Below are 115,085 nucleotides of genomic sequence, written 5' to 3' on the forward strand. Positions count from 1 at the left end.
TCAGCGTTTCCGATGCGCAGCCCGCCGCCTTCCCGGCGCAGCCCCGTTTCGCCGCAGCCGGTGCGGTCGGAGATGGCTCGGCGGGCATCACCGTCGAGGAGATCGCGGTGAGCGCGACGGTCTCCGGCGTCTACGAGACCGACTGAGGCTCAGGGCGCACCGAGGTCGGCGCGGGCGCTCCCCTCGAGGAGGTGCGGTGCCACGCGCTCGAGGGCGCGGATCCCGCCCCTGAGAAATCGCACCTTTCCGGCCCCCTGCGCGATGAGCGTGCGCGCGGCTCGGATTGAGCGCGGATCGCGCTCGCAGTAGACCGTGACCGGCCCCTCGAGCGCGACGCTCCCGGACTCGAGCTCGGCAAGCGGAAGCGTCTCGGATCCTCTGATCCGCAGTCGGGAGCGCTCCTCGGGGGTTCTGACGTCGAGCAGGCGCACCGTCTCGCCCTCTGCGAGCATCTCGGCGAGTTCGGGCGCCTCGATCGCGGGCGGGGCCGCGATCGAGCCGGCGCAGAACCGCTCGTAGTCGATGAGTCCGGTCACGGGCTCAGCCGACGGATCCCGACCGAACGCGACTTCGCGAGTGCGGGCCGAACGGGCGTCGTAGACGAGCACACGCCCGATCAGTGCGTCCCCGATGCCCGCGATGAGCTTGAGCGCTTCGGTCGCGAGCAGGGATCCCACCGTGCCGCAGAGCCCCGGGAGTACCCCGCCCGTGCCGCAGTCCACGACGTCTTCGGGCGGCGGCGGGGCCGGGAAGAGATCACGGAACCCGGGATACCGGGGGCGCCAGGAGATCCCGACCTGACCGTGAAACTGCAGGATCGATCCCCAGACGAGCGGGAGGCCCAGCAGCTCCGCGGCATCGGCCACGAGATAGCGGGTGGGGAAGTTGTCGCTGCCGTCGATGACGAGGTCGTAGCCGCGCAGCACGTCGAGCGCGTTCTCGGAGGTCACGCGGATCTCGTGCGCTTCGACGCGCACGCCCGGATCGAGCGCGTGCACCGTCTCAGCCAGAGACGCGACCTTCGATCTGCCGATGTCCGCGGTCCCGTGAGACACCTGCCGATGCAGGTTCGAGAGCTCCACCCGGTCGTCGTCGACGATGCCGATCGTGCCGATCCCCGCACCCGCAAGATAGGGCACGCTCGCGCTGCCCAACCCCCCTGCCCCGATCACCAGCACCCGCGCGGCCGCGAGGCGGAGCTGCGCCTCCTCGCCGAAGCCGGGCAGCAGCATCTGCCGCTGTGCGCGCGCCCGCCGGTCGTCGCCCAGCGCCCCGGCCGGCTCGACGAGCGGTCCCGGCCGCGCCTGCTGCTCCGCGTTCATGCGGCCATTGTAGGGCGTGCGTCTGCGCGCCGAGCGAGCGGAGCGAATCATCCGCGAGCAGCCGGGGCTTCGACTCGTCGCTGCGCACCTCGCTCGACCGGCGGTCGCCCCGCGGGTTGAGCGAGCGGAGCGAGTCGAACCCCACCCGCACCGGCTAGCATGGCGGTATGCCCCAGATCACCGTTCGCTACTTCGCCGCAGCCGCCGAAGCGGCAGGCCGGGACGAGGAGCGCTGGGACGCTCCCCCGGCCACCCTCGATGCGCTGCGCGACGAGCTCGGGCGCAGGTACGGCGACCCCATGCGCAAGGTGCTGCGATCCGGCTCCTTCCTGGTCGACGGGACGGTGCGCCGCGATGACGGCGAGATCCGCGGTGCGCTCGTCGACGTCCTCCCACCCTTCGCCGGGGGGTGACCGAGGTGCGCCGCTCGGTCGAGGAGCACCGGGACGAGGTGCGCGCGCTGCTCGCGCCCGTCGTGGAGCGTCTGCTGGGCGCGGTCCCGGAGCGCATCGGGATCGACTCCCCCGAACTGCTCGGACGCGTGACGGCCGAGGCGGTGCACGCGCGGACCCCGCTGCCGCCGTTCGACAACTCGCAGATGGACGGCTTTGCGGTGCGCGCGGCCGATCTGGCCGCTGCCGGCCCCGAGCACCGCGTCGCGCTGCGGCTGGGCTGGGCAACCGCTGCGGGCGACCCCCCGGGTGCGCACGCCGCAGGCACCGCGTCGCCGATCATGACGGGCGCGGCGATGCCGACCGGCGCCGACGCGGTCGTGCCCGTCGAGCACGCCCTCCCGCCACGATTCCCGTCGCTCAGCAGATCCGGTGATGCTGCGCCCGAGGGAACGGTGACGTTCGCGGCCCCCGCGTCCGTCGGAAGGTTCGTGCGCCGCGCCGGCGAAGACGTGCCGCAGGGCGCGGAGCTCGTGCCGGCGGGCACTCGCCTGACGCCGGCCCGCATCGGCCTCATCGCCTTCTCCGGGGCGGCGACCGTCGCAGTGCGGCCGCGGCCGCGCGTGCTGCTCTGCTCGACCGGCGACGAGCTCGCGCCTCGCGAGCTCGCGCTGACCCCGGGCCGGATCCACGACGCGAATTCGCCGATGCTCGCCGCGGCGCTCCGCGAGGCCGGCGCTGCAGTACGAACGGTTCGCAGCGGCGACAGCGCCGCGCAGCTGCGATCGGCGCTCGAGTCAGAGGCCGACGCGTGCGATCTCATCGTCACCTCGGGCGGCATCAGCGCCGGCGCGTTCGAGGTGGTGCGCGACGCCCTCGCTCCGCTCGGCGCCGCCTTCACCGCTCTGGCCATGCAGCCCGGCGGCCCGCAGGGTCTCGGACGGCTCGCGCTCGCGGGCCGCTCGGTTCCCGTGATCTGCTTTCCCGGCAACCCGGTCAGCGCGTTCATCTCGGCCGAGGTGTTCCTGCTGCCGACGCTGCGCGGTCTCGCAGGGATGCCCGAGGAGCGGCCCCGCGAGCAGCGCGATCTCGCCCACTCCGTGGAGTCTCCGGCCGACAAGCACCAGGTGCGGCGCGGTCGGATCGAGGCCGACGGGCGCGTCTCGCTGAGCGCGCCGGGATCGCACCTGCTCGGCGACCTCGCCGAGGCCGAGCTGCTGGCGCATCTGCCGCGCGGCATCGCCGCACTGCCCGAGAACGCACCGGTCGAAATCTGGAGGATCGATGGCTGAACAGACCGACGAGACGCATGCATCACGGCTCACCCACCTGCGCGGCGACGGCAGTGCGCACATGGTCGACGTCACGGAGAAGGGCGTCACGAAACGCACCGCCCGGGCCGGGGCGACCCTCGTCACGCGCACCGACGTCGTCGAGCTGCTCGTCTCGGGAGCCCTTCCCAAGGGAGAGGCGCTGGGGACGGCGCGGATCGCCGGGATCATGGCGGCCAAGCGCACCTCCGATCTCATCCCGCTGTGCCACCCGCTGCCGCTGACCCGGCTTGCCATCGACTTCGAGCCGGCGGCGGACCGAGTCCGGATCATCGCCACCGTGACGACGCGCGGAGTCACCGGGGTCGAGATGGAGGCCCTCACCGCGGCGAGCGTGGCGGCGCTGACGCTCTACGACATGATCAAGGCCGTCGACAAGCACGCCACCATCACCGACACGCGGGTGCTGGCGAAATCGGGCGGCAAGAACGGCGATTGGTCGCTCGAGTGAGGCGCGCGATCGTGGTCGTCGTGTCGACCCGCGCGGCCGCCGGCACCACGCGCGACCTCACCGGCCCCGTGATCGCGGCCTGGCTGGCGCAGCGCGGCTTCGTCGCAGACGAGCCCGTGGTCGTGCCGGACGGCGGCGCCGTGACCGACGCGCTCGGCGCCGCACTCGCGGCCGCCCCGGACGTCATCGTGACCACCGGCGGCACCGGGGTCTCGCCCGACGATCGCACGCCGGAGCAGGTGGCACCGCTGCTCGACGTGCAGCTGCCCGGGCTCATCGAGGAGATCCGCCGGCGAGGCGCGCAGACCGTACCCACCGCGCTGCTGACGCGCGGCGTGGCCGGATTCATCGGCGACGCGTTCGTGATCACACTCCCGGGCTCCCCGGGCGGCGTGCGCGACGGCCTCGACGTGCTCGATCCCGTGCTCGAGCACGTGCTGGCGCAGCGCTCCGGTTCCGCGGCGGGCGCGCACAGGGAACGGTAGTCCGCTGGGCCGGGATCCCAGGGGTACCGGGGGTACCGGGGGTACCGGGGGTACCGGGGTCCCCGATCCCGGACCGCGAGCCGCGAGCCGCGATCCGCGATCCGCGATCCGTCGAGAGTGCGAAAAGTGCCGCTCGGGCGGACCGTGAACGACACATATCGGGCTCTCGACGAAACACGCGGGGGGGGAGCCTGCGACTCGTTCCTCGCGCAGGATGACAGCAAGCGTCTCGCGCAGGAAGACAGCAGGCGCCTCGCGCAACGGCGCGACCGCGGTGCATGCGGTACGCCGGCGCATTCCGGGCGCGCAGGATGGCGGGGCGCGGCGGCGCGAACCTCAGACCCCGAACAGCCCCTCGATGGGCCCGCGCGCGAAGAAGACCACGAAGCCCGATGCCACGACCCACAGGAGCCAGTGCACCTGCTTCGCCCGCCCGCTCAGCGCGTGGACCAGCACCCAGGCGACGAACCCGGCGCCGATGCCGTTGGCGATCGAATAGGTCATCGGCATCACGGCCGCGGTCAGGAACACGGGGAGCAGCACGCGGAAGTCGCTGAGATCGATGTTCTTGATCTGCGCCATCATCAGTGCGCCGACGATCACGAGCGCTGCGGCGGCGACCTCCGTCGGCACGATCTGCGTGAGCGGAGTGAAGAACATGGCGAGCAGGAACATGAGCCCCGTCACGATGTTGGCGAACCCGGTGCGGGCGCCCTCGCCGATACCCGCCCCTGACTCGATGAACACCGTGTTCGACGACGACGAGGTCGCTCCGCCGACGATCGCGCCGACGCCCTCGACCACGAGCGCCGACTTCAACCGCGGGAAGTTCCCCCGCTCGTCGGCCAGGCCGGCTTCACGCGAGAGCCCCGTCATGGTGCCCATCGCGTCGAAGAAGTTCGTGAAGAGCAGGGTGAACACGAGCATCACGATGGTCACCGCGCCCACCCGGCCGAGATCGAAGCTGACCGCGCCGATCAGGCTGAGATCGGGCAGGCCGAACGGGGAGCTGCCGAGTTCGGGGACGGTGAGCCCCCAGCCGCCCGCGTTGGCGACCTGTCCGTCGGCACCGGTGCGCGGGCCGAGGTGCAGAAGCGCCTCGACGATCACCGAGATGACCGTGCCCGCGACGAGGCCGATGAGCAGCCCGCCCTTCACCTTCGCGGCGAGCAGCACTCCAGTGAGCACGAGCGTGATGACGAAGATGAGCGTCGGGATCGTGACGACCGAGCCGCCGATGCCCAGGCCCACCGGCGGCGACCCCTGCCCGGTCGAGGTCACGAAACCCGCATTGACGAAGCCGATGAACGCGATGAAAAGACCGATGCCGACCGTGATCGCGAGCTTCAGCTCGACCGGCACGGCGTCGAAGATCATGCGACGCAGGCCCGTTGCCGCGAGCAGGACGATGAGCAGGCCGTTGATCACGACGAGGGCCATCGCCTCGGGCCAGGTGACCTGTCCGACCACGGAGAACGCCAGGAACGCATTGATCCCGAGCCCCGCTGCGAAACCGAAGGGTAGCCGCGAGACGATGCCGAAGAGGATCGTCATGACCCCCGCCGTGAGGGCTGTCACCGCGCTCACCGCGGGGAACGCGAGGGTGTTGCCCTCGACGTCCACGCCGCTCGTGAGGATGATGGGATTGAGGATCACGATGTAGGCCATCGTCACGAATGTGACCAGGCCGCCGCGGATCTCCGTGGCGAACGTGGAGCCCCGCTCGGTGATCTGGAAGTACCGGTCGATGGAGCCGACCTCGCGCTTCGCCCTCTGCTGGCTGCTCCCCTGCTGGCTGCTCCCCTGCCGCGCCTCTGCCACCGGCCGCTCCGTTCCCTCGCGCTGAGTGTTGCCCGAACAGCAGTACGCTACCACTCCGGCGGCCGTGCCCTTCGCCCTCCCGCGGCAAGAGCTGCGCGCGGGCGAGGCCCTTCCGGCCCACCCGAACCCCACCCGAACCCCACCCGCCTCACCCGGCTCGCCCGGCCCACCCGAGCCCCACCCGAACCACGCGCGTCAGTAGTCGTCACCTCGGCGCAGTCCTGGTGACGACTACTGACGCGCGTGGCAATGAGCGCAGGGGACGGAGGGAGCACCGGGCGCACGGGAGCAGAGGGGGCGACGGGGTCTCCGTCCTCCCGCTCGTGCGTGTGCCGAGACCCCCCGGAACATGACGAGGGCCCGTCCCCCGGTTCATCGAACCGGGCGAACGGGCCCTGCGGGATCGGGGTGGCGCGTCAGCTGACACCCTGCAGATCGATGACGAAGATGAGGGTCTTGCCCGAGAGCGGGTGCCCTCCCGCGGTGCCGTAGGCCTGAGCCGGGGGCACGACCAGCTTGCGACGGCCACCGACCTTCATCCCGGGGATGCCCGCCTGCCACCCCTGGATCAGCGAGCGCAGGGGGAAGTTGATCGACTCGCCGCGGCTCCAGGACGAGTCGAACTCCTCGCCCGATTCGTACTCGACGCCCAGGTAGTGCACGTCGACCGTCGAGCTCGCGAGTGCCTCCTCGCCGCTGCCCTCCACGATGTCCACGATCTGCAGCTCGGTGGGTGCGGGGCCCTCCGGGAACTCGATCTCCGGCTTCGTCCTCGGTGTTTCACTCATAGGACCATTCTCTCGGATCCCCGGCTCCCGACGCACGCGAGTTCGCTCAGAGGGAACCCGGTCGCACGCATGTCCAGTGCGTACCGTACAAAGATTCGGCGTCGACACGTGAGGGACTCGCACGAATCCCGCCTCCGACACGGGGTCGGATACCCTTGAGCCTGTGAGATTCGCGCACCTGATCCTCTCCCCCGGTTCTGCACCCGAGCTCGTGGTCGTCCACGACGGGCGCTACGCCCCCGTGCACGCCCTCGGCGCCGCGCACACGACGCTGCAGCAGCTCATCGAGGCCGGACCCGAGGAGCTCGACCGCCTGCGCCAGGCCGCCGGGCAGCTCGCCGACGATGCGTGGATCGACATCACGGGCGCGAGCTACGCCCCCGCGATCATCGGCGCACCCATCGTGCTGGCGGTCGGCCTCAACTACGACGAGCACGCCAGCGAGCTCAGCCTCGACAACGACTCGGGGCCCGTGCTCTTCTCGCTTTTCCCCAACTCGCTCGGCGCCCACGAGGGCGAGGTGCCGCTCACCGCGCACCTCAGCGAGGAGGTCGACTACGAGGGCGAGCTGGGTGTGATCATCGGCGCCCCCGCGAAGAACGTGGCGCCGGAGGACGCCCTCGACTACGTCTTCGGGTATACCGCAATCAACGACATCACGGCGCGCAACATCCAGTTCCAGGAACCGCAGTGGTCGCGGTGCAAGTCGTTCGACGGCTTCACGCCGATCGGGCCGGTGGTGGTGACCGCGGACCAGATCCCCGATCCCCAGGCCCTGCACATCACGACCGACGTCGACGGCCTGCGCGTACAGGACTCGACCACCGAGTACATGATTCGCACTGTGGCCCAGTTGATCTCGTCGATCTCGCAGTCGCTCACGCTGCTTCCCGGCACGGTGATCTCCACCGGATCGCCCGGCGGTGCGGGTCGATCTCGCAAGCCCCCGCTGTATCTTCGGCCAGGCACCGAGGTCACCGTGACGATCGAGGGCATCGGGGCGCTCACCTCGCACTGCACTGAGGCGTAGCCGAGCGCTGGTCGGCTGAGCGAGCGGATCGTGTCCGCCCGTTGGGCGAAGCGCAGCGAAGTCGACACCTGAGCACCCGGGGTTCGACTCGTCGCAAGCTCCTCGCTCGACCAGCGACCCCGCCGGGTGAGCAAAGCGCAGCGGAGTCGACACCCGCGCACCAACCGGGACGGTTTCGACTCGCTCCGCTCGCTCAACCAGCGAGGCCGGGCTTACTCCTCGCCGTCCTCGAGCTTCTCGGGGGCGGTGCCATCGATGATCTCGATCGTCCCGGTCTCGGGCGCGAGGCCCGCGAGCTTCTGCGGCTGCAGGATGTCGTCGAGCTGCGCCTGGTCGAGCAGGCCGCGCGACACCACGAGCTCCGAGACCTTCTCGTTGGTCGCGAGCGCCTCCTTGGCGAGCTTCGCCGCGGCGGCGTAGCCGATGACGGGTGCGAGCGCGGTGATCACGGTCACCGAACGCGACACCGTGTCCTCGAGGCGCTGCTCGTTGGCCGTGATCCCGTCGACGCAGTTGACGCGCAGCGTCTGACAGGCGCGTTCGAGCCAGGTGATCGACTGGAAGAGCGAGTGCGCGATGATCGGTTCGAACGCGTTCAGCTGCAGCTGGCCCGCCTCCACCGCCATCGATACGGTCACGTCTGCGCCGGCGACCGAGTAGGCGACCTGCGACACGGCCTCGGGGATCACCGGGTTGACCTTGCCCGGCATGATCGAGGAGCCCGCCTGGCGCGCGGGCAGGTTGATCTCGCCGAATCCGGCCTGCGGCCCGGACGACAGCAGGCGCAGGTCGTTCGAGATCTTCGAGAGTTTGAGCGCGCTGCGCTTGAGCGCCCCGGAGAAGGTGATGAACACTCCGGTGTCGCTCGTCGATTCGACGAGGTCGCCCGCGGTGACCAGCTCGAGGCCCGTGATGTCACGGAGGTGCCGGATCACGGCCTCCTTGTAGCCGCGCGGCGCGTTGATCCCGGTGCCGATGGCGGTGGCGCCCATGTTGACCTCGCCGAGCAGGCTCACGGCCTCGCGCAGGCGCTCGATGTCCTCGCGCAGCGTCACCGCGAACGCGTTGAACTCCTGCCCGAGCGTCATGGGCACCGCGTCCTGCAGCTGCGTGCGGCCCACCTTGATGATGTGCGAGAATTCGCGCCCCTTCGCGGCGAACGAGTCGGCGAGCAGCGCCAGCTCGTCGAGCAGGCTGCCCAGCGAGAAGGCGAGCGCGATCTTGATCGCGGTCGGGTACGTGTCGTTGGTCGACTGGCTGCGGTTGGTGTGGTCGTTGGGGTTGATGAAGGCGTAGTCGCCCTTCGCGTGGCCGGCGAGTTCGAGCGCGCGATTCGTGATGACCTCGTTGGCATTCATGTTGGTCGAGGTGCCCGCGCCGCCCTGCACCACGCCCACGACGAACTGGTCGTGCAGCATGCCGGTCTTGATCTCCTCGCAGGCGCGGTCGATGAGCGTGACGCGCTGCTCATCGAGCGCTCCGATCTCGAGGTTGGCGCGGGCCGCCGCCTGCTTCACGCAGGCGAATGCGCGGATGAAGTCGGGATACACCGAGATGGGGCGACGTGCGATCGGGAAATTCTCATGAGCGCGCGCCGTGTGCACCCCCCAATAGGCCGACGCGGGGATCTCGACGCTGCCGATCGAATCCGTCTCGGTACGAGTCTGCGCTGACAAGAAGTCACTCACCGGTATCTAGGCTCCATTACTCGAAGAAAAGCGGCCTCTGCCGCACAACGGGATCCAGCCTACTCGGGATCACGCAGAGATTCGGGCCAAGAGGCCCGCAATCCGAAGGATCATCTGCGAGGCGGCTCTGGATCGTCGATTTCGTTCACCCGAATGGCCCCCGTGGCCCCGACCCCCGGACCTTCGACCGGGGCCGATTCCCCGGCCCCCATCGCGGCTCCGCCGCGGCGCAGCACCGAGATCGGCGCGGTGAGCGTCTCGGTCTGGCGTCGCGGATCGTCGGCGACGCCCGGCCGGCCGGCGTGCGTCACGGTGAGGCGGAATCCGCGATCCCGATGGAATCGCAGCTCCCGCTCAGTGAAGAGCCAGGTCAGGCCGATGCCAAACGCGAGCAGACCGGCGACGGCGCTGATGACGAGCGTGGAGCGCGGCCCCAGCGCATCGGCTGCGGCGCCCACGAGCGGCGCACCCACGGGCGTTCCGCCCATGAGGATCGCCATGTAGAGGGCGAGCACGCGACCGCGCACGGCGGGATCCACCGTCGTCTGCACGAACCCGTTCGCGGTGGTGAGCATCGTGGAGATCGCGAGCCCGAAGAACACGAGTGTCGCCGCGAACGTCCAGAACGACGGCATGAGCGCGGCTGCGAGGCTGACCACCCCGATGCCGCCGACCGACATGATCACCACGCGCATGCGCGCGCTCGGCCGCCGCGCCGACAGGAGGGCCCCCGAGAGCGACCCGATCGCGAGTATCGAGGAGAGCAGGCCGTAATCACCCGCCCCGCGGCCGAACTCGACCGCCATCGTCGAGGAGATCACCGGGAAGTTCATGCTGAACGCGCCGACCAGGAAGACCATCACGAAGATCACGAGCAGGTCGTGCCTGGCCAGCACGTACCTGAACCCTGCCGAGAGCTGACGCAGCTGCGACTCCCGCGCGGATCCCCTCGGACGCCCGGTGCGCCGCGCGTCGATGAGCAGCAGCGCGCCGAGCACCGCGAGGAAGGACGCGGCGTTGATGAGGAACACCCAGCCCGATCCCACGACGGCGATGAGCACGCCGGCCACCGCGGGCCCGACGAGCCGGGCCGAGTTGAAGGAGGCCGAGTTGAGCGCCACCGCGTTGGAGAGCTGCTCGGTGCCGACGAGGTCGGAGACGAAGGCCTGGCGCGAGGTGGTGTCGAAGGCGTTGACGATGCCGAGCGCGAGCGCGAAGCCGTAGAGGTGCCAGAGGTGGGCCTGCCCGGTCACGAGCAGCACGCCGAGTCCCGCTGCGAGCAGCATGAGCAGCGACTGCGTGACGAGCAGCACCCGCCGCCGGTCGAAGCGATCCGCCACCGCACCGCTGAAGGGCACGAGCAGCAGCTGCGGCCCGAACTGCAGGGCCATGGTCAGGCCGACCGCCGCGGCGTTGTTGTCGGTGAGCTCGGTCAGCACCACCCAGTTCTGGGTGGTCGCCTGCATCCACGCGCCGATGTTCGAGACGAGCGCTCCTGCGAACCAGATGCGGTAATTGCGCACGGCGAGCGACCGGAACATGTTCGACACGAAGCGGGCGACCTCCTCTGGTTGGCGCTGCACTGAAGGCCCTGTCGGGCACCTCAGGGTACAACGCGTTCGCGCATTGGGCTATTCCGCGGGTGCGGGTGCCCCGGCAATGCCCGGATCCCGCCCGTCATCCTGTGCGAAGGGCGCAGCCCGGAGTCGCAGGATCCACCACCCGCCATGGATCCTGCGACTCCCTCCGGTCGCGTAGGATGACGGGCACGGCACCAGTCGCGCAGGATGACGGGCAATGCCTCCGGCCGCGCAGGATGACGGGCAGGGCACCAGTCGCGCAGGATGACGGTGGGGTCAGAACTTTCCGCCCATGTCGAGCAGCCTGCGGATGCGATCCGGGATCGGCGGGTGCGTCGCGAAGAGGCGCTGCATCACGCCGGGCTTCAGCGGATCGGCGATCCACAAGTGCGCCATGCTCGACTGCTGCTTCTGCAGCGGCTTGCCGTGCTCGGAAAGCTTGTGGAGTGCGCTGGCGAGCGCCTCGGGGTGCCGGGTGGTGAGGGCGCCGGTCGCGTCGGCGAGGTACTCGCGCTGCCGCGAGACGGCGAGCTGCACCATCGACGCGACGAGGGGCGCGACGAGCATCGCGACGAGCCCGAAGATCATCACCACCGGGTTGCCGCTGTTGTTGCGCCCGAAGAAGGCCATGCGCATGAGCACGTCGGCGATCATGCCGACGGCGACGACCAGGCCGTAGACGATCATGGAGACCCGGATGTCGTAATTGCGCACGTGGCCGAGCTCGTGCGCCATTACGCCTTCGAGCTCGGAGTCGGTCATGATGTCGAGCAGACCGGTGGTGGCCGCCACCATCGCGTGCTCGGGATCGCGGCCCGTGGCGAAGGCGTTGGGCGCCGGATCCTGCACGATGTAGACCTCCGGCATGGGAGTGCCCGTGGTGATCGAGAGGTTCTCGACGATGCGGTAGAGGCGCGGATTGTCGGCCTCGGAGATGCGCTGGGCTCCGCTCATCGAGATGGCCTGCCGGCCCGCGGCGAAGTACTGGATCGCCGCGTAGCCGAGGGCCACCACCACGACCGTGATGACGATGCCCGGCGAGTTGTAGATGGCCGATGCGAGCCAGCCGAGCCCGCCCACGATGCCGATGAACAGCAGAATGATGAGAACGCTGTTGACCTTGTTGCGGCGTATGGCGCTGTACACGGGCGGCCTAGAACTGGATGCGCGGCGGCTCCGAGATCGATGCGACGTCGTCGACCTCGAAGAACTCGCGCTCGGTGAAGCCCATCGCGCGCACGAAGACGGTGTTGGGGAACACCTGGATCTTGGTGTTGTATTCCCGCACGCCCCCGTTGTAGAAGCGGCGGGCGGCCTGGATCTTGTTCTCGGTGTCGACCAGCTCGCCCTGCAGCTGCAGGAAGTTCTGGCTCGCCTGCAGCTGGGGGTACGCCTCGGCCACGGCGAAGATGCTCTTCAGCGCCTCCTGCATGTGGTTCTCTGCGACCGACGCCTCGGCGGGCCCCTGCGCGGAGATCGTCTCGGCACGCGCCTTCGTCACCGACTCGAAGACGCCCTTCTCGTGCGCGGCGTAGCCCTTCACGGTGTCGACCAGCGAGGGGATGAGATCTGCGCGGCGCTTCAGCTGCACGGTGATGTCGCTCCACGCCTCGTCGACGCGCACGCGCAGCGTGACGAGCGAGTTGTACGTGATCCAGACATAGCCGATCAGCAGGACGAGAACACCGACCGCGATGAGCGCGGCAATCAATCCACCAGACATGGGTGCATCCTATCCGGCCCGGCCATGAAAGCGCTGCAAGCGCACCGCCCGGGTGCCGCGACTACTCTCCGAGCACCCGGGTGAGATACGGGTTCGCGAAGATCCGATCGGGATCGAGACGATCCCTCGTCTCCCGGAACCGGTCGAACGCCGGGTACCGATCCCGCAGCGTCGCGGCCGAGCGGGTGTGCATCTTGCCCCAGTGCGGACGACCCTCGTAACCGGCGAGGATCGCCTCGGCATCGCGGAGATACCCCCGATCCGGATCGCGCCAGTACTCGTGCACCGCGATGTACCCCGAGTCTCGGCCGTGCGCGGTCGAGAGGAGCAGCTCGTCCGCCGCCGCCGAGCGCACCTCGATCGGGAAGGACACGCGGTACCGGCGCTTCTCGATCATCGTGCGCAGCTCGCGCACCGCCTCGGGCACCGCCTCGAGCGGCACGCTGTACTCGAGTTCGCGGAACCGCACCCGCCGATGGGTGACATACACGCGATGCGACACGTCGACGTAGCTGCGGCGGCTCGAGAGCTGCTCGATGACCCGGTTGACCCGCGGCGTGATGCCCGGGAGCACCCGGCCGAGTGCGACGCAGCCCCCGAAGGCGACATTGTTCGCCAGCTCCTCGTCGGCGAAGCGCGCGAGGCGGGTGAGCGGCTCGCGGCCGTGATCCCACGGGAGTCTCGTATTGACCTTGGTGCGCGTGCCCCGCGTGTGCGGAAACCAGTAGAACTCGAAGTGGTCGACCGCGCGCGTGCGCTCCACGTAGTCGTCCAGCACGCGCTCCAGCGCCTCCGGCGCTTCCTCGGCGCGCAGCAGGTAGCGCGGGACGCACTGCAGAGTGACGGTCACCAGTACGCCGAGCGCGCCGAGCCCCAGGGCGATGGCCGGCAGCATCTCGGGATGGTGATCCTCGTCGATGGTCAGCACCTCCCCGCTGCCGGTCACGATCTGCGCCCCGACCACCCCGGCCGACAGGCCGCGCAGGCCGACGCCCGTTCCGTGCGTGCCGGTCTGCGTGGCTCCGGTGATCGTCTGGCGGTCGATGTCGCCCATGTTCGGGAGCGCGAGTCCCAGCGGCCCGAGAATAGCAGGCAGCTCCCAGAGGTGCGTGCCGCCCCACAGGGTCACTCTTCCTCGGGCGGTGTCGGCAGAGACCAGCCCGCGCATCCGGCTCATGTCGAGCCGGATGCCGTCGGTCGCCCCGATCCCGGTGAAGCTGTGCGAGGCGCCGATCGGCTTGAGCGGGTGGCCCGTCTCTCGGGCGCGCTGCACCGCGAGCACGATCTGCTCGACCGAGCGCGGCGCGATCTCGAGCTCCGGCTGGGACGACTCGGTGCGAGCCCAGTTGCTCCAGCGTGCCGTCACAGGAAGCACCGCCCTTCTCCTCGATACGTCGGGATCGCCGGCAGCGCGGATCCATCGCCGCCGATCGGCACGACCTCGTTGGTGTGCTCCATCACCTCGCCGGATTTCGTGTGGCGCAGCCACACGCGGTCGCCGGGGCGCAGCATCCGGGCGGCCGCGCCCCGGACGGGCGTCTGCACCTCGCCCGCGCCCTCGCGGGGCTCGAAGCTCAGCCCTGCGGGCCAGACGAGCTGCGGGAGGCGATCCGGTGCCGCGGGGCCCGAAGCGATCCACCCGCCGCCGAGCAGCGTCGCGCGATCCGCCGACGGCTTGCGCACCACGTCGAGGGCGAAGCCCACCGCGGGCGCCACGTCGAAGGCGTCGTAGTGGTCGAAGAGGTGCGGGCCGAAGAGTCCGCTGCCGGCGGCCACCTCGGTCACCGCCTGCTCTGCGGCGGTGCGCTCGACGGATCCCGTGCCGCCGCCGTTGACGAACTCGAGCTGCGCCTCCTGGCGCACGGCCGCCACCGCGGCGGCGCGCCGCTCCGCCAGCTCGGCGCTGCTCGCGCGCTGCATCGCGCGCACGAGCACGCCCTGGGCCGCGCGCCCGGACGGGCGGTCGCCGACCCCCGCGATCTGCGCTTCGTAGGCCATCACCCCGACGAGCGCGAACCCCGGGCGGGCCGCCACACGAGCGGCGAGCGCGCGCAGTTCCTGCGGCTCGTGCAGCGGCGAGCGCCGCACCCCGAGGTGCCCGAGGGCGCGACTGCGCCACGACGCGTCGAGATCGAGGCAGACCCGGATCGTGGCGCGCGTCGCGGGCGGCGCCACGGCGTCGATGAGATCGAGCTGCTCCGCGCTGTCGACCATCACGGTGACACGTGCCGCGCTGCGCTCGTCGGAGCCGAGCCTCGCGATCGCCGCGCGGTCCGCCGTCGGGTAGCCGACCACCACGTCGTCGACCCGCTCGGCGAGCCAGATCCCCTCGGCGAGCGTGTAGGCCAGCACCCCGCGGAACCCCGGCAGCGCGAGCACCGCGTCGAGCACGCCGCGCACCCGAATCGACTTGCTCGCGACGCGAATGGGCAGGCCTCCGGCCCGCCGGGCGAGGTCATCGGCGTTGCGACGCAGTGCCGCGAGGCTCAGCGCGACGACCGGGGCTGACAGCTCCCGCGTCGCATCGGTGAACGCGGGCCAGTAGTCGCCCGGCCGGATCCAGGCTCGATCGTCCGCGGCGGCCCGAACATCGGGGGCGCTGAGATCGAGTGTCATGGATGCAGTGTAGAGCCTGCGGGTGCCGGGCGCACCCCTCCCAGGCGCACCCCTCCCGGGCGCACCTCTCCCAGGCGCGGATGGCGCCGAGATCCCGATCCTCGTCGTTCGGCAGCGACGGAAAGGACCGAAATCGGGATCTCAGCGGCCGCCGACGGGGCGCGGGATCGCGGGATCGCGGGATCGCGGGAACGCGGCTCGCCCGCCCCCTCAGTCCCGCCGGAGATCCCGCTCGAGTTCCGCCCGCCAGGCCTCCCGCGCCGCCGCGCGACGAGTCCTCCACGCCCGCACGCGCACGTACACGGCCAGCAGGATCGCGATCGCGATCGCGACGATGAGGAGGATCTTGGCGAAGAGCACGCCCCCAGCCTACGCGGCGCGCACCGCGAGGTATTCTGGCCTCATGTCGACACGAGACCTCCCCGAGCAGATCGGCGACCTGCCGCGCATCGGTCGTCCGGCGAACAGCGCGCTGCTCTCGATCGGCGTCTCGACACTGCGCGAGGTCTCCGAGATGCGCCGGTCCGAGCTGCTCGCGCTGCACGGCGTGGGGCCGAAGGCGGTGCGGATCCTCGAGACGGCGCTCGCCGAGGCCGGGCTGGCGTTCTCCGAGTAGCCGCGCACGAGGGGCTGTTCGCGCGCCGGCGCGGCGCGTACGCTGGCGTCATGTGCGGGAGGATCATCGTCGACTACGACGAGAACATGGACGTTGCGGGCGGGGGCGAGCTGTCGCAGTGGCTGACGGGCAGACCGGACGGCTATCAGGCGTCTTGGAACGTGAAGCCGACGCAGCGGATCCCGATCGCCCTCACCTCGGCGAAGGACGGCGCGAAGCGGTTCGAACTCGCGCACTGGTCGCTGGTGCCACCCTGGTCTCAGGACCTCAGGCTGAAGTTTCCGACCTTCAACGCCCGGAGCGAGCAGCTGGCGGAGAAGGCGACGTTCAGGGGACCGCTCAAGCAGCAGCGCTGCGTGGTCCCGGTGTCGGGGTTCTACGAGTGGACCGGTCCGAAGGGCAGCCGCACCCCGCACGCCGTCTTCGGCCCCGAACCGCTGCTCCCCCTGGCGGGCCTCTACTCGTGGTGGCGCGAGCCCGGCGCGTCCGAGGGAAGGGGCTGGCACCTCACCGCGACGATCCTCACCCGGGCGTCGGCGGGGGTGATGGGCGATCTCCACGATCGGATGCCGGTGTTCATGAGCGACGAGCTGCTGCTCGAGTGGCTCGATCCCGAGACCGAGGGAGATCAGCTGCTCGTGGATGCGGTCTCGGAGGCGGCGCTGCCGATCTCGGAGCGGTTGCGGGAGTACGCCGTCGGGCCGCTGCGCGGAGACGGGCCGGAGCTGATCGAGCCGCTGACGGTCCCCCCACTGGGATTCGAACCCAGACTGCGCCGATTTTAAGTCGGCTGCCTCTGCCGATTGGGCTATGGGGGGCACTCCATATTCCCACACGACCGCCCGGCGGAGCCGGACCCCTATGCTCGAGCGGCAATGCCTCCCCCGGAAATAGGAATGCACGACGTCGGCCTCGCCTGGCTACGCTCGAACCGTGGCTCCTTCCCGCGTTCGCTGGTGGGTGCTCGCGGTCGGCCTGCTCGCCCAGACGTTCACGAGCATGCTGCAGTTCGGGCTCCCGTTTCTCCACCCGCAGCTCTTCTCCCTCGCGGGCTCCTCGGCAGAGATCGCCGCCCTGCTCATCGCGGCCCCCAGCGTCGGTCTCGTCGCCTCGCTCTTCGCATGGGGATGGGTCGCGGATCGTCACGGCGAACGCCCTGCGATGGTGCTCGGTCTGGGATCGGGGGCCCTGGCGCTCGGCTCGCTCGCCCTGCTGCTCGGCGCCCGTCAGTACACACCTGTTCCGGTGGTCTGGTGGGGCTTGTTCCTCTCGAGCGCGCTGCTCGCGTCGGTCAACTCGGCGTCCGGGCGGCTCATCCTCTCCTGGTTCCCGCTGCACGAGCGCGGTCTCGCCATGGGGATCCGGCAGACCAGTCAACCCCTGGGCATCGCGTTTGCGGCCGCGCTCTTCCCCCTCGCTGCACAGGGGTCCGGATTCCATGCCCCGCTCGGCATGGTCGCTCTCGGATGCGCGGGGGCGGCACTGCTCGTAGTGTCCACCGTTCCAGCGCTCGCGGCGGCGTCGGTTTCCGCGCACTTCACGGAGGCCGGGCGGGGCCCGCTTCGCTCCCCCTACGCCCGCTCCCCCATCTGGCGCATGCACGGCGCGAGCGCGCTGCTCACCGTCGCGCAGTTCCTCCTCTCCGTCTTCGGCTTCGTGTATCTCGTGTCGGCGCAGCACTGGGATCCGGTCGCTGCTGGGCTCTTCTTCACGGCGACCGGCCTCGCGGGAGCCGTGATGCGGGTGCTGATGGGGTGGTGCTCGGATCGCCTCGGATCGCGCCTGCACCCGCTGCGCTGGATCGCCATCGCGCTGCTGCTCCTCCTCGGGATGCTGAGCGCGCTGGCCCACGCACCCGCAGCCGCCGCGCCGGAGCCCACGAGCCTCGTGCTGGAGCGGGCGTTGCTCGCGGCGCTGTTCATGGCGACCGTGCTGAGCTCGTCCAACAACGGCCTCAGCTACACCCTCGTGGCCGAGTATGCCGGGCAGCGCTGGGCCGGCAGAGCGCTCGGCGCGCAGAACACCGCTCAGAACGCGGTGGCCGCAGTCGTTCCACCGCTCGGTGCGCTCTTCCTGGGCGCCGCGGGATTCGGAGGGCTGTTCCTGCTCGGGGCAGTCGCTGCGGGGACCGCCGCGCTCGCGCTTCCTCCCTCCTCTCGACCGAGTCGATGAGCCGAACCCGCGGCTCGAGCTCGTCGAGACCGGAGAACGGCCCTCATCACGACAGGGTCGATGAGCTGGGTCGAGGTCAGCCGGGCGTCTCGGCAGGCTCGTCGACCGTTGCCGTTTCACCGCACCTCGACTGCAGCCTCAGCTCGGTGAGGAAGCGCTCGGAGAGCGGAGAGCGCTCGCGCGCGGCGTGCGTGATCACCCCGACGCTGCGCTCCACCTTGAGTCTGACCGGCAGGATGCGCAGCCCCGGGTCCGTCGCAGCGACGAGATCCGGCATGACCGCGATCGTGTCGCCGACAGACACGATCGCGCGCATGATCGTGGCCGAGGTGCACTCGACGAGGTTCACTGGAACGGGCACGCGCGCCTGCGCGAAGCAGCGTTCGACCTCCCTCCGCAGGGAGGTCTGCGGCAGTGGAAGGATCCAGGCTTCGTCACGCAGCTCATGCAGCTCGAGCCGCTCAGCTGAGGCGAGGGGGTGCCCGGCGCGCGCGACGACGCGCACCGGCTCGCGGAACAGCTCTTCGAGCACGAAGTCGGCGTCGAAGAACTGCTCGGACAGCCTCCCGACCACCACGTCGACGGCTCCCGCGCGCAGCAGCTCGACGAGCTGGTCCGGGGCCGCCTCCCGCAGCGTCACGGTCGCTTCGGGGCACTGCATCTTGAGCGCCGCGACCGCCTGCGGCAGCACGGTCGTCGAACCGCTGAGGTGATTGCCGATGATGAGGTGACCGCGCTGCCCGCGGGTGCGCAGCTCGATCCGCCGCTGCACGTCGCGCAGGCGGGCGGCGACGACCGCGGCGTCCCGCAAGAACTCCCTGCCGAACTCGGTCGGCGCCACCCCCTTGGGCCCGCGTGTGAAGAGCTCGGCGCCGAGGATATCCTCGATCTCGGACAGCGCTCGTGTGACGACGGGCTGGGTCACGTACAGCGCCTCGGCGGCACGGATGAGGGTGCCGCACTCTGCGATTGCCAGCACGATGCGGATGTGCCTGAGCTTGAGCCTGCCGTCGAGCAGGGCGTCTGAGGTCATGTGCGTAGGCTATCCCGAGTCACTCGCATCCACGCGTCACCCGCGAGCGAGATGCGCCTCCTCGACGGTGCGCGCGCCCTTCTTCGCGGCTTGGACGAGCTCGTAGACGTGAGTGCGGAGGCTCGCGAACTCGGCATCGGCGCGGGCACCGAGCTGGTCCCGCTGATCCCCGAGGTACACCTGCGCGACGTCCACGACCGGCATGACGCCCACGGTGATGGGGGTGCGTTCCGCATCCGGGGATTCCGGGGTGATCGGGGGTGCTCCGCTGCATCCTGCGAGCGCGAGGGCTGCGGCCGCAGTGGCGGTGATCGCGATGGTTCGCAAAGACTTGCGCATGATTCTCTCCGTTGAGCTGGGTGGGTGGTGAGGATGCTGGGGCGAGAGACGGGCACTCTCACGCCCCAGCGGTCGCGCCGGGCCTACGTCCCGGGCAGATCGAGGAACCGCCTCGCGTTCTCGAAGAGAATCGCGTCGAGCTGTTCACGCGTGAGGAAGTCGGAGCGCTCGACCACCGCGCCGACGGGGCGCTCGCCGAGCGGGTAGGGGTAGTCGCTGCCAACCATCACCTGAGTGTGGCCGAGGGTGTCGACCAGCAGTCTGAGCGCCTGCGGCGTGAAAACGACGGAGTCCACGCTGAACCGATCGAGGTAGTGGCTCGGCGGGTGCTCCGAGGTCGCGATGAGGTCGCCCCGACGGTGCCAGGCGTTCTCGAATCGGCCGAGCCAGTGCGGGAAGGATCCGCCCCCGTGCGCGAAGCAGATCCGCAGCTCCTCGGAGACCCGGTCGAAGACGCCGCCCAGGATCATCGCGACGAGCGATAGGTGGGTCTCCTCCGGCATTCCCGTGAGCCACTGCGCCATCCAGCGCGAGTTGCGCACCGACGGCCGCATGTCCCAGGGATGCACGAAGACCGGCACGTCCAGCTCGGCGCAGTGCTGCAGAAACGTGACGATCCCGGCGTCGTCGAGATCCCGGTCGCCGATGTGGTTGCCGATCTCGACGCCGCGGTGTCCGCACGCGACCGCCCGCTCAAGCTCGGCGCAGGCGAGGTCGGTGTCCTGCAGCGGCACCTGGCAGAACGGGATCAACCGGCCGCCGCCGGAAGCGGCGAGTTCGAGTGCCCTGTCGTTGAAGATCCTCGCGACCCGGGCCGCGACCACACCCGTCTCCTCGTAGGAGAAGAAGACGGGTGTGGGAGACACCACCTGTCGTGCGACACCATCCCGATCCATGTCGGCCAGGCGCAGCTCGGCGTCCCAGCACCGCGCGTCGATCCTGCGGAACTCCCGGTCGCCGAGCATGATCATCGCCTCGCGCTCGGAGTCGATGCGCAGGGCGGGCAGCCCCTCGCCGAGCTCCGGCCATCCGTGCGGGACCGAGTGGGAATGGATGTCGATGGTGCGCACTGAGGGCTATCCCTTTCCGGGGTGCAGCGTGCCGCAGCCGGGGCACTCGCGCTTGCTCAGGTCGTCGTGGAACTCGTTGTAGACGACCGGCAGGTCCGTCTCGATGTTCTCGAGCTGCACCGACACCTCGTGGAGCAGGAAGTTGCAGTTCTCGCAGAACCAGCCGAACTTCTCGGTCGTGCCCGCCGCGCGCACGCGCTCGACGACGAGGCCGAGCGAGTCGGCCTCGGGACGCTGCGGCGAGTGCCAGGTGTTTCGCGGCAGCAGCCACATCTCACCCTCGCGGATGTCGATGCGCTCGGCGCCGCTCTCGCCCTGGACGAGGACGTGGGCGTTGCCCTTGATCTGGTAGAACCACTCCTCGTAAGGCTCGTTGTGCCAGTCGTGGCGCTGGTTCGGGCCGCCCACCAGCATCAGGATGTAGTCCTCGGAGAGCGGGAATATCTGCTTGTTGTTGACCGGGGGCTGGAGCAGGTGCGCGTTCTCGGCCAGCCACTTCTGGAGGTTCATGACCGGGGGTACCGGAGTAGACATGTGTTTCCTTTCTCTGTCCGGGGCCCGCCATCGGGCCCCAAGCTCTACCGGGGACGGACCGCGAAGCCCTGGATCTCGATGAGCAGGTGCGGGTGCGGCAGCTGGTGCACCGCGACCGTCGTGCGGGTCGGGCCGCTCTCGTCGAAGAACTCGCCCCAGACCTCGTTGAAGCCGCCGAAGTCGTTCATGTTGACGAGGTAGCAGGTCGCCTGGGCGAGGTCTTCGAGGCCCGCGCCCGCGGCCCCCAGGATGTCCCGGATGTTCTCGATGACCGCGCGCGTCTGCTCCCGGATGTCGAGGTCGGTGACGCCGAGCGCGTCGACGTTCACCCCCCGGAACGTGTTGTCGGCATTGCGGCTGCTCGTGCCGGACACGAACACCAGGTCGCCGACGGTCTTGACGTGCGGAAAACGTCCGCGCGGAGCAGCCTTTCCCTCGATCACCAGTGCGTCATTCATCATTCATCGCCTTTCGAGACTCGGAGGCTTGCGGAGCCGACCCGCGCTACGCGGACGGCGGCGGTGGTCGCCCCGGCGAGCGGGACCGCGACGGTCGCGGCCCCCGCGAGCAGGATCGATCCGGCCGGGAGTGCGAAGCCGAAGCGGCGCGCCATGCGGCAGCAGGCGTCGTAAGCGCGCACGGGATGGCCGAGGATCGCGGCGGTCGAGCCCGTCGCGGCGACCTCGCCATCGATGTCGAGGCTCACCCCGAGGTTCGCGAGGCCCCGTGCGTCGAGTGCGCCGCTCTGGGCACAGTCGCCCGGGCCGCCGAGCGGCACCCAGGGGCCGAGTACGAAGCGGCTCGCGGAGGTGTTGTCGGCGATGACGTCCTGCAGCGAGAACGAGAAGTCGCGGTAGCGGGAGTCGATGATCTCCAGCGCCGGCGCGACCGCGGCGACCGCCTCGGTGAACGGCGTCTCCGCGCCGCCCGAGAGGTCGACATCGCGCCGCAGCAGGAACGCGAGCTCCGGCTCCACTCGCGGATGGATCAGCCCACCGAGGTCGAGCACCTCGCCGTCGCCCACCCGCATGCCGGCGGTCAGCGATCCGGCGATGACGTCGAACACGCCCATCTGCGCGGCCTTGGCCTGGTTCGTGAAGCCGAGCTTCATCCCGATGACCGGGTCGCCCCGCTCCTCTCGGAGCCGCACGACTCGGTGCTGCACCTCGTAGGCGGCCTGCTCGTCCATCCGCTCGTGCAGACCGAGCTGCGGGATCGCGCTCCCCGAGACGGCGGCGCGGTCGAGCCGGGTGGCCAGCTCGTCGAGGGTGTCCGGCCCGGCGCTCACGCGGCGCCCCGCTCCGCGACCAGGTCGAGGGCGACGTCGAGGATCATGTCCTCCTGGCCGCCGATCATGCGGCGGCGGCCCACCTCCAGCAGGATCGTCCGCGCGTCGAGGCCGTGGTCTGCGCCCACCCGCTCGGCGTGCCGCAGAAAGCTGGAGTAGACGCCCGCGTAGCCGAGGCTCAGGGTTTCGCGGTCGACCCGCACCGGACGCTCCTGCAGCGGCCGCACCAGGTCGTCGGCCGCGTCCTGCAGTGCGAACAGATCCGCACCGTGCTCCCAGCCGAGCAGATTCGCGACCGCGACGAACGCCTCGATGGGCGTGTTGCCGGCCCCGGCGCCCATGCCCGCGAGCGAGGCATCAACGCGGAACACGCCGTTCTCGACCGCGACCACGCTGTTCGCGACGCTCAGCGAGAGGTTCTCGTGGGCGTGGACGCCGATCTGGGTGTTGTCGTCGAGTACCTCCCGGTAGGCTCTCACCCGCTCCGCGACGCCGCTCATGGTGAGATTGCCGCCGGAGTCGGTGACGTAGACGCAGTGCGCCCCGTACGACTCCATCAGCTTCGCCTGGCGCGCCAGCTCGGCCGGATCGGCGCAGTGGCTCATCATCAGGAAGCCCGAGACGTCCATGCCGTTCTCGCGCGCCCAGGCGATGTGTTGGGCCGAGACGTCGGCCTCGGTGCAGTGGGTCGCGATCCGCACGCTCTGCACGCCGAGGCCGCGCGCCCGCTTCAGATCCTCGATGGTGCCGATGCCGGGCAGCAGCAGGGTCGTGAGCTTCGCGCGCTGCACGACCTCGGCTGCGGCGGCGATCCACTCCTCGTCGCGGTGCGCGCCGTGCCCGTAGTTCACGCTCGAACCGGAGAGCCCGTCGCCGTGCGCCACCTCGATCGCGTCGACGCCGGCCGCGTCGAGCGCGGCCGCGATCGTGCGCACCTCGTCGATGGAGTAGCGGTGCCGCACCGCGTGCATGCCGTCGCGCAGGGTCACGTCCTGCAGGTACAGGGTCGTCTCAGTCATGGGTTTCTTCCTTCCCCGCGGAGGCGCGCTCCACGAGCGCTTCCGCTGCCCGCAGCGCAGCGGAGGTCATGATGTCGAGGTTTCCGGCGTACTCGGGCAGGTAGTGGGCCGCGCCCGTCACCTGCAGGAACACCGAGACCTTGGTGCCGGCGAACGCTCGACCGAGCGCGGGCACGAACGCCTCGTCCACCTCATCGAACTGCACCTCTTGCTTCAGCACGTAGCCGGGGACGTAGCCCGCGACGTGCGCCACGGTCTGCTCGATGCTGTGGGTCACGGCCTCGCGATCCACGGGCCCGCCGCCGGGTGCGGTGGCGAGGCAGTACACCGTGTCGCGCATCACCATCGGGGGCTCGGCCGGGTTCAGGATGATGATCGCCTTCGACTGCTCGGCGCCTCCGACGAGCCGGAGCGCTTCGGAGGTCGTCTCGGTGAACTCATCGATGTTCGCGCGGGTGCCGGGGCCGGCCGACTTCGAGGCGATCGAGGCCACGATCTCGGCGTAGGCCACATCGGCGACGCGGGACACCGCGGCGGCGATGGGGACCGTCGCCTGCCCGCCGCAGGTCACCATGTTGATGTTGGTGACCCCCTCGGCGATCTGCGCGTCGGGCACGCCCGGCACCACGTACGGGCCGACGGCGGCCGGAGTGAGGTCTACCACGAGCCGCCCGCGCGCCTCGAGCTCGCGGGCGTGCCTCAGGTGAGCCCCCGCGCTCGTCGCGTCGAAGACGATCCGCACGTCGGCGAACTCGGGCATCGCGAGCAGCCCGTCGAGCCCCTCGTGGGTCGTGGCGACGCCCAGGCGGCGCGCGCGGGCGAGGCCGTCCGATTCCGGATCGATCCCGACCATCACCGCCAGGTCGATCCGCTCCGAGAGACGCGTGATCTTGATCATGAGGTCCGTGCCGATGTTGCCCGAACCGATGATCGCCGCTCCGGCTTTCATTCCGTCACACCTCCTGTGAACACAGCTGTCAGGTCTCCGAGCTCCCCGAAGTCGGCCCGATAGGCCCCGGGGCCCGTGACCGGGACCATGGGCCCGAGCGCGCCCGAGAGCACGATCTCGCCCGCGCACAGCGGCGTCTTGCGCCGCCGCAGCTCCCTGGCCAGCCAGGTCACCGCGATCGCGGGAGAGCCCAGGCAGGCACGGCCCGATCCCGTGCTCACGACCTGGCCGCGGTGCTCGAGCGACATTCCGAGACCCGGCAGGTCGAGGCCCTCCAGCCTGCGGGGCACCGTGCCGAGCACGACCGCGCCGCACGAGGCATTGTCGGCGATCGTGTCGAGGATCGTGATGTCCCAGTCGCGCACGCGGGAGTCGACGATCTCGATGGCGGGCAGCACGAACTCGGTCGCGCGAAGCACATCGGCCACGGTCGGCGTCGGCTGCTCGATGCAGGATCCGAGCACGAACGCGATCTCGGCCTCGATCTTCGGCTGCAGGAAGCCGCCGAGCGGGATCGGCTCGCCGTCGTGGTGGACCGTGTCGGCGAAGATCGATCCGAAGTCGGGCTGGTCGACGCCCAGTTGCTGCTGCACCGCGCGCGAGGTGAGCCCGATCTTTCGGCCCACGATCTGGCCGCCGCGGGCGATCCGATCATCGCTCAGGCGCTGCTGCACCTCGTAGGCGGCCTCGATGCCGCCCTCGGAGATCAGGGAGCGGATCGGGTCGCAGGGGGTGCGGGTCGCCCACGCCCGCCGCAGTCGTTCGGCGGCCTGCTCGATGCTCACGATGCCACGCTCACGTTCGTGATCGTGCTGTAGAAGTCGAGCGAGTAGCCGCCGCCCTCGCGCCCGATGCCGGAGCGCCCGGCCCCGCCGAACGGGGCGCGCAGCTCGCGCGCGTACCAGCTGTTGATCCAGGACAGGCCGACGCGCATCTGCGGGGCGACCCGGTGGGCGCGATCCACGTTCTCGGTCCAGACCGACGCGGCAAGGCCGTAGTCGGTGTCGTTGGCGAGCGCGACGGCCTCCTCCTCGGTGTCGAACGGCACGAGGCCCGCGACGGGGCCGAAGATCTCCTCGCGCATCGCTACGGCGGAGTTGTCGAGCCCGGTCCAGAGCGTCGGCGCGAACCAGGCCCCGGCGTCGGCGTCGAGGCCTGCGGGGAGCGACGGCCGCCCGCCGCCCGTGAGCAGCTGCGCGCCCTCCGAGATGGCGCCGGCGACCGCCGCCTCCACCTTGGCGCGGTGCGCCTGCGAGATCAGCGGGCCCGTCGTGGTCGAGCGATCCAGCGGATCCCCGAGCCGCAGCGCCTCGGCACGGGCCACCAGTTTCTCGGTCACCTCATCGAAGATCGAGCGGTGCACATAGACCCGCTCGGTGCAGAGGCAGACCTGGCCGGTGTTCAAGAAGACTGAGCGCTCGAGGCCGGCGACGGCGCGATCCACGTCGCAGTCCTCGAACACGAGCGCGGCGTTCTTGCCGCCGAGCTCGAAGGAGACCGGCAGCACGCGCGGCGCCACCGCGCGCATGATGGTGCTGCCCGTTGCCGTCGAACCGGTGAACGTCACCGCGTCGATCCCGGGGTGCTCGGTGAGGTACTGGCCGGCGGAGTCGCGGCCGAAGCCGTGCACCACGTTGAACACCCCCGCGGGGGCGCCGGCGTCGCGCATGACCTCGGCGAACAGCGTCGCGGTTGCCGGGGTCTCCTCCGAGGGCTTCACGATCACGGCGTTGCCGCACGCGATGGCGGGCGCGGCTTTCCAGGTCAGCGTGAGGAGCGGCAGGTTCCACGGCACGATCACCGCGACGACGCCGAGCGGCTTGCGGGCCACGTAGTTGAGCGCCTGCGGGGTGAGAAACGCGGGGGTGCCCTCCGAGAGCAGAGTGTCGGCGAACGTGCGGAAGTTGACCACGGCGCGCGTCACGTCCAGCGGCTCTGCGAGGATCCGCGGTTTGCCGGTGTCTGCGATCTCGGCGAGTACGAACTCCTCGAAGCGCTCCTCTACCAGGTCGGCGACGCGGCGCATCAGCGCGGCGCGCTCCGGGGCGGTCCAGTCGCCCCACGCTCCGTTCAGCGCCGCGCGCGCGGCGGTCACGGCGGCGTCGACGATGCGCTCGTCGGCCTCGTGCACGAGGGCGACGGTGCTTCCATCGATCGGGTTCAGGTCCGCGTAGGTCGAGCGCCCGTCGACGAACGCGTTGTCGATGAAGTTGCGGAATTCAGGTGCTGTGCGCGGCATACCGCTAAAAGTAATGCGGCGCTCCAGATCAATCTAATGCTCTTCCCCGGCCGAGGCTTGCCAGAATGGACATGCCTTCCGGCTTGCCCCAACCTCGCGAGAAGAGAGTAGACCCCGCCGTCGGGCAGGACGGCGGGGTCTACTGGCTTGCGGGGGCGGCTACGCGCTCAGGCGGTCGCGCAGCCCCTCGAGCTGGTCGCGCAGGGCGGCCGGCACGCGCTCGCCGAACCGGGCGAAGAACTCCTCGGTGAGGTCGGCCTCGGCGAGCCACGACGCGGGATCGATCGCGAACAGCTCCTCCATGTCGGCCTCGGGCACCTCGATGCCGTCGAGGTTGAGCTCGCCGGTGACGGGCACGGTGCCGATCGCGGTGGCGCGGCCCTCGACCTCGCCCTCGACGCGGCGGATGATCCAGTCGATCACGCGCGAGTTGTCGCCGAAGCCGGGCCACAGGAAGCGGCCGTCGGCGCCCTTGCGGAACCAGTTGACCTGGAAGATCTTGGGCGCCTTGTCACCCAGCTGCTCGCCCACCTCGAGCCAGTGGCCCCAGTAGTCGGCCATGTTGTAGCCGCAGAACGGCAGCATGGCGAACGGGTCGCGGCGCAGCTCCCCGACCGTGCCCTCCTGAGCGGCGGTCTTCTCGGACGAGACGGTCGCGCCGACGAACACGCCGTGCTCCCACGACAGCGACTGCGCCACGAGCGGCACATTCGTGGCGCGGCGACCGCCGAAGAGGATCGCGTCGAGCGGCACGCCGTTCTGCTCGTACCAGTCCTGCGCGAGGGTGGGCGTCTGCTGGATCGGCACGGTGAAGCGCGAGTTGGGGTGCGCGGCGGGGCGGTCGGCGTCGGGCGTCCAGTCGTTGCCCTGCCAGTCGACGAGGTGGGCGGGCACCTCGTCGGTCTTGCCCTCCCACCACACGTCGCCGTCATCGGTCAGCGCGACGTTGGTGAAGATGGTGTTGCCCCAGAGCGTCTCCATGGCCACGGGGTTGGTCGACTCGCCGGTGCCGGGGGCCACGCCGAAGAAGCCGGCCTCGGGGTTGATGGCGTAGAGACGGCCGTCGGGCCCGGGGCGCAGCCAGGCGATGTCGTCGCCGATCGTCTCGACCTTCCAGCCCGGGATCGTGGGCTGCAGCATCGCGAGGTTGGTCTTGCCGCAGGCCGAGGGGAACGCGGCCGAGAGGTGGTACGCCTTGCCGCTCTCGGTGTTGGTGAGCTTGAGCAGCAGCATGTGCTCGGCGAGCCAGCCCTCGTTGCGTCCCATCACCGAGGCGATGCGCAGCGCGAAGCACTTCTTCGAGAGCAGCGCGTTGCCGCCGTAGCCCGAGCCGTACGACCACACCTCGAGAGTCTCGGGGAAGTGGGTGATGTACTTGGTGTCGCTGCAGGGCCAGGCCGCGTCTTCCTCGCCGTCAGCGAGCGGCGCACCGACCGAGTGCACGGTGCGCACCCACTCGCTCCCGGGGGTGATCCCGTCGAGCGCCGTCTGCCCCATGCGGGTCATGATCCGCATGTTGAGCACGGCGTAGGGCGAGTCGGTGATCTCGATCCCGAGCTGCGTGATGGCACCGCCGACCGGCCCCATCGAGAACGGCACGACGTAGAGCGGACGGCCGCGCATGGCGCCGTCGAAGAGCGGCATGAGCTCCGCCTTCATCTCGGCGGGCGCGACCCAGTTGTTCGTGGGTCCGGCGTCCTCCTCCTTCTCCGAGCAGATGAAGGTGCGATCCTCGACGCGGGCGACATCGCCCGGGTGGGAGCGGGCGAGGAAGCTGCCGGGGCGCAGATCCTTGTTGAGCGGGATCAGGGAGCCCGCCTCGACCATCTCGGTGGTGATGCGGTTCCACTCGTCCTGCGAGCCGTCGCACCAGATCACCTCATCGGGCTTCGTCAGCTCGGCGACCTCGGTCACCCACTGCAGCACCTCCTCGTTGGCCGTGGTGGCGTTGGCGCGGACGAGATCTGCGATCGTGATCTCCTCGTCGATGACCTGGATGGCGCTCATGACGTTTCGTTCTCCTCGGTTTCACACACCGTGTCGGTGAAGAATCGGTGACATATCCATTCTCGGCAAGGGCTTCACCCTCCGTTCACCAATTCGGCTGGAAAAAATCCTTATTCTTGACGTATAGTCAAAACATGCCCCCCGAAGTGACTCCCACGCAGAGCGAAGCCGAGTTCGACCGCCTGCTGCTCGGAAAGCGGCTCCGGCACTTCAGAACCCGGGCCGGGCTCACCCTCGATCAGCTCGGCGAGCGGGTGGGTGTCGTAGCCAGCCAGCTCTCGCTCATCGAGAACGGGCGCAGGGAGCCGCGACTGGGGCTGCTGCAGAGCGCCGCCCGCGAGCTCGGGATCGATCCCTCGGAGCTGCTGAAACGGGAAGCGCCGGATCGCCGCAGCGAACTCGAGATCGAGTTGGAGCGCTCGCAGACCGCGCCCAGCTATCTGCGGCTCGGCCTTCCCCACGTGCGAGCGCCGCGCACGCTGGGCGACGACACGCTGGAGGCATTGGTGGGCCTGCACCGAGAGCTCGCCCGACGATCCCGCGCCGCCGCGACCACATCGGAGGAGGCGCGCCGCGCGAACACGGCCATCCGCATGCAGATGCGCGAGTGCGACAACTACATCAACGAGATCGAGCTCGTCGCCTCCGACCTCATGCGCCGCATCGGCCACACCACTGGCGCCGTCACCCACCGCGAGGTGGCCATGGCGGCGGAGCTGCTCGGGTTCACCCTCATCTTCGTCGACGAGCTCCCGTCGAACACGCGCAGCATCACCGATCTCGAGAACGGCCGCATCTACCTGCCGCCTGCGTCGATCCCGGGCGGGCACGGGCTGCGCTCGCTCGCCCTGCAGGCCATGGCGCACCGCGTGCTGGGGCACACGGAGCCGTCGAGCTACGGCGAGTTTCTCGAACAGCGCCTGCAGATCAACTACTTCGCCGCGGCCTGCCTCATGCCCGAAGCGCGCGCGGTCGACCTGCTGCAGCAGGCGAAGCGCAATCGCAATCTGGCGATCGAGGATCTGCGCGACGCGTTCGGCGTGACGCACGAGGCCGCCGCGCATCGCTTCACCAACCTCGCCACTCGCCACCTCGACCTGCGAGTGCACCACTACCGCGCCGACGGGGCCGGCGCACTGGTACGCGGCTACGAGAACGACGGCCTGCCGTTCCCCAGCGACGATTCCGGATCGATCGAGGGCGAGATGCTGTGCCACAAGTGGGGCGGGCGCACCGCGTTCAACCGCACCAACCGCACGAGCGAGTTCTACCAGTACACCGACACGCCGGCCGGCACCTTCTGGTCGAGCGTGCAGACGGGCGATGCCGAGCTGGGCCCCTTCGCGATCGCGTGCGGGGTGCCCTTCGACGACGCGAAGTGGTTCCGCGGGCGCGACACGAGCGAGCGCAGGGTCTCGACGTGCCCCGACGAGAGCTGCTGCCGCACCCCCAGCCCGGACCTGCTGACCCGCTGGCAGGGCAAGGCATGGCCCAGCGCGCGCATGCACGCGCACGTGCTCTCGCCGCTGCCCACCGGCACCTTCCCGGGGGTGGACGACACCGAGATGTACGAGTTCCTCTCGCGGCATGCGCCGGGCGATTAGCGGCGACGGTCGCCCTGCCTGCAGTCGCAGGATGCCCACCCCGTCATCCTGCGCGCAGGCGCAGGATCCACCGACATGGATCCCGCGACGCGCAAGCTCGCGCAGGATGACAGGCGACGCGCAGAACCCCACCCCGTCATCCTGCGCGAAGGCGAGGAACGAGCCGAAGTCGCAGGATCCACCAGCATGGATCCTGCGACTCGCAAGCTCGCGCAGGATGACAGGCGACGCTCAAGCTCGCGCAGGATGACAGGCGACTCGCAAGCTCGCGCAGGATCACAGAAGCAGGACGACGAAGCGGCGCGCGGGGCGGCCCAGAGACGCGCAGAACCCCCGCAGCGCCGCCGCGGGGGTTCACTCCTGAGACGCGCTCAGGGCTGCTGGGGTCGGATCGCGATCCCGAATCGACTACCCCTTGGGGCGGCTCGCGAACTCCTCGAAGATCGCGCGGGGCTGCTGCGTCGCTTCAATGTTGACGACGTCGCGGCCCAGGAAGAAGTGGCCGACCCAGCCGCCGAACACGCGCCACTTGCGCTCCCACGAGGGGATCGCGAGGCCGTGGTAGAAGCGGTGCGCGAGCCACGCGAAGTAGCCCTTCATGGCGAACTTGCCCGACTGGAACACGCCGGTGTTGACGCCGAGACCCGCGACAGCGCCCGCGTTCTTGTGGTTGTACTCGCGCACACCCTCGCCGCGCAGATCGGCGACGATGTTCTTCGCGAGCAGCTTGCCCTGGCGCACGGCGTGCTGCGCATTGGGCACGCAGAAGCCGCCGGGGCCGGGGGTCGGCGAGATATCGGGCACCTGCGAGGTGTCGCCGGCCGTCCAGGCCCCTTCGAGCGCCTCGCCCTCCTCCGTCGTGATCCGCAGCGTGGGGCTGCCGATGACGTGGCCGCGGGGGCCGATGGGCAGATCGGTGCCGCGCAGGAACGGGCGGGGCATGACGCCCGCCGTCCAGACGATGAGGTCCGACTCGTACTGCTCGCCGGTCGAGAGCTCGATCTTGCCGTCGACGGCCGAGGAGAGCTGCGTGTCGAGGTGGATCTCGACGCCGCGGCGGGTCTGATCCTTGACCACCCAGTCCGCCGTCTCCTGGGAGACCTCGGGCATGATGCGCCCCATGGCCTCGACCAGGTGGAAGACGGTCTCGTCGAAGGCGATCTCGGGGTAGCGGCGCAGCAGCGACGTCGCGAAGGAGCGCAGCTCGGAGATGGTCTCGATGCCGGCGAAGCCGCCGCCCACCACGGTCACGGTGAGGAGCCGCGCCCGCTCGGCGGAGCCCTGGGGCAGCGAGGCGGCGCGCTCGAAGTTGCCGACGAGGCGGTCGCGCACTGCGACGGCCTCTTCGATGGTCTTCATGCCGATCGCGTTGTCGGCGATACCGGCGATCGGGAAGGTGCGCGAGACCGATCCCGTGGTGACCACGATGTGGTCGTAGGCGAAGTCGAAGGCCTCACCCACGTTCGGCGTGATCGTCGCGGTCTTCTGCGCGTGCGAGATGCCCGTCACCTTGCCCGCGATGTTCGCGGTGCGGCTCAGGTGCCGGCGACGCGCCACGACCGCGTGACGCGGTTCGATCGACCCCGCGGCCACCTCCGGGAGGAACGGCAGATAGGCCATGTAGGGCAGCGGGTCGACGATCGTCACCTCGGCCTCACCCGCACGGAGCAGCTTCTCGAGCTTCCAGGCGGTGTAGAAGCCGGCATAGCCGCCGCCAACGATCAGAATCTTCTTCGCCACGAAGCGGTCTCCTTGATGCAATGAGCGTGATGTCAGCCCGACGCGCGGGCACAGAAAAAAGCGGGCGTCATGCACCCACGGCCTCAACTCTACCGGTATTCGGCGGCGAGTTCTGCCGCTTCAGCGGAAACCCCGCAAAAAACGCGCGATCCGATCGAGAAACCGACATGACGCCGCAGCTCCTGCGGCCCTAGGTGCTCCAGCCGCACCGTTCGAGCGCCAGATCGCCGATGGGGTTCACCCCGGGGCCGGCCGCGAGCGCGTGCCCGATGAGCGCGTGCAGGCACTTCACCCGGCTGGGCATGCCGCCGGCGCTGACACCGGCGAGCTCGGGCACCTCGCCCACGCTGTCGCGATCCGCGATGTACTCCTCGTGCGCACGGGCGTACTGCTCGCGCACGCTCTCGTCATCGGCCAGGAGGGCGTTGAACTCGGCCATCACCCCGGCGGCCTCGAGCCGCGAGGCAGCCGCTACCGCGTCCGGGTGGCAGAGGTAGTAGAACGTGGGGAACGGCGACCCGTCGGGCAGGCGCGGTGCGGTGGCCACCACGGCCGGGCTCCCGTCGGAGGCGCGGGCAGCGATGCCGACGACGCCGCGCGCCTCGCGACCCAGCTGCTCGCTCACCACGGCGATATCGGCCGGGGTGGGCGGTTCGTACGGCGGACGTGTCATGCGGTGCTTCCTTCGGTTCTGATGTTCCGGCACGGCACGAGCGCTTCTCGCGCGCGTGCCGTGCCCGGGATACGGCGCCCGGCTACCCGCCGGGCTGCTGATCGGTGGATTCTGCGGGATCCTCGGGCGCGGCGTCGGGATCGGCGCCGCCGAGCTCCTCGGGCGTCGCGTCGGTCAGCCCCGCGCTCAGGAACGATGACGCGAGCCCCTGCGCCCAAGTGCTCTCGATGCGCGAGAGCTCGGCGCTGGTCTCCTCATCGGATTCGGCGGGCAGCACGACATCGTCGATCACGTTCAGCTGGGTCTCCCCCGGCATCACGTAGAAGAGGCGATCCCGCGCCTGGGAGCGCACGTAGACGGGATCCTTCCACTTCGCGCGCTCGGCGTCGATCTCATTCACCGCGTCCTGATGCTGCCGCACGCTCTCGCGGAGTTCCGCGATCTCACGGCGCTGCTGCACGTAGGTGGAGATGCTCGGGCTCACGATCAACGCGCCGGCGAGCACGAGCACCACGACCAGCGCGGTGAAGCCGCTGAAGCGCAGGCTCGAGGCCCACGCGCCCAGGTCTTCGGCCCAGCGCCGTACCGTGCCGTTCCTGTCCGTCATTCAGAGATCCTCGATTCGACTCGCTGCGCTCGCTCAATCAGCGGGCGACGCGCTGCGCTCGGTCACGGGGATGCCCGGCCGATCGGCGTCAGGCCGAGAAGCGCGGGAACGCGCCCCGCCCGGCGTACGTCGCTGCGGCGCCCAGCTCCTCCTCGATGCGGAGCAGCTGGTTGTACTTGGCAACGCGGTCGGACCGCGCGGGCGCGCCGGTCTTGATCTGACCGCAGTCGGTGGCCACCGCGAGGTCGGCGATCGTCACGTCCTCGGTCTCGCCCGAGCGGTGCGACATCACCGCGGTGTAGCCGGCGCGCTGCGCGAGCTGCACGGCGTCGAAGGTCTCGGTGAGCGTGCCGATCTGGTTGACCTTCACGAGGAGCGAGTTGGCGACGCCCTTCGCGATACCGTCGCCGAGTCGCTCAGGATTCGTGACGAAGAGGTCGTCACCGACGAGCTGCACCCGAGCGCCGAGCTCGTCGGTGAGGTGCTTCCAGCCGTCCCAGTCGCTCTCGTCGAGGGGATCCTCGATCGACACGAGCGGGTAGCGGTCGAGCAGATCGGCGTAGTACGCGGTCATCTCGGCCGCGGTGCGCTCCTGGCCCTCGAAGCTGTAGACGCCGTTCTCGTAGAACTCCGACGAGGCGACGTCGAGCGCCACGGCCACGTCTCGGCCCGGCTCGAGGCCCGCACGGCGGATCGCCTCGACGATCAGGTCGAGCGCCTCGGCGTTGGTCGGCAGATCGGGGGCGAAGCCGCCCTCGTCGCCGAGCCCGGTCGACAGGCCCTTCTCGTTGAGCAGTGCCTTGAGCGCGTGGTAGACCTCGACGCCCCAGCGCAGCCCCTCCGAGAAGGTCTCGGCGCCGAGCGGCACCGCCATGAACTCCTGGATGTCGACGCCGGTGTCGGCGTGCGCACCGCCGTTGATGATGTTCATGAGCGGCACGGGCAGCGTGCTCGCGTTCGGGCCGCCCAGGTAGCGGTACAGGGGCAGCTCGGCCGATGCCGCCGCGGCGTGGGCCACGGCGAGGCTGACACCGAGGATCGAGTTGGCGCCGACGCGCGACTTGTTGTCGGTGCCGTCGACCTCCTTGAGCACGGTGTCGATGATGCGCTGATCATCTGCGGCGAAGCCCTCGATGGCCGGGGCGAGCTCGTCGAACACCGCGTCGACGGCCTTCGTGACGCCCTTGCCGAGGTAGCGATCCTTGTCGCCGTCGCGCAGCTCGTAGGCTTCGAAGGCGCCGGTCGAGGCACCGGAGGGCACCGCGGCGCGGCCCACGGAGTCGTCGGTCAGGCCGACCTCGACCTCAACGGTCGGGTTGCCACGTGAATCGAGGATCTCTCGCGCGATCACCGCGTCGATAAATGCCACCATGCGCTCCTTGGGTCTGTGCCAGTGCTTCGGATGTCGAGCAGAAGTGTGCGACGGGCACGGTTCTCCCGCCGCACACCAGTCTAGCGGCCGTCCGTCGCCGGGCCGGGCGACTGGCGACGCACACACCGATCAGGCGTCGACGGGGGTGAACGCGTCGGGCCCGTCCTCGGCCGCAGCGGGGTCCATGTACAGGAACTCGAGCACGTTGCCGTCCGGATCCTCGAGGTCGCGGGAGTACATGAAGCCGAGATCCTGCGGGTCCTTCGGCTCGCTGCCGCCCGCGGCGAGCCCGGCGGCGAGGATCTCGTCCACGGCCTCCCGGGATTCGCGCGAGAGCGCGATCAGCACCTGCGCCGTGGTCTTCGCGTCGGCGACGGTCTTGTCCGTGAAGGTGGCGAAGTACTCCCGGGTGAGCACCATGAAGAAGATCTGCTCATCCCAGACGACGCAGGCCGCGTTCTCGTCCGTGAAGAGCGGATTGATCTCGCATCCGAGTGCCGTGTAGAAGGCTTGGGACCGCTCGAGGTCGTCGGTGGCGATGTTGACGAAGATCTGCGTACTCATTCGATTCCTCCCGCTGCGACCGCCTCGGGTGTGCGGCACACTCGACAGGGTCGCACCATCGACCGCGCAGGTCAATGCGCTCCGGGGGATCTCGCGTCGCTGCTCAGCCGTCGAGCGCGCGCAACTCGAGCTCGCCGGGCTCGCGCACGCCGGCGCGCACGGTGGCGAAACTCGTGAACCCCTCTCCCGCCACTCGCGCGAGCAGCGTCTTCATGTTCTTCTGCCGCTTCTCGAGCCGCACGCGGTGCCCCTGCGCCACGAGCTCGCGCTTGAGGGCGAACAGCTCGTCGAAGGCGACGTCGGCGTCGTGCACCAGCACGACCGCTTCGGGTCCCGTCCGCTCGGGCAGGTCGATGAGGTCCACCACGCGTTCGAACCCGATGGAGAAGCCGACCGCGGGCACGTCTTGCCCGAGGAAGCGCCCCACCATGCCGTCGTAGCGGCCGCCGCCGCCCACCGAGCTGCCCGATCCCGGGTGCGCCACCTCGAAGATCGTGCCGGTGTAGTAGCCCATTCCGCGCACGAGCGTGGGGTCGAAGCGCACCGAGACGCCCTCGGGCAGGGCGCCGTTCAGGGCGTCGCCGAGGGTCGCCAGGCTCTCGATGCCGGTCGCCGCGCCCGGGTTCTCGGCCGCGCCGGGCAGCGACGCCTCGATCGCGGCGCGCTCGAGCGGGATCCCGCCCCCCTCGAGCGCCGGTTCGACGGCCGCGAGCACCTCGCCGAGCCGCTCGGCGGAGGCCGCGTCGATCTCGCGCAGCTCGTCGACCACGCCGGCCGCACCGATCTTGTCGAGCTTGTCGACGGTGATGAGCGCGCGATCGTGGGTGTCCGCGGGGAAGCCGCAGTGCTCGAGGAGCCCGAAGAGGATGCGCCGGTCGTTCACGCGGATCACGCAGCCCTGCAGCCCCAGCTCGGCGAGCGCCTGCGAGGTCGCGGTGATGAGCTCGATCTCGGCCAGCAGCCCCGGCTCGCCGATGATGTCGATGTCGGCCTGCACGAACTGGCGGTAGCGCCCCTTCTGCGGGCGCTCGGCGCGCCACACCGGCGCGATCTGGATCGCGCGGAAGACCGGCGGCAGCTCGGCGCGGTGGCTCGCGTAGAAGCGGGTCAGCGGCACGGTGAGGTCGAAGCGCAGGCCGAGATCGGCGAGCTGCTCGGCGTTGCCGGCCTCGGTGGCCGCCTGCAGCTGCTCCGGGCGGATGCCGCGCTTCAGGATCGAGAAGCTGAGCTTCTCGTTGTCGCCCCCCAGCCCGGCGTGCAGACGCGCGTAGTCCTCGACCACCGGGGTCTCGATCTCGTCGAAGCCGTGGGCGCGGTAGACGCGCTTGATGATGCCGAGCGCGTGCTCGCGGCGGGCCTTGTCTGCGGGGAGGAAGTCGCGCATGCCGCGCGGCGGGTTCACGGGGTTGGCCATGGTCACCTATTCTTCCATGCCCGCGGTGCATGCCTGTTCCTCGGCCATGCCCGCGGCGCACTCCCGTTCCGCAGCCAAACCAGGAGTCGCGTTGTGCCGCTCTCCCCGAAGCGATGCGGCCATTTGCGACTCCCACCTCGTGGAGATGCCGCTATCCCCCGCGGCCGTGCGGCCAGGTACAGCTCTCGGCTCATGCGCGAACGCGGAGTCTCAGATGGCTGCTTCAGCTGAAATCAAGCAGCCATCTGGGACTCCGCTTCGAGGCGGTACCGCTGCAACCATCAAGAGACTTCAACTTGTATCACTCATGGAATACAAGTTGTGCTAGGTTTGCGACACAAGATAGATCTCTCATCGGAAAGGCGCTCATGGACGTCACGTATTGGTACCGCATCGTGCTCGGGTTCATCCCGACGCCGGTGATCGAGGCTCCGATCCTCATCGGCCTCGCGCTCTTCGCGCTCACCTGGCTGAGCCGCGGCCCGTGGGTCACCCTGCCGGGAGACGCCCATCGCCGCTTGCTACTGACGCGGATCGGGATCTGGGGCTCGCTCTCCATCGTCGCCGTCGCCACGACGGTCGGCCTTGTCGCCGCGTTCGCGGGATACGATCCGACCGGCGTCGCCGGGTGGTGGCGCCGCCCCGCTCCCGTCATCGCCGCCGCCCTGGCGATCGGGGTCGCCGCCCTGCTCCTCGCACGCGAACCGCTTCCCGCCCCCGGCGAACGAGCGATCACGCCTCGTCGCCACTGGTGGAGCTTCGCACCGAAGGGACAGCTCTGGCTCGCGATCGGTTCGGCGGTACTGCTCACCCTCACCTCCGTCTGGCAGGGCTTCACCACCACTCTGCTGCCGACCGGGGCGCAGATGATCGGCCGCCCGACCTCAGACGGCGGGACACTGATCACCTCGGTCGCCCCCGAGGATCGGATCCTGCCCGACGGCCCCTTCGTCGATAATCCCTCAGGCGGTGGGTGGCTGAACAACGGCGTAACCCTGGCCGTGCTCGCCATTCTCTTCGCGATCCTCATCACCGCGCTCGCCCAAGACGCCAACAGGCCGATCCCCGCGCGCAGCAGCGCACCCGGCATCCGCGAGTCACGCGAGGCGACCGCCAAGATACTCGTCGCGCTCGCACTCGGCGGCACGATCATCACACTCGGCATGCTGTGGATGTTCGTGGGCTACCTCGGCGGCTGGCAGGTCACAGTCGAGGCCTCGAACGACTCAGCTCCGGGACTGCCGCAGGACGAACTCGGACTCATCTCTCTCACCCCAGATTTCGCGGGCTTCGCAGGGATTTTCCGCTTCGGAGGCTGGTTCCTGCAGGGTATCGGCGTCGCACTGCTGCTGCGGCTCGCGGTCGACATCTGGCGCACGAACCGTCGGAGAGACGCGCAGGACTCTGAACGCGCTCACGAGGATCCCACGACTTCCTCCCCCACCGCGGCCGAGGCAGCGCGATGACACCCGTGAACCCGGACTCCCCGGCCCCGCGCACGGCCGACGACATCGCCGAACTGTTCCGCGGCGCGATCCGGTCCGGTCAGCTGGGCGACGGCGAGCGCCTGCCCACCGTTCGCCAGACCGCGCGGGACTTCGGGATCGCGCAGGGCACCGCGGCGAAGGCCTACCGGGCGCTCGAGCAGGAGGGGCTCGTCGCCACCCGCACCGCCGCCGGCACCCGCGTGGCTCCCGGCGCCTCGCGCGCTGCGGGCGTCGTGGTCGAGCGCGCCCGTGCGCTCGCCGAGGCGGCCCAGGCCGAGGGCACCGGCTTCGACGACGCGGTCGCGGTGCTCCGCGCGGTGTGGTCCGCCCCGGCGGAGTGATCCCGGGCCGCACCCAGCCCGCGCCCCGCAGACCCGGCCGCGTACTCGGCGAAACCGAGCCCTTTCTCTGAAACCGACATCTCCAGCGCCGACAATTCGCGCGGTTTGGAACATCGGGCTCGGTTTCGCGACGGAGCACGAGGATCCGAGGCAGGACCGCACCGCGGCGCGGCACCGGTCCGCCAGCACCGCGCCGCGCCGCTAGTGCTTCACCGGCGGCTCCGCACCGTACCCGGTGAGCGCCCGCACCTCCATCTCGGCTGCGAGCTTCGGCGACTCCCGCCCGGGATCGGTGACCGATCCCAGCCAGCCGAGGAAGAAGCCCAACGGGATCGAGATGATGCCCGGGTTCTTGAGCGGGAAGATCGCGAAGTCGACGCCGGCCCCGAGCATGGCCGTCTCGTTGCCCGAGACGACGGGCGAGAACGCGATGAGCAGCACGGCCGAGAGCAGTCCGCCGATCATCGACCACACCGCTCCGCGCGTCGTGAACCTCGACCAGAACAGCGAGTACAGGATCGTCGGCAGATTCGCCGACGCGGCCACAGCGAACGCGAGCGCCACCAGGAACGCGATGTTCTGCCCCTGCACCCCGATGCCGCCGAGGATCGCGAGCCCGCCGATCACCAGCGTCGTGATCTTCGCCACCTTCACCTCCTGCTTCGGCGAGGCCTGCCCCTTCTTCAGCACGCTGTTGTAGACGTCGTGCGCGAACGAGGCCGAAGCGGTGATGGTGAGGCCCGCGACGACGGCGAGGATCGTCGCGAACGCCACCGCCGAGATGAAGCCGAGCAGCAGCGGCCCGCCGAGGTGCAGCGCGAGCAGCGGCGCAGCCGAGTTCTGGCCCCCGGGAGCCGACGCGATCGTCTCGGGCCCGACGAGCGCGGCGGCGCCGTATCCCAGCACGAGGGTGAAGAGGTAGAAGATGCCGATCAGCCAGATCGCCCACACGACCGAGCGGCGGGCCTCGCGCGCGGTCGGCACGGTGTAGAAGCGCATGAGCACGTGCGGCAGTCCCGCGGTGCCGAGCACGAGCGCGAGGGCGAGCGACACGAAGTCGATCGGGTTCGCGCCGTACTGCAGGCCGGGGGCGAGGATCGCCGCGCCGTTCGCGTTCTCCGGGTTCTCCACAGCGGCCTCGAGCACCGCGCCGAAGCTGAAGCCCTTCAGCGCGAGCACCCACACCGTCATCGCGCCGGCGCCCGCGATGAGCAGCACCGCCTTGATGATCTGCACCCAGGTGGTGCCCTTCATCCCGCCGATGAGCACGTAGAGGATCATCACGACGCCGACCACCGCGATCACGAGCGACTGTCCGAGCGTGTCGTCGATCCCGAGCAGCAGCGAGACGAGCCCGCCCGCGCCTGCCATCTGCGCGAGCAGGTAGAAGAAGGACACCGCGAGCGTGGTGAGCGCCGCCGCCATGCGCACCGGCCGCTGCCGCAGGCGGAACGAGAGCACGTCGGCCATGGTGAACTTCGCGGTGTTGCGCATCAGCTCGGCGACGAGCAGCAGCGCCACGAGCCACGCGACGAGAAAGCCGATGGAGTACATGAACCCGTCGTAGCCGTTGATGGCGATCGCACCGCAGATGCCGAGGAAGGATGCGGCCGAGAGGTAGTCGCCCGCGATCGCGAGCCCGTTCTGCCGGCCCGAGAACGAGCGACCGCCGGCGTAGAAGTCGGCAGCGCTCTTGTTGCTGCGACTGGCCCGGATCACGATCACCATGGTGACCGCGACGAAGGAGAGGAAGATCGCGATGTTGAGCACCGGGTTCTGCTGCCCGGTGGATTGCTCGAGGTGCAGGATCGTCGCGTTCATCGGGGGCCCTCCTCGGTCTCTGCGGAGCCGCCCGGGACGGTTCCCGGCGACCCGTCGGCGATGCGCTCGAGCTCGGCTCGCAGCTCAGTGGTCGCCGGATCCAGCTTCCGATTCGCGAACGAGACGTACCACATGGTGATCCCGAAGGTCGTGACGAACTGGGCGAGGCCGAACCAGAGACCGATGTTCAAACCGAGGAACGGTCGCGCCATGAGATCGTGCGCATATGCGGCGAGCAGCACGTAGAGCAGAAACCAGACCATGAACGCCGCTGCGAGCGGGAAGACGAAGCGCCGGAAGCGGTGCTTGTACTCCTGGAACTCGGGGCGCACCTGGAACGCCTCGTAGTCGATGGGTGCACCCTCTTCGAGCGCACGGGAATCGGTGGACATGGGGCCTCCTTGCCTCATGGGGAATTTCGGGGAATGAGATTTCGGCTCGGCTCCGCCTCGCTCGATCAGCGCTGCCGGCCGGGCGCGCGTCAGCGCGGCACGGCCACCGTCTGCGTCGCGGGCGCCGAAACAGTGGCGGCGAGGGCCTCGATCAGCGCGTCGACGACACCGGGATCCTCGATCGTCGCAGGCACCGTATAGGGCTCGCCGTCGACGATCTGGCGCATGGTCTTGCGCAGGATCTTGCCCGAGCGGGTCTTCGGAAGGCGGTCGACGATCGTCACGTCGCGGAAGGCGGCGACCGGACCGATGCGTTCGCGCACCAGCCGCACGAGTTGCCCGGCGAGTTCCTCGCGCACCACGGTCTCGCCGTGCTTCAGCGTGACGAAGCCCGCGGCCCGCTGGCCCTTGAGGTCGTCGTGCACGCCGATCACCGCGCACTCGGCGACGGCGGGGTGGGCCGTGAGCACCTCCTCCAGCTGTCCCGTCGATAGACGGTGCCCCGCCACGTTGATCACGTCGTCCGTGCGCCCCATGACGAACAGGTAACCGTCCTCGTCGAAGTGGCCGGCGTCGCCGGTGGCGTAGTAACCGGGGAACGCCGAGAGGTAGGAGTCGACGAAGCGCTGTCGGCTGCCCCAGATCTCGAGCAGCGCGCCGGGCGGCAGCGGCAGGCGGATCGCGATGTTCCCCTCGACGCCCGGCGCGGTGATGTCGCGTCCCGTCGAATCCACGACGCGCACGTCGAACCCGGGCATGGGCAGCGAGGTGGATCCGGCCTTCGCCGGCAGTGTCTCGATGCCGAGCGGGTTCGCGCAGATGGGCCAGCCCGTCTCGGTCTGCCACCAGTGGTCCACCACGGGCACGCGCAGCCCGTCGTTCACCCAGTGCCAGGTCTCGGGATCCATGCGCTCGCCGGCGAGGTAGACGGCGCGCAGCGACGAGAGGTCGTACCCCGCGAGCGCATCGAGCTCGGGATCCTCCCGCCGGATGGCGCGCAGCGCGGTGGGCGCCGTCGAGAGGATCTTGGCCCGATACTCCGAGAGCACGCGCCAGAAGGCGCCCGCGTCTGGCGTGCCGACCGGTTTGCCCTCGTAGAGCACGGTCGTGCCACCGGCGAGCAGCGGGCCGTACACGATGAAGGAGTGGCCCACGACCCAGCCGACGTCGGAGGCGGTGAAGATCGTGTCGCCGGGCCCGAAGTCGTAGATGTTGCGCATGGCCCACGAGAGGGCCACCGCGTAGCCGCCGCTGTCGCGCACGACGCCCTTCGGGCTGCCGGTCGTGCCGGAGGTGTAGAGGATGTACAGCGGATCCTCGGAGCGCATCGGCACGGGGTCGGCGAGCGCGGCATCGGCCTCGAGCGACGCCCAGTCGTGCCACGCGATCTCGCGGTCTTCGGCGTAGTCGGCCGCCGATCCGGGCACCGCCTCGCGGTCGTGCACGATCACGGTCTCCACGCTCGACGCACCGCCCCCGCAGATGTCGAGCGCGCTGCGCACGAGCGGCAGGTAGGCGACGGTGCGGTTCGGCTCGATCCCGCCGGAGGAGGTCACCACCGCTCTCGGCTTCGCGTCCTGGATGCGCACGGCGAGCTCGTTCGCCGCGAAGCCGCCGAAGACGACGGAGTGGATCGCGCCGATGCGGGCGCAGGCCAGCATCGCGATCACGGCCTCCGGGGTCATCGGGCAGTAGATCAGCACCCGATCGCCGGCCGCGACGCCGACGGCCCGCAGGGCGCCCGCGAAGCGGGCGACGCGATCCCGCAGCTCAGCGTAGCTGAATCGCGCACGGGTGCCGGTCATCGCGGAGTCGTAGATCAGCGCGGTGTCGTCACCGCGACCGGCCGCCACGTGCCGATCGAGCGCGTTCGCGCAGACGTTCGTCCGCCCGCCGGGGAACCACCGCCACTCCGTTTCGCTCCGTTCCTCGAGCGCGGCGCTCGGCGGAACACTCCAGTCGATCCGCGCCGCGGCCTCCAGCCAGAATCCCTCGCGGTCGTCTCGACTGCGCTGCGCGATGACACGGTACTCGCCGCCGGACTCCTGTAGTTCGGGTGCAATCACTTGTTTCTCCTGTGAAATCGTGTGCGTTTACCGCATCGTTGCGGTGAACGTTCCCGATGCTAGGTAATCGGGTTAGCATGTAACACCTCCGAAAGTTGGGAGTAACAATGACGCCACTCACCGACGCATCGGCCCGACGCGCACTCGACGACGCGGTCGAGGAGTTCGCGCGCGCCACTCGCTTCCCGCTCGCCTTCGGCGGCTTCGAGTCGGGCGGCATCTCCACCATCACCGCGCTCGCCGGGCACCGCACGCTCAGCCTGCAGGGCCTGCGCGTCGAGCGCAGCCGCGGTCTCGGCGGACGAGCGATGAGCGAGTGCCGCCCCCGCCTCACGACCGACTACGCCCGCTCCCGGCACATCACTCACGACTACGACGCCGAGATCGGCACGGAGGGCATCGTCTCGCTCTTCGCGATGCCGGTGCTGGTCGGCGGCGCGGTGCGGGCCGTGCTCTACGGCGGCACGCGCGGCGGCTCGGTGCCCGGGGCGTCGTTCGTGCACGCCGGGGCCGCGGTCGCCCGCGAGCTCGGGCAGGAGATCCGCGTGCAGGACGAGGTCGAGCGCCGCATCGCCGCAGCCCGCGAACGCGCGCCGCAGGTCGAGACCCCCGCTCCCCTGCTGGAAAACCTGCGCGGCAGCCACGCCGAGTTGCGCAGCATCATGGCGGAGGTCGCGGATCCCGCCCTGCGCGCACGACTCTCGACGCTCGAGCAGCGGCTGGCCGGAATCGGCGGGCCGCTCCCCCGGGTGGCGTCGGCGGACGCGCCCGCGGTCGCGCTCTCGCGGCGCGAGATCGACGTGCTCTCCCACGCGGCACTCGGCCGCACGAACGCGCAGATCGGGGCGGCGCTCGGCCTCACCGAGAGCACGGTGAAGAGCTACATGCAGACCACCATGTCGAAGCTCGGGGTGTCGACGCGCCACGCGGCCGTGTCCGCCGCGCGCATGCGCGGGCTCATCCTCTGAGGCCGCCTCGTCGTCTTCTCCGAGGATCCCCCTGCGTCGTCCTACGCCGTGCGTTTCGCTCTCGGCCCTCGTGTGGTTTGGGGCGGTGCGGTGGTGTTGTGGTGCGGGTGTACTGGTTTGTGGGGTGGGGGTTGCTCATTCGGTGTTGTTTGCCGGTGGGGGTGGTGGGTGCGTGTGTAGCGTGCGAGTCATTATGGATGATTTGCGTGCGGAGAAGACTCGTTGTGCGTCTCGGGGTGTGCGGGGTGTGCGGGGGAAGCGGAGCGCGACGTCGGTGTTGTTGAGTGTGGTGTCGGCGGGTGCTGCGGGGGCGTTGTTGGTGGGGGTGTTGCCGGGAATGCAGGTGGGGGTGTTGTCGCGTGCGGCGGATGGGGCCGAGGTGCCTCGGACGTGGTCGTCTGCGGATCTCGCGGTGAGTGGTGCGGTGACGTCGCCTGCGGGGGTGCCGGGGACGTCGGGGGCGGTGGAGTATGCGTGGGGTGTGGAGTACGCGGGGGATCTCTCGGCGGCTGGTGGGGCGATGACTGGGGAGGAGCTTCCTGAGCGGCTGATCAGTGTGCTTCAGGGGGATACGGTCACGGGGAGTGCTGCGGTGTGGGGTGCTGCGGGGGATGAGTCGGGTGGGGTGGTGGGTGCTCCGGAGGTGCGTGGGGTGCCTGATCCTGGTCTCGGTGGGGCGTTGTCGGTGCTTGGGCAGGAGGTGTCGGAGGCGGGGGTCGGGAATACGCGGTGGCGGATCCGTGAGGCCGATGCGGTGCGTGTGAATACTGATGGTGGTCCGACTCCGTTGCGGTTCGAGGGTGCGTCTGCGGGGGCTGATGAGGCGTCTGCGGGGGTTGATGAGGCGGCTGGGGCTGATGAGGCGGCCGGGGCTGCTGCGGATGGTGGGGATGGGGTGCGGGTGTTCGTGGTGGATCCGGGGTTGGGGGTGACGTTGGAGGCCTGCGTGTCGGGTACGGCCTGTGATCCTGATGATGATGCCGATTGGGCGGCTGATCCGGCTGCGGTGGGTGCGGGGCCGGTGCCGGAGGAGCTCACGTGGCGTGCGGTCGCCACGAATATGGGCAATGTTGTGCTCAGTGATGTTCGTGTGGTCACGCTCACGGCAGATGCTGCCCCGCTCGAGGGGGTTTCGTTTCCGTCGTTCGGGGAGCTTGCGGTCGGGGCGACTGCGGCGGCGACGTTCACGACCCCGGTGCAGAGCGTGGGGCGCACGGTCGCGGTGACCGCGTCGGCGGTGTTCGAGGGTGACGGGCCGGACGGTGTGCCGCTCGCCGACCGTTTCACCGACGCTGCGGGAACGGTGGGGCGGTTGCCGTCGGCAGAAGCGACGGCAATGTACCCCGTCACTGAGAACACCGACACTGAGAACACCGACCCCGACGCGGAGAGCGCCGACCCCGAAGGGGAGAACACTGAGGCCGAGGCCGAGGCTGAGGACCCCGAGGCTGGGGACCCCGAGGCCGCGGGCGACGATGATCCGACGCACGAGACCGGTGAGCCGTTCCTCCTCGAAGACGGAATCGGCGCACGGACCGGGCCTCCAGGCAACTCGATGATCGACTTGCCGGTGACTTTGTACGCCTATGCGGGCGCGGGCGAGAACGTCGACGTGACGCTCCAGTTTCGTGTGCCTAGTACCTCCCCAATGGCCGGCGAGTATGCGAAGGTCGAGATCCTGCCCCCGGGTGGGGGCAGCTGGACGTGCACGATCCCGAGGAACGCGGCGGTGAACACGGCCTGCCAGCGGCTCGATTACACGAGCGCCCAGGCTGGGGTGTGGACGATCAAGTTCACCGAACATAGCGGGAGCTACCAGGACGGGTTCAAGTGGGACATCACGGTGCAGGACGCGTCGGCGGACCAGCCCGGACGTGTGTGGACCGACACGTACTTCATGTTCCAGCAGAGCACCGAGGACGTCAGTTTTTGGTACGTCGGCCCGTACGGGAATCGCTACAGAACCGACTACACCACGTATCACGGTTGGTCTTCGCAGTTCCGTTCCAATCAGTTCGGGGTGGTGAAGAAGGGCACCTGCGTCTCCGCGCACCGCAGCATCGACCAGAGCGATGCGGACTACTCGGGCTACGATCCGTCGTGCGGTGTGCCGTATCACATCTTCTTCGAACCGCCGTCGGCGAGTCTGCCGGCTGCTGCTACCGATCACGCCAATAAGACGCACTATGTGCTGCCGCCGCTCGCGACGCCGACGATCGACGATGTCTCGTACGCGTCGACGGCGCCGGCGTCGGCGACTCCGCGTGCCGGCGCGTTCACGGTGAGAACGCGCAACTACATCGGCAACGCCACTCTGCAGCTCGACCTGAACGGCAACGGCGTGTACGGCGAGGCCGCCGACGGTGAGCAGGAGTTCGCGATCGAGGGCGACACGACCGTGGTGCCGTGGGCCGGCACCACCGCGGGCGGGCAGCCCCTGCCCACCACGAGCAGCGTCAATGCGTCGGTGCTGCTGGAGGGGAGCGGCGAGGTGCACTTCACGCTCCACGATGCTGAGTCGAGATACGGCATCACGGTGACGAAGCTGAACGGGCCCGAGGCCAACGATGCGACGCTGTACTGGGACGACAGCGCCCTGGGCTCCGCCGATCGCATTCCGACGTGTCTGCCGCCGGTCTTGAAGAGCGGCGCGTCGGGCGCGAACAGTGCGGTCCCGGGCGGGGTGCACGGCTGGGCTTGCGGGGACGGTTATCACGTCAACGGGAAAGCGCCATGGGGTGACAATCGGTACATCGATGATTGGGCGGTCACCAGGTTTAGTGCGTCGCGGGAGGTGAAGCTCCCCGCGTATTCGGTGACGAAGTCGGCTGTGCCCGGCAGTGGCGGTATTCTGCGGGCGGGCGAGACCGTGACGTACACGGTCGAGGTGGAGAACACCACGAACGCGTACCTCGACCCCAAACAGTTGGCGCCCACGGTGATCGACGACCTGACCGGTGTGCTCGATGATGCGAGCTACAACAACGACGCCCAGGCCAGCCTGGGCGGCGTACCGGTGACACCGATGATGGGGGCGGTGTCGTTCGATGCGGCGACCGGGAAACTGTCGTGGGTGACCGGTGCCGCACCGAACTGGGGGCCGGGACAGAAACTGACGATCACGTACTCGGTGACGGTCACAGACCGCGCCACCCTCCTCGGAGGGACGCACAACGGGGATCTGATGCTGCGCAACCAGGTGACCAGCCACGGATGCGCCACAGCCCAGGCCTGCGCGACCGAGCACCCCGTGGACGCAGAAGGAGACACGGTGCTGCAGGTCGACAAGCAGTTCGTGTCGGCCACCGGGTGGGGTGCCGGTGACACGATCACGTGGCAGATCGATGTCCGCAACGGTGACGACACCAAACCCGCCTACCAGGTGCAGGTCGCAGACACCCCCGATACGGGCCTGGAACCCGGGAACGCGGTATGGCAGGCACTGCCCGCGGGAACCACCGCCACGGGCACGACCTGGAAAGTGGGCACCCTCGATCCGGGCGAAACGAAAACCGCCCGCGTCACCACGGTGATCGCGCAGGCCGCCGCACCCCACGGCCCCACCTACCGCAACGCCGTCACGGTCAGCAACCCGACCAACCCGTACGACACCCAGCGTCCGCTCACCGACATCGAACCCAACGAGACCGTCCAAGAAGACGCCGACCAAGCCGACCTGGCAGAAACACGCGCCCCGACAGCAACCTTCCACATCGACAAAGTCGGCGAGTCCGGCGACTGCCCACCCCCCGACACGTCGTGCTGGGTGGCGATGCCCGGATCCGACTGGCGGATCTACCCCGTCACCGGCGGAAACATCTCCCCGACCCCCGCCGCAGGGGTAGACATCACCCCGATCGACGGCGTCGCCGCCGGCGCAGGAGCCCCCGGCACCGCCACCCAGTTCCTCGTCACCGGACTGCTCCCCGGAGAATACGCACTCATCGAACACACAGCCCCCGAAGGATTCAGCCTGCTGGCAGCACCCCTGAAACTGACCGTGACCACCACCGGAACCGTGTCCTTCAACACCACCGACATCGCCGACGGCACCATCACGATCGGCGAGATCGACGCCGGCCCCGCAGGGAAAGTCCCGCAGGTCACCGTACGAGACGTCCCCAACCTCGTATTCCCCGTAGCCGGCGGCGCAGGATCCGCTCTCGTGCAATGGGCAGCAGCACTCCTCTGCGCAGCAGGCGGCGCGCTCCTCATACGCACCCTCACCACCAGACGCCGCACCCTCACCCACCTCTGACCCCACACCCCAACACCCACCCGCGACGAACACGCTCAGCTCTCGCCGTGCAGCACGCGGGCCGAGAGGCGGTCCACCGCGAGACGCAGGGCGCGATCCGGATCGACGTCCGCCGCGTTCGCCCGGGTGACGAGCGCGAGCATCGCGTCACCGATGCCGAACTCCGCAAGACGCTGCTCGTCGGGGCCGATCACCGCTGCGAGCGGATCCTCGTGCGAGCGTTCGGCCGCCGACGGGTTGATGAGCCCCGCGCGCCGCAGCCGGTCGACAACCTTGGCCGCGCGGGCGAGCGAGGGCATGCCCGCGGGAATGCCGTCGAGCGGGCTGCGGGATCCGCGGTCCTCCCCCGCGGCGTCCTCCTTGAGCCGCTCCCACTCCGCATGCAGCTCGTCGACCGACAGATACCCGCGGTCGCCGAAGACGTGCGGGTGCCGTGCGATGAGCTTCTCGTTCAGGGCGTCGGCCACGGCGGCCAGGTCGTAGCCCTCGCCGTCGCGCTCGGCGATGGCCGCGTGGAACAGCACCTGATAGAGCACGTCGCCGAGCTCGTCGCGCGTCTCCCCCGCCGGCAGATCGCGCTCGATCGCGTCGATGAACTCGGCGGTCTCCTCGACCAGGAAGCGCGTCAGCGACTCGTGGGTCTGGGCCTCGTGCCAGGCGCAGCCTCCCGGCTGCACCATGGTGCGCACGGTCTCCACCACCCGCGCCAGCGCTGCAGCGGTCCGATCCTCAGCCCCCTCCGCGTGCAGCTCGGTCGGAGGGTTTTCGGCATCGTCGCTCGCGCTGTCCATGCGTTCCAGCCTATCGAGCCGCGGCTCGCGGCCGGGTCGCCGCCCGCGCTCCGGCGAGAGCGCCAGCGTGGCAGCGGGCGCGGTTCGAATCCCTGCGCTCGAATCTGTAGACTTCCCTGGGCGCCTGCTTGGGTGCCGGCAGTAGAGGGGGAAGGAACTCACTATGAACTCGATCACTCGGCGCACCGGCGCCGTCGTCGCCGCGGCAGGTCTGGCGCTTGCGCTGGCATCGTGCTCCGGCGGGCAGAGCGTCGCCGAGGCGTGCACGATCGCCGAGGAGACCATGACGGAGGTCGTGACGCAGTCGCAGGCAGACACGCAGCAGGCGCTGCAGGGGGCGCTGCAGGGCGAAGACGTCGATTTCGGTGCGATCTTCCAGCCCATCAAGGACGCCCTGAGCGAGACGCAGAAGAAGGTCACCAACGAGGAGGTCTCGGGCGCCCTCGATACCTTCGTGTCCGAGTACAACTCGTTCGCCGAGGTGATCGAGCAGGTCGATCTCTCGGGCTTCCAGGAACTCTCGGAGATGTCCGACCTCGATCCGAGCGACCCCGATGCGATGGCGAAGATCGAGGAGCTCCAGGCGAAGAGCACCGAGCTGCAGCAGCAGGCCGAGGAGCTGCAGACGCAGATCCAGGGCAAGACCGAGTCGCTCACCGACGCGAGCGCCCAGCTCGGCGAGCTCTGCAACGCGAACTAGTCGCGTCGCTCCGCTCGAAGTCGGACGGGCCCCGGACTCATCGAGTCCGGGGCCCGTTTGCGCGCACGGGTCAGGATCCCGTTCCCGCGTCCTCCTCGAGCAGCGTTGCGAGCACACGACCGGTCCAGGCGACGATGTCGCTCTCGTCGCCCACGCGCTTCTGCCCCACCCCGGCCAGCGGACTGCGCGACGATGCCGTGCCGCCGGGCAGCGGGATCTGCAGCGCGCCGGTGGCCTCCGTGTACCGAGCACCCGGGTACATGCGGTTCATCCGCATGCGCCGAGAGTCGAGCATCTTGACGGGTTCGATGCGCAGTGCGGGCCCCGCCGCGACGACCTTCGACAGCCCCAGCTTCGCGGCTCGCCGGCGCAGCGCCGACACCGCCGCCAGGCGCTGCACCTCGGCCGGGGGCTCGCCGTAGCGGTCGGCCAGCTCCTCGAGCACGAGCGATACGTGGTCGTCGGGCGCATGCGGGTGCGAGGCCGCCGAGAACTTCTGGTAGGCCTCGAGTCGCAGGCGCTCGCTCTCGACGTACTCCTCGGGAATGTGCGCGTCGACGGGCAGCTCGAGCACCAGCTCGACCGGACCGGTCGATTCCTCGCCCTTGAAGGTGTTCACCGCCTCGCCGATCATGCGCAGGTACAGATCGAACCCCACCCCCGCGATATGGCCCGACTGCTCGCCGCCCAGCAGGTTGCCGGCACCGCGCAGCTCGAGGTCCTTGAGCGCCACCTGCATGCCCGATCCGAGCTCGTTGTTGGCGGCCAGGGTCTCGAGACGCTCGTGCGCGTGCTCGGTGAGCGGCTTCTCGGGGTCGTAGAGGAAGTAGGCGTAGGCACGCTCGCGGCTGCGCCCCACCCGGCCGCGCAACTGGTGCAGCTGGCTCAGACCGTACTTGTCGGCGCCGTCGATGATGATCGTGTTCGCATTGGCGATGTCGAGACCGGTCTCGACGATGGTGGTCGAGACCAGCACGTCGAACTTGCGCTCCCAGAAGTCCTGCACGACCTGCTCGAGCTGGTGCTCGCTCAGTCGCCCGTGCGCCACGGCCACGCGCGCCTCGGGTACGAGCTCCGCGATGTGCGCGGCGACCCGTCCGATCGACTGCACCCGGTTGTGCACGAAGAAGACTTGCCCCTCCCGCAGCATCTCGCGGCGGATCGCAGCCGTGATCTGCTTGTCGCTGCGCGGGCCGACGAAGGTGAGGATCGGGTGCCGGTCCTCGGGCGGCGTCGCGAGCGTCGACATCTCCCGGATGCCCGTCACCGCCATTTCGAGCGTGCGCGGGATCGGGGTCGCGCTCATCGCGAGGATGTCGACGTTGGTCTTGAGCTTCTTCAGCGAGTCCTTGTGCTCCACGCCGAAGCGCTGCTCCTCATCGATGATGAGCAGCCCGAGATCCTTGTAGATGATGCTGTCCGAGAGCAGCCGATGCGTACCGATGACGACGTCGACCGTGCCGGCGGCGAGCCCCTCGATCGTGTCATTCGCCTCCTTGTCGCTCTGGAAGCGGCTGAGCGCGCGCAGGCGCACGGGAAACCCGGCGAAGCGATCCTGGAAGGTCTCGAGGTGCTGATTCACGAGCAGTGTGGTGGGCACCAGCATCGCGACCTGCTTGCCGTCCTGCACCGCCTTGAACGCCGCCCGCACGGCCACCTCGGTCTTGCCGAAGCCCACGTCGCCGGCGATGAGCCGGTCCATGGGAATCGCCCGCTCCATGTCGCGCTTCACCTCGTCGATCGTGGTGAGCTGGTCGAGCGTCTCGGCGTAGGGGAACGCCTCCTCCAGTTCGTGCTGCCAGGGGGTGTCCGGCGAGAAGGGGTGCCCCTTCGAGGCGACACGCGCCGAATAGAGCTTCACCAGCTCAACGGCGATGTCTCGCACCGCCTTGCGCGCCTTCTTCTTGGCATTGGCCCAGTCGCTGCCGCCCATCTTGGAGAGGGCGGGCGCCTCGCCGCCGACGTAGCGCGACAGCTGGTCCAGCTGGTCGGTCGGCACGTACAGCTTGTCCTTGGGCATGCCGCGCTTGGTCGACGCGTACTCGAGCACCAGGTACTCGCGCAGCGCCTTCGTCGCGTCCCTGCCGATACCGGTCGGCACCATGCGCTGCGTCAGCTCGACGAACTGACCGATGCCGTGCGTCTCGTGCACCACATAGTCTCCCGCGACGAGCTTCAGGGGATCCACCACGTTCTTGCCGCGCCGCTTCGCGAGCTTCTGGCCGCTCGCCGCCTGCGATCCCGCCGAGCGGCCGAAGAACTCGGCCTCCGTGGCGAGCAGCAGCTTCGCCTCGGTGCTCTCGAATCCCGACCACGCGGTGCCCGCCACGAGGTAGACGACGCCGTCCTCGAGCCGTTCGGGGAGTTGCTCCACCATGCGCGCCGCGGCGCCCGCTTCCGCGAGCACGTCGCGGGCGCGCTCCACCAGGCCGACGCCCTGGGCGCTGACGATCGCGTGCCATCCCTCGCGCAGGCGCTCCGAGAAGAGGCGGATCGCCGACTGCGTGGCATCCGCACCACTCGCCGGGCGCGGGAAGTGCCCGCCTGCCACCTCGACGGCGAGGGGGTCACCTGCGTCCGTCATCCTGCGCGCAGTCGCAGGATCCATGGCTCCGTCCCGCTGGTTGAGCGGGCGCAGCGAGTCGAGACCATCCGTGGACTCGGGTGTCGCCTCCGCTGCGCTCTGCTCAACCGGCGAAGCGGCGTCATCGGCGCCGCTGACGAAGGTGGAGACCGTCCACCAGGGCCGCCCGTGCGACGCGACCCGCAGTTCCGAGACCGAGAGCATTCCGCTGTCGTCGGTCGGCACGGGCGCATCCGCGCCGGCCGTCGCCGCGCTCCAGGCGGCCTCGAGGAACTCCCGGTTCGTCTCGGCCAGGCTCACGGCGCGCCCGGCCACGCGCTCGGGCGACGCCACGAGCACCGCTCCCCCGTCGGGCAGCAGCGCGGTGAGCGGACGAAGTCCCGGCACGAGTTGGGGCAGCAGACTCTCCATGCCCTCGACGGGAATCCCCTGGCTCATCTTCTCGAGCAACGAGGACAGCGCCGGGTAGCGCGGCAACAGCTCCGCCGCGCGCTCGCGCACCTCGTCGGTGAGCAGCAGCTCGCGCGCGGGCCACAACTCGAGCGCGTCGATGGGATCCCCGGCGCTGCGCTGATCCGAGACCGCAAAGCGCCGGATCTGGTCGACCTCATCGCCGAAGAAGTCCACGCGGACGGCCTGGGACGCCTCGGGCGGGAAGACGTCGAGGATGCCGCCGCGCACCGCGAACTCGCCGCGGCGCGTCACCATGTCCACTCGGGTATAGGCGCGCAGCACCAGTTCGCGCGCGACTGCGTCGAGGCCGATGGTCGTCATCCTGCGCGCGGCGAAGCCGGTCATGCTGCGCGAGCGAAGCGAGTCGCAGTGCGCAGGATCCACGTTGGAGTCGGTGAGATCCTGCGATCCGCTGCGCGGCCGCAGGACGACGGCGGGGGTCTCACCGGCGCGCAGCACGAGCGGCTCCGCCTGCGCCGCGTGCGGTGACACCGGCTGCAGGGCTGCCCGCACCGAGGCCACGAGAATCATCGGGCGGGATCCGTCGTGCTCGCGCAGCACGCGCAGAGCCGCCGCCCGGCGCCCGACGGTCTCGGCGCTCGGGCTCAGGCGCTCGTGCGGCAGCGTCTCCCAGGCGGGGAACTCGGCGGTCTGCGCCTCTGGCAGGAGCGAGCCGAGCGCCGAGCGCAGCGCATCGGCCTCCCGGCTCGTGGCGGCGATCACCAGCAGCGCGCCGCGATCCCCCGCCTCACGGCGCCGACGCACCAGTCCCGCGATGAGCGGAGCCCGCAGGCCCTCGGCGACCGAGAACTCGGCGTCGGAGCCGCTCGCGTCGAGCGCCCGGGCGAACGACGGAGACGCCTCGAGCAGGCGTTCGATCCCGCTCAGCGTCACTTCGCGGCCCGCCCGTGGAAACGCTGCTGAGCCGCGAGCAGCCCCTCGTCGACGATCGACTCGGCTGCGTCGGCCGCATCCTCGAGCAGCACGGGGAGCGCACCGCGCTCGGCCGTCGCGAACGGCCGCAGCACGTAGTCTGCGGGATCCTGCTGCCCCGGAGGCCGGCCGATGCCGACGCGCACGCGCAGGAAATCGGGGGTTCCGAGCGCCTTGGCGATGTCGCGCAGGCCGTTGTGCCCCCCGTGCCCGCCGCCCTGCTTCAGCTTGACGCTGTCGAAGGGCAGATCGAGTTCGTCATGGATGACGACGATGCGATTCGGCGGCACGTCGAAGTACTTCGAGAGCGACGAGACGGGTCCGCCGGAGGTGTTCATGTATCCGTTCGACTTCGCGAGGATGAGCTTCGGGCCGCCCGGGCGCAAGCGGCCATCCGCGATGCGCGAACCCGTGCGGTGCGATGAGAAGCTCGCGCCGAGTCGCTCGGCGAGCACGTCGAGCGCCATCTGCCCCACGTTGTGCCGCGTCGCCTCGTACTTGGCTCCGGGATTCCCCAGGCCGACGATCAGCCAGCTGTCACCGGACACGTGCTCCTCCGTACTCCTGCGCCTGCGCTTGCGCCAGAACATCGCTCATCCTCCCAGAACGCGAACGGGCCCGTCGAGCAGACGCTGCTCCACGGGCCCGAAACCGCGAACGATTACTCGGCGGCCGCGTCCCCCGCGGTCTCCTCCTCGTCAGATGCCGCACCGCGCGGCACGACGACGTTGACGACGAGCAGATCGGCGTCTCCGAGCAGGCTCGCACCCTTCGGCAGCTCGATGTCGCCGGTGACGATGTGCGCGCCCTCCTCGAGGCCCTCAACGCTCACCTCGACGTGCTCGGGGATGTCGGTGGCGGGAACGCTGAGGTGGATCGTGTTGAGCTCCTGCAGCGCGTTGGTGCCGGCGAAGGACTCGCCGACAACGTGCACGGGAACCTCGACCTCGACGGTCTCGCCCTTCTTGACGACGAGCAGGTCGACGTGCTCGATGACCTGGCGCACGGGATCCTTCTGCACGTCCTTGACGAGCACGAGCTCCTTGCGGCCCGCGATGTCGAGCTCGATGATGGCGTTGGCGTGACGGATGATGAGGCTCAGCGGGTGGGTCTCGACCGAGACGTGCACGGGATCGGTGCCGTGGCCGTAGACGACCGCCGGGGTCTGGCCGACGGCGCGCAGCTTGCGGGCAGCGCCCTTGCCGAAGCTCTCGCGGGCGGTGGCGACCAGCTGATTGGTCTCGCTCATAGTGTTCTCTCCTTGCGGGCTCTCGCCCAATGAGGGCGGCCGTGCCGCCAGGATTGGTGTCTCGCACTTGCGTTGCAACGCAGCAAGATGGCCCGCTGAGGCAGTCCGTCCCGCGTCGATCACGGGCGCAGATGCGCCCCTCGCCGAAGTACAGCTCACCATTCTACACGACCGGATCCGGTGCCGAATCCGGTGCCGAATCCGGTGCCGAACCCGCGCTGCGGCACCCGGCCGGGTGCCGGTCAGGCCGGCGCGGCACGGCCGTGGATGCGCGTCGACAAGAGCTCCGCAGTGCGGCGCGCCTCGGCGGCGAGGCCGGGGAGTCGTTCCTCGGGGACATCCCGCTGGGGAAACGTCGTCGCCAGCGCGGCGACCGGCCAGCCGCGGTGATCGAGCACCGGCACCCCGATGGAGGCGAGGCCGGCGGTCACCGATCCCCGCTCGATCGCGTAGCCGCGAGTGCGAGTCTCGTCGAGCACGGCGCGCAGCCGCGAGTAGCGATCGATGGGCTCCTCGCCTTCGGAGCCGCGCTGGACGAAGGCGCCGCGATCCGGGAACAGCGCGCGCACCTGCGCCTTCGGGAGCGCCGCGAGCACGGCCCTGCCGCTCGCGGTCACGGGCATGGGCAATCGCACATCGACGTCGGTCACCAGGTGCGGCGAACCCGGCGCCCGTTCCTCGATCACGTAGAGCACGTCGCGCCCGTGCGGCACCGCGAGGTGGCAGCTCAGTCGCACGCGATCGACGAGCGCCCGCAGCAGGGGGCGCCCGAGGCGAGCGAGGGGCTCCTGCCGCGCATACGCCGAACTCAGCTCGACGGCGGCGATGCCGAGCCCGTACCGCTTCTCCTCCGGCAGGTGCATCACGAAACCGTGGTGCTGCAGCGCGGCGAGCAGCTGGTAGACGGTGGAGCGCGGCAGCTCGAGGCGACTCGCGATCATGCTGGCCGCCAGCGGGCCCCGCGAGCCCGCGAGCAGGCCGAGGATCCGCAGCGTCTGATCGGCTGCGGGGGCCTTCGGCTGGCTCGCGTTCACGTGAGGCGCCTCAGACCAGTGGGGCGCCGACCGCCCCCTCCACAGCCGACAGCACCGCTCCGCTCGACACGAAGTCGTGCGCCGCTGCGACCGTCGGAGACAGGAACGAGTCGGTCTCAGGCTCGCCGATGCGGGTGCGGAACAGCGCGTGCACCGCGGCGGTAGCCGGCGCGGGCGCCCCCTCCCCCGCGGCCGCGCGGAAGTCGAGCGCCCGCGTGGAGGCGAGCAGCTCGATGCCGAGCACGCGCGTCAGCCCGTCGACGGCGCGACGCAGCTTGCGCCCCGCGTGCCAGCCCATCGAGACGTGGTCCTCCTGCATGGCCGACGACGGGATCGAGTCGACCGACGCCGGGGCCGCGAGCCGCTTGAGCTCGGAGACGATGCCGGCGGCCGTGTACTGCGCGATCATGAGGCCGGAGTCGAGGCCGGCGTCGGCGGCGAGGAACGGAGGCAGACCGTGGTTGCGCGCCACGTCGAGGAACCGGTCCGTACGGCGCTCCGAGATGCTCGCCACATCGGCCACGGCGATCGCCAGGAAGTCGAGCACGTAGGCGACGGGCGCGCCGTGGAAGTTGCCGTTGGACTCGACGCGGCCGTCGGGTGTGACCACGGGGTTGTCGACGGCGGACACCAGCTCGATCGACGCGACGCGGGCGGCGTGGGCCGCAGTGTCGCGGGCCGCTCCGTGCACCTGCGGGGCGCAGCGCAGCGAATACGCGTCCTGCACCCGCGTGAACTCGCCCTCGCGGGGCCGCTGCACCAGTCCCGACCCGGCGAGCACGCTGCGCATGTTGGCGGCCGAGTCGGCCTGACCGGGGTGCGGGCGCAGTGCGTGCAGATCCTCGGCGAACACGGCGTCGGTGCCGGTCAGCGCCTCGACGCTCGCCGCGGCCGCGACGTCGGCGACGGTCAGCAGCCCGGCGAGATCGTGCAGCGCGAGGCAGAGCATTCCGAGCATGCCGTCGGTGCCGTTGATGAGGGCCAGCCCCTCCTTCTCCGCCAGCACGAGCGGCTCGATACCCGCCTCGGCGAGCGCGATGCCGGCCGGCACGGGCGCGGCGTGCGGATCCTGCGAGAGCCGCACCTCACCCTCGCCCATCAGTGTGAGGGCGCAGTGCGCGAGCGGACTGAGGTCGCCCGAGCAGCCGAGCGAGCCGTACTCGTGCACCACGGGCGCGATGCCGGCGTTCAGGATCGCCGCGTAGGTCTGCACCACCTCGGGCCGCACGCCGGTGCGCCCGGTCGCGAGGGTGTTCAGACGCAGCAGCATGAGCGCGCGCACCACCTCGCGTTCGACCTCGGGCCCTGTGCCCGCGGCGTGGGAACGGATGAGACTGCGCTGCAGCTGCTGCCGCTTCTCGAGCGGGATCTGCACCTTCGCGAGCGCCCCGAAGCCCGTCGAGACGCCGTAGTGGGGGCGTGTGTCGTTCGCGAGATCCTCGATGATCCTGCGGCTCGCGGCGACGCGTTCGAGCGCAGCCGAGGAGAGCTCGACGGTCGCGTCGTGGCGGGCGACGGAGACGACATCGCCGACCGTCAGCGGTGCGGCGCCGAGAACGACGGGGGTGCGGGAGGATGAACTGCTCATGGTGTCGATTCCATCTGACGGCGGGCCCGTGGGCGAGAGCCCCGCCGCGTCCATTGTCCGGTATCCCGGACTCGAAGACAAGCGCGCCGGAATCCCGCGGTTTCTGGGATCCCGGACCCATTCTGCGCGGAGCCGCGCCCGGCGCCTGTCGTGCGTTGCTAGCTTCGCCGGCAGGAGCGATGCAGCTCCGCGCGCACCCCACGAAAGGACTGCGATGAATACCTCGTCCACCGACACCGGCCGCAACGAGGCGGCCATCGACGATGCAGCACCCGAGAACGCATCCGAGAACGCATCCGAGAACGCATCCGAGAATGCACCCGCGGGCCGCCTCCACCGCGGCCTCACCGCCAGGCACATCAGGTTCATGGCGCTCGGCTCGGCGATCGGCACCGGACTCTTCATGGGCTCCTCCGGCGCGATCCAGACCGCCGGCCCGGCCGTACTGCTCGCCTATATCATCGGCGGCGCCGCCGTCTTCATGGTGATGCGCGCGCTCGGCGAGATGGTGGTGAGACACCCCGTCTCCGGCTCGTTCGGCCAGTATGCCTCGCGGTACATCAGCCCCTTCGCCGGCTTCCTGGTGGGGTGGAGCTTCGCCTTCGAGATGTTCCTGGTAGCCGTCTTCGACGCCACCGCGATCGGCGTCTACATGCGATTCTGGTACCCCGAGGTCTCCCAGTGGGTGTGGGTGCTCGCGGTCGTCTTCTTCATCGCGGCCATCAACCTCATCGGCGTCAAGGTCTTCGGCGAGCTGGAATTCTGGTTCGCCCTCATCAAGATCGTCGCGATCATCGCGCTCATCGTGGCGGGCGCGGCCATCATCGTGTTCGGCTTCGGCATTGCCGGGCACGAGGACATGGGAGTCCAGAACCTCGTGGACCACGGCGGGTTCATGCCGCACGGCATCTGGGGGCTTCTGGCCTCCTTCACCATCGTGATGTTCGCGTTCGGCGGGATCGAGATCATCGGCATCACCGCCGGAGAGGCCCAGAACCCCAAGCAGGTGCTGCCGAAGGCGATCAACTCCGTGCCGATCCGCATCCTCATGTTCTACGTGCTCACGCTCGGAGTCATCATGTGCATCCAGCCGTGGGTGGACATCACAGGCGAGTCGAGCCCCTTCGTCTCGATCTTCGAGTCGCTCGGATTCCAGGCGGCCGCAGCGGTGTTCAACGTGGTGCTCGTCACCGCGGCCCTCTCGGCGATGAACGCAGACATCTTCGGCGCGGGCCGCATGATCCACGGGCTCGCCGAGCAGGGTCAGGCGCCCCAGGCGTTCACGAAGACGACGCGCAACGGCGTGCCCGTCATGACGGTGGCCACGATGATCGTCGCGCTGCTCATCGGCGTCGTGCTCAACTACTTCTACCCCGACCAGGTGCTCTTCCTGCTCGGGGCGCTCGCCACCTTCGCAACGGTGCTCGTGTGGCTCGTGATCCTCGTGTCCCACATCCGGATGAAGGCGGAGATCGCTCGCGAGCACCGGCTCCCGAGCGAGTTCCCGGTGCCCCTGTGGCCGCTCGCGTCGTACCTGACCGTGGGCTTCATCGTCTTCGTGATCGTCATGGTCGGCATCGTGCCGGAGTCGCGACCCGCGCTCTGGGTCGGTCTCGTCTGGATCGGACTCCTGACCCTCTGCTACTTCGCGTTCGTGCGCGGTGCGGGGCGCAGACCGCACCAGCTGGTCGATCACACCGAGCCGATCCCCGTCATCCCCGTCGACCGCGAGGAGTGATCCGGGCTGCCGAGGGCCTGGCGGTCGCGTCCGGAATCCCGCACACGACCGCCAGGAAGCCTGGCAGAGCACGTCGAACTCTTGCTAACGTCGCTCACATGAGCGCTGCAGCCGAAACCCCGTCCCTGTCGCACGACCCCTCCTGGCCGCGCACCGGCGACTGGCCGGCTCCCGAGATCGCGGGTGACCGCGTCGAGCTGACGATCGTGGGCGTGCCGACGTCGCGCACTTCCCTCTCCCCCACGAATGCGCACGAGACTCCAGCGGCGATCCGACACGCACTGCGGCGCTACTCCTCACACCTCGTCGCTCCCGGCCACCCCGGCGGCCGCGGCCCGGAGGCCGAGCTGGTGCTCGACGAGGAGCTGCGGATCGCCGACGCCGGAGATCTCTCCGATCCGGATTCGGACGCCGGCGAGGCCGCCGCCGCCCAGCGGATCGCTGAGCTCTCGGCTCGCTCCGACCTCGTCGTCGCACTCGGCGGCGACAACGCGCTGACGGTTCCGGCCGCGCTCGGCGTGGCCGGCGGCTCGCTCGAGACCGCCGGCCTCATCACCATCGATGCCCACCACGACCTGCGCGAGGGACGCAGCAACGGTTCGCCCGTGCGACGCCTCGTCGAAGCCGGCCTCAATCCGCACCGCATCGTGCAGATCGGCATCGCTGACTTCGCCAATTCGCAGGCGTACCGTCGGCGTGCGCGCGAGCTCGGCATCACGGTCATCCACCGCGATGAGCTGCACGACCGGCCGTTGCGCGAGGTAGCCCAGGAGGCGCTGCACGTCGCCGGTGCGGGTGGCGGGCCGATCCACGTCGACCTCGACGTGGACGTCTGCGACCGATCGGTGGCCCCCGGCTGCCCGGCCTCGATCCCCGGAGGGCTCGAAGCGCATGAGCTTCGCCGCCTCACCCGCCTGCTCGCCGCAGACGCACGAGTGAGCGGCATCGATATCGCGGAGGTCGACGCGACCGCCGACGCCGCCGACGGCCGCACGGTGCGCCTCGCGGCGCTTCTGGTGCTCGAGGCCGCCGCGGGCCTCGCGCAGCGCCTCGGCCGCTGAGCGGGGTCGTTCGCAGCACCGCGGCTTCGACTCGCTCCGCTCCCTCAACCGGCGGGCGCGCTCTCGCCCACGAGCCCCCACTCCACCGGCGCGGCGCCCTGCTCCCGCAGCGCCGCGTTCGCGCGGCTGAACGGTCTCGTCCCGAAGAACCCGCGCGAGGCCGACAGCGGCGAGGGGTGGGGACTCTCGATGCGCGGCGTCGCACCCAGAAGCGGTCCGAGCGAACGGGCGTCAGCACCCCAGAGGATCGCGACGAGCGGCCCGCCCCGGGCCACGAGCGCACGGATCGCGTGCTCGGTGACCGCTTCCCACCCCTTCCCCCGGTGCGATGCCGGCACCCCCGCGCGCACGGTCAGCACCCTGTTGAGCAGCATCACGCCGTGATCCGCCCACGCGGTCAGATCTCCGTGGGGCGCCGGAGAAACGCCGAGATCATCCTGCAGCTCGCGATAGATGTTCCGCAGGCTGCGCGGGATCGGCCGCACCTCTGGCGCGGTGGCGAAGGAGAGCCCGATCGGATGCCCGGGTGTCGGGTAGGGATCCTGACCGACGATCAGCACGCGCACCCGGGCCAGCGGACGCTGGAACGCGGCGAGGATCCGATCCTCATCCGGCAGTACCCGATGCCCGTCTGCGCGCTCCGCGTCCAAGAAGCGCCCCAGCTCGGCCAGACGGTCTCCCACGGGTTCGAGCGCGTCGGCCCAGTCCTCGGCGATGCGGCCGTCTGAGGCCAGCTCCTGCAGATTCAATCCCATGCCCGCTCCGCCCGTGCGCCGGATTCGATCCTAGCGCGGAGCCGCACCTTCTGCCCTCGCCCGGCCCGGCCCAGGTTACGCGGCGTGTCCCGTCGTCGTTGTCGTGGGCGCGCACGCTCCGTAGGCTGGTGGCGAGCGCAGCACCGCGCGCCCCCTTTCTCCACCACTCTCAGCGAGGAGCACCCATGACCGACCAGACCGCCTGGGGTTTCGAGACCAAGCAGATCCACGCGGGCCAGCAGCCCGACCCCTCGACCGGCGCGCGAGCGCTGCCGATCCATCAGACCACGGCGTTCGTCTTCGACAGCACCGAGCAGGCGGCCAATCGCTTCGCACTCGCCGAGCTCGGCCCCATCTACACCCGCATCACCAACCCGACGCAAGACGTCGCCGAGCAGCGCATCGCGGCGCTCGAGGGCGGCACCGCCGCACTGCTGCTCGCCAGCGGACAGGCGGCGTCGACGTTCGCGGTGCTCAACATCGCGAACTCGGGCGACCACATCGTCTCGTCCAGCTCCATCTACGGCGGCACCTACAACCTCTTCAAGTACTCGCTCGCGAAGCTCGGCATCGAGGTCACCTTCGTCGAGGATCAGGACGATCCGGCCTCGTGGCAGCGCGCGGTGCGACCCAACACCAAGCTCTTCTTCGCCGAGTCGATCGCCAATCCCCGCTCGAACGTGCTCGACATCCGCGCGATCGCCGACGTCGCGCACGAGAACGGGCTGCCCTTCATCGTCGACAACACGGTCGCGAGCCCCTACCTCGTACGCCCGCTCGAGCACGGCGCCGACATCGTGCTGCACTCCGCCACCAAGTTCCTCGGCGGTCACGGCACCACCCTCGGCGGCGTCATCGTCGACGGGGGCACCTTCGAGTGGTCGAAGCACGTCGATCGGTTCCCGGGGCTCACCGAGCCGGATCCCTCGTACAACGGGGTCAGCTACACCGGCGCCGTGGGAGACGCGATCGCCTACATCATCAAGGCGCGTGTGCAGCTGCTGCGCGACCTGGGATCGGCGATCGCTCCGAACAGCGCCTGGCTGCTGCTGCAGGGCATCGAGACGCTGTCGCTGCGCATGGAGCGCCATGTGCAGAACGCGCAGGACGTGGCCGAATGGCTCGACGATCACGATGACGTCGCGACGGTCTACTACTCGGGACTGCCGACGTCGCCCTGGTACGCCGCTGCGAACGCGTATGCGCCGAAGGGCGTGGGCGCGGTGCTCTCCTTCGAGCTGAAGGGCGGAGTCGAAGCGGGCAAGGCGTTCGTCAACGCGGTCGAGCTGTTCAGCCACGTCGCGAACATCGGCGACGTGCGCTCGCTCATCATCCACCCCGCGTCGACGACCCACTCGCAGCTCACCCCCGAGCAGCAGCTCACCGCCGGCGTCACTCCCGGCCTGGTGCGGCTCTCGGTGGGTCTCGAGCACATCGACGACATCAGGAACGACCTCGAGCAGGGCTTCGCCGCGGCGCGCGCGGTCGTCGCCGCCGCCGCGAACTCGTAGGGGGCGGGCAGCAGAAGCCGGAGTCCCGAAGTGCTGCTTCTCCCGGGGTGAAGCGGCAGTTCGGGACTCCGATCTCTGCACGATCGGGATCGGCCGCACGTAACATTCGCCCGGGCTGCGCCGCACCCGGGCAGAATGGGGAACTATGGATTGGCAGACCCCCGAGGACTCGTTCCCCACCGACTTCATCACGGATGCGCAGTTGCGCGCGCTCATGGGGCGTCCGCCGATCTCAGGCGGCTGGCGCGACGGTGACCCTGTGGGCGAGCGCCTGTTCGTGCCGATCGGATCGATCACCACCGAGGCCGGCATCGAGGTCCCGGATGTCCGCATCGCGTACGAGACCTTCGGCGAGTTGAACGAGCGCCGCGACAACGCGATCCTCGTCTTCCACGCGCTCACCGGCGACAGCCACCTCGTCGGCTCGGCCGGGCCCGGCCACCCCACGGATGGCTGGTGGACCGAGATCGTGGGCCCGGGCAGGGCGCTCGACACCGACCGGTACTGCATCATCGCGCCGAACGTGCTGGGCGGGTGCCAGGGTTCGACGGGCCCTGGATCCCTCGACCCCCTGGGCAGGGAGTGGGGCGGCCGCTTCCCCTACCTCACGATCCGGGATCAGGTGGCCGCCACCGCACGCTTCGCCGACGAGATCGGGATCGCCCGCTTCGCGGCCGTGATCGGCGGCTCGATGGGTGGCATGCATGCGCTTGAGTGGAGCCTCACCCAGCGGCATCGCACGGCGCGGCTGGCAGTCATCGCGGCACCGCCCGTCACCACGGCCGACCAGATCGGTCTCAATCTGGTGCAGCTGGAGGCGATCAGGTCCGACCCCTCGTACCGCGGCGGCAACTACTACGACGCCCCCGATGGCATCGGCCCGCACCACGGACTCGCGACCGCGCGACGACTCGCGCTCCTCAACTACCGCAGCCATACCGAGCTCGACGACCGTTTCGGCCGCTCCTGGCAGTCGGCGGTCAGTCCCCTCGGCGGCGGCGGACGCTTCGCCGTGGAGTCGTACCTCGATTTCCACGGCAACAAGTTCACACGCCGCTTCGACGCCAACAGCTACATCACACTGGTGCAGGCCATGAACTCGCACGACGTGGGGCGCGGCCGGGGCGGGGTGCGCGCCGCGCTCTCGACACTCGACCTGCCGACGCTGGTACTCGGGATCCCGAGCGATCGTCTCTTCACCCTCGACGGGCAGGACGAGATCGCCCGCCACACGCCCGGGAGTCTCGACGGGGATCGCGCGACGCGCATCGACTCCCCGTTCGGCCACGACGCATTCCTCATCGAGTTCGAGAAGGTCGGTGCGCAGCTGACGCGGCTGTTGACGGCATAGACGCGCGCCGCCCGCAACGCGAAGGGCTACCCGGTCAGCGATCCGCCTCCCGCGACAGGCTCACGGCGCTCGTCGGGGCGTGTCTCGCCGCGCAAGGGCAGCTTCACCGTGACACGGTACTCGCCATCGGCGCAGACGGCCGTGCAGCTGCCCCCCAGACTTTCGGCACGTTTCACCAGCTGCCGAGGCGCGCTCGCCCGCCTGCTCTCGACGGGTGTGCGCGACTCGATCACCAACCAGCGCCGCCCATCCTCGACGACGCTCCCGATCCCGAGTGCGCTGGTCACTGGCGCGGAGCCGTGTTGCGCGAGGTTCGCCAGCAGCTCGCCCAGCATGAACTGCGCTTGCTCAGCCTCTCGAGCAGGGATCTGCTTCGGGAGCTCCCCCACATGCATCGACAGCTCGATTCCAGCGGCGCCGGCGACCGACCGCATCTCGTTGAGTCGGCGAAGCAGTTCCGTGGAATCCTGCGCTGCGAACGCATCCGGCGACCGCGGATCGCGAAGTCGCTCGAGCAAGCCCCCGAGCTGGGCCTGTGCACGTCCGGTCTCCAGGGCGAGCTCGCCCAGCATTCGCGCGGTGGTATCCCGATCCCGTTCGACCGCGAGTCGCCGCACGATCGCGTCCTGCGCGGTCAAGCAGTGCGCGATCGAGTCCTGCACGTCGGCGGCGACGCCGAGGCGCAGCTGGAGTACCTCTCGTTCGCTCTGCGCAGCCGACTCCCTGCGCAGATCGGTCTCCCGCCGAATACGCGCCTCCAGCAAGAACGCCGTCACTGCGAGCAGCGCATTCTGAGCCCAGGAGGCCTGCGCCTGCGCGAGGACATGGACGTGCGTCGGGTCGGCGCTCACCAGCACCCAGTATTCGCCCGCGATGAGGGCGAGGAAGAGGAGCCACCAGCGCCACTGCCCCAGGCTCAGCAGTACCGCGGCGCCGATGGCGACCGGAGTGTCGAACGGATTCGGCAGCTGCGGGTAGAGAGCGAGGAACACCAGGAACAGCCAGAGCGACACGACCGCAGCGGAGCGGGGGACGAACGCGGCTGCAACGATCAGCACGCAGCTCAGATAGTGCAGCAGCAGGTAGACGAATTCCGAGTTGTCCGGTGAGGATGCTCCGAATCCGGTGACCGCGGCGTGCAGCACGAGCACTCGGATCGGCAAATCGACGAAGCGCGAACCGAGCATCCAGTGCACGACACGAGCGGCTTGCGGCGACCCCACCTCGAGCCACGCCGGCAAAGGCCAGGTTCGCTGTGCGGCGAGCCGAGTACTCACACCAGAATCACCTGTCCTATCAACAGTGAATTCATACTCTTCGCCAGGAGCCAGCACGGTGCAGGCATAGTGCCAAACCGTTGCGAGACGATACCGATCCGCGAACTTCGCGCCGCGGCGCGCGGGCAACCCCAGATGCGACCACCGCCACGGCCGCGCACACAGCGTCCGCCGGGACAATACACACATGAGCACAATTGTGGCCAATACTTGGCATAGCCAACATATGGTAATTTAACGATTCATGCGGCGCAGACCCCTCGCCGATGCACATGAATCGAGGTTTTCGCAATGCAGCATTCCGCTTCGCAGCGCGCTTCGCAGCGCACGGCCGCCCTGTTCGGTGCGCTCACCGGCGCACTCCTCATCCTGACCGGTTGCTCCGTCGTCGACGGGCCCGGCGACGAAGCCTCCGAAGCGGGGCCGCTCGACGCGTACATGTCCGCGCTCTGGGACGGCGAGGAGTACACCCAGGAGCAGCTCGACGCCGAGACGAAGCAGACCGAGGAGCTCATCGCGGAGTGCATGAGCGGGGAGGGTTTCGAGTACGTTCCCAACGTGCAGAACGGCGGCACGATCATCAGCTCCGAGGAGGGCGACGAGATCGACTGGACCTCCGAGGAGTTCATCGAGCAGCACGGCTACGGCATCGTGGACTGGCCGGGCCGGGACGACGCGCAGCACGAGGACCCCGAGGAGTACGTCGACCCCAATCAGGACTACGTCGAGTCGCTCAGCGAATCGGAGCAGACGGCCTACGTCGAGGCGCTGCACGGGCCGCAGCCCACTGAGGAGGAGCTGGCGGCGATGGAGGACGGCGAGGCGGTGTTCGAGTACGACTGGACGACGAGCGGCTGCACCGGCGCGGCGCAGCACCAGGTGCAGTCCGAGAGCGGCGGGGGCATGGCCGCATACGAAGATCCCGAGTTCACGGAGCTCTTCGAATCCATGAATCTGATCTACGATGCGCTCTGGAGCGGGGACGGCTCGAACGACGACATTCTCGCACTCGACCGCGACTGGGCCGATTGCGTGGCCGACGCGGGTCACGACGGATTCGCATCTCCCATGGCGGCACAGGAGGCGCTCACGGAGGAGTACAACGAGCTGCACATGCCCGACGACGAATCGGGCGAGTGGCAGGAGCCGAGCCCGGCCGACGTGAAGAAGTTCCAGGACCGCGAGATCGAGCTCGCACTGGCGGATCTCGAGTGCAAAACGCAGCTCGAGTACGACGATCGCATGTGGAAGATCCAGGTCGAACTGGAGCAGGAGTTCGTCGACGCGCACCGGGCCGAGCTCGAAGCGCTGGTGGCGAAGCACGGCGTCGAGAAGAAGCTGTAGCCGGTGGCGCTGCAGAGGAGGGGGCGCCGGGGCGACGTTGCGCGGGATCCCGCAGCGCCGGATCCACCGGCGCCGGATCCCGCAGCGCCGGATCCACCGGCGCCGGATCCCGCAGCGCAGGATCCCGTGGCGCAGGACCCCGTGGCGCAGGACCCACCCGCGGCGCAGCGGCCGAGGCGCACCTGGTCGGGCACGCGGCTGGTCGTCCTCGTCACGGCGGTCGCGGTCGTGTCCCTGCTCGCCGGCGTCGCGGTGATGCAGTTCGTCGTCTCGCCGGCCGAGATCGCGGCGCGCACCGCCCCGCCCGAGCCGGGTCCGGTCACGGCACCCGTCGAGGAGCGGGTGATCGAGAACACCATAGTGGCGCGCGGCGAGGTCACCTACGCCGACGCGATCGATGTGACGATCGACGCCGCGGCCGGGGAGGAGCGCCCCGTCGTCACGGGGCACGTGCCCGAGATCGGAACCGTGTTGAAGCCCGGCAACATCGCGCTGGAGGTGGCCGGACGGCCCGTCATCGTGCTGCCGGGGACGCTTCCCGCCTACCGCATGCTCAGCGTGGGCATGCGCGGCCCCGATGTCGTTCAGCTGAAGGACGCGCTGGGCGCCCTGGGCTACGCGGCCGGAGATCCCGGATCGGATCTCTTCGACTACGACACCGCCGCGGCGCTCGGCGCGCTCTACGAGCAGACCGGCTACGAGGCGGCCGACGGCGGCTCGGAGGCTCGGCTCGCGCTGCGCGACGCCGAGCGCGCGGTGCGCGACGCCAACACCGCGGTCGCGCAGGCTCAGGCCGACCTGAAGGATGCGAGCGACGGCGGTGCCAGGAACGTGATCGGCGAGCAGGCTGCGGTGAACTCGGCGTGGGTCGAACTCACCGACGCGCAGGAGTCCCTCGTCACCGCCCAGGAAGGGGTGCTGCCCCGGCTCCCGTCGAGCGAGGTGCTCTTCCTCGGCGATCTGCCGCGTCGCGTCGACGACGTCTCGGTGGCGCGCGGCGATATCCTCTCGGGCTCGCCGATGAGCGTCTCCGGCGCAGCGCTCACCATCATCGGATCACTGTCGAAGCAGGACGCCGAGCTGCTGAGCGAGGGAGACGAGGCCTTCTACCCGGGGCCCGGCGGCGAGGAGCTGCACGCGACCGTGCAGCGGATCGCGGCACCCGCTTCGCGCGGCGAATCCGAGGACGGGAGCCAGGAGGAGGGAGCATCCGACGGGAACGGGGGCGGCGGCCAGAGCGGCGGCGACCGCTACACGGTGACGCTGTCTCCCGGCGATCTCACGTCCGAGCAGATCGAGGCGCTGCGCGGCACGAACGTGCGACTGCGCCTGCCGATCGCCTCGACCGACGGAGAGGTGCTGGCGGTGCCGCTCGCCGCACTCTCGGCGGGATCCGGCGGAGAGAACCGCGTCGAGCTGCTGATCGATGCGAAGAACGGGGCCGACGCCGAGACCGAGATCGTCGAGGTCGAGGCCGGGCTGGCGGCCGACGGCTATGTGGAGATCATCTCAGAGGAGCCGCGACTCGTCGCGGGAGCCAAGGTCGTGGTCGGCCGGTGAGCAGCGTCGAGGGCACTTCTCCGGGATCCCGCGCGGCCGACCGTCGGGTGGTCCGTGCAGCGCGTCGCCGGGCGCGCGCCCGGGCCCGCGCGGCGAGCTCCGGCGTCGCAGGGGACATCTGCACCCCCGACGGCTCGGGCCCGCTCATCAGTCTCGACGACGTCACGCGGTTCTTCCCGGGCCCGCCTCCCGTGGCTGCGCTGCGCGGAGTCGATCTCACGGTCGAACGCGGCGACTACCTGGCGATCGTCGGTCCGTCGGGCTCGGGCAAGTCGACGATGCTCAACACGCTCGGACTGCTCGACCGGCCGAGCACGGGCCGCTTCCTCTTCGAGGGCGTCGACGTCTCGCAGCTCGGCGATGACGAGCGCGCCGCGCTGCGCAGCCGGGCCATCGGCTTCGTATTCCAGTCGTTCCATCTGCTGTCCACCCGCACCGTGCTCGAGAACGTGATGCTGGCGGGAGCGTACGCCGGTGCAGGCAGGGAACAGCGGGAACCGCTGGCCCGGGCGGCTCTCGAGCGCGTCGGCCTCTCGCATCGCGTCGACTTCTCCCCCGCAACGCTCTCAGGCGGCGAGCGCCAGCGCGTCGCGATCGCACGGGCCGTCTGCACCTCTCCGAGGCTGCTGCTGGCCGACGAGCCCACCGGCAACCTCGACCGCGAGAACTCCGCGTCGATCATGCGACTCTTCGACGAGCTGGGCGCCGATGGCCTCACGATCGTGATGATCACCCACGACGAGGCGGTCGCGGCGTCGGCGGGCCGGCGGGTGCGCATGCACGACGGCGAGCTCTCGGAGCTGGCATGACGCGCCGGGAGCGCGCCGGTCGGCGCGGTGCGCTGCTGCGGTTCAGAGGTCGCGACCGCGCACGACAGCCGGCGATCTCGCTGCGCGATCTGGCGCACGAGTCGCTCGAGGGGGTCGGTGCACGGCCGTCGCGCCTCGTGATCACCCTGATCGGCACGGTGCTCGGGATCGCCTCGCTCGTCGCGACGATCGGTTTCGCCCAGACCGCCGCGGGGCAGATCGCCCAGCAGTTCGACGCGCTGGCGGCGACACGTGTCACCGTCGAGCCAGGAACGACGAGCACTCCGGGCGGAAAGGAGCGCGCCACATCCCGCATTCCGTGGGACGCCGTGGAGCGCACGGAGACGCTCGCCGGCGTCGAGCGCGCGGCGCTCTACGCGAAGGTGCCGAACGCACCCCGGGTGGACGCGGTGCAGGTGCAGGATCCCTCGGCCGCGCAGCGGAGCTCACCACCCGTGATCGCGGCCTCGCCCGAGCTGCTCGACGTGGTGCGCGGATCGGTGCAGACGGGGCGCTTCTTCGATGCCGGGCACGAAGAGCGGAAGGACCGCGTCGTGGTGCTCGGAACTGGCGCGGCCGAGCAGCTCGGGATCAACCGCGTGACGGGACAGCCCGCGGTCTTCATCGGCGACCGGGCCTACACGGTCATCGGCATTCTCGGAGACGTGGGCACGCGCAGCGGGTTGCTCGACTCCGTGATCGTTCCGGTGAGCACGGCCCGTGCCGGGCTCGGACTCGCCGCGGCCGACAGCCTCGACCTGCGCATCGACATCGGAGCGGGCTCGGTAGTCGCGCGGCAGGCTCCGCTCGCACTCGATCCCAACGCCCCCGAATCCTTCACCGTGTCGGCCCCAGGCACCGCGAACGAGCTCCAGGCGAACGTCGAAGCCGACATCAACGTGCTCTTCCTCGCGATCGGCGTCGTGGCGCTGCTGGGCGGCGGGATCGGCATCGCCAACGTGACGCTGCTCTCCGTGACGGAGCGACGCGGCGAGATCGGTCTGCGGCGAGCGCTGGGGGCGAGAACAGGAGACATCGCCCGCCAGTTCATCCTCGAGTCGCTCACCACGGGCGTACTGGGCGGGCTCATCGGGGTGTCCATCGGCCTCTTCGCGCTCATCGGGGTGTGCCTGATCCAGCATTGGACCCCCGTGATCGCGCTTTGGGCCGCTCCCCTGGGCGTGGTCGTGGGCGCGCTCGTCGGTCTCGCAGCGGGAGCCTACCCCGCAGTGAAGGCGGCGCGGATCGAGCCGGTGGACGCGCTGCGCGACGCTTAGCGGGCGGCGCGACGCACCGCGGCTCGCCGCCCGCGCGCTACGTCGCCGTCGGAGACTCCGCCTCGAGCAGCTCCGCCTGCGGCCGATCCGCGGCAGCGAGGTCGGTGAAGAACCGGATGAGGGTGTCTCGCTCTTCGGGGTCCATGGCCGCGACGACGGCAAAGCGACGCGCGTGCTGGCGTCCGATGGTGTCCCGCGCGGTTCTGCGCGTCGACTCGGTGACGCTGATGACGGTCGTGCGCCGATCGGTGGGGTGGGCCGAGCGTGTGAGATGCCCGGCGGCGACGAGACGGTCGATGAGCTTCGTAGTCGAGGCCGGCGAGATGTCGACGGCGCGCGCGATGTCCTTGGGCGTCATCGTCTCTCCCCTGCGCTGCGCGCCCATGATCATGCGGATCGCACGCATGTCGGTCTCGTTCAGCCGCATGTACCGGGCCGACAGCTTCGCCAGCGCCCGCCAAGACTCCTGCCACACGGCCAGCGCCTCCATCACGGCGAAGGCCTGGGCCGTGTCCGATGCGGAGAGACCATGCGTGTCCACGAGCGTCGGATCGAGAGATGCGCGTCGTGCGGAGGCGTCGGTCTCGCTGCGTCTGCTCATGGTCCCAGTATATATTTGTTATGCTAGGTTTAATATTAGCCAAGCTAACGAAATGGCGCGCAGCGGAATACGACTGGAGATGACGATGACCCGTTCGACCAAGCAAGCGAGCGCCGCCGGCGAGCGGCGCGAGACGAAGCCGCCGCAGGCGGCCGCCGCCCGCTTCGCACCCGGCGCCCGGGTCGCCTCGGCGACCCCCGCCGCGGTCGCGGGCCCCGCTCACGTGGAACAGCCCATGGCCTACGACGCGATTCTGCTGTCGGGGTTCGGCGGCCCCGAGGGCCCCGAGGACGTCATGCCCTTCCTCAGGAACGTGACGCGCGGGCGGGGCATCCCCGATGAGCGGCTCGAAGACGTGGCTCACCACTATCACGCGTTCGGCGGCGTGAGCCCGATCAACGAGCAGAATCGAGAGCTGCGTTCTGCCCTCGAGTCCGCCCTGCAGACGGCAGGGATCCGGATCCCCGTCTACTGGGGCAACCGCAATTGGGCCCCCTACCTGGATGACGTGCTGGCCCAAGCCGCTGCCGATGGCGTGCGCCGCATGCTCGCGATCCCGACGAGCGCCTACTCGTCGTATTCGTCATGCCGCCAGTATCGCGAGGACTGGGCCGACGCCCTCGAGTCGGCCGAGCTGCAGGAGGTGATGCAGATCGACAAGGTGCGTCAGTTCTTCTCCCACCCGGGATTCGTGCAGCCCTTCGTCGACGGCCTGCGCGCGGCGATCCAGGCCGCGGAGGCGGAAGGGCACGAGCGCTCGCGGATGGAGGTGCTCTTCTCGACGCACAGCATCCCCACCGCCGACGCCCGGCTCTCCGGGGCCGGCCTCTTCGACGGTGTGGAGGGCGGCGCCTACGCCGCGCAGCACCTGGCCGTCGCCGAGCGGGTGATGGCCGAGGCCGCGCCCGGGGTGGCCTGGCAGCTCGTCTACCAGTCGCGCTCCGGCTCGCCGTCCACACCCTGGTTGGAGCCCGATATCAACGACGCCATCGAGGCCCTCGAGCATCGCTCGGCCGTGCTCGTCGTGCCGATCGGCTTCGTGAGCGATCACCTGGAGGTGCTGTGGGACCTCGATCACGAGGCCCGTGAGACCGCGGAGCGCGTGGGGCTGCAGATGCACCGAGTGCCCACGCCCGGCACCGACCCCGCCTTCGTCGCCGCGCTCGTCGATCTGGTCCAGGAGCGCGTCGTCGGCCGACCCGTCGGGCGCCGCAGGAACACCACCGGCATCGGGCCCTGGTTCGACGTGTGCCGGCCCGGCTGCTGCGCGAAGGGCGGAGCCTCCCCCCGCCCCGCCATCGCGGGCCTCGTCCCCTAGGATCGTTCGCACAGAACACGGAACACGCAACACGGAGCACGCAACACGCAACACGGAGCACGCAACACGGAGCGCACAGGGCGGCACGTCCGATACCGGCGCGAGCGGAAGGCGAGGGGTCTCATGACGGGTGACGAAGAGGCGACGCGCACGGGTTCCGTCGCGTTCAGCACTCCGGCGGGCTCCGAGGAGTACCTCCGAGCACGACCGAATCCCGATGGCTCGGCCCCCCGAGCACTCGTGCTCGGGGGAACGGGATACGTCGGGGGTCGGCTGATCCCGCGACTGCTCGCCGGCGGGTACCGCGTCCGCGTGCTCACCCGCACGCGGGAGCGCGCATCGGCGGCCGCCTGGGCGGACCGGGTCGAGATCCTGGTCGGTGACGCGTCGGATCGCGACGCCGTGCTGGAGGCGGCCGCGAGCGTGGACGTGCTCTATCACCTGCTGCACTCGATGTCTTCCGGCGCGCACTTCGCCGAGGCCGACCGCCGGATCGCCCGCAACGTCGCGCGCGCCGCCGACGAGCAGGGCGTGCGACGAGTGATCTACCTCGGCGGCCTGCATCCCGAGCACGAGCGCCTCTCCCCGCACCTGGCGTCACGGCGGGAGGTCGGCGAGATCCTCCTCGGGGCGTCCACACCGGCGCTCGTGCTGCAGGCGGGCGTGATCATCGGCTCGGGCTCGGCATCGTTCGAGATGGTCCGGCACCTGACGGAGGTGCTGCCGGTGATGCCGGCGCCCCGATGGGTGCGCAACTTCATCCAGCCGATCGCGATCCGCGACGTGCTGCACTACCTCCTGGCCGCACCGCGCATCGATGCCGAGCTGAACGCCGCGCTCGACATCGGTGGGCCGGACGTGCTGCGCTACGGGCAGATGATGAACGGGTACGCCGTCGAGGCCGGACTGCCGCAGCGGCGGATCGCCTCGCTCCCGGTGCTCACCCCGAAGCTCGCCTCCCACTGGGTGGGGCTCGTGACGCCCGTACCCCGCCAGATCGCGCGCCCGCTGGTGGAATCGCTGCAGCACGACTGCGTCATGCGGAACCACGATATCGACGCGTGGATCCCGCCGCCCCCGGAGGGGCTCACCGGGTACCGCCGCGCAGTGCGGCTCGCTCTCGGCCGCATCGAGCTCGACGAGGTGGAGACGAGCTGGGTGGATGCGCGAATGCCCAGCGCACCGAGCGACCCGATGCCGAGCGATCCCGAGTGGGCGGGGCGGACGGTGTTCGTTGATGCGCGCCGGAAGACGTCGGCGGCGGATCCCGCGGCCGTCTGGCGATCCATCACCCAGATCGGCGGGGCGACCGGCTGGTACTCGGCGCCGGTACTGTGGGCGCTTCGCGGATTTCTCGACAGATGCCTCGGCGGGGTCGGCCTGCAGCGCGGCAGGCGGTCGCGCGCACGGCTGGCCGCCGGCGACGCCCTCGACGTCTGGCGCGTCGAGACGCTGGTGCCGGAGCGCCTGCTGCGGCTGCGCGCCGAGATGCGCGTTCCCGGCGAAGCCTGGCTCGAACTCGGCGTCGAGCCGCAGGGAACGGGGTCCACCTACCGTCAGCGCGCGGTGTTCTTCCCTCGAGGTCTCAGCGGCCGACTGTACTGGCTGGCGATGCTGCCCTTCCACGGGCTGATCTTCAGTGGAATGGTCAATCGCATCGTGACCCGGTCCGAAGCCGAGTCGGCGCCCGAACCCCGATCGCAGCCCGACTCGGCGACTCCGACGAGCGGCTGATCGCGCGGCGGATCGCGACGTTGGGCCGCTTCCCACCTTCGGGGCGTAGTCTCAGCGGGTACGCCGGACACGAGGGATCGGGGCTGTGGCAGTGGTGGAGATGAGTCGCTCTGCGAGAACCATCGGGTTCGTCGCGACGGTGTCTGCTGCGCTGCCCCTCTGCCTCGTCGGCTGCGCCGCAGCTCCGAGTGCGAGCGTGCAGGCGGCCGAACTGCGCGCCGCGGTCGATTCCGATCTACTCGAGGTGCCGGCGACGCGTGTCTACGACGTCTCGGGAACGCGCCTGCTCGCTCCGGGGGACAATCCGGTGCTGGAGTCCCTGCTCGACGAGCGCGTCACGTCGGCGGGATACCTGGTGCTCAACGACGGCGTGATCACGGAGGCGAGATACGAGGTGAACGCCGAGGGATTACCCCGGGCCGAGTTCGTGCTCACCGAGCCGACGGCCCTGCGACGGGCGAACAGCGAGGTCGGCACCGTGACCGTCACGGGCACGCTCTCGGTGAACGGCTCCGTGCGCAACGGCACGAGTGTTCGACTGACGCCGACGGCGCTGAGCGAGGACGCCGCAGAGTTCGACGTCACGCTCAGCGTGCCAGACAACCCGCTGATCGCGAGCGGCGAGCTCCCGATCGACGAGATCTCGGCGCACCTCGTGCTCGTCGCCCGCTGAGCAGGCGCTCGCCGGCCGACTACTCGTACCGCTGCCGCTTGGTCGCGTCGTGGATCTCGCCGACGAGCTCTTCGATCACGTCCTCGAGGAACACGACGCCCAGCTCGGCACCCTCCGAATCGTGGATGCGGGCGAGATGGATCCCGCGCGCCTGCATGCGGGCGAGCACGTCTTCCAGCTCGGTCGCCGCGTGGATCGAGATCATCTCGCGAATGCGCTTCGGCGGGATCGGCTCCGCGATGCGCTCCTCCCCGAGGCGCACCAGATCCTTGATGTGCACGTAGCCGTCGAGCTCGCCGTCGGTGCCCGCGATGGGATAGCGGGAGAATCCGCGCCTGGCGACCGCAGCCTCCACATCGCCCGGAGTGGCGCCCGCCGGCAGCATCACGAGTCGATCGAGCGGCACGAGCAGATCCTCGGCGCGCTTGGTGGTGAACTCGAACGCCGCGGTCAGCGCACCGCTGCGATCCTCCAGCACGCCCTCTCTCGTCGAGTGGCTCACGATGCTCGCGACTTCCTCGAGCGTGTAGGTGCTGGTGGTCTCGGACTTCGGTTCGACGCCGAACAGCCGAAGCACACCGTTCGCGATCGCGTTGAGCGCGGCGATCACGTGGCGCAGCAGCCGCGACACCGCGACGAGCGGCGGCGCGAGCAGCAGAACCGCCTGATCCGGCATCGAGAACGCCGCGTTCTTCGGCACCATCTCGCCGAACACCACGTGCAGGTACGAGACGCCGAGCAGCGTGAGCACGAACGCCGTGATGCTCACCGCTTCGGGCGCCAGACCCGTCCACGCGAGCGGCCCCTCGAGCAGGTGATGGATCGCGGGCTCCGACACGTTCAGGATCAGCAGCGAGCACACGGTGATGCCGAGCTGACTCGTCGCCAGCATGAGCGTGGCATGCTCCATCGCGTAGAGCGCGGTCTTCGCGCGTTTCGACCCGGCTTCGGCCCGAGGCTCGATCTGGGAGCGGCGGGCGGAGATGACGGCGAACTCCGCGCCCACGAAGAACGCATTGACCACGAGCAGCAGCACGAGCCAGACGATGCCCAACCAGTCGCTCATCGTCCGTCCTCCCGGTGCGCCTGATCCTCGACCCCGTCGGGCAACGGCGCGCTCGTGTAGCGCAGGCGGGCGATCCGGCGCCCGTCCATGCGCTCGACGCGCAGCGTGCCGCCGTCGGCGAGCACGACCTCGTCACCCGGCTCGGGTATGCGCCCGAGCTCGCGCAGCACGAACCCGGCGACCGTGTCGTACTCGTCGCCGCCCGGGATATCGATGCCGGTTTGCTCGAGCACCTCGTCGGGCCGCAGATCCGCCGGGAAGGTCATCTCCTCGGCCGTGCCCACCACGCCCGCGGCCGCGCGATCGTGCTCGTCGGCCACTTCTCCGACGATCTCCTCGACGAGGTCCTCGAGCGTCACGATGCCCGCAGTGCCGCCGTACTCGTCCACGACGATGGCGAGCTGGAAGCCGGTGGCGCGCAGCTCCTCGAGCAGCTGGTCGAGCCGCATCGTCTCGGGCACGCGGACCGGATCCTCCGCGAGCGCAGCGACGGGAACTTCGGGGCGCCGCGCCCGCGGCACGGCCACCGCCTGCTTGACATGCACGACCCCGACCACGTCGTCGCGATCCTCGTCGATCACCGGGAAGCGCGAGAAGCCGGTGCGGCCCGACAGCTCGAGCACCGCCGTCGCGGGTTCGAGCCGCTGCAGGCTCTCGACTTTGAGCCGGGGCGTCATGACGTCGGCCGCCGTGAGTTCCGAGAAGCGGAGGGTGCGATCGAGCAGCGTCGCCGTGTCGGCCTCGAGCAGACCCGCACTCGCCGAGTGGCGCACGAGCGACGAGAGCTCCTCGGCCGACCGCGCCCCGGAGAGCTCCTCCTTGGGCTCAATGCCGATGCCGCGGAGGATGCCGTTGGCACTGCCGTTGAGCACGAGGATCGCCGGCTTGAACGTCGTGGTGAACGCCGCCTGAGCCGGCATCACGAGCCGCGCCGTGGCGAGCGGCCGGGCGAGCGCGAAGTTCTTGGGGACGAGCTCGCCGACGATCATGGAGAATACCGTGGCGAGGGCGACGGCGACGGGCGCGCTGATCGCGCGCCGCAGGCCCTCCGGCACGCCCAGCGCCCCGAGCGGGCCGTCGAGGAAGCCGCTGATGGCCGGCTCCAGGGTGTATCCCGCGAGCAGCGTCGTCAGAGTGATGCCCAGCTGGGCGCTCGAGAGATGCGTCGAGGTGATGGACAGGCCGCGGATCACGCGGTCGAGACCGCGCTCGCCCGCCGTGCGGCGCCGCTCGAGGTCCTGGCGATCGAGCGCCACGAGCGAGAACTCGGCTGCGACGAAGATGCCGGTGCCCGCCGTGAGCAGGATGCCGATGAGCAGGAGTATCCAGTCGTTCACCGGCGACTCCGGGTGGATGCGTCGGGCCGCGCCGCAGCGCGGCCGGTACTCGGGGGCTCCGCCGGTCTTCGAGAGTCTGCGTCCATAGGCTACGAAACTCTAGCAGCTGAGATCCCGGATTCGGCTGTGAGTATGGCGGCATCACCATGCCGAAAGGCGTAGGCTTGGGTGCGGTACGGCTATGGAGCCTCACCCCCGGCTACTACACCTGTTGCCTCACCCGGCATGAAACGAGAGGACGTCGCTTTGGCGGAGCGAACGGAGACCACCGGACACGCTGGTCCCGCAGAAGATTTCGGTGCAAACGAGTGGCTCGTCGATGAGCTGTGGAAGCAGTATCAGGTCGACAAGAACTCCGTGGACCGCTCCTGGTGGCCGGTTCTCGAGAAGTACGGCGCCTCGGCGCCGAGCCCCACAGTCCCGCAGCCGCAGCAGCAATCGCAGCCGCAGGTCAGCACGGGCCCCTCCACCACTCCGATCACCACTCCGGCCCAGCCCGCGCGCACCACGAACGCCGCTCCCCGAGAGGCGCCGATCCCGGCGGACGCTCCGCGCACCGCGCCCCGTGTCGAAGCCGCCGAAGCCGCCGAGACGCAGGAGGACTCGGTCACTCCGCTGCGCGGCATGGCCCGCACGCTCTCCAAGAACATGGATCAGAGCCTCACGGTCCCGACCGCCACGAGCGTGCGCACCGTCCCGGCGAAGCTGCTGATCGACAATCGAATCGTGGTCAACAATCACCTGCGCCGCAGCCGCGGCGGCAAGGTGTCGTTCACCCACCTCATCGGCTGGGCGCTGATCCAGTCCCTCAAGGAGTTCCCCAGCCAGAACGTGGCCTACGCCGAGGTCGACGGCAAGCCCTCGATCGTGGCGCCCGCCCATATCGGGCTCGGGATCGCCATCGACGTGCCGAAGCCGGACGGCACGCGTTCCCTGCTCGTCCCGTCCATCAAGCGCGCCGAGACGCTCGACTTCAACGAGTACCTCGCGGCATATGAGGATCTGGTGAAGCGGGCGCGCGACAACAAGCTCACCGCCGGAGACTTCCAGGGCACGACGCTCTCGCTCACGAACCCCGGCGGCATCGGCACCGAGCACTCCGTGCCGCGCCTCATGCAGGGGCAGGGCTGCATCATCGGCGCGGGCGCCCTCGAGTACCCGGCCGAGTTCCAGGGAGCCTCGCAGGAGGTGCTCACCAACCTCGGCATCGGCAAGACGATCACGCTCACGAGCACCTACGATCACCGCGTGATCCAGGGGGCCGGTTCGGGCGAGTTCCTGAAGCTCGTGCACGAGCGCCTCACGGGAAGCCACCGCTTCTTCGAGGAGATCTTCGCTGCGCTGCGCATCCCCTACAAGCCCGTGCAGTGGGCCTCCGACATCCACGTCGACATCTCAGGGGCCGTCGACAAGACTGCGCGCGTGCAGGAGCTCATCAACTCATTCCGCGTGCGCGGCCACATGATGGCCGACGTCGACCCGCTCGAGTACCAGCAGCGCACCCACCCCGACCTCGAGATCGAGTCTCACGGGCTCACGTTCTGGGATCTCGATCGCGAGTTCGTCACCGGCGGCATCGGCGGCAAGCGCGCCATGAAGCTGCGCGACATCCTGGGCGTGCTGCGCGACTCGTACTGCCGCAAGATCGGCATCGAGTACATGCACATCCAGGATCCCGCGCAGCGCCTCTGGCTGCGCGAGCAGCTCGAGGTGCCCTATGCCAAGCCGAGCCGTGACGAGCAGATGCGCATCCTCGAGAAGCTCAACGAGGCCGAGGCCTTCGAGACCTTCCTGCAGACCAAGTACGTCGGCCAGAAGCGCTTCAGCCTCGAGGGCGGCGAGTCGGTCATTCCGCTGCTCGACGCGATGCTCATCGACGCGGCGGAGGACGGCGTCGACAGCGTCGACATCGGCATGGCGCACCGCGGCCGCCTCAATGTGCTCTCGAACATCGCCGGCAAGACCTACGGCCAGATCTTCCGGGAATTCGAGGGCGCGCAGGCCCAGAAGGGCGGATCCGGCGACGTCAAGTACCACCTCGGCACCTCGGGGGTGTTCACCGCCCCGAATGGCACCCAGGTGCCCATCCACCTCGCCGCCAACCCGTCCCACCTGGAGACGGTCAACGGCGTGCTCGAGGGAATCGTGCGTGCCAAGCAGGATCTCAAGCCGATCGGTTCGTTCACCACACTCCCGATCCTCGTGCACGGCGATGCGGCGATGGCCGGCCAGGGAGTCGTGTACGAGACCCTGCAGATGTCGCAGTTGCGCGGCTACCGCACCGGCGGCACGATCCACATCATCATCAACAACCAGGTGGGCTTCACAACGCTGCCCATCGATTCCCGCTCCGGCGTCTACTCCTCCGAGGTCGGCAAGGTGGTGCAGGCCCCGATCTTCCACGTCAACGGCGATGACCCCGAGTCTGTCGTGCGCGTGGCGAAGCTCGCCTACGAGTTCCGTCAGCGCTTCCACATCGACGTCATCATCGACCTCGTGTGCTACCGCCGACGCGGTCACAACGAGGGCGACGATCCGTCGATGACCCAGCCGCTCATGACCGACCTGATCGAGGCCAAGCGCTCGACCCGTCGTCTGTACACGGGCGCGCTGGTGGGTCGCGGCGATATCACCGAGGAGGAGTACGAGAAGGCGAAGCAGGACTTCCAGGATCGCCTCGAGCTCGCCTTCCAGGAGACGCACGCCGCGCAGACGGGATCGATCCCGGTCGTGGGCGCGAGCGGGATCGCCGAACTCGGCGAGGTCGGGGGCCCCGGCCCCGCCCCGCTCGAGACGGCGGTCGACCGCAGCGTCGTCGAACGAGTGGGCGACGCCTTCGGCAACAAGCCCGAGGGCTTCACCGTGCACCAGAAGCTGCAGCAGCTGCTCAACAAGCGCGTCGAGATGAGCCGCGAGGGCGGGATCGACTGGGGCTTCGGCGAGCTGATCGCGCTGGGATCCCTGCTGGTCGAGGGCACCGCGGTACGCTTCGTCGGACAGGACGCGCGCCGGGGCACCTTCGCACAGCGCCACGCGGTCTTCCACGACCGCAGGAACGGGCAGGAGTGGATCCCGCTGCTCAACCTGTCTGACGAGCAGGCGCGGTTCTGGATCTACGACTCTCTGCTCTCGGAGTACGCCGCACTCGCCTTCGAGTACGGCTACTCGCTGCAGCGGGAGGACGCCCTGGTGCTGTGGGAGGCGCAGTTCGGCGACTTCGCGAACACGGCGCAGGCCGTCATCGACGAGTACATCGCCGCGGCCGAGCAGAAGTGGGGGCAGCGCTCGTCGGTCGTGCTGCTGCTGCCGCACGGCTACGAGGGGCAGGGACCCGACCACTCCTCCGCCCGCATCGAGCGCTACCTGCAGCTCTGCGCCGAGGACAACATGATCGTCGCCCGCCCGTCGACTCCGGCCAACTACTTCCACCTGCTCCGCCGTCAGGCCTACGCCCGTCCGCGCAAGCCGCTCATCGTCTTCACCCCGAAGTCGATGCTCCGCCTGCGAGGCGCCACCTCGTCCGTCGACGAGTTCACGAGCGGCACCTTCCAGCCCGTGCTCGACGACCCCCGCATCGAGGATCAGCAGGCCGTCGAGCGCGTGCTGCTCGTGTCCGGCAAGATCTACTACGATCTGCGCACGGCACTCGAGAAGCGCCCCGATCCGCGCGTCGCGCTCGTGCGCGTCGAGCAGTACTACCCGATCCCCGGCCCCCAGCTCGGGCGGGTGCTCACGCAGTACGCCGGCGCAGAACTCGTCTGGGTGCAGGACGAGCCCGAGAACCAGGGGGCCTGGCCCTTCATCTCGCTCGAACTGTCGAAGCACCTGGCGAACGACCGCATTCGCGTGATCTCCCGCCCCGCGTCGGCAGCGCCCTCCACCGGATCCGCCAAGGTGCACGCAGTCGAGCAAGAGGCCCTGCTCGCACGCGCCCTGCAGTTCGACGCCTAGGCGGCGCGCAGGTGCAGCAGCCGCTCCTCGGACAGACGCCTTCGCGGGGTGAGAGCACGCCCGCGGGGCCGAACGTCGGCGGTATCGCACAGCGCATCGCGTCCGCCATCTCGATGGGCATGCTGAGCGTGGGCGAGCGGCTGCCGCCCGAGGCCGAGCTGGCGAGCCAGTTCGGGATCGCGGTCGCGACGCTGCGCAAGGCGCTGGCGACGCTGCGCGCGCAGGGCGTGGTCGAGACGCGGCGCGGCCGTAACGGCGGAACGTTCGTGGTGCAGGCGCCGTTCCCGTCGTCAGAGGCGCTGCAGGCCTCGTTGCACGCCACGAGTCTCGTGGCGCTGCGCGACTTCTTCGACGAGCACGCCGCCGTGTCCGGCATGGCCGCCCGACTCGCTGCCGAGCGCACGGAGCCCGGGCGTCGCACCCGGCTCGCCGAGTTCGCCTTTCAAGCGCGCGAGGCTCGGAACGCGCGCGAACGGTCGATGGCCGACAGCCGGTTCCACTTCGAGGTCGCGGTGCTCAGCCATTCGCAGCGACTGCTGGCGGCCGAGCAGCGGCTGCAGTCGGAGCTCTCGCCGTTCCTCTGGTGCGAGGGCGTCTGCCACGCTTCCGCACAGCTCGCGTTCACCGAGCACCTCGCCATCACCACCGCGATCGAGCAGCAGCGGGCCGAGGAGGCGCAGCAGTTGGCGGTCGACCATGTCAGGGGGAACATGCGGTTGATCATCGACGGGAAGATCGCTCTCGGGCGCGTGCGGGGCACGACCAGGCCCGCCGGCGCCCTCGAGGGGTTCCGATGAGCACTCCGGAGACGGTGCAGTCGGCGGTCGACCGGCTGAGCGAGTGGTTCATGCAGCACTTCGAACGCCTCGACGCCCTCGCCGACGAGCTCATCTCGACGCTGCGGTTCAACGACGCCGGTCACCTCGAGATCAGCGACTCCACGCGGCGGCGCCTGAAGTCGGCCGCGGTGCGCTTCCTCGCCGACGACGAGACCATCGACGGCTGCGGCCTCATCTTCGCGCACTCCGCGCTGGGCACCGAGAACGGCCACCTCGAGTGGTGGGTGCGCGAGGACGAGTCTCGCTTCGCGCGCTACTCGTTCGGTGTGGTGCCCGGAGCCGATCGCTACTACGACTACGAGCATCACGAGTGGTTCATCCGCTCGTTCCACGAGGGGACCCCCGCGCTCGTCGGGCCCTACATCGACTACCTCGGCGTGGAGGCCTACGTGCTCACGCTCACGGTGCCGGCCGAGATCGGCGGATCGCGGGTGGGCGCCGTCGGCAACGACATCCAAGTGTCGGATCTCGAAGCGGTGCTGCTCCCCGTACTGCTGGAGCATCGCTCCCCCATGGCGCTGATCGGGCGCCACGGCAACGTCATCTTCGGCAATTCATCCCGGTTCCTCCCCGGCGACTTCGTGCCCGATTCGCTGCCGGGCTTTCGCCGGGCGCGAATCGCTCCCGAACAGGCGGGCGTGCAGTTGCTCTACGCCGAAGACTGACCGCCCCGCGGAGGTCGCCCAGCGGCGCCCCCACCCGTCATCCTGCGCGAAGGTCGCCCAGCGGCGCCCCCACCCGTCATCCTGCGCGAAGGTCGCCCAGCGACCGCAGTCGCAGGATCCACACCCGGGGTGGATCCTGCGACTCGCTCCGCTCGCGCAGGATGACCGAAGGGCCTGAGCTCGCGCAGGATGACCGAGGGGCTCCGCCCCCACCCGTCATCCTGCGCGAAGGTCGCGCAGCGACCGCAGTCGCAGGATCCACACCTCACTCGTACCACCCGGCCGCGAGATCCTCCCACGACGGATTCTCACGCTCGATCAGGTCGATCTTCCAACGCCTCGAGCGATTCTTGATCTTCTTCTCGAGCGCGATCGCGTCGACGATGTTCTCTCCTGCGACGTACCAGACGAGGCTCGTCACGTCGTAGCGATCCGTGAACCCGGGAACGAGGTGGTTCCGATGCTCGTACACGCGGCGGGCAAGATCGGAGGTGACCCCGACATAGAGCGTGCCATTGTAACCGCTGGCGAGCAAATAGACGTACGCATGCCGATTCATACAGACATCATCGCCGATGGGGGCGGATGGATCCTGCGACTCGCTCCGCTCGCGCAGGATGACCGAGGGTCGCAGCGCCCGCTGAACGCGCTACGCCGAGGCGGGAGCGCTCGTGGCGCGCACCTGCGCCTCCGCCAGCGCAGCGAAGCGGTCGGCGACGGCGCCCCACACCCGGCGCAGCTCGGGCTCGGCGGCCAGCACCTCGTCGACGACCGCGTCCTCTGCGAGACCGAGATCCACGAGCCCCTGCCGATCCTCATCGACCCAGTCCCGCGCGGTGCCGCCGAGTGCCTCGGGATGGAACTGCACGCCCCAGGCCGCCTCGCCGATGCGGAACGCCTGATTGCGGCAGGGCCCGCTCGACGCGAGCAGGCGCGCGCCGGCCGGCAGCTCGCCGGCTTCGAGGTAGTGCCACTGCACCGCGACGGCATCGCTCGCGGCGAGTCCGTCGAAGAGCGGGTCGCCCGCGGCGTCGGCAGCGAAGGAGACCGTGTGCAGTCCTACCTCCGGGCCCGCCACCGCCTCGCGCACGCGCCCGCCGGTCGCGGTGACGAGCAGCTGCGCACCGAGGCAGATCCCCAGCGTCGGCACGCCGCGCGCGACGCCCTCCACCAGCAGGCGCCGAGTGGCCGGCAGCCACGGCGCGTCCCCGTCATCGGTCGGCCCCATCGACCCTCCGAGCACGATCAGGCCGTCGTACCCGTCGAGCGATGCCGGCACCTCGGCGCCCGCATCGGGGCCCACGGTCTCGAGCACCACGCCCTGCGCGGCGATCCTCTCGCCGAAGAGCCCGATCCCGGCATTCTCCTGATGCTCCACCACGAGCACTCTCGCGCCGCTCATACCCGCTCCTCCGCACTCGTCCTCATCCGCGCCCGATCCACGAGCCAATCGAAGAGGGCCTGCTGCCGCGCGTCCATCGCGGCGGTGTCCTCCGGATGCCACTGTACCGCGATCAGTTCGGCATCCTCGCGCTCGACGGCCTCGACGACTCCGTCCGGGGCCCGCCCCACGACGCGCAGCCCCGCCCCCACTCGATCCACCGCCTGATGGTGGTAGGACGAGACCGGCAGCGTGGATATCCCGAGCGCTCCCGCGAGCGCCGAATCGGGCTCGAGCGTCACCTCGTGCACCTCATTGCGATGCGGGCTGTCGGCGGGAAGATCCTGCACCAGAGTGCCGCCGTGCTCGACGTTCAGCAGCTGGAAGCCGCGGCAGATCGCCAGCACCGGGATCCCGAGGCGCAGGGCCGCCTCCATCATGTCGGCCTCGAACTGATCCTGCGCGGCGAAATCCGCGGGGGCCGTCGCATCGATCGGCGCCTGCCCGTAGCGGCGGGGATCGACGTCGGCTCCGCCGGGCACGAGCAGCCCGTCGAGGCCCTGCAGCCGCTCCTCGGCAGGCGCGGCGCTCTCGGCGAAGAGCGTCAGCGGCTCGCCACCCGCCCGGATCACGGAGCGCAGCACCGCTGCCGCGACGGCGCTCCCGTCGAAGCGCAGGCCGTGGATCCGGTTCGACCACATCCCGGTCACTCCGATGCGCGGGGTCGCCCCGCCGCCGCGGATATCGGTCACGGTCAGTCCTCGCTCTGCAGCGGGAACGGCAGCAGCGGCATCCACCTGCTCCAGACCTGTTCCAGGGAGCCGTCGGCGATGATCGCCTCGAGTGCGGCGTCGATCTCCTCGCGCAGCGCATCGTTGCCGGGAGCGACCCCGATGCCCCAGCGATTGCCGGTGAGCACGGTGAACGCCTCGACGAAGTCGGGATCCTCCTGCCCCAGCGGGATCATCACCACGTCGTCGTCGACGAACCCGTCGATCTCACCGGAACGAGTGGCCGCGATCATGTCGCCGAACACGTCATCGCTCGCACCGAAGCTCACGAGCTCCGCCCCGGCGAACGTCTCGGCGAGCTTCATATTGGTGGAGTTCGCGATCGCGCCGATGCGGTACCCCTCGAGTTCGTCGGCAGAACGGGCGGGATCGTCTGCGCGCACGATGAGCGTCTCGTTGAAGACGGCGTACGGGTGCGTGAAGTCGACGAGGGCCGCCCGCTCCTCCGTCATGCCCTGGCCGCACCAGACGGCGTCGGCATCACCGCGGCGCACCGCGGGGATCATCTCCTCCCACGGCACCATGACCCACTCGATGTCGGCGCCGAGGCGCTCCGCGACGAGCGCGGCCGCCTCCGGCTCGTAGCCGCCGCGGGTGCGGCCGTCGGTGCTCTTCGAGAAGAGCGGCAGCGCTTCCGAATCGATGCAGGCCAGACGGATGGTCCGAGCTTTCTGTGCTCCGGTATCGGTGGTGGTCACGGAATCGCCTCCCAGTACTGTTCGAATTCCCACTGTGTGATCTGGCCGCAGTAGCGCGCCCACTCATCCCGCTTCAGCTGCAGGAAGATCCGGGTGAGCTCCTCCGGCATCGCCGCCATGAGGTACTCGTCGGCCTCGAAGGCCTCGATCGCGCTGCCGAGCGTGTTGGGTACCACGACTCCGGCGATCGCGTCGCTCGGCACCCCCGGGTCTCCCGGATCCATCTGCGCCTCGAGCCCGTGCTCGATCGCGGCGAGCAGATAGAGGTGCGAGAGATATGGATTGACGCTGGCATCCGGCAGACGGTACTCCATACGGCCGTTGGCCGAGATCCGGATCGCGACGCCCCGGGTGTCGAGCCCCCAGTCGGCCCCCGACGGCGCGAACTGGCCCGCGTCCCAGTAGCGCTTGTAGGAGTTGACGGTCGATCCCATGACGAGCATCGATCCTGGGGTGTGCAGCAGCATGCCGGCGATCGCCTGACGAGCGGTCTCGGTGGCGTGCAGCTCCACCCGCCCGTCCTCGATCACGTTCTCGGCCGAGCCGTCATCGGCGAGCCGCCACAGGCTCAGGTTGTGGTGGCAGCCGTTGCCCATCTTGCCGTTGTACGGCTTCGGCATGAAGCTGGCCTGCAGACCGAGCTCGCGCGCCACCTGCTTGCAGATCTGGCGGTAGGTGGTCATGCGCTCCGAGGTGCGCTCGGCCCGGTCGTAGTTCCAGTTCAGCTCGATCTGGCCGTCGTCCTCATAATCGCCCTGGATCATGTCGAAGTCGAGCGCCTGGCCGTAGCTGATGACCTTCTTGAATACGGGACGCATCTTCTCGAGGTTCTCGACCTGGTAGGCGGGGCTCTGATCGTCCTTCGTGACGACCTCGATGCCGGGCCCGACCCAGGTCATCTCTGGCTCGAGACCGCTGCGCAGCTCGAGCCCGGTGCGCTCGGAGAACGCGCGGTGCGCCGCGGTGAAGAGCGCGCGGGTGTCGAGCGGGATCAGGCGGCCGCCGTCCTCGCCGAGGTGGGGCGGGTCGTAGGCGGTGCAGAAGATGCGGCCCACTTCGGGATCCCACGGCAGCACCTGGAAGGTCTCCGGTTCGGGCAGCCCCCAGAACTCGTGCGCTTCGACGCCGCCGCCGATGAGCTCGCCCTCCCTGCTGGTCTGCAGATCGGTGAGCGCGGTGCGGTGGAAGGCGATGCCCTTGCGCAGCATGCGCTCGTAGTGCTCGGCGGGCACCACCTTGGCAACGGTGCGGGCGCCGAGCGTGGGGATCATGTAGTAGATGTACTTGACGCCGGTCTCGCGGATTCGCGCGCCGAGCGCCGCCACGGTGTCGGGTGCGAGGTTCGCCTCCTGATGCCGCGCGAACGCCATCTTATCGGCGAGGATCTCGCGCAGCGAAGCACCGAAGCTTCCGCCGCTCTGAGGGTCGGACATGGGGTTCCTTTCGTCGTTGGAAGGTCTGTCGTGCCGCTCGCGTCGACCCCGCGGGGTCGACGCGCCGCGCTCGGCGCGTCAGCGCACGGTGAAGTCGATCGGGAGCTTGACGGGGCCGTGGTTGCCGGAGTCGGGCAGCCACTCGTCGCCGCCCGGGCAGCTCACATCGGTGATGGCCTGCGCCAGCATCGGCAGCGCCACGCTCATGTCGGCGCGCGCGATGTAGTGCCCGAGGCACTTGTGGATCCCGCCGCCGAAGGTGTGATGCTGCTTGCGGCTCGGGATCTGGATGTCGATGTCGGGATCGGGGTAGGCCTCGGGATCGGTGCCGCTCGACATCGTGAACAGATGCACGGTCGTGCCCTTGGCGATGTGGAGACCGTTGAACTCGAAGTCCTCGTTCGCCTCCCGGGTCACCCAGCGCGTGGTCGGGTTGACGCGCAGCGCCTCCTCGAGCGCGGGACGGGTGAGCTCCTTCGGCCGCTCTGCCAGCAGCTCCCACTGCTCGGGATTGCGCATGAAGGTCTGCAGGACGAGGCCGAGCTGATTGCGAGTCGTGTCCATGCCGCCGAAGAGCATGAGCACGAGGGCGTTGCGCAGCTCCTCGCCGCTGAGCGTGTCTCCGTCCTGGGACGATACCTGGAGCAGGGTGGACACCATGTCGTCGCCCGGATCCGCCCGCCGCTCCTCGATGAGCTGCTCGACGAAGTCGTAGAGCTCTTGCACCGCGACGTCGACGCGTGCGATGTCCTCCTTGATCGTCACGCTCAGCGCGTATCCGACCGTGTTCGCCCGCGAGGCGATGAAGGGCCAGTGCTCGTGCGGCAGCCCCATCATCGCGCAGAGCGCACGCGTTGCGAACGGCTCGGAGAAGTCCGCGACGAATTCCACCTGCTCGCCGCGCGCCTGCTTGGCCGTCATGTCGGCGATCAGCTCGGCGGCGATCGCCGCAAACTCCGGTTCGAGCCTGCGCGCGACCCCGGGAGAGAACGCGGGGTTGAGCAACCGGCGGATGCGGTCGTGCTCGTCGCCCTCGAGCACGAGCAGGTTCTTCGCCCACCAGTCGTAGAACACGCCGGAGTGGACGCCGTGGTGATCGGGCCACTTGGCGCTCCCCTGGTTGAGGCTCGCGTGCTTCAGCAGCTCGGTGACCTCCTTGTACCGCAGCACGCCGATCCCGTAGTTGGTCCTCGCGTACCAGCTCGCGCTGCGCGCATCGCGCACCGCCTCGGAGTTCATCGCGAACTCCGGCGATGCGATGTCGAGATACGGCACCGCTTCCGATGCCACCTGTCCGGTCATTCGTACTCCTTCGTCGAATCCGTTCCCGCGTCGTGCTGCAAGCGGTCGATTAGCAAATAAGTTATCTATGAATGTTTTACAAAGCAAGTTATTTCAAGGAAGTTCGGGAAAAATTCTCCAACATTGATATAAAACATTCACTTGAGCAATCTTTAACGCTACACTGGTGCCACACGCCGGATCCAGACGTATCGGATCCGCACGATCACGCAAAGGAGCTGTGATGCCGACTCCCTCGGGCCCGAAGATCGCCATCGTCGGCAGCGGGCCGTCCGGCTGCTACCTCGCGCAGTCCCTGCTGCGCGCTGCACCGGGCTGCGAACTCACGATCTTCGATCGCCTGGTCTCGCCCTTCGGACTCGTGCGCTACGGCGTCGCCGCAGACCATCAGCACACGAAGGCCATCGCGCGGCAGTTCGACCGTCTGTTCCAGCACGAGGCGGTGCGCTTCGCCGGCGACATCGAGATCGGGCGCGATCTCGGTCTCGACGAGCTGCGCGAGCACTTCGACGCGGTGGTGCTGGCCACCGGGCTCTCCGCAGACCGCGGCCTCGGCATTCCGGGCGGTGATCTGCCCGGCGTGGTCGGAGCCGGCGCGCTGACCCGGGTGCTCAACGCGCATCCGGACGCCGGCGCTCTGCTTCCCGCGCTCGGAAGCGATGTCGTGATCATCGGCGCCGGCAACGTGGCGCTCGACGTGCTCCGATTCCTCGTGAAGGGCGCCGACGACTACGCCGACAGCGACGTGGCCGACCCGGCGCTCGACGCGTATCTCGCGGCACCCGCCGCGCGGGTGACGCTCGTGAGCCGATCGAGCGCGGCGCAGTCGAAGGGCGACCCGCAGATGCTGCGCGAGCTGGCGCAGCTGCCTCGGGCGAACTACACGATGATCGGCGACGCGGGATCCGCCACCGAGTCCGCGCTCGATCGAGCCGCGCAGGGGCGCGTCGCCGCGATCGGCGAGATGACCGCCGCAGAGCGCCCCACGAGTCCGGGGCCCGACGTCGCCCTCCGTTTCGGCTGGTCGCCCGTGCGCGTGCTCGGCGCCGAGCGTGTGGAGGGCGTCGAGCTCGCCCGGGGCGACGAACAGGTCGTGGTATCCGCGACCTCCGTCGTGACGGCGATCGGATTCGCCTCGACGGGGGGCGATGCGCTCGCGCGCCTCATCTCCGATCTGGAGGCCGACCCCGGGACCGGACGCATCGAGGCCGGCCTCTATCGTGCGGGGTGGGCCCAGCGCGGGCCGCGCGGCGCGATCCCGGAGAATCGCACGTACGCGAAGCTCGTCGCCGATGAGATCGCGGCCGATCTGCGCTCCGGCGCGCTCGCCCTGCATCCCGAGCGGCGGGGATTCGCCGGCCTGCCCGGCTCCGTGCGCACGCGCGCCGTCGGCTACGACCAGTGGCTCGCGCTCGACGCGCACGAGCGCGCGCTCGCCCCCGAGGGGCGGGTGCGCCGCAAACTTCCCGACCACGAACGGATGGCCGCCATCGCCCGCGGGGCGGCGGAGTCCGAGCGATGACCACACTCGACGAGAGGACACCCCCTGTGAAGTTCACCATTCTGTACGGCACCGAATCCGGCAATGCGGAGCTCATCGCCGAGGATCTCGGCGCCGCGCTGAGCGAGCAGCACGACGACGTCGCGGTGCACGATCTGCAGCAGACCGATCCCGGATCACTCTCGCCGGACACCTTCTACCTGATCGTCTGTTCCACCCACGGCGAGGGCGATCTGCCGAACTCGGCGATCCCGTTCGCCGAGGCGTTCGACGCGACTCCCCCGGACCTCACCGGGGTGCGGTACGCCATGTTCGGCCTCGGCGACACCTTCTACGAGGAGACCTACAGCCAGGGCAGCGAGCACATCGATCGCCGCTTCGCGGCGCAGGGCGCCGAGCGGGTGGGCGAGTACGGCCGGCACGACGCCTCGTCGTGGGAGCTCGGCAGCGACGCTGCGCTCGAGTGGCTGCCCGGCGTGCTCGAGTCCGCCGCGATCCCGGCCTGACGCCCCGCCGCGGGGAGGCACCGCACCCCGTCATCCTGCGCGAAGGCGAGGAACGAGCCGCACCCCGTCATCCTGCGCGAAGGCGAGGAACGAGCCGCAGTCGCTGTGAGTCTTGGGGTGGCTGGTCTGGGACTGGCTGGCAGGGTAGATATCGGCCGTTACTTCCCTGAGTGTGTGGCTCTCTCAGTCGCTGACCCCGGCCCGTTGTTGTGATCGGGTGGGTGTCTGGATCCTGATTTGTCCACCCTGTGGGCGGAGGCGCGGTCGGTGCTGCCCTGCCCACTCCAATGACTTGATCAGAAGAACGCCCGCCCCGGGTGAGAAGGGGTGTGGCTCGTCACAGTGTTGTCTTGGCGTGAATTTTCCCCAGGTCAGCACCGGCCGCGTGACGGTCGGTACCGATCCTTTGGAAGAAAGACACCACCGCCATGACTATTGTCGCGCATCAGCATCCGTATGTGATTGGGGTCGATACCCACGCCCGTACGCACACCTACGCGGTCCTGTCCCCGCTCGGGGAACTCCTGGACATCGCCCAGTTCCCGACGACGACCGCGGGGATGCAACGAGCAATCTCGTGGGGTGCGCGCCGCACTGGTGGTGATCTCGACACGCTCTGGGTGATCGAAGGCACCGCTTCCTATGGCGCACGATTGGTGATGCTCGTCGCGAGCACCGGATACGAAGTCGTGGAAGCGCCGGTGACGCCTGGGCGGGTGCGGGCCGGGAAAGGGAAATCGGATCCGTTCGATGCCCGCCAGATCGCGGCTGCCGCACTCCCGCTGCAGGAGATAGAGTTGCGTCGTCCTCGGGCCGGGCACGGGTATCGTCTGGCATTGCGTGTGCTATTGACCGCGAGAGATGATCTCACGCACGAGCACACGCAGAAGATGAATGCGCTCACGGCATTGCTGCGAGTGCATGATCTCGGCATCGATGCCCGCCGCCCACTCACACGTACCCAGGTCGCACAGATCGCGAAGTGGCGATGTCGCTCGGAAGAGATCGCGCTGCAGATCGCGCGTGCAGAAGCTGTTCGGCTTGCGAAACGATTGAGCGAGCTCGCGTTGGAGATCCGTTCAAACCAAGACCAGATCCATACCCTGCTCCAGGCCACACCAGCGAGCGAGTTGCTCGAGATCACAGGAATCGGTCCCATCGGGGCGGCCGTGATCTACACGGCCTGGTCGCATCAGGGGCGGGTTCGTTCGGAAGCATCGTTCGCGGCACTGGCGGGGGTGTCCCCGGTTCCCGCGTCGTCGGGGAACACCGTCCGGCACCGATTGAACCGCGGCGGGGATCGGAGAGTGAACCGGGCACTACATCTCGCCGCGGTCACCAGAGCGCGTTGCGACGAAGAAACCAAAGCATATATTGCGAAACGGACCGCGCAAGGACGCACCCCGAAAGAGATTCGCCGCTGCCTGAAACGCTACCTCGCACGCCGCGTCTACAAGATCCTCAACGCAGCAACAACACCCCCGACCCCGAATTGACAAACATAGAAGAATCAGGATCCACACGCCTGGATCCTGCGACTCGCAAGCTCACGCAGGATGACCGGAAACCCGCTCCGCTCACCCGCGGGCGCGCGCGACGAGTGCCTCGAAGAGGCGAGCCCGGTCCTGCGTGTCTGCCTGCGGCTCCTCGGGATGCCACTGAACGCCCAGCACCCAGCTCGCCTCACGGTGCTCGGTGCCCTCGACGATGCCATCGTGAGCGCGGGCCGTCGCCCGCAACGCGGGAGCCACTTCGGCCACGGCCTGGTGGTGGCCGTTGCGCACCGTGACGTCGGTGCGGCCCAGGATCCGCGCGATCTCGGAGCCGGGCTGCAGCCGCACCCGCTCGTCGATGAACAGCGGCTCCCCGACGCCGCCGTGGTGCATCTCCCAGTCGGCGATGTCGGGGATCAGGGTGCCCCCGAACGCCACGTTGAGCAGTTGCGAGCCGCGGCAGATCGCCAGTGTCGGCAGATCTCTGCGCACGGACTCCCGGATCAGGTCGAGGCAGTAGTCGTCCCCTCGGCGGTCGACGCCGTAGAGGTTCGCCGGCACGGGCCCATCGTACGCGTAGCAGGCGACATCCACGTCGCCTCCGCCGAGGAACACGATCCCCCGCGCGTCGGCGAACACCTCGTCGGAGGCGGCGAGTCGCTCTGCCGCCGAATCGACCAGCCGGGGCCGTCCGCCGGCCTCGCGCACCGCCGCGAAGGCGATCCTCGTGAACTCGTCCTGCAGATCGTGCGCCCCGCGGTCCATCCCGGGGAAGGTGAGCGACACCACCATCGGGATCAGCGGCCCGTTCGGGTCCTCTGCCTCAGGCGTCAGGAAGGGTGCGGGATCCACGGCGAGGTCGGCCATCGGAAGTCCTTTCGGGTGCGGTGCGATGTGCACGGGATTCGGGTGACGGAGCAGGAGTCCCGCTGCGCTGCTACGCCGGGTGCGTAGCAGCGCAGCGGGACTCCTGTCTGCCGGGTGCGACGAGACTCTCGGGATCAGCCCACGGCCGTCGTCGTCTTGATCGGACCGCTCGCGTCGCCGGCCGGCGCGTCGCCGCGCTGGTAGGCCTTCGAGGCGAGCATGTAGATCCAGCCGACCGCGATCACACCGACGGTGGTCATGATCAGCAGGTAGTCCTCGGCCCAGCCGCCACCGGTCTCGCGCGGCCAGATGATATTGGCCACCGCGGCGACACCCCAGATCAGCGCCAGGATGTTGACCGGGTAGGCCCAGGCTCCGAGACGGAACTTTCCGGCAGGCTTCCATCCGAGCACCCGGGCGCGCAGCGCCGCGAGCACCACCATCTGGAAGCCGATGTAGATGCCGACGGTACCGAATCCGACCATCGCGGTCAGCGCGTCCTCGAGCATCAGCGAGAGCACGACCACGGCCGCGGGGAAAAACGCTGCCGTGAGCAGCGCATTGCTGGGCACGTGACGCTTCTCATTGAAGCGGGCGAGGAAATTCGATGCCGGGAGGAAGCCGTCGCGCGCCATCGAGTAGACGAGACGGCTCGCCGCGGCCTGCAGGCTCGTGATGCACGAGATGAACGCGATCACCACGATGAGCATGACGATCGGGAACACGGGCCCGAAGGCACTCTGCAGCGCCTCGCCGATCGGGTCGGCGACGTCGCCGCTCGCGACGGCGGCGAAGTCGGGAACCGCGAACACGAGCGAGAAGACGAGCACGTTCGCCGCGAATCCGCCGATGTAGAGCGTCATCCGCATGGCCTTGGGTACGCGAGCGCTCGGATCCTTGATCTCCTCGGCCACGTCGCCGTTCGCCTCGAAGCCGTAGTAGGCGAACATGCCGATGAGCGCAGCGGCCGCGAAGGCGCCGAAGTACCCGCCCGGAGCGTTGTCGCCGATGCCCTGGTTGTCGAAGACGACCGACCAGTCCTGCTTGCGGTGGAAGATCAGCAGGTACAGGCTGATGCCGACCGCGCCGATCATCTCGGCGGTGAGACCGATCGTGGCCGCGAGGCTCAGCACACGAGTGCCGGAGAAGTTCAGGATCGTGGCGATCACGAGCGTGCCGAGGGCGATCAGCACGGTGCCGCCGGCACCGACTCCTCCGCCGAAGATCGAGGCGACGAACGGCGCGGCGCCGTAGGCCACAGCGGCGAGCGTGCCCACCAGTGCCACGACGTAGATCCAGCCGTTCATCCAGGCCCACTTGCGACCCCAGAGACGGCGCGACCAGGGGTAGACCCCGCCCGCCACCGGATAGTTCGACACCACCTCTCCGAAGATCAGCGCGACGAGGAACTGGCCGACGAGTGCGATCACGAGGGCCCAGGCCATGGGCGGACCCGCCTGGCCGAGCGAGATCGCGAACATCGAGTAGACGCCCGCGATCGGAGAGAGATAGGTGAAGCCGAGCGAAACGTTGCCCCAGAAGCTCATCTCGCGCTTGAAGGTCGTGTCGTAGGAGTAGCCGAGCGACGCGAGGTGTGCCGCGTCCTCGTCGTGCTCCACGACGTCGTTGTTGTGTGACATGGTCGTTGGTACTCCCTTGTACATCCGCCAGTGGAACGGGTGCTCGATGCCGAGCACCGCACATACAACCTACATCTAGATGTTTTTCTCAGGCAAGTGTTTACTTGAATCCTGCGAAGAGAATTGCCAAATCAGCTTTTCATTCATGCATATGTAAATGAATTATTTCAGCGAGATGTCGAATGACGGTCGCGTCCGCCCGGGCGCACAGCAGCGCGGCGGGGCCCGGCGCCCGCGGCACCCGGCCCCGCCGCGCGGAGACACTCGAGTTCAGAGCATCACGTAGAACTTCTCGAGCGCCTCCGTGATCTCCCAGGTGCCCTTCCACCCGGCGGGGAACGAGGCGACGCTCCCCGGAAGCAGCTCGACCGGCTCTCCCCCGTCCTCCGTCGCGACGAGGCGCCCCTTGAGCACGTGGATCACCTCGCCCATGTCGACGAAGTTCCACTCCGACACTCCCGGCTCGCAGCGCCAGAAGCCGGTGTGCACACCCTTCTCGGCGTCGCTCGTGAACTCTTCGAGCCACGTGCGCGTGGGCCCGGTCGTCGAGGTGCCGAGCGGCGCCTCCAGATCTCCGGCCTCGGGGATTCGATCGAAGACCTCTGCCACCACTGCATGCTGCGTCACTGCAACCTCCTCAGATGCGGTCGACCATCGACGCGCACGAGATGACCTTACCCGCAACCTCAGACGGTCGTGAACACCTTACTGGTGATGCGCCACTCGCCGCCCCGCCGGATCAGCCCGAAGAAGTTGCGGAAGTCGGCTCCCAGGAAGCCCCGCTCGTCGAGTACCGCACTGGCGACGTCGCCGACGATCTCGATGCTGTGGATCTCGGAGGAGTACCCGCTTCCCGCAGGCTGCGCGGTGCCCACGACGTTCGCGGCGAAGTCGGCGCCGCTCATCGTGACGTAGTCCGCACCCAGATACCCCCACATGACCGCGTGGTCGTCGAAGGCGTCGCGCACGCGCTCCGCATCGGCCGCCGCGCAACCGTCGACGTATTTCTGGACCGCGGCTCTCACTGCTTCGTGCATGACGCCATGATAGCCGAGAAGAATCTACGATTGGAGAAATATACGACCACACCCGATCTCCGAGCGGGCGCGTGCTTATTGGTCATACTGCCAGTAGACTGGCGCTCACCCACTATCCCCGCAGGATCATAAGGAGCACCGATGACGACGTGGCGCATGCCCATCGAAGGACACGAGCAGGAGCGGCTCTGGCTCGCGTGGCCGACGAGCGGCTACACGCTCGGCGACACGGAGGCCGAGGTCGAGGAGGCGCGCACCACATGGGCGGCCGTCGCGAATGCGGCCAGTGAGTTCGAGGCCGTCACCGTGGTCGTGAACCCCGGCGATGAGGGCATTGCGGCACAGTACCTCTCGGCGCAGATCGACCGCATCACCGCGCCCCTCGACGACGCCTGGATGCGCGACATCGGACCGAGCTTCGTGATCGGCGACGACGGCCGGCTCGGTGCGGTGAACTTCGTCTTCAACGGCTGGGGCGCTCAGGACTGGGCCAGCTGGGAGCACGACCAGCACATCGGCCGCATCGTCGCCGAGGCCGCCGGAGCGGAGCTGATCGACTCGGAGATGACGAACGAGGGCGGCGGCATCCAGGTCGACGGCACCGGGCACGTCATCCTCACGAAGACCGTGCAGCTCGATCCGGGCCGCAACCCCGGGTGGACCGAAGAGCGGGTGGAGGCCGAGCTGGCCCGCACGATCGGCACCACGAGCGCGATGTGGCTGCCCCGCGGCCTCACCCGCGACCACGACACCTTCGGTACCCGCGGCCACTCCGACATCCTCGCCGCGTTCGCGTCGCCCGAGGTGCTGCTCATGCACCGGCAGGACGCCGAATCCCACCCCGATCATCTGATCGCGCAGACCAACCGCGCGGTGGCGGAGCGGTACCGCGCGGACACCGCCTCGAGCTTCGAGATCCTCGATCTCCCCGCGCCGACGACACTGCGCGACGAAGAGGGCTTCGTCGACTACAGCTACATCAATCACGTCGTGCTCAACGGCGCGGTGCTGGCCTGCGCGTTCGACGACCCGGCCGACGACCAGGCCCTCGCCACCCTGCGCGAGGTGTATCCCGGACGCCGGGTGATCGGGATCGACGCGCGCCCGCTGTTCGCCCGCGGCGGCGGGATCCACTGCATCACCCAGCAGCAGCCGAAGGTCGGCTGAGCCGCACCGTCGCCCGGGGGCCTTGCCAGCACTTCGCACGCACACTCCCGCACGGTTCACGCCTGCGGGAGTGTGCGTTTCTGCCACAGGCGACGACAACGCTTCATGCCAGGATGGCCTCATACTCCGCTCCATCGACAGAGCGGCTGCATCGGCACCCGAACACTAAGGAACCCGCATGTCCCACGAGACCCTCTCTCCCGAGCTCGAGGCCGTCGTCGCGCGCGCCGCCGCGGCAGCTCCCGCGTTCGCCGCGACCAGCCCCGAAGACCGCGCCCGCGCGATCGTCGCCGTCGCCGATGCGCTCGAAACCGCGAAGAGCGACCTCGTCACCATCGGCATCCGCGAGACCGGCCTCACCGAAGCCCGCCTCTCCAGCGAGGTCACCCGCACCGCCGTGCAGCTGCGCCTCTTCGCAGACACCCTCGTCGACGGCGGCTACCTCGACGCCCGCATCGATCCCGCAGACCCCGACTTCGCCCTCGGCGTGCGCCCCGACATCCGCCGCACCCACCTGCCCCTCGGCCCGGTCATCAACTTCTCGGCCTCCAACTTCCCCTTCGCGTTCTCCGTCATGGGCGGCGACTCCGCCGCGATCCTCGCCGCCGGCTGCCCCCTGATCGTCAAAGCCCACTCCGGCCACCCCGAACTCTCCGACGCGACCGCCGAGGTCGCCGCGACCGCCCTCGCCGCCGCCGGCATGCCCGACGGCGTGTTCCACCTCATCCACGGCCGCGAAGCCGGCGTCGCCGTCCTCAAGGATCCCCGCATCAAAGCGGGCGCCTTCACCGGCTCCATCACCGTCGGCCGCCTCCTCGCCGACATCGCCGCGAACCGCCCCGCCCCCATCCCGTTCTACGGCGAACTCGGCAGCGTCAACCCCGTCTTCATCACCGCCGGCGCCATCGCCGAACGCGCCGACGTGATCGCGAGCGGCTACCTCACCAGCGTCTCAGGCTCCGCCGGACAGCTCTGCACCAAACCCGGCTTCGCCTTCATCCCCGCAGGATCCGCCCTCCCCGAGGCGATCCGCGCCGCAGCCGACGAACTCCCCGAGCACCGCCTCCTCGACCCCCGCATCGCGCGAAGCTTCGCCGAGCGCCGCGACGCGATCCTCGCCTCCCCCGGCGTGCGCCCCGTCATCGACGGCGGCATCCGCTTCGACGAGCACGGGCACGGCTGGGCCACCCCCACCATCGTCGCCGTCTCCCTCGACGACTTCCGCCACAGCAAGGAAGCCCTCGTCGAAGAAGCCTTCGGCCCCCTCTCCATCCTCGTCGAAACCCCCGCCGACACCGACCACGCCGCCCTCATGCCCGAGTTCACCGAAGGCAACCTCACCGGCACCCTCCACCTCAGCGCAGACGAAGCCACCGGCGACACCCCCAACGCCGCCGAACTGCACGCCCTCGTCGACGCCCTCGCCCAGCAAGTCGGACGCGTCCTCTTCAACGGCTGGTCCACCGGCGTCGCCGTCACCCCCGCACAACAACACGGCGGCCCCTGGCCCGCCACCACCAACGACTCCAGCACCTCCGTCGGCACCGCCGCCATCACCCGATTCCTCCGCCCCGTCGCCTACCAGAACGCCCCCACCGCATTCCTCCCCGCACCCCTCCGCGACGACAACCCCCTCAGCGTGCCACAATCCATCGCACCCGCCGGAGAATCCAAGAGCTGGGGACACCGCTGGCACTGACACGCCCCGCTGAAAATCACTGCGGAAATCCGCTCGACGGCTCTATGCTGAGGCTATGAAGAAGACACTTGCGGTTCTGGGCCTGCTGGCGACCGCGCTCCTCGGACTGTCCGCATGCGCCGCCGCGGCCAGCACCGATCTCGTCGGCGTCTGGGGCGACCCGGAGAACGAGGGCAGCCCGTCGCTGGAGTTCACCGCGGGCGCCGACGACGCCGAGGGCGAGTACAGCGGCACCGACGGCTGCAATCGCGTCGGCGGCGCCTACACGGTGAGCGGCACCACCGTCGATCTCGGCATGATGCGCTCGACCCTCATGTTCTGCGAGGGCGTCGACACCTGGCTCTCCGAGGCGCGCACAGCGACGCTCGAGGGAGATGCGCTGGCCTTCCTCGACGAGGACGGCCAGCAGATCGGAACGCTCGCGCGCCAGAGCGGCTCCTAGGACGTCCCGGCCGGTCGAGCGAGCGCAGCTAGCGGTTCTTGAAGTATCGGAAGAGGTGCGTCTCTCGAGTCGCCGCGAGCGCCAGGCCCGATCCGAGGAATGCGAACACGGCAGCCGGGGCGATGATGCGCAGGCCGAGGACGGCCGCTGACGGAGCATCCGCCGGGATCCCGCTCGCGGCGAACGCGGCGGCGGCCATTCCCGAGAACACCACCGCGGGCGCGACCCAGGAGAGCACTTCGAGCCCTGAGATGCACGCGAGATCGGTCTTTTTCATTCCGGCGTGCATCGCGGACGCGAGCTGGAGCCTTCGCGTTCGCATCGCGACGCAGCCGAGCCCGAGGGCGGTCGCGCCCGCAGCGCCGGCCGCGAAGCGGGTGATCCGCTGCTCGAATCGTTCCGCGCCGTCGAATGCTCGTCCGAGCGAGGGGTTGAGCTGCGCCAGCGCTGGAGGCTCCGCGTTCTCGCCTCCGCTCGCGAGGGTGGTCTGCATGAGCGCGGGGATCTCATCCGAGGTCGGCCAGACGTCCACCCAGCACTCGTCGAACCGGCCGTTCGAGCCGGCCGGCGCCAGGGCGGCATACCCGAAGCCCGAACGTCTGCCGTCCGAGGGATACTCGTAGACGCCGGCCACTGCGACGGGTGCGGAGTACCTCGCAGGGAACTCCTCGCCCGACTCGACGCCCAGCGCGTTCGCGGCGTCCCGGGAGAGGTAGACGCCGGCCGCATCGTCACGCTGCGGATCGAGCAGGTCGGGGAAGCCGCCGGTGACCTCGAACAGCGGAATCGTCGAGGATGGGAGCGTGGACGCGGCGATCCCGGTCTCCATGGATCTGACGGCGCCGCTCGCACGCGCGTTGGGAACCGTCGCAAGCGCATCGCATGCAGCACCGTCGATGCGCCCCGGGGCGGTGATGGTCATGATCGAGGCCCCGGACCGTTGATACCGCAGAGCGTCGTCCGAGATGGTGCGTACCGCGAGGAGTTCCGCGGCGACCAGGCCCGTCGTCACGATAGAGAGCAGCGAGGCCAGCAGCACCGTGCGCGCGGTCCCGGACGCGATGTTCCGGCCGGCCTCGCGAAGGATCGCACGCAGCCTCACGGTCCGGCATCCCGAGACGGGGCGACCTGATACTTCCGGAGGTCCACGATGTCGGTGCAGGCGTCGCGCGTCCGCTCATCGTGCGTCGCCACGACGACGATCGTGTCTTCGGCGGAGATCCGCGCGAGCGAGTCGTTCACCTCACGTGCTGTGGCGAGGTCGAGCTGCGCCGTCGGTTCGTCGACGAGCAGCAGTGCCGGCTCGCAAGCGATGCCGCGCGCGAGCATGAGACGCTGCGCCTCTCCTCCGGAGAGCGCGCTGAACGGCCGACCGGCGACACGCGCGAGCCCGAACCGCTCGAGCAGCAGGCGCGCATCGGCGTCGGCACGGGCCGGCTCCTCACCACGGGCGAGACCCGGAAGCGCGACGTGATCGAGCGCGGTACGGTTCGGAACGCCATGAGGGTTCTGAAACACCCAGGCGACCCTGCCGTCGCCGATCCGCTTGACCGATCCTTCGAGGGGCGCCTCCCATCCGGCGAGCAGGCTGAGCAGCGTGCTCTTGCCCGAGCCCGATGGGCCGGTGAGCGCGTAGACGTGACCGGGGAGGAAGTCCGCAGTCAGCCCCCGGAACAGCCAGTGCCCGTCCCCGAAGCGATGCCCCAGCCGGTACGCGCTCACTCGCATGCTGCGGCTCCGTCCGGCTTCAGCAGCACTTCGGCCGGAGCCTCCTTCACATCGAAGACGATGAAGCTCTGGCCGAGTTCTGAGCCGATGATCCGCACCCGGTAAGGCTTCCCGTCGCGGTCCAGCACGCAGCCGTTCGAATCTTCGACGGCGAAGATCGCGGGAGGCGGGACCACCGCGATCTCGATCGGGTTCTCTAGCGCGAACTTCGCTGAGACCGACGTCGCCGATTCGCCGAGCGCCGCGGTAAACGAGGGAGTGAGGGCGAGCGCTTGCAGCGCCGCCGCATCCGTCACCTCCCCGCTCTCGGAGACCTTCAGGCTCTCACCGTCGATGAGCAGCGAGCGCGCGCCCTCGATGAGGTCCGCCGGCAGGCGTGCGACTGCCGCGCTGGAGAGGGCGCCGGGAGTATCCGCAAGCGCGTCGCCCGGTGCAACGCTCGCCCCGATCGAGACAGTGCAGGTCTTGATCGGCGTGGAGGCGGCCGGAATCCAGAGGACCCTCTCGAGGGGAACGATCGGTTCGGCGAAGTCGGTGTCGCCTGCTCGGTGGATCAGATCCGAGACGGCTGCGATCGCGTCGGGCCACATCGTGCCGTCGGTCGCGACCTCGTAGCCGAGTCGCGCGAGTTCCTGCTGCAGCGCCGTGACATCGGCGCCGGATGCGCCGACCGGGATGTCGCGCCAGAGCGGGACCGACGTCGCGAGGCTCAGCACGGGCCGTCCATCGATTGAGAGCACCGACTCGCCCGAGGCGAGTTCCGATCCCGCGCTGCACACGAAGCGGGTCGCCTTGCCCGCCATCGGCGCCTGGAGCACCCCATCGGCGCCCATCGAGAAACCGACCTCGACGGCGCGGGCGTCGTCGTACTCCCGCTGGATGACAGGGACGGCGGTCACCGTTTCGGCGTCGCGCAGGGTCGAGGGCGTGCCGTGGGCGGAGGAGAGCAGGCCTGCGGTGATCGCCAGTGCAGTGGCGGCCCCCACCGCCGCTGCGACGAGCAGGGTGAGAGCCGAGAGCCCGAGACGTGGGAGTCGTCGCCTCATCCGAAGATCGACCTCCTCCGGCTCACTCGAAGAGCCCCAGAGGATCGGTGGAGCACTCCACGAGATCGTTCCGGCCGTGCCCGCTGAGATACGGGAAGTCTTCCACGGCCTGGTTCTGATCGAAGTCGGTAGCCGAGTACGACGGGTCGACCGCCCCCTTCCTCACCAGGCACGCGGCCATGATGGTGGACTCGTCGAGATTCTCGGGATTCCGCTTCATCCAGTGGTAGAGGGCGTTGATGCCCCCCTCTCCCGATTCCTTGGAGCACTGCTCCACCTGGGCGACACCCTCATCGTCGTTCGATCCCTTGGGAGAGTTGAAGGTGAAACCCCCGTCGTCGCCGAAGTCGATGTCGTAGTGCCCATATGCCGAGAGGCACTCGGTGAAACGGTCGAGCGTCTCAGCATACTCCTGGTCGGTGACCTTCCCGTCCGAGAGCACCTGGCGCTCGAAGTCCGACCCCGCGCGCTCATACATGCTCGAGAACGTCGACGCCCACGGGCCGTCGAACTCGGGGGCGCTTCCCGAGGCCGCGCTCGGGCCCGTTCCCGCGGCGGAGGCGGAGCCTCCGGGATCCACCCCCGAGCACCCGGAGAGGAACAGAACAGCACCGCACACCGCGACCAGCGCGATCCGCACATGCGTCACCGCTGCCCCCTCGCTCTAGCGCGCCTGAGAGCCGTAATTCTTGACGCCGGGGGAGCAGAACGGCTGGTACGAGGTGCTCCTCTTCACAACCCAGGCTGCGTAGCTCGTACCGAAGGAGCCGCTGTTCCAGTGGCGGGCCTGGTTGCAGCGCTGGTTCGTCGCACTGTAGGTGTATGCCGTCGCGCACCCGGCGGCCTCAGCCGGTGCGGCGTCGGAGAGAGTGAACCCGACGACCGCAGTCGACGCGATGGCGATCGCTCCCAGCAATGCACCAATTCGCTTGTTCATGATAATCTCCTTTGATTTTTTGTGTAATCATGCCTGATTGCCATGATTTTTATTCATGAATCAGCAAAGCGATCTTCATGCTATCCATACCGATATCGAACTGCAAGCTGATAGTTATCTCATTCAATGATCACTGAATACATCAGAGACGCCATGAATTAGCACATGAAATCGACAGCGCAAGACGCCGCATCGTCACGGCCACAAGACAGCGTTGCCTCCGGAAGAGCGGCGCCCTCGCTCAGCAGCGAGAGGCGGGCTCACACGCAGAAGGGGCGGGATCCGTGGACCCCGCCCCTTTCCTGCTGCTGCTTCGCCGACTCAGCGCCAGAGCACCGCCAGCACCACGTTGAGCAGCGAGAGACCGGCGATGGCGCCGAGCACGCCGCCCGAGACGCTCTCCTTCTTGCGATTGACGAGGATGACCACGATCATCGCGATGAGCACGAGCGTCTTGACACCGATCTTCGCGTTGTTCGGCTCGCCGCCCAGCATGTAGATCGATGCGACCAGCAGAAGCCCCGTTGCGAACAGCAACGACGCGCCGTGCAGGATCCCCGGCGTGATGCGAGCCTTGGCCTCCTTCACGGCGGGCAGCTGCGCCAGCGTGCTGCCGAAGACCGCACCGAAGCCGACGAGGTGCAGAACGACCAGAATCCCCTTGACGATTTCCATATTCCCTCTCTTTCACGCCTCCACGATCAGTGGAAGAAGTGCCGTTCGCCGGTGAAGTACATCGTGACGCCGGCCGCCTCCGCTGCCGCGATCACTTCCGCGTCGCGCACGGAGCCGCCGGGCTGCACGACCGCGCGCACCCCCGCGTCGAGCAGCACCTGCAGGCCGTCGGCGAAGGGGAAGAACGCGTCCGACGCCGCGACGGCGCCCGACGCGCGATCTCCGGCGCGCTCGACGGCGAGGCGGCAGGAATCGACCCGATTGACCTGCCCCATGCCCACTCCGACCGAGGCGCCCCCCGCGGCCAGCAGGATGGCGTTCGACTTCACGGCCCGGCAGGCGCGCCAGGCGAACTCGAGCTCGGCGAGCGTCTCGGGATCGGCGGGGGCTCCGGTGGCGAGCTCCCAGTCCGACGCCGGCGCGAACGAGCGATCGGCGTCCTGCAGCAGGAAGCCGCCAGACACCTGCCGCAGTTCGACGGGATTCGGCGCGAAGTCGGCCGGCAGGACCAGCAGTCGCAGGTTCTTCTTCTGCGTGAGGATGGCGAGCGCCTCCGGCTCGAAGCCGGGCGCCACGATCACCTCGGTGAAGATGCCGGAGACGGTCTCGGCCATCTGAGCGGTGACCTCGCGGTTCGCAGCGATCACGCCCCCGAACGCCGACATCGGGTCGCAGGCGTGGGCGAGGGCGTGGGCTGCCGCGATCGGGTCATCGGCGTCGGCAGGGGCGACGGCGATGCCGCAGGGGTTGGCGTGCTTGATGATCGCCACGGCGGGGCGCTCATGGTCGAACGCCGCGCGCAGCGCGGCGTCGGCGTCGACGTAGTTGTTGTACGACATCTCCTTCCCGTGCAGCTGGGTCGCCTGGGCGATGCCGGCCCCCTCGTTCTCGGTGAAGAGCGCCGCGCGCTGGTGGCTGTTCTCGCCGTAGCGCAGCACGGCGTCGCGCAGGCCGAAGATCTCGTACCCCACGTATCCTTCAGCGCTCTCGAAGATGCTGTCGATCGAGGGCTCGCCCTCCGGGGTCTCGTCGTCCGGTGCGTCGCCCCAGCCGCGATCCTCCTGGTCCAGGAACCAGTTCGCCACCGCGGCGTCGTACTGCGCGGTGTGCACGAACGCCTCGGTCGCGAGCGCGCGGCGCTGGGCCAGGCTCGTGCCGCCGGCGCGCACGGCCGCGATCACCTCGTCGTAGCGCTGCGGCGAGACCACGATGGCGGCGTTGGCGTGGTTCTTCGCCGTGGCCCGCACCATGGCGGGGCCGCCGATGTCGACGTTCTCGATGACGTCGGCGGCCGGCTTGCCCGAGGCCACGGTCTGCTCGAAGGGGTAGAGGTTGACGACGACGAGCTCGAACGCGGTGAAGCCGAGCTGCTCGAGCTGGGCGCGATGATCGGCGAGGCGCAGGTCTGCGAGCAGCCCCGAGTGCACCGCGGGGTGCAGCGTCTTCACCCGACCGTCGAGCGCCTCGGCGAATCCGGTGACCTCTGAGACATCGGTGACGGCGTGGCCGGCCTCCCGGATGCTCGCGGCAGTGGAGCCCGTCGACACGATCTCGACTCCCGACTCGGCGAGGGCCGCCGCGAGGTCGAGCAGACGGGTCTTGTCGCTCACCGAGATGAGCGCCCGCCGCACCGGGACGACGTCGCGGTGCTCGTACAGGCTGGGGTCGTGGCTCTGGACTGCCATCGGGCTCCTTCGTGGGGGGTCGTTCTGCGCGGAGTCGCAGAGTCTGTTCGGTTCGGTTCTGGATCCTGCGACTCGCTCCGCTCGCGCAGGATGACGGGATGGGTCAGCGAGATGCTAGGCCGGCGAGATCCAGCTCGCCGAGCGCGATCTCGCGCACGGTCTCCACGAGCAGCGGGCGTTCGAGGCGCTTGATGCGCTCGTGCAGTTCTTCCTCGGAATCGTGCTCGCGCACCTCCACCGCGGCCTGCCGCAGCACCGGCCCCGTGTCCACCCCCTCGTCGATGATGTGCACCGTGACGCCCGTCTCGGTCGCACCGGCGGCCAGCGCGTCGCGCACGGCGTGCGCGCCGGGGTAGAGCGGCAGCAGCGCAGGGTGGGTGTTGATGAGGTGCGGCGAGAACTCCCGCACGAACCCCGCGGGCAGGATGCGCATGAGGCCCGCGCTCACCACGAGACCCGGCTCGGGGCCGGTCCCGACTCCGTGCTCCTGGATAGCCGCGGCGAGCACCTGTCCCCACTCCTCACGGGAGTCGGAGTCGCCGGGGCGCACGACGAAGGTCGGCACGCCCGCCGCCTCGGCGTGCGCCAGCCCCGGGGCATCGGTGTCGGACCCGACGCAGACGATGCGCGCCGGGAACTGCGGATCCGCGGCAGCGTCGAGCAGCGCTTTCAGGTTGCTGCCGCCGCCGGAGATCAGAACCGCAAGTTTCAGCACTCCCCCAGTCTACCGTTCCGGAGCGCGGGCTCAGGCGCAGTGCCGGGTTCGGGCTCAGGCGCACTGCCGCGCGGGGCCTCAGGCGCAGGTCCGAGTCCAGCCTCAGGCGCAGTGCAGCACTTCATCGGCGAGCAACCACGGCTGATGCTCGCCGAAGAGACGGTCCTCCTGCGCCGCCCAGCGCTCCCAGTGCGGGGCGTAGGTCTCCCCGTCCCGCGAGAGCGCGCGGGATCGCCGCACCTCGACCGGGCACTCGATCCAGACGCTCCGCACGATCGCGCCCCGCCCCGGCCCCGCCGCGCGATCGGCCCACCGTCGCGCGGCGGCCAGGTTGCGCGCGGTGACGGCCCCGCAGCCCTCCACGAGCAACGGGCGATCCGTCGTCACGGCCACCCGATCGGCGAACGCCTCGGCCGCCCAGTCGTAGCGCCGGTACGCGCCGGAGTCGAGGGCCTCGGCGAGGGCGCGGGATCCCGCGGCGAGTCCGTCCCATCCCGGGTACAGATCCTCGACGCGCAAGAGCTGCGGCTCGCGTCCGATCTCGCGCAGCCGATTGGCGATCCGCGCGGCAAGATCGGTCTTGCCCGCGCCGGAGCGGCCGTCGATCAGCATCGCGTCGAGGACTTCGAGGTCGTACCCAGGCATCAGAACTCAACCTTACCGTCGACGCGCAGCCGCTCGGCAAGCAGCATGACCGCAGCGGTGATCACCGCGAGCACCACCGCTCCGGCCAGGCCGGCTCCGTAGCTGCCCGGAGCCTGATGCCCGATCAGCTCGGCCACCACCACGGGGAGGGTCTGCGCGCCGGGGCGCACGAGGAACGAGGTGGCACCGAACTCCCCGAGCGACACGGCGAACGCGAAGCCCAGCGCCAGCCCGGCCGATCGGCCGAGCATGGGCAGGTCGATCGTGCGCAGCACCGCGAACGGCCTCGCCCCGAGCACCCCCGCGGCGAAGCGCAACTGCGGGTCGATGCCGCGCAGCACGGGCAGCAGCGTGCGCACCACGAGCGGCAGCGATACGAGCGCCTGCGCGATCGGGATCAGCACGACCGAGGTGCGCAGATCGAATCCGATGCCGAGCGGACGGTGCATGGTGAGCAGCAGCCCGAATCCGAGGGTGACCGCCGATACCCCGAGCGGCAGCATCACGAGGCCGTCGAAGACCGCGAGGCTCCGCCTGAGGGTCGCGGACGCCGGCCGCCGCGAGAGCACGAGTGCGATGAGGATCCCGAGCACCATCGCGATCGCCGCCGCGGCGACCGCCAGGCGGAACGACAGCCCGATGGCTTCGAGCACGGAGCCGTCGAGGGGCCACTCCTCCGGCGGCCGCACGAGGGCGGCGTAGTTGGCGAGCGACCACGCGCCGTCGCGATCGCGCAGGGACCGTGCGATGAGGGCGAGTACGGGGGCCGCGTGCAGCAGCAGCGTCGTCGCCCCGAACACGAGCAGCACGGGGAGGTCTCCGCGCCCCGGCCGAGCGGCGCGATCGGTCTCCTCGCGCAGCTCGACCGCGCGCTCCCCCGATCGGCGCAGTCGCGCCGAGACGACGAGACTCGCGCCGACAATGGCGAACTGCGCGAGCGAGAGCACGGCAGCGCTGCGCAGGTCGAGGAACTGCACTGTGAGCCGGTAGATCTCCGTCTCGACGTTGGAGAACTCGCGGCCGCCGAGGATGAGCACGATCCCGAACGAGGTCGAGCTAAAGAGGAACACCAGCGACGCAGCGGAGGCGATCGCCGGTGTCAGCGCGGGCAGCGTCGCGGTGACCCAGGCGCGCACCCGGCCCGCGCCGAGCACGCGGGCGGCGAGCTCCGAACTGCGGTCGAGCCTGGCCCAGAAACTGCCGACCGTCCGCGCGACGACGGTCACGTTGAAGAACGCGAGCGCGGCGACGATGACGGTCATGCTGCGCTCCAGCCCCAGCGGCGCGAGCGGTCCGCCGGGCCCGAGCAGCGCGGAGAAAGCGACCCCCACCACCACGGTCGGCAGCACGAACGGCACGGTCAGCAGCCCGCGCAGCGCGGTCCTGCCCGGAAAATCGAGCCGGTAGAGCACGTAGGCGGCCGGAAGACCGAGCGCGATGGAGAGCAGCGTCGCAAGGCCCGCCTGGGCCAGCGTCTGTCCGATGACCCGCCAGGTGCGCGGGGCAGCGAAGACTTCGGGGATCCCGCTCGGATCGAAGCGCCCGTCGTCGACGAATCCCGTGGCAACGAGCGACGCGACCGGCCACAGGAAGAAGACGGCGAGGAACGCGAGCGGGATCGCCGCGGCCAGGGTCCAGGCGGCGACGCCCCACGCGCTCCCGCGGTGCACCTAGAGCCCGATCTGCTCGCTCAGGGTCTTCAGCCAGCCCTCGCGGCCGCGCTCGATGTCCGCTGCGGGCAGGTCGTGGGTCTGGTCGGGCCCGGGCTCGGGGGCGAAGCGCGCCCAGGCCTCCGGCATTTCGATCGAGTCGTCGACGGGCGTCATGTACATAGCGTCGGGGATCGTCTGCTGGAACTCGGACGAGACGAGGTAGTCGACCACCGCCCTCGCACCCGCCTCGTTGGCCGCGCCGGCGAGCACACCCGCGTACTCGACCTGGCGCGTGCAGGTGTCGAGCAGCGCCTTCGTCGACGACGCGGACCCGTCCTCGGACACGGTGAACGCCGGGGAGGACGCGTACGAGAGCACGATCGGCCGGGTGCCGCCCTCTCCGCCCTGGGTGAACTGGCCATAGTAGGCATCGCTCCACCCCTGCTCGATCCGCGCGCCGTTGTCCGCGAGACGCGACCAGTAGTCGGCGAACCCGTCCTCGCCGAACTCCGCGACCGTGCCGACGAGGAACGAGGCCCCGGTCGACGAGGCGGTCGGATCCAGCAGCACGGTCAGGTCACGGTACGCGGGATCTGCGAGATCCTCGTAGCTCCGGGGCTCGGCGACGCCCTCGGCGGCGAACCAGTCGCTGTCGACGTTGATGCAGACCGCCCCGAGATCGACCGGCACGAGTGCGAACGGCGTCTCGCCTGCGCCGCCCGCGTCAGCGGAGGCCTCCGCCTCCGCCTCGGGATCGAGGATCGCGTAGTCGTTCCCGCTCTCGGGGAAGCCGACGGGACGGTGCGGCACGACGACGTCGTTCTCGACGATGCGCGACGCGAAGATGGTGTCGACGCCGAAGAAGGCGTCGGCGATGGGCGCCCCCTTCGTGAGCACGAGCGTGTTGGTCAGCTCGCCGCCGTCTCCCGCCGAGACCACTTCGACCTCGTAGCCCGTCGCCTCGCTCGCGGCCTCCGCGAACGCCTCGTTGGGAAACGAGTCGTGCACGGCGAGGGTGACGGTGCCGGCGGCGTCCCCGCCGGCCTGGCCGGGCCCGTCGGACGGTGTCGCCGCGCAGCCCGCGAGTGCGAGCCCCCCTGCGACGGCGAGCGCGACGGCCGGCGGCGCCGCCCGGTATCCGAGACTCTTCGAGAAGCGTGCAGACGTCATCGAGGCTTCCTTCCTCCGCTGGCATGAACCAGATCAGGTTGAACGGTCGGAGCTCGCGTGCTCCCTCTCAGCCCGCCGCGTGCGGACTCCCGTGGATTGCCCCTCCAGATTAGTCGCTCCTGCGCGGCCAGCGCCAACCGGTGCGCCGGGCGCGGGCGGTGTCGCGGTCGCCGCCGACGTCATCGCGATCCCACGCGAACGCGCGCAGCAGCTCGTCCTCCTCGGGATCCTTGGGCTTTCGGGGCTCCCCCGGCGCGGCAGTGACGTCCGAGCCGCCCGAGCCGCCCGAGCCGTCGCCCGAAGCATCGCTCCGGTCGGGCTCCTCGGCAGCTGGTGCTTCGGGCGCCGCACCCCGCGCGTCGCGATCGGCTCCGTCGGAGACGCCGGGGCCGGGGTCGACGCCGGTGGAATCCCGCGCATCGCGGATCGCGTCGTCGAGCGGCACCGTCTCCAGAGCGTCGTCGAGCGGCACCGTCTCGAGCGCGTCGTCGAGCGGCGAGGTCTCCTGTCCGGCCGCCTCCCGGGCATGCGGATCGCGCCGGCCCCGCACGCGCTCGAACATCTCCGCACCCGGCACGCCGCGCGACATCGCGGTGCGGATCCGCGCGTAGTCCACCCTGCCCGCCACCACGCCGAGCACCAGGCCGATCCCGAGCTCGGCCGCGGCGAGTCCTCCCGTGCGCCACGGGTGCACTCCGGCCTCCGCGAGACGCCCGGGCCCCAGGGATCCGCTCGCCAGCGCGCAGAGACCCGCGATCGCGAGCCCCGCGATCGCCGCGGCGACGACCGGGATCACGAGGGCGGCGCTCCACGGGGCTCGGCGCGCCTCGGGTCGGCGCGAGGCGAGGATCCCGACCCCCAGGCCTGTCAGTACGAGCAGCGCCGGTGCCAGCGCCCCGAGTGCGTCCCATCCCTGCGGGATCGCCCCGAAGAGCGGGAGCGCCGGCATCGGTCCGAGCAGCGTCTCGAACGGAGTGACCGAGCTTCCCGCCCCCACGGAGAAGCCGGCGCCGGTCAGCCAGGCGAGCGCCCACGCGACCGCCACCGGCACCAGTGCGAGTTGGATCAGGAAGAGCAGCACCGATCCCAGCGGGTCGAGCTGCAGGCTCTGGGTGAGTCCGATGATCTCGGGATAGCCGACGACGAGGGCGACGGCGAGCGCGAGCGCAGCGACTCCGATCGCCGCGGCGAGCAGGGCGATGGCGAGCAGCACGGTCTGCGCGGCGCGGGCGGGGAGCGTCGCCGCGTCGCCCCAGCCGAGAAACGCCGATCCGCGCTGCACCGCACGCAGCACCGAGGTCCACCACGCGTGGTCGTCGCGCGCGGCACGGGCGACGAACGCGACCGCCGCGACCGCTCCGTAGACCGACGCGATCACCAGCGTCACGAGCCAGCCCGGCCACGCCGTGCTCGGCGAGACCACCGACACCACCAGCAGGCCGATGGCACCGAATCCCAGGGCTCCGCCGAGCACGCCGGCGGCTCCGGTGCCCCCGCGACCCCCGAAACGCCAACCGGCGCGGGCGGCGAGCAGCACCGTGATGAGGGTGAGGCCGAGCGGCGCCAGCGAGAGCGCGAAGCTCAGATCCTCGGGCGGCTGTCCCAGGCCCAGCGCCGTCTCGGGGTCGAGCTGGAAGCCCATCGGCACCCAGTGCGCGAGCAACCAGATTCCGCCGATGGCGGAGAGCACCGTCGACGGCTCGGCTGCGAGCTCGAACGTCACGACCCACAGCAGCAGGGCCGGTACGGCGACGATCACGAGCCCGGCGAGCCCGACGGCAGCCGCCTCGATCGCCGCGATCGCCGCCGTCACTATGGATCTCATCGACCAGAAGCTTACTCTGCGGCGTTGGGAGACGTCTCGTGCGGAACGCGCCGAGCGACGGCGCGCGAACCGGCGCCGGCCGTCACCAGGCGGCGGCGACGGCGCGGTGGGTTTCGAAGAGCGGAACCGCCGCGCCCTCGGGCGCACGGCCGAAGCCGCACTCGGTAGCGACGCCGAATGGGCGGTGGACGTGCCGCTCGGCCGCGGCGATTCGTCGGCCCGCTCCCGCAGCGCCGTCCTCCCGATGCACGAGCCCGAGGTAGAGCTCCGTCGTCTCCGGGATGCGCAGCTCTTCCAGCGGCGCGAAGTAGGCGTCGTCGTCGCGCTCGATCGGCACGGGCAGGTGCACCCAGGTCAGCGGGCGTGCGGCAGCGGCGACCGCGAGGTTCGCGAAGCGCACGAGGTTGGCGGTGTCGGCCGGCTCGACGAAGTGCTTCTCGGCCACGTCGCCGTAGCAGAGGTGCACCCCGACCTCGACGTCGCCGGGCACCCGGTCGATCTGCCGCGCGAGCCGCTCGCTCGTGCCGGCCCACACGTCGTCGAACCACTCGTAGGGCTCGCCAGTGTAGCCCCGCAGCCCCTCGAGCATCGCGAACTCCAGGGCCGCATCCCACTGGATCGCCAGTTCGTCGTGCGGGATCGCGGCGAGGATCCGCTCCAGCTCGGCGGCGAGCGCCGCCTCGTAGACGGGTTCGAACGCCGCGCGGTCGGCCGCGGCGACGAAGCTCCCCACCACTCCGAGCGGCGTGGGCAGAGAGACCTGGAAGCGCGTCGCCGCGGGCACGGCGCCCGCCGCCTTCAGCCGGGAGAACACCTCCCAGGAGTCGAGCGCCGCGTCGGCGTAGCCGAGCGGCGGCAGCTCGAGATCCTCGGCCCGCACTCCGTCGGCGATGCGCACCGGGCGCATGTCGAGCGTGCGCAGCGGGATCGGGGTGTCGCCCACGCGCTCGATGCCGGCGGCCTGCCCCAGACGATCGGCCTGGAAGACGATCCAGTGGAATCGCTCGCCCACCTCGCCGTCGGGGATGCGCTTGAGTCGGTCTCCGAGGTGCTCGGCGGCGGTGCGGATGGTCGTCTCGGCATCGTCGAAGTTGATGCTGCCGACGAGGTGCGCTCCCTGGGGTGCAGTCATGACTCCCAGTCTACGAGCCTTCCGGCGTCGCGAGCGGCGGCGTATCCTCGGAGCATGACGGAGCGGATGAGCACCGGCGCCGCTGCCTGGGCGGGGATCTCGGCCGCCATCGCGGCCACCGGGGCCGGCGAGGTCGCCGCCCTGGTGCTGGCTCCGGCCTCGAGCCCGGTGGCGACCATCGGCTCGGCGATCATCGATCTTGCTCCGGCGTGGGCGAAGGATCTCGTCATCGCGCTGTTCGGCACCGCAGACAAGCTCGCCCTGCTCGCGCTGATCGGCCTCGCGCTCGCCGCTCTGGGCGCGGCGGCGGGCATCCTGCAGCGCGCACGGCCGCCCTGGGGCGCCGTGCTCGTCGGGTCGATCGGGGCACTCGGACTGCTGGCGAGCCTCACCCGGGATCAGCCCGACCCGCTCGCCGCGGTCCCGTCGATCCTCGCGGCAGCCACCGGGATCCTCTGCATCCACGTGTTCGTCCGGCCGCGTGCGCGCGGCGGCTCAGGACCCGTGTCGCGCCGCGGCTTCCTCGTGGCGAGCGGCTCCGCGGCGGTCCTGGGCGCTGCGGCCGTCGTCGCCTCGACTCTGGGGCGGACGGCCGACCGTTCCGTGCGCGCCATCCGCCGCGCACTGCGCCTGCCGGCCGCGACCGCCGTCGCGGCGGTGCCGGCGGGCGCCGAGCTCGCCGTGCCGGGGCTCGAGCCGGTCATCACGCCGAACCCCGAGTTCTACCGCATCGACACCGCGCTCATCGTGCCGCAGCTCGACCCGTCGGAGTGGGAGCTGCGCATCCACGGACTCGTCGATCGCGAGGTGGTGCTCACCTGGGACGAGCTGCTCGCACTTCCGCTCGAGGAGTCCGTGACCACGCTCAGCTGCGTGTCGAACGAGGTCGGAGGAGATCTGGTCGGCACGGCCGTCTGGCTGGGGTACCCGATCCGGCACCTGCTCGCCCGCGCCGGCGTGAGGCCGGAGGCCGACATGGTGCTCTCCCGCGCGCAGGGCGGATTCACCGCGGGCACGCCGCTCGAGGCGCTGGTCGACGAGCGCAACGCGATCCTCGCCATCGGCATGAACGGCGAGCCGCTGCCCCTCGAGCACGGGTTCCCGGCGCGGCTGGTCGTGCCCGGCCTGTACGGCTACGTCTCGGCCACGAAGTGGGTCGTGGAGCTCGAGGTCACCCGTTTCGACCGGGCCACGGCGTACTGGACGGATCGCGGCTGGTCGGCCCGCGGTCCGATCAAGCTGCAGTCGCGCATCGACGTGCCGCGCGGGCGGGAGGTCCCCGCCGGGGAGACCGTCGTCGCGGGTGTGGCCTGGCAGCCGCACGTCGGCATCGACGGTGTGGAGGTCCGCGTCGACGGCGGCCCTTGGCGGCCGACGGACCTCGCGTCCGCGATATCTGATGACACGTGGGTGCAGTGGATGCTCCGCGTGGATCTCGGCCCCGGCGAGCACGAGCTCACCTGCCGGGCGCGCAGCGCGGCGGGCGAGGTGCAGACCGAGGCCCGGTCTCCGGTCGCACCCGACGGTGCGACCGGCTGGCACACCGTGCGCGTCACCGCTGCGTAACGGCTCCCAGCGGGCGAGCCCCCGGGATCGGTGACCACGGATCCGGATCCGAGCCCGCCGAGCAGCCCGGGCGGGATCGCACCCCTAGGCTGGCCTCATGACCTCGGATGCCCAGGACCACTCGACGCGCGGCCGGATCGTGATCGGAGGTGCGGGCGGTTTCATGGGCCGATACCTCGCCGAGCGCTCACGGGCCGCCGGGCGCGAGGTGGTGACGATCGGGCGATCCGGAGCGGATCTGCGCTGGGACGACGCGCACGGGATCGCCGCCGCGGTCGACGGCGCTGCGCTGGTCGTCGGTCTCGCGGGCAAGAGCGTGAACTGCCGGTACACCCCGGCGAACCGAGCCGAGATCTTCCGCTCCCGGCTCGACACCACCGCGGCGCTGTCCCGGGCGATCGCGGCCGCCGCGACGCCGCCTGCGCTGTGGGTCAACGCCGCCACCGCGACGATCTACCGGCATGCCGAGGACCGGCCGATGACGGAGCAGGGCGGAGAGATCGGCAGCGGCTTCTCCGTCGAGGTCGCGAAGGCCTGGGAGTGCGCGCTCTTCGCCGACGAGCTGCCCGCGACGCGCCGGGTGGCGCTGCGGACCGCGATCGTGCTGGGGCACGGCGGCGTGCTGGCCCCGATCCGCCGGCTCGCGCGCCTGGGTCTCGGCGGGCCGCAGGTCGACGGGTGGTGGCCGACGACCCGGTCCCGGCGCGAGGCCGGAACGCTCCACCTGCGGGGTTCTGGCCGGGGCAGGCAGCGCTTCAGCTGGATCCACATCGAGGACGCGGCGCGGATCATCGACTTCCTGGAAGATCATCCGGAGCTCGACGGTCCGGTGAACGCGAGCTCGCCTCGGCCCGTCGACAACCGGGAGTTCATGGCGGCGGTGCGGCGGGTGCTCGGGGTGCGCTTCGGGCCTCCGACGCCGCGCTGGGCGCTGGAGATCGGCGCCATCGGCATCCGCACCGAGACCGAACTCGTGCTCAAGAGCCGCTGGGTGCTCCCGGAGCGCCTCGAGTCCGCGGGGTTCGCATTCGCCTACCCCGAGCTCGAGCCCGCGCTGCGCGAGGCGTTCAACCGGGCGTAGTCTCCCGAGACCGAGCCGATTGTTCCAGCCCGAGCACTTCAGCGGTGCTGAACGCCTCGGGTTCGCACAATCAAGTCGGTTTCGGCGTTCTCCGCCGGTAGAGCGAGCGGAGCGGGCCGGAACTCACCGGGATGGTGGGTTGCGGCCCGCTTCGCTCGACCGGCGCCGGCGCGGTTACAGCGCGGCGTAAGCCTGGCGCAGCAGCTCCGCGGTCTCGGTGGGCGTCTTGCCCACCGCGACGCCGGCGGCCTCGAGGGCCTCCTTCTTCGCCTGGGCGGTGCCCGCGGAGCCCGACACGATGGCGCCGGCGTGGCCCATCGTCTTGCCCTCGGGCGCCGTGAAGCCCGCCACGTAGCCCACGACCGGCTTCGTCACGTGCGCCTTGATGTACTCGGCCGCGCGCTCCTCGGCGTCGCCGCCGATCTCGCCGATCATCACGATCGCCTGCGTCTCGGGATCCGCCTCGAACGCCGCGAGGGCGTCGATGTGCGTCGTGCCGATGACGGGGTCGCCGCCGATCCCGATCGCGGTCGAGAAACCGAGATCGCGCAGCTCGTACATCATCTGGTAGGTCAGCGTGCCCGACTTCGAGACGAGACCGATCGGCCCCTTGCCGGTGATCGTCGCCGGCGTGATCCCCGCGAGCGCCTCGCCCGGCGTGATGATGCCCGGGCAGTTCGGCCCGATGATGCGAGTCGTGCCGCCCGTCGCCTTCGCGTGCGCCCACAGCTCAGCCGAGTCCTTGACGGGCACGCCCTCGGTGATGATGACGAGCAGGCCGATGCCCGCGTCGATGGCCTCGATCGCGGCGTCCTTGGTGAAGGCCGGGGGCACGAACGCGACCGACACGTCGGCACCGGTCTCGGCCATCGCCTCGGCGACCGACGCGAAGACGGGCAGCTCGACCGTCGCGCCCGAGGCGTCGACGTGCGAGACGGTGGTGCCGGCCTTGCGGGCGTTCACACCGCCCACGATCTGCGTGCCGGCAGCGAGCATGCGCGCGGTGTGCTTGGTGCCCTCGCCGCCGGTGATGCCCTGGACGATGACCTTGGAATCCTTGTTCAGGAAGATCGACATTCTGTTGCTTCTTTCCGTGAGTCTCGTCGGTTAGCGGGCGTTGGCCAGTTCGGCGGCCTTGTCGGCGCCCTCGTCCATGGTGGCGGCCTGCGTCACGAGCGGGTGCGCGGCCTCGTCGAGGATCCGGCGCCCCTCCTCGACGTTGTTGCCGTCGAGACGCACCACGAGCGGCTTGTTCGCGGCGTCGCCGAGCTT

The 115,085-nt window shown here is 69.8% G+C and carries 103 protein-coding genes, 1 tRNA gene and 1 riboswitch (2 of these 105 only partly in view); of the genes, 37 read left to right on the plus strand and 67 right to left on the minus strand.

The window, feature by feature from the left end:
• Positions 1-146, plus strand: the 3' portion of a protein-coding gene (locus EVS81_RS03135) for an SIMPL domain-containing protein (RefSeq protein WP_130109093.1). Its footprint begins 484 nt before the window's first position; only the last 146 of its 630 coding nucleotides appear in the window; its start codon lies beyond the left edge, outside the window; its stop codon occupies positions 144-146.
• Positions 147-149: 3 nt separating this feature from the next.
• Here the strand turns inward: EVS81_RS03135 and EVS81_RS03140 are convergent, their stop codons facing one another.
• Positions 150-1,322 (minus strand): ThiF family adenylyltransferase, encoded by a 1,173-nt coding sequence (locus EVS81_RS03140; protein ID WP_130109094.1) that lies wholly within the window; start codon positions 1,320-1,322, stop codon positions 150-152.
• Positions 1,323-1,489: 167 nt separating this feature from the next.
• On the opposite strand from EVS81_RS03140, the gene EVS81_RS03145 reads away from it, so the two are divergent.
• From EVS81_RS03145 to EVS81_RS03160, 4 genes are read left to right on the plus strand one after another with little or no spacing between them, the layout of a single operon-like run.
• The gene (locus tag EVS81_RS03145) at positions 1,490-1,735 is read left to right on the plus strand and encodes a MoaD/ThiS family protein (protein ID WP_130109095.1); all 246 of its coding nucleotides are present in this window, start codon (positions 1,490-1,492) and stop codon (positions 1,733-1,735) included.
• On the plus strand, positions 1,732-3,006 hold the full coding sequence (locus tag EVS81_RS03150) for a molybdopterin molybdotransferase MoeA (protein ID WP_240739942.1): 1,275 nt from the start codon (positions 1,732-1,734) through the stop codon (positions 3,004-3,006). Before EVS81_RS03145 ends, EVS81_RS03150 begins: the two co-directional genes overlap by 4 nt.
• On the plus strand, positions 2,999-3,496 hold the full coding sequence (moaC, locus tag EVS81_RS03155; protein WP_130109096.1) for a cyclic pyranopterin monophosphate synthase MoaC: 498 nt from the start codon (positions 2,999-3,001) through the stop codon (positions 3,494-3,496). The genes EVS81_RS03150 and moaC overlap by 8 nt, the downstream gene beginning before the upstream one ends.
• Before the next feature lie 11 nt (positions 3,497-3,507).
• Entirely contained in the window at positions 3,508-3,981 is a 474-nt protein-coding gene (locus EVS81_RS03160) for a MogA/MoaB family molybdenum cofactor biosynthesis protein (protein ID WP_240739943.1), read from the plus strand.
• A 336-nt stretch (positions 3,982-4,317) separates the two neighbouring features.
• On the opposite strand, the gene EVS81_RS03165 is transcribed toward EVS81_RS03160, so the two are convergent.
• Both EVS81_RS03165 and EVS81_RS03170 read right to left on the minus strand, forming a co-directional pair.
• A complete protein-coding gene (locus EVS81_RS03165; protein ID WP_130111260.1) occupies positions 4,318-5,730 on the minus strand; it encodes an NCS2 family permease in 1,413 nt (470 codons plus the stop codon).
• Positions 5,731-6,218: 488 nt separating this feature from the next.
• Positions 6,219-6,590 carry an FKBP-type peptidyl-prolyl cis-trans isomerase gene (locus tag EVS81_RS03170; RefSeq protein ID WP_130109098.1) on the minus strand — a complete coding sequence of 124 codons (372 nt, stop codon included), beginning with the start codon at positions 6,588-6,590 and terminating at the stop codon, positions 6,219-6,221.
• Between the two features lie 163 nt (positions 6,591-6,753).
• On the opposite strand from EVS81_RS03170, the gene EVS81_RS03175 reads away from it, so the two are divergent.
• A complete protein-coding gene (locus tag EVS81_RS03175) occupies positions 6,754-7,620 on the plus strand; it encodes a fumarylacetoacetate hydrolase family protein (protein ID WP_130109099.1) in 867 nt (288 codons plus the stop codon).
• Between the two features lie 212 nt (positions 7,621-7,832).
• Here EVS81_RS03175 and EVS81_RS03180 read toward each other — a convergent pair whose 3' ends face one another.
• The 7 genes from EVS81_RS03180 to EVS81_RS15745 form a co-directional block, all read right to left on the minus strand.
• Positions 7,833-9,308, minus strand: coding sequence for an aspartate ammonia-lyase (locus EVS81_RS03180; protein ID WP_130109100.1), 1,476 nt, complete (start codon positions 9,306-9,308; stop codon positions 7,833-7,835).
• Between the two features lie 110 nt (positions 9,309-9,418).
• Positions 9,419-10,849, minus strand: a complete 1,431-nt coding sequence (locus EVS81_RS03185; RefSeq protein ID WP_130111261.1) for an MFS transporter — start codon at positions 10,847-10,849, stop codon at positions 9,419-9,421.
• Between the two features lie 315 nt (positions 10,850-11,164).
• Positions 11,165-12,034 (minus strand): M48 family metalloprotease, encoded by an 870-nt coding sequence (locus EVS81_RS03190; protein WP_130109101.1) that lies wholly within the window; start codon positions 12,032-12,034, stop codon positions 11,165-11,167.
• Positions 12,035-12,041: 7 nt separating this feature from the next.
• A complete protein-coding gene (locus EVS81_RS03195; protein ID WP_130109102.1) occupies positions 12,042-12,611 on the minus strand; it encodes a LemA family protein in 570 nt (189 codons plus the stop codon).
• Positions 12,612-12,672: 61 nt separating this feature from the next.
• Positions 12,673-13,986: a D-arabinono-1,4-lactone oxidase gene (locus EVS81_RS03200; RefSeq protein WP_130109103.1), complete on the minus strand. Its 1,314-nt coding sequence runs from the start codon at positions 13,984-13,986 to the stop codon at positions 12,673-12,675.
• Entirely contained in the window at positions 13,974-15,227 is a 1,254-nt protein-coding gene (locus EVS81_RS03205) for an alanine racemase (RefSeq protein ID WP_130109104.1), read from the minus strand. The genes EVS81_RS03200 and EVS81_RS03205 overlap by 13 nt, the downstream gene beginning before the upstream one ends.
• A gap of 210 nt (positions 15,228-15,437) precedes the next feature.
• Positions 15,438-15,587 (minus strand): hypothetical protein, encoded by a 150-nt coding sequence (locus tag EVS81_RS15745; RefSeq protein WP_165384170.1) that lies wholly within the window; start codon positions 15,585-15,587, stop codon positions 15,438-15,440.
• Positions 15,588-15,630: 43 nt separating this feature from the next.
• On the opposite strand from EVS81_RS15745, the gene EVS81_RS03210 reads away from it, so the two are divergent.
• Both EVS81_RS03210 and EVS81_RS16235 read left to right on the plus strand, forming a co-directional pair.
• Positions 15,631-15,843, plus strand: a complete 213-nt coding sequence (locus EVS81_RS03210) for a helix-hairpin-helix domain-containing protein (RefSeq protein ID WP_130109105.1) — start codon at positions 15,631-15,633, stop codon at positions 15,841-15,843.
• Between the two features lie 86 nt (positions 15,844-15,929).
• Entirely contained in the window at positions 15,930-16,628 is a 699-nt protein-coding gene (locus EVS81_RS16235; RefSeq protein ID WP_420813275.1) for an SOS response-associated peptidase, read from the plus strand.
• Here the strand turns inward: EVS81_RS16235 and EVS81_RS03220 are convergent.
• Positions 16,588-16,661: transfer RNA gene (locus tag EVS81_RS03220), tRNA-Leu, on the minus strand. The two genes, EVS81_RS16235 and EVS81_RS03220, sit on opposite strands and share 41 nt — an antisense overlap.
• 115 nt (positions 16,662-16,776) lie before the next feature.
• Here EVS81_RS03220 and EVS81_RS03225 point away from each other — a divergent pair.
• On the plus strand, positions 16,777-18,015 hold the full coding sequence (locus EVS81_RS03225; RefSeq protein ID WP_130109106.1) for an MFS transporter: 1,239 nt from the start codon (positions 16,777-16,779) through the stop codon (positions 18,013-18,015).
• 76 nt (positions 18,016-18,091) lie between these two features.
• Here the strand turns inward: EVS81_RS03225 and EVS81_RS03230 are convergent, their stop codons facing one another.
• The 11 genes from EVS81_RS03230 to EVS81_RS03280 all read right to left on the minus strand — a co-directional run bounded on the left by EVS81_RS03230 (position 18,092) and on the right by EVS81_RS03280 (position 28,493).
• Positions 18,092-19,048: a LysR substrate-binding domain-containing protein gene (locus tag EVS81_RS03230; protein WP_130109107.1), complete on the minus strand. Its 957-nt coding sequence runs from the start codon at positions 19,046-19,048 to the stop codon at positions 18,092-18,094.
• Positions 19,049-19,084: 36 nt separating this feature from the next.
• A complete protein-coding gene (locus EVS81_RS03235) occupies positions 19,085-19,387 on the minus strand; it encodes a hypothetical protein (protein WP_130109108.1) in 303 nt (100 codons plus the stop codon).
• 83 nt (positions 19,388-19,470) lie between these two features.
• Entirely contained in the window at positions 19,471-20,457 is a 987-nt protein-coding gene (locus EVS81_RS03240; protein ID WP_130109109.1) for an amidohydrolase family protein, read from the minus strand.
• Positions 20,458-20,463: 6 nt separating this feature from the next.
• A complete protein-coding gene (locus tag EVS81_RS03245) occupies positions 20,464-20,991 on the minus strand; it encodes a 3-hydroxyanthranilate 3,4-dioxygenase (RefSeq protein WP_130109110.1) in 528 nt (175 codons plus the stop codon).
• A gap of 44 nt (positions 20,992-21,035) precedes the next feature.
• A complete protein-coding gene (locus tag EVS81_RS03250; RefSeq protein WP_205879379.1) occupies positions 21,036-21,449 on the minus strand; it encodes a RidA family protein in 414 nt (137 codons plus the stop codon).
• Complete coding sequence (locus EVS81_RS03255) at positions 21,449-22,279, minus strand: 2-keto-4-pentenoate hydratase (RefSeq protein ID WP_130109112.1); 831 nt, start codon at positions 22,277-22,279, stop codon at positions 21,449-21,451. Before EVS81_RS03255 ends, EVS81_RS03250 begins: the two co-directional genes overlap by 1 nt.
• Complete coding sequence (gene dmpG / locus EVS81_RS03260; RefSeq protein ID WP_130109113.1) at positions 22,276-23,298, minus strand: 4-hydroxy-2-oxovalerate aldolase; 1,023 nt, start codon at positions 23,296-23,298, stop codon at positions 22,276-22,278. Before dmpG ends, EVS81_RS03255 begins: the two co-directional genes overlap by 4 nt.
• Positions 23,291-24,247, minus strand: coding sequence for an acetaldehyde dehydrogenase (acetylating) (locus tag EVS81_RS03265; protein WP_130109114.1), 957 nt, complete (start codon positions 24,245-24,247; stop codon positions 23,291-23,293). Before EVS81_RS03265 ends, dmpG begins: the two co-directional genes overlap by 8 nt.
• Positions 24,244-25,032: a 2-keto-4-pentenoate hydratase gene (locus EVS81_RS03270; protein WP_205879380.1), complete on the minus strand. Its 789-nt coding sequence runs from the start codon at positions 25,030-25,032 to the stop codon at positions 24,244-24,246. Before EVS81_RS03270 ends, EVS81_RS03265 begins: the two co-directional genes overlap by 4 nt.
• Complete coding sequence (locus EVS81_RS03275) at positions 25,029-26,486, minus strand: 2-hydroxymuconic semialdehyde dehydrogenase (RefSeq protein ID WP_130109116.1); 1,458 nt, start codon at positions 26,484-26,486, stop codon at positions 25,029-25,031. Before EVS81_RS03275 ends, EVS81_RS03270 begins: the two co-directional genes overlap by 4 nt.
• Before the next feature lie 159 nt (positions 26,487-26,645).
• On the minus strand, positions 26,646-28,493 hold the full coding sequence (locus EVS81_RS03280; RefSeq protein WP_205879381.1) for a phosphoenolpyruvate carboxykinase (GTP): 1,848 nt from the start codon (positions 28,491-28,493) through the stop codon (positions 26,646-26,648).
• A 134-nt stretch (positions 28,494-28,627) separates the two neighbouring features.
• On the opposite strand from EVS81_RS03280, the gene EVS81_RS03285 reads away from it, so the two are divergent.
• On the plus strand, positions 28,628-30,097 hold the full coding sequence (locus tag EVS81_RS03285) for a helix-turn-helix domain-containing protein (RefSeq protein ID WP_130109117.1): 1,470 nt from the start codon (positions 28,628-28,630) through the stop codon (positions 30,095-30,097).
• A 408-nt stretch (positions 30,098-30,505) separates the two neighbouring features.
• Here EVS81_RS03285 and EVS81_RS03290 read toward each other — a convergent pair whose 3' ends face one another.
• The 6 genes from EVS81_RS03290 to hisS all read right to left on the minus strand — a co-directional run bounded on the left by EVS81_RS03290 (position 30,506) and on the right by hisS (position 36,467).
• A complete protein-coding gene (locus tag EVS81_RS03290) occupies positions 30,506-31,837 on the minus strand; it encodes an NAD(P)/FAD-dependent oxidoreductase (RefSeq protein WP_130109118.1) in 1,332 nt (443 codons plus the stop codon).
• Between the two features lie 190 nt (positions 31,838-32,027).
• On the minus strand, positions 32,028-32,510 hold the full coding sequence (locus EVS81_RS03295) for a DUF501 domain-containing protein (RefSeq protein ID WP_130109119.1): 483 nt from the start codon (positions 32,508-32,510) through the stop codon (positions 32,028-32,030).
• Between the two features lie 82 nt (positions 32,511-32,592).
• The gene (locus EVS81_RS03300) at positions 32,593-33,117 is read right to left on the minus strand and encodes an FtsB family cell division protein (protein ID WP_130109120.1); all 525 of its coding nucleotides are present in this window, start codon (positions 33,115-33,117) and stop codon (positions 32,593-32,595) included.
• An 88-nt stretch (positions 33,118-33,205) separates the two neighbouring features.
• On the minus strand, positions 33,206-34,486 hold the full coding sequence (gene eno, locus EVS81_RS03305; RefSeq protein ID WP_205879410.1) for a phosphopyruvate hydratase: 1,281 nt from the start codon (positions 34,484-34,486) through the stop codon (positions 33,206-33,208).
• A 132-nt stretch (positions 34,487-34,618) separates the two neighbouring features.
• Positions 34,619-35,053 carry a VOC family protein gene (locus EVS81_RS03310; RefSeq protein ID WP_130109122.1) on the minus strand — a complete coding sequence of 145 codons (435 nt, stop codon included), beginning with the start codon at positions 35,051-35,053 and terminating at the stop codon, positions 34,619-34,621.
• A gap of 103 nt (positions 35,054-35,156) precedes the next feature.
• Positions 35,157-36,467, minus strand: coding sequence for a histidine--tRNA ligase (gene hisS, locus EVS81_RS03315; RefSeq protein WP_130109123.1), 1,311 nt, complete (start codon positions 36,465-36,467; stop codon positions 35,157-35,159).
• Positions 36,468-36,835: 368 nt separating this feature from the next.
• Here hisS and EVS81_RS03320 point away from each other — a divergent pair, with 368 nt between their 5' ends.
• Together EVS81_RS03320 and EVS81_RS03325 are read left to right on the plus strand one after the other, a co-directional pair.
• Complete coding sequence (locus tag EVS81_RS03320; RefSeq protein WP_130109124.1) at positions 36,836-37,933, plus strand: hypothetical protein; 1,098 nt, start codon at positions 36,836-36,838, stop codon at positions 37,931-37,933.
• Positions 37,930-38,295, plus strand: a complete 366-nt coding sequence (locus tag EVS81_RS03325; RefSeq protein WP_240739945.1) for a GntR family transcriptional regulator — start codon at positions 37,930-37,932, stop codon at positions 38,293-38,295. The genes EVS81_RS03320 and EVS81_RS03325 overlap by 4 nt, the downstream gene beginning before the upstream one ends.
• A 201-nt stretch (positions 38,296-38,496) precedes the next feature.
• Here the strand turns inward: EVS81_RS03325 and EVS81_RS03330 are convergent, their stop codons facing one another.
• The 3 genes from EVS81_RS03330 to EVS81_RS03340 all read right to left on the minus strand — a co-directional run bounded on the left by EVS81_RS03330 (position 38,497) and on the right by EVS81_RS03340 (position 42,574).
• Entirely contained in the window at positions 38,497-40,116 is a 1,620-nt protein-coding gene (locus tag EVS81_RS03330) for a solute symporter family protein (RefSeq protein WP_130109125.1), read from the minus strand.
• A complete protein-coding gene (locus tag EVS81_RS03335) occupies positions 40,113-40,508 on the minus strand; it encodes a DUF485 domain-containing protein (RefSeq protein ID WP_130109126.1) in 396 nt (131 codons plus the stop codon). Before EVS81_RS03335 ends, EVS81_RS03330 begins: the two co-directional genes overlap by 4 nt.
• Before the next feature lie 89 nt (positions 40,509-40,597).
• Positions 40,598-42,574 carry an AMP-binding protein gene (locus tag EVS81_RS03340; protein WP_130109127.1) on the minus strand — a complete coding sequence of 659 codons (1,977 nt, stop codon included), beginning with the start codon at positions 42,572-42,574 and terminating at the stop codon, positions 40,598-40,600.
• Between the two features lie 107 nt (positions 42,575-42,681).
• Between EVS81_RS03340 and EVS81_RS03345 the strand changes: the two genes are divergently transcribed.
• A complete protein-coding gene (locus EVS81_RS03345) occupies positions 42,682-43,542 on the plus strand; it encodes a LuxR C-terminal-related transcriptional regulator (protein ID WP_130109128.1) in 861 nt (286 codons plus the stop codon).
• Positions 43,543-44,488: 946 nt separating this feature from the next.
• Positions 44,489-47,800, plus strand: coding sequence for a DUF7927 domain-containing protein (locus EVS81_RS03350; RefSeq protein WP_130109129.1), 3,312 nt, complete (start codon positions 44,489-44,491; stop codon positions 47,798-47,800).
• Between the two features lie 35 nt (positions 47,801-47,835).
• Here the strand turns inward: EVS81_RS03350 and EVS81_RS03355 are convergent, their stop codons facing one another.
• On the minus strand, positions 47,836-48,591 hold the full coding sequence (locus EVS81_RS03355; protein ID WP_130109130.1) for a MazG nucleotide pyrophosphohydrolase domain-containing protein: 756 nt from the start codon (positions 48,589-48,591) through the stop codon (positions 47,836-47,838).
• A gap of 163 nt (positions 48,592-48,754) precedes the next feature.
• Here EVS81_RS03355 and EVS81_RS03360 point away from each other — a divergent pair, with 163 nt between their 5' ends.
• Positions 48,755-49,291 (plus strand): hypothetical protein, encoded by a 537-nt coding sequence (locus EVS81_RS03360; RefSeq protein ID WP_130109131.1) that lies wholly within the window; start codon positions 48,755-48,757, stop codon positions 49,289-49,291.
• A gap of 70 nt (positions 49,292-49,361) precedes the next feature.
• On the opposite strand, the gene mfd is transcribed toward EVS81_RS03360, so the two are convergent.
• The 5 genes from mfd to hutH all read right to left on the minus strand — a co-directional run bounded on the left by mfd (position 49,362) and on the right by hutH (position 57,132).
• The gene (mfd, locus tag EVS81_RS03365) at positions 49,362-53,120 is read right to left on the minus strand and encodes a transcription-repair coupling factor (RefSeq protein ID WP_420813276.1); all 3,759 of its coding nucleotides are present in this window, start codon (positions 53,118-53,120) and stop codon (positions 49,362-49,364) included.
• Between the two features lie 98 nt (positions 53,121-53,218).
• The gene (gene pth / locus EVS81_RS03370; protein WP_130109133.1) at positions 53,219-53,851 is read right to left on the minus strand and encodes an aminoacyl-tRNA hydrolase; all 633 of its coding nucleotides are present in this window, start codon (positions 53,849-53,851) and stop codon (positions 53,219-53,221) included.
• 71 nt (positions 53,852-53,922) lie between these two features.
• Positions 53,923-54,510 carry a 50S ribosomal protein L25/general stress protein Ctc gene (locus EVS81_RS03375; protein ID WP_130109134.1) on the minus strand — a complete coding sequence of 196 codons (588 nt, stop codon included), beginning with the start codon at positions 54,508-54,510 and terminating at the stop codon, positions 53,923-53,925.
• 242 nt (positions 54,511-54,752) lie between these two features.
• On the minus strand, positions 54,753-55,544 hold the full coding sequence (locus EVS81_RS03380; protein ID WP_240739946.1) for an IclR family transcriptional regulator: 792 nt from the start codon (positions 55,542-55,544) through the stop codon (positions 54,753-54,755).
• Between the two features lie 10 nt (positions 55,545-55,554).
• Entirely contained in the window at positions 55,555-57,132 is a 1,578-nt protein-coding gene (hutH, locus tag EVS81_RS03385; RefSeq protein ID WP_130109136.1) for a histidine ammonia-lyase, read from the minus strand.
• Positions 57,133-57,346: 214 nt separating this feature from the next.
• Here hutH and EVS81_RS03390 point away from each other — a divergent pair, with 214 nt between their 5' ends.
• On the plus strand, positions 57,347-58,870 hold the full coding sequence (locus EVS81_RS03390) for an amino acid permease (RefSeq protein WP_130109137.1): 1,524 nt from the start codon (positions 57,347-57,349) through the stop codon (positions 58,868-58,870).
• A gap of 98 nt (positions 58,871-58,968) precedes the next feature.
• Positions 58,969-59,931: an arginase family protein gene (locus EVS81_RS03395; protein WP_130109138.1), complete on the plus strand. Its 963-nt coding sequence runs from the start codon at positions 58,969-58,971 to the stop codon at positions 59,929-59,931.
• A gap of 44 nt (positions 59,932-59,975) precedes the next feature.
• Here the strand turns inward: EVS81_RS03395 and EVS81_RS03400 are convergent, their stop codons facing one another.
• On the minus strand, positions 59,976-60,686 hold the full coding sequence (locus EVS81_RS03400; protein WP_130109139.1) for a uracil-DNA glycosylase: 711 nt from the start codon (positions 60,684-60,686) through the stop codon (positions 59,976-59,978).
• Between the two features lie 185 nt (positions 60,687-60,871).
• Between EVS81_RS03400 and EVS81_RS03405 the strand changes: the two genes are divergently transcribed.
• A complete protein-coding gene (locus EVS81_RS03405) occupies positions 60,872-62,197 on the plus strand; it encodes a bifunctional o-acetylhomoserine/o-acetylserine sulfhydrylase (RefSeq protein WP_130109140.1) in 1,326 nt (441 codons plus the stop codon).
• 145 nt (positions 62,198-62,342) lie between these two features.
• Positions 62,343-63,548 (plus strand): homoserine O-acetyltransferase MetX, encoded by a 1,206-nt coding sequence (metX, locus tag EVS81_RS03410; RefSeq protein WP_130109141.1) that lies wholly within the window; start codon positions 62,343-62,345, stop codon positions 63,546-63,548.
• 26 nt (positions 63,549-63,574) lie between these two features.
• Here metX and EVS81_RS03415 read toward each other — a convergent pair whose 3' ends face one another.
• Positions 63,575-64,825, minus strand: coding sequence for a sensor histidine kinase (locus tag EVS81_RS03415; protein WP_130109142.1), 1,251 nt, complete (start codon positions 64,823-64,825; stop codon positions 63,575-63,577).
• A gap of 291 nt (positions 64,826-65,116) precedes the next feature.
• Here EVS81_RS03415 and EVS81_RS03420 point away from each other — a divergent pair, with 291 nt between their 5' ends.
• From EVS81_RS03420 to EVS81_RS03440, 4 genes are read left to right on the plus strand one after another with little or no spacing between them, the layout of a single operon-like run.
• Positions 65,117-66,169, plus strand: coding sequence for a hypothetical protein (locus EVS81_RS03420; RefSeq protein ID WP_130109143.1), 1,053 nt, complete (start codon positions 65,117-65,119; stop codon positions 66,167-66,169).
• Positions 66,170-66,172: 3 nt separating this feature from the next.
• A complete protein-coding gene (locus EVS81_RS03430) occupies positions 66,173-67,729 on the plus strand; it encodes a hypothetical protein (RefSeq protein WP_240739947.1) in 1,557 nt (518 codons plus the stop codon).
• On the plus strand, positions 67,726-68,538 hold the full coding sequence (locus EVS81_RS03435; RefSeq protein ID WP_130109144.1) for an ABC transporter ATP-binding protein: 813 nt from the start codon (positions 67,726-67,728) through the stop codon (positions 68,536-68,538). Before EVS81_RS03430 ends, EVS81_RS03435 begins: the two co-directional genes overlap by 4 nt.
• The gene (locus EVS81_RS03440) at positions 68,535-69,815 is read left to right on the plus strand and encodes an ABC transporter permease (RefSeq protein ID WP_130109145.1); all 1,281 of its coding nucleotides are present in this window, start codon (positions 68,535-68,537) and stop codon (positions 69,813-69,815) included. The genes EVS81_RS03435 and EVS81_RS03440 overlap by 4 nt, the downstream gene beginning before the upstream one ends.
• A 37-nt stretch (positions 69,816-69,852) precedes the next feature.
• On the opposite strand, the gene EVS81_RS03445 is transcribed toward EVS81_RS03440, so the two are convergent.
• A complete protein-coding gene (locus EVS81_RS03445) occupies positions 69,853-70,416 on the minus strand; it encodes a MarR family winged helix-turn-helix transcriptional regulator (protein WP_130109146.1) in 564 nt (187 codons plus the stop codon).
• 85 nt (positions 70,417-70,501) lie between these two features.
• On the opposite strand from EVS81_RS03445, the gene EVS81_RS03450 reads away from it, so the two are divergent.
• The 3 genes from EVS81_RS03450 to EVS81_RS03460 all read left to right on the plus strand — a co-directional run bounded on the left by EVS81_RS03450 (position 70,502) and on the right by EVS81_RS03460 (position 74,141).
• On the plus strand, positions 70,502-71,734 hold the full coding sequence (locus EVS81_RS03450; RefSeq protein ID WP_130109147.1) for a ferrochelatase: 1,233 nt from the start codon (positions 70,502-70,504) through the stop codon (positions 71,732-71,734).
• A 123-nt stretch (positions 71,735-71,857) separates the two neighbouring features.
• Positions 71,858-73,468, plus strand: coding sequence for an SDR family oxidoreductase (locus tag EVS81_RS03455; RefSeq protein WP_130109148.1), 1,611 nt, complete (start codon positions 71,858-71,860; stop codon positions 73,466-73,468).
• Between the two features lie 85 nt (positions 73,469-73,553).
• A complete protein-coding gene (locus tag EVS81_RS03460; RefSeq protein WP_130109149.1) occupies positions 73,554-74,141 on the plus strand; it encodes a hypothetical protein in 588 nt (195 codons plus the stop codon).
• A 19-nt stretch (positions 74,142-74,160) separates the two neighbouring features.
• Here the strand turns inward: EVS81_RS03460 and EVS81_RS03465 are convergent, their stop codons facing one another.
• Positions 74,161-75,207: a hemolysin family protein gene (locus EVS81_RS03465; protein WP_130109150.1), complete on the minus strand. Its 1,047-nt coding sequence runs from the start codon at positions 75,205-75,207 to the stop codon at positions 74,161-74,163.
• Entirely contained in the window at positions 75,204-76,544 is a 1,341-nt protein-coding gene (locus EVS81_RS03470) for a hemolysin family protein (protein WP_130109151.1), read from the minus strand. The genes EVS81_RS03465 and EVS81_RS03470 overlap by 4 nt, the downstream gene beginning before the upstream one ends.
• A gap of 246 nt (positions 76,545-76,790) precedes the next feature.
• Between EVS81_RS03470 and EVS81_RS03475 the strand changes: the two genes are divergently transcribed.
• Genes EVS81_RS03475 through EVS81_RS03485 form a run of 3 tightly spaced genes read left to right on the plus strand, consistent with a single transcriptional unit; the run spans position 76,791 to position 81,999 of the window.
• Positions 76,791-80,495 (plus strand): multifunctional oxoglutarate decarboxylase/oxoglutarate dehydrogenase thiamine pyrophosphate-binding subunit/dihydrolipoyllysine-residue succinyltransferase subunit, encoded by a 3,705-nt coding sequence (locus EVS81_RS03475; RefSeq protein WP_130109152.1) that lies wholly within the window; start codon positions 76,791-76,793, stop codon positions 80,493-80,495.
• An 11-nt stretch (positions 80,496-80,506) separates the two neighbouring features.
• Positions 80,507-81,292, plus strand: a complete 786-nt coding sequence (locus EVS81_RS03480; RefSeq protein ID WP_130109153.1) for a FadR/GntR family transcriptional regulator — start codon at positions 80,507-80,509, stop codon at positions 81,290-81,292.
• On the plus strand, positions 81,289-81,999 hold the full coding sequence (locus EVS81_RS03485; protein WP_130109154.1) for a cache domain-containing protein: 711 nt from the start codon (positions 81,289-81,291) through the stop codon (positions 81,997-81,999). The genes EVS81_RS03480 and EVS81_RS03485 overlap by 4 nt, the downstream gene beginning before the upstream one ends.
• A 265-nt stretch (positions 82,000-82,264) precedes the next feature.
• Here EVS81_RS03485 and EVS81_RS03490 read toward each other — a convergent pair whose 3' ends face one another.
• The 6 genes from EVS81_RS03490 to EVS81_RS03515 form a co-directional block, all read right to left on the minus strand.
• The gene (locus EVS81_RS03490; RefSeq protein ID WP_130109155.1) at positions 82,265-82,558 is read right to left on the minus strand and encodes a GIY-YIG nuclease family protein; all 294 of its coding nucleotides are present in this window, start codon (positions 82,556-82,558) and stop codon (positions 82,265-82,267) included.
• A 90-nt stretch (positions 82,559-82,648) separates the two neighbouring features.
• The gene (locus EVS81_RS03495; protein ID WP_165384171.1) at positions 82,649-83,401 is read right to left on the minus strand and encodes a type 1 glutamine amidotransferase; all 753 of its coding nucleotides are present in this window, start codon (positions 83,399-83,401) and stop codon (positions 82,649-82,651) included.
• A complete protein-coding gene (locus tag EVS81_RS03500) occupies positions 83,398-84,132 on the minus strand; it encodes a gamma-glutamyl-gamma-aminobutyrate hydrolase family protein (RefSeq protein WP_240739948.1) in 735 nt (244 codons plus the stop codon). The genes EVS81_RS03495 and EVS81_RS03500 overlap by 4 nt, the downstream gene beginning before the upstream one ends.
• Positions 84,133-84,134: 2 nt before the next feature.
• Positions 84,135-84,869 (minus strand): substrate-binding periplasmic protein, encoded by a 735-nt coding sequence (locus tag EVS81_RS03505; protein WP_130109156.1) that lies wholly within the window; start codon positions 84,867-84,869, stop codon positions 84,135-84,137.
• Complete coding sequence (locus EVS81_RS03510; RefSeq protein ID WP_130109157.1) at positions 84,866-86,302, minus strand: glutamine synthetase family protein; 1,437 nt, start codon at positions 86,300-86,302, stop codon at positions 84,866-84,868. Before EVS81_RS03510 ends, EVS81_RS03505 begins: the two co-directional genes overlap by 4 nt.
• A gap of 78 nt (positions 86,303-86,380) precedes the next feature.
• Entirely contained in the window at positions 86,381-87,604 is a 1,224-nt protein-coding gene (locus EVS81_RS03515; RefSeq protein WP_130109158.1) for a cytochrome P450, read from the minus strand.
• A 223-nt stretch (positions 87,605-87,827) separates the two neighbouring features.
• Here EVS81_RS03515 and EVS81_RS03520 point away from each other — a divergent pair, with 223 nt between their 5' ends.
• From EVS81_RS03520 to EVS81_RS03530, 3 genes are all read left to right on the plus strand, one after another.
• Positions 87,828-89,126 (plus strand): FAD-dependent oxidoreductase, encoded by a 1,299-nt coding sequence (locus EVS81_RS03520; RefSeq protein WP_130109159.1) that lies wholly within the window; start codon positions 87,828-87,830, stop codon positions 89,124-89,126.
• A 26-nt stretch (positions 89,127-89,152) separates the two neighbouring features.
• A complete protein-coding gene (locus EVS81_RS03525; RefSeq protein WP_130109160.1) occupies positions 89,153-89,611 on the plus strand; it encodes a flavodoxin domain-containing protein in 459 nt (152 codons plus the stop codon).
• A 428-nt stretch (positions 89,612-90,039) separates the two neighbouring features.
• Entirely contained in the window at positions 90,040-91,107 is a 1,068-nt protein-coding gene (locus EVS81_RS03530) for an IS110 family RNA-guided transposase (RefSeq protein ID WP_130109161.1), read from the plus strand.
• 81 nt (positions 91,108-91,188) lie between these two features.
• On the opposite strand, the gene EVS81_RS03535 is transcribed toward EVS81_RS03530, so the two are convergent.
• From EVS81_RS03535 to EVS81_RS03550, 4 genes are all read right to left on the minus strand, one after another.
• Positions 91,189-91,971, minus strand: a complete 783-nt coding sequence (locus tag EVS81_RS03535; protein WP_130109162.1) for a gamma-glutamyl-gamma-aminobutyrate hydrolase family protein — start codon at positions 91,969-91,971, stop codon at positions 91,189-91,191.
• Between the two features lie 134 nt (positions 91,972-92,105).
• On the minus strand, positions 92,106-93,611 hold the full coding sequence (locus EVS81_RS03540) for an APC family permease (protein WP_130109163.1): 1,506 nt from the start codon (positions 93,609-93,611) through the stop codon (positions 92,106-92,108).
• Between the two features lie 270 nt (positions 93,612-93,881).
• Positions 93,882-94,238, minus strand: a complete 357-nt coding sequence (locus EVS81_RS03545) for a cupin domain-containing protein (protein ID WP_130109164.1) — start codon at positions 94,236-94,238, stop codon at positions 93,882-93,884.
• A 59-nt stretch (positions 94,239-94,297) separates the two neighbouring features.
• Positions 94,298-94,648, minus strand: coding sequence for a nuclear transport factor 2 family protein (locus tag EVS81_RS03550; RefSeq protein WP_130109165.1), 351 nt, complete (start codon positions 94,646-94,648; stop codon positions 94,298-94,300).
• Between the two features lie 141 nt (positions 94,649-94,789).
• Between EVS81_RS03550 and EVS81_RS03555 the strand changes: the two genes are divergently transcribed.
• The 3 genes from EVS81_RS03555 to EVS81_RS03565 all read left to right on the plus strand — a co-directional run bounded on the left by EVS81_RS03555 (position 94,790) and on the right by EVS81_RS03565 (position 97,956).
• Complete coding sequence (locus EVS81_RS03555) at positions 94,790-95,815, plus strand: agmatine deiminase family protein (protein ID WP_130109166.1); 1,026 nt, start codon at positions 94,790-94,792, stop codon at positions 95,813-95,815.
• A 178-nt stretch (positions 95,816-95,993) separates the two neighbouring features.
• Positions 95,994-97,514, plus strand: a complete 1,521-nt coding sequence (locus tag EVS81_RS03560; protein WP_130109167.1) for an aldehyde dehydrogenase (NADP(+)) — start codon at positions 95,994-95,996, stop codon at positions 97,512-97,514.
• Between the two features lie 55 nt (positions 97,515-97,569).
• The gene (locus tag EVS81_RS03565) at positions 97,570-97,956 is read left to right on the plus strand and encodes an META domain-containing protein (RefSeq protein ID WP_130109168.1); all 387 of its coding nucleotides are present in this window, start codon (positions 97,570-97,572) and stop codon (positions 97,954-97,956) included.
• A gap of 28 nt (positions 97,957-97,984) precedes the next feature.
• Here the strand turns inward: EVS81_RS03565 and EVS81_RS03570 are convergent, their stop codons facing one another.
• The 13 genes from EVS81_RS03570 to EVS81_RS03630 all read right to left on the minus strand — a co-directional run bounded on the left by EVS81_RS03570 (position 97,985) and on the right by EVS81_RS03630 (position 111,166).
• Complete coding sequence (locus tag EVS81_RS03570; RefSeq protein ID WP_130109169.1) at positions 97,985-99,058, minus strand: hypothetical protein; 1,074 nt, start codon at positions 99,056-99,058, stop codon at positions 97,985-97,987.
• Entirely contained in the window at positions 99,055-99,684 is a 630-nt protein-coding gene (locus EVS81_RS03575; protein WP_130109170.1) for an ATP-binding cassette domain-containing protein, read from the minus strand. The genes EVS81_RS03570 and EVS81_RS03575 overlap by 4 nt, the downstream gene beginning before the upstream one ends.
• A complete protein-coding gene (locus EVS81_RS03580; protein ID WP_130109171.1) occupies positions 99,675-100,730 on the minus strand; it encodes a peptidoglycan-binding domain-containing protein in 1,056 nt (351 codons plus the stop codon). The genes EVS81_RS03575 and EVS81_RS03580 overlap by 10 nt, the downstream gene beginning before the upstream one ends.
• 22 nt (positions 100,731-100,752) lie before the next feature.
• Positions 100,753-101,379 carry a hypothetical protein gene (locus EVS81_RS03585; RefSeq protein WP_130109172.1) on the minus strand — a complete coding sequence of 209 codons (627 nt, stop codon included), beginning with the start codon at positions 101,377-101,379 and terminating at the stop codon, positions 100,753-100,755.
• A 15-nt stretch (positions 101,380-101,394) separates the two neighbouring features.
• Complete coding sequence (locus tag EVS81_RS03590; RefSeq protein WP_130109173.1) at positions 101,395-101,667, minus strand: hypothetical protein; 273 nt, start codon at positions 101,665-101,667, stop codon at positions 101,395-101,397.
• 321 nt (positions 101,668-101,988) lie between these two features.
• Positions 101,989-102,342: a hypothetical protein gene (locus tag EVS81_RS03595; protein ID WP_130109174.1), complete on the minus strand. Its 354-nt coding sequence runs from the start codon at positions 102,340-102,342 to the stop codon at positions 101,989-101,991.
• Between the two features lie 26 nt (positions 102,343-102,368).
• Positions 102,369-104,027, minus strand: coding sequence for a bifunctional phosphoribosylaminoimidazolecarboxamide formyltransferase/IMP cyclohydrolase (purH, locus tag EVS81_RS03600; protein ID WP_130109175.1), 1,659 nt, complete (start codon positions 104,025-104,027; stop codon positions 102,369-102,371).
• Positions 104,028-104,130: 103 nt separating this feature from the next.
• The gene (purN, locus tag EVS81_RS03605) at positions 104,131-104,742 is read right to left on the minus strand and encodes a phosphoribosylglycinamide formyltransferase (protein ID WP_130109176.1); all 612 of its coding nucleotides are present in this window, start codon (positions 104,740-104,742) and stop codon (positions 104,131-104,133) included.
• 102 nt (positions 104,743-104,844) lie between these two features.
• On the minus strand, positions 104,845-105,387 hold the full coding sequence (locus EVS81_RS03610; protein WP_130109177.1) for a nucleoside/nucleotide kinase family protein: 543 nt from the start codon (positions 105,385-105,387) through the stop codon (positions 104,845-104,847).
• Positions 105,387-107,057, minus strand: a complete 1,671-nt coding sequence (locus tag EVS81_RS03615) for an ABC transporter permease (RefSeq protein WP_130109178.1) — start codon at positions 107,055-107,057, stop codon at positions 105,387-105,389. The genes EVS81_RS03610 and EVS81_RS03615 overlap by 1 nt, the downstream gene beginning before the upstream one ends.
• Positions 107,058-108,209, minus strand: a complete 1,152-nt coding sequence (locus EVS81_RS03620; RefSeq protein WP_130109179.1) for a thiamine ABC transporter substrate-binding protein — start codon at positions 108,207-108,209, stop codon at positions 107,058-107,060.
• Positions 108,203-108,312, minus strand: a riboswitch (TPP riboswitch). Its footprint overlaps the gene before it by 7 nt.
• 6 nt (positions 108,313-108,318) lie before the next feature.
• Entirely contained in the window at positions 108,319-110,034 is a 1,716-nt protein-coding gene (locus EVS81_RS03625; RefSeq protein WP_130109180.1) for a cell division protein PerM, read from the minus strand.
• Positions 110,035-110,116: 82 nt separating this feature from the next.
• Positions 110,117-111,166, minus strand: a complete 1,050-nt coding sequence (locus tag EVS81_RS03630) for a hypothetical protein (RefSeq protein ID WP_130109181.1) — start codon at positions 111,164-111,166, stop codon at positions 110,117-110,119.
• A 54-nt stretch (positions 111,167-111,220) separates the two neighbouring features.
• Between EVS81_RS03630 and EVS81_RS03635 the strand changes: the two genes are divergently transcribed.
• Both EVS81_RS03635 and EVS81_RS03640 read left to right on the plus strand, forming a co-directional pair.
• Positions 111,221-112,732 (plus strand): molybdopterin-dependent oxidoreductase, encoded by a 1,512-nt coding sequence (locus tag EVS81_RS03635; RefSeq protein WP_240739949.1) that lies wholly within the window; start codon positions 111,221-111,223, stop codon positions 112,730-112,732.
• A 97-nt stretch (positions 112,733-112,829) separates the two neighbouring features.
• A complete protein-coding gene (locus tag EVS81_RS03640) occupies positions 112,830-113,813 on the plus strand; it encodes an epimerase (RefSeq protein ID WP_130109182.1) in 984 nt (327 codons plus the stop codon).
• A gap of 174 nt (positions 113,814-113,987) precedes the next feature.
• On the opposite strand, the gene sucD is transcribed toward EVS81_RS03640, so the two are convergent.
• Together sucD and sucC are read right to left on the minus strand one after the other, a co-directional pair.
• The gene (gene sucD / locus EVS81_RS03645) at positions 113,988-114,890 is read right to left on the minus strand and encodes a succinate--CoA ligase subunit alpha (RefSeq protein ID WP_130109183.1); all 903 of its coding nucleotides are present in this window, start codon (positions 114,888-114,890) and stop codon (positions 113,988-113,990) included.
• 30 nt (positions 114,891-114,920) lie between these two features.
• A protein-coding gene (gene sucC / locus EVS81_RS03650; RefSeq protein WP_130109184.1) for an ADP-forming succinate--CoA ligase subunit beta crosses the window boundary here: on the minus strand, positions 114,921-115,085 show its 3' portion. The gene runs 1,002 nt beyond the window's last position; only the last 165 of its 1,167 coding nucleotides appear in the window; its start codon lies beyond the right edge, outside the window; the stop codon is at positions 114,921-114,923.

Source organism: Leucobacter triazinivorans (genome assembly GCF_004208635.1).
GTDB lineage: Bacteria > Actinomycetota > Actinomycetes > Actinomycetales > Microbacteriaceae > Leucobacter > Leucobacter triazinivorans.

Bases quoted from the DNA above. Each gene is read 5' to 3' on its own strand.
- EVS81_RS03140 (WP_130109094.1), bottom strand. From the start codon at position 1,322: ATGAACGCGGAGCAGCAGGCGCGGCCGGGACCGCTCGTCGAGCCGGCC.
- EVS81_RS03145 (WP_130109095.1), top strand. From the start codon at position 1,490: ATGCCCCAGATCACCGTTCGCTACTTCGCCGCAGCCGCCGAAGCGGCA.
- moaC (WP_130109096.1), top strand. From the start codon at position 2,999: ATGGCTGAACAGACCGACGAGACGCATGCATCACGGCTCACCCACCTG.
- EVS81_RS03170 (WP_130109098.1), bottom strand. From the start codon at position 6,590: ATGAGTGAAACACCGAGGACGAAGCCGGAGATCGAGTTCCCGGAGGGC.
- EVS81_RS03185 (WP_130111261.1), bottom strand. From the start codon at position 10,849: ATGTTCCGGTCGCTCGCCGTGCGCAATTACCGCATCTGGTTCGCAGGA.
- EVS81_RS03195 (WP_130109102.1), bottom strand. From the start codon at position 12,611: ATGTCTGGTGGATTGATTGCCGCGCTCATCGCGGTCGGTGTTCTCGTC.
- EVS81_RS03205 (WP_130109104.1), bottom strand. From the start codon at position 15,227: ATGACACTCGATCTCAGCGCCCCCGATGTTCGGGCCGCCGCGGACGAT.
- EVS81_RS03210 (WP_130109105.1), top strand. From the start codon at position 15,631: ATGTCGACACGAGACCTCCCCGAGCAGATCGGCGACCTGCCGCGCATC.
- EVS81_RS16235 (WP_420813275.1), top strand. From the start codon at position 15,930: ATGGACGTTGCGGGCGGGGGCGAGCTGTCGCAGTGGCTGACGGGCAGA.
- EVS81_RS03230 (WP_130109107.1), bottom strand. From the start codon at position 19,048: ATGACCTCAGACGCCCTGCTCGACGGCAGGCTCAAGCTCAGGCACATC.
- EVS81_RS03235 (WP_130109108.1), bottom strand. From the start codon at position 19,387: ATGCGCAAGTCTTTGCGAACCATCGCGATCACCGCCACTGCGGCCGCA.
- EVS81_RS03245 (WP_130109110.1), bottom strand. From the start codon at position 20,991: ATGTCTACTCCGGTACCCCCGGTCATGAACCTCCAGAAGTGGCTGGCC.
- EVS81_RS03250 (WP_205879379.1), bottom strand. From the start codon at position 21,449: ATGAATGACGCACTGGTGATCGAGGGAAAGGCTGCTCCGCGCGGACGT.
- dmpG (WP_130109113.1), bottom strand. From the start codon at position 23,298: ATGACTGAGACGACCCTGTACCTGCAGGACGTGACCCTGCGCGACGGC.
- EVS81_RS03265 (WP_130109114.1), bottom strand. From the start codon at position 24,247: ATGAAAGCCGGAGCGGCGATCATCGGTTCGGGCAACATCGGCACGGAC.
- EVS81_RS03275 (WP_130109116.1), bottom strand. From the start codon at position 26,486: ATGCCGCGCACAGCACCTGAATTCCGCAACTTCATCGACAACGCGTTC.
- EVS81_RS03280 (WP_205879381.1), bottom strand. From the start codon at position 28,493: ATGAGCGCCATCCAGGTCATCGACGAGGAGATCACGATCGCAGATCTC.
- EVS81_RS03285 (WP_130109117.1), top strand. From the start codon at position 28,628: ATGCCCCCCGAAGTGACTCCCACGCAGAGCGAAGCCGAGTTCGACCGC.
- EVS81_RS03295 (WP_130109119.1), bottom strand. From the start codon at position 32,510: ATGACACGTCCGCCGTACGAACCGCCCACCCCGGCCGATATCGCCGTG.
- EVS81_RS03300 (WP_130109120.1), bottom strand. From the start codon at position 33,117: ATGACGGACAGGAACGGCACGGTACGGCGCTGGGCCGAAGACCTGGGC.
- EVS81_RS03310 (WP_130109122.1), bottom strand. From the start codon at position 35,053: ATGAGTACGCAGATCTTCGTCAACATCGCCACCGACGACCTCGAGCGG.
- hisS (WP_130109123.1), bottom strand. From the start codon at position 36,467: ATGGCCAACCCCGTGAACCCGCCGCGCGGCATGCGCGACTTCCTCCCC.
- EVS81_RS03320 (WP_130109124.1), top strand. From the start codon at position 36,836: ATGGACGTCACGTATTGGTACCGCATCGTGCTCGGGTTCATCCCGACG.
- EVS81_RS03325 (WP_240739945.1), top strand. From the start codon at position 37,930: ATGACACCCGTGAACCCGGACTCCCCGGCCCCGCGCACGGCCGACGAC.
- EVS81_RS03330 (WP_130109125.1), bottom strand. From the start codon at position 40,116: ATGAACGCGACGATCCTGCACCTCGAGCAATCCACCGGGCAGCAGAAC.
- EVS81_RS03335 (WP_130109126.1), bottom strand. From the start codon at position 40,508: ATGTCCACCGATTCCCGTGCGCTCGAAGAGGGTGCACCCATCGACTAC.
- EVS81_RS03345 (WP_130109128.1), top strand. From the start codon at position 42,682: ATGACGCCACTCACCGACGCATCGGCCCGACGCGCACTCGACGACGCG.
- EVS81_RS03355 (WP_130109130.1), bottom strand. From the start codon at position 48,591: ATGGACAGCGCGAGCGACGATGCCGAAAACCCTCCGACCGAGCTGCAC.
- EVS81_RS03360 (WP_130109131.1), top strand. From the start codon at position 48,755: ATGAACTCGATCACTCGGCGCACCGGCGCCGTCGTCGCCGCGGCAGGT.
- pth (WP_130109133.1), bottom strand. From the start codon at position 53,851: ATGTTCTGGCGCAAGCGCAGGCGCAGGAGTACGGAGGAGCACGTGTCC.
- EVS81_RS03375 (WP_130109134.1), bottom strand. From the start codon at position 54,510: ATGAGCGAGACCAATCAGCTGGTCGCCACCGCCCGCGAGAGCTTCGGC.
- hutH (WP_130109136.1), bottom strand. From the start codon at position 57,132: ATGAGCAGTTCATCCTCCCGCACCCCCGTCGTTCTCGGCGCCGCACCG.
- EVS81_RS03390 (WP_130109137.1), top strand. From the start codon at position 57,347: ATGAATACCTCGTCCACCGACACCGGCCGCAACGAGGCGGCCATCGAC.
- EVS81_RS03395 (WP_130109138.1), top strand. From the start codon at position 58,969: ATGAGCGCTGCAGCCGAAACCCCGTCCCTGTCGCACGACCCCTCCTGG.
- EVS81_RS03400 (WP_130109139.1), bottom strand. From the start codon at position 60,686: ATGGGATTGAATCTGCAGGAGCTGGCCTCAGACGGCCGCATCGCCGAG.
- EVS81_RS03405 (WP_130109140.1), top strand. From the start codon at position 60,872: ATGACCGACCAGACCGCCTGGGGTTTCGAGACCAAGCAGATCCACGCG.
- metX (WP_130109141.1), top strand. From the start codon at position 62,343: ATGGATTGGCAGACCCCCGAGGACTCGTTCCCCACCGACTTCATCACG.
- EVS81_RS03420 (WP_130109143.1), top strand. From the start codon at position 65,117: ATGCAGCATTCCGCTTCGCAGCGCGCTTCGCAGCGCACGGCCGCCCTG.
- EVS81_RS03440 (WP_130109145.1), top strand. From the start codon at position 68,535: ATGACGCGCCGGGAGCGCGCCGGTCGGCGCGGTGCGCTGCTGCGGTTC.
- EVS81_RS03445 (WP_130109146.1), bottom strand. From the start codon at position 70,416: ATGAGCAGACGCAGCGAGACCGACGCCTCCGCACGACGCGCATCTCTC.
- EVS81_RS03450 (WP_130109147.1), top strand. From the start codon at position 70,502: ATGACCCGTTCGACCAAGCAAGCGAGCGCCGCCGGCGAGCGGCGCGAG.
- EVS81_RS03455 (WP_130109148.1), top strand. From the start codon at position 71,858: ATGACGGGTGACGAAGAGGCGACGCGCACGGGTTCCGTCGCGTTCAGC.
- EVS81_RS03465 (WP_130109150.1), bottom strand. From the start codon at position 75,207: ATGAGCGACTGGTTGGGCATCGTCTGGCTCGTGCTGCTGCTCGTGGTC.
- EVS81_RS03485 (WP_130109154.1), top strand. From the start codon at position 81,289: ATGAGCACTCCGGAGACGGTGCAGTCGGCGGTCGACCGGCTGAGCGAG.
- EVS81_RS03490 (WP_130109155.1), bottom strand. From the start codon at position 82,558: ATGAATCGGCATGCGTACGTCTATTTGCTCGCCAGCGGTTACAATGGC.
- EVS81_RS03495 (WP_165384171.1), bottom strand. From the start codon at position 83,401: ATGAGCGGCGCGAGAGTGCTCGTGGTGGAGCATCAGGAGAATGCCGGG.
- EVS81_RS03510 (WP_130109157.1), bottom strand. From the start codon at position 86,302: ATGTCCGACCCTCAGAGCGGCGGAAGCTTCGGTGCTTCGCTGCGCGAG.
- EVS81_RS03515 (WP_130109158.1), bottom strand. From the start codon at position 87,604: ATGACCGGACAGGTGGCATCGGAAGCGGTGCCGTATCTCGACATCGCA.
- EVS81_RS03520 (WP_130109159.1), top strand. From the start codon at position 87,828: ATGCCGACTCCCTCGGGCCCGAAGATCGCCATCGTCGGCAGCGGGCCG.
- EVS81_RS03530 (WP_130109161.1), top strand. From the start codon at position 90,040: ATGACTATTGTCGCGCATCAGCATCCGTATGTGATTGGGGTCGATACC.
- EVS81_RS03535 (WP_130109162.1), bottom strand. From the start codon at position 91,971: ATGGCCGACCTCGCCGTGGATCCCGCACCCTTCCTGACGCCTGAGGCA.
- EVS81_RS03540 (WP_130109163.1), bottom strand. From the start codon at position 93,611: ATGTCACACAACAACGACGTCGTGGAGCACGACGAGGACGCGGCACAC.
- EVS81_RS03550 (WP_130109165.1), bottom strand. From the start codon at position 94,648: ATGCACGAAGCAGTGAGAGCCGCGGTCCAGAAATACGTCGACGGTTGC.
- EVS81_RS03555 (WP_130109166.1), top strand. From the start codon at position 94,790: ATGACGACGTGGCGCATGCCCATCGAAGGACACGAGCAGGAGCGGCTC.
- EVS81_RS03560 (WP_130109167.1), top strand. From the start codon at position 95,994: ATGTCCCACGAGACCCTCTCTCCCGAGCTCGAGGCCGTCGTCGCGCGC.
- EVS81_RS03565 (WP_130109168.1), top strand. From the start codon at position 97,570: ATGAAGAAGACACTTGCGGTTCTGGGCCTGCTGGCGACCGCGCTCCTC.
- EVS81_RS03575 (WP_130109170.1), bottom strand. From the start codon at position 99,684: ATGCGAGTGAGCGCGTACCGGCTGGGGCATCGCTTCGGGGACGGGCAC.
- EVS81_RS03580 (WP_130109171.1), bottom strand. From the start codon at position 100,730: ATGAGGCGACGACTCCCACGTCTCGGGCTCTCGGCTCTCACCCTGCTC.
- EVS81_RS03590 (WP_130109173.1), bottom strand. From the start codon at position 101,667: ATGAACAAGCGAATTGGTGCATTGCTGGGAGCGATCGCCATCGCGTCG.
- EVS81_RS03595 (WP_130109174.1), bottom strand. From the start codon at position 102,342: ATGGAAATCGTCAAGGGGATTCTGGTCGTTCTGCACCTCGTCGGCTTC.
- purH (WP_130109175.1), bottom strand. From the start codon at position 104,027: ATGGCAGTCCAGAGCCACGACCCCAGCCTGTACGAGCACCGCGACGTC.
- EVS81_RS03610 (WP_130109177.1), bottom strand. From the start codon at position 105,387: ATGCCTGGGTACGACCTCGAAGTCCTCGACGCGATGCTGATCGACGGC.
- EVS81_RS03620 (WP_130109179.1), bottom strand. From the start codon at position 108,209: ATGACGTCTGCACGCTTCTCGAAGAGTCTCGGATACCGGGCGGCGCCG.
- EVS81_RS03625 (WP_130109180.1), bottom strand. From the start codon at position 110,034: ATGAGATCCATAGTGACGGCGGCGATCGCGGCGATCGAGGCGGCTGCC.
- EVS81_RS03630 (WP_130109181.1), bottom strand. From the start codon at position 111,166: ATGACTGCACCCCAGGGAGCGCACCTCGTCGGCAGCATCAACTTCGAC.
- EVS81_RS03635 (WP_240739949.1), top strand. From the start codon at position 111,221: ATGACGGAGCGGATGAGCACCGGCGCCGCTGCCTGGGCGGGGATCTCG.
- EVS81_RS03640 (WP_130109182.1), top strand. From the start codon at position 112,830: ATGACCTCGGATGCCCAGGACCACTCGACGCGCGGCCGGATCGTGATC.
- sucD (WP_130109183.1), bottom strand. From the start codon at position 114,890: ATGTCGATCTTCCTGAACAAGGATTCCAAGGTCATCGTCCAGGGCATC.